We start from the raw sequence: 113,541 nt of genomic DNA on the forward strand, positions 1-113,541 counted from the left end.
CTCCCGCAACATCTTCAGGGAGAGCAGGTCAGGTTTGCTGCGTTGGTGACACCATTGTCCACCAGCAGGGTGCAGGGGCCGCTGATGACCTGGCCGCTGGCTGGCGGTGTCATGGGAATACTTAACGAACTCGGCTTCAGCAGGAAGGTCGTGTTGTTCCCCGAGTAGGAGAAGTTCACCACCAGAGTACTATTCTGTGCAGCCGTACAGGTATAGATGGCCGTCTGGTTATCACTGCTCGGCGCATCCACATGACAAGTGGCCCCGGATGTCGAGGTGCTGATGCCCAAGCTGCTGAAGACATTCTTCTTGCAGGCCTTGGGAGTGGGATCGTTGTTTTTTGTTTTCTCGAGACACTCCACCTTGCCCGTTACCGTCAACAAGGGCTGTGTCACAACGCCAGTGTCTATTTTCACTGCCAGTTCGGTACTGAGTGCCAGGCTTTGATCGCTTGGTGAAATCAGCGTCGCGGTGACCCCTGAATTACCCTGATAGACGGTGGCTTTTACCTTCACGCTCTGCAGCACCTGGCTACTGTCCTTGGTGGATTTCTTGGCTGCCAGATAGCCACGGCTATAGCTGCCGAAGTAGTAGTTATTGAGATCCACTATGGTATCGACCGGCTCATTGCTGACGGTGGCGTAGTCGGTAGCTGCCCCCGTCAACTGGCCATTGAGTGGAGTCATGGACCACTCCGCCAACATGGTCAGGTTGATATCCTGAAAAGGCACCTTTGCCAGATAGCCAGTGACATTGGTATCTATCCCGGTCAGATAGGTGGGGTTCAAAATATCGACATAGATGCCACGGGCAATCAGCTGGCGCGTACCGGTATTGATCGCGATCTCCGTAACCGCATCACCACCAGGCGCAACATTGGCAGGGGTTTGAAGCCATGTGGAAAAATCACTGATCGCAGGTGCTGTTGCCGTCGGGGTCGAGGTCCAGTTCAGGGTCTGTTTCTGCCAGTCGATATAGGTCTTGACCACATACTGGATGTAATTCTGGTAACTGACCTGATTGGCGGCCTTGGCCAAGAAATCCGAGGTGGTAACAATAACCTTGACCAGGTTCCAATCCGGGAGGGGGCGATAGTATCCATCCAGTCGCACAAACCGGCAAGCATCAACATAGGTGCCACTGGCCGCCACGGACAGTGCGCTGTTATAGCGCTGTCGACTGGTATTGAGCGGTGCATAGTAGCTGGTAAAACTCCCCCCCGAACCATCGAAATGATCCTTGCAGCAGCTTGTGCAGAGCGCTGGCTGGTTATTGCCGCTGACGGTCCCGGTCTGCTTGCTCTGCTGTGCACCTACTTTCCAGTAGAGCTGGTTGGTGGAAGTACTGTAGGCCTGACCCGGCAGAGAGGCACTCAAGGTTGAACCATAGGTACAGGCGCAGCTTACCGAGCTGATATCTTGCTGGATTTGCTGGGTATTCCCTTGATTTGCAGGCTGATACGTCACTGTTTCAAACTGTACTTCCTTGCCGACAGTGTTGTTTTTGGCCACCACAGTCGGAGAAGGCTTGCTGGTTTCCTGTCTGCTGCCGTTGCCGAGATCGATGGAAATGACGTCCGGCGCCACCCCAGGGGTGTAATTTATCTTCGGCCCTGTCCGAGCGGTATCCAGCCCCCCACTCAACTGTTCCGCAGTCAATGATTCCGTAGGAGAGGCATAACCCGTAAGTGCGACCGAGGCGGTCACTCCTTCACTGTTGGTCCAGCTCACTGTCGTATTGATCTGCTTTCGCCCAGGGTAGTTCAGCAGATACCCTGCAGGAGCCGTGTTCTGCCATGCAGAAGTAGCTCCGTTCCAATATTGGTTGGTCACTGTCCAGGCCAATGTGTAACTGTCACCAGACTGGTTCTTGGTCGCATTGCCACTCGTAATGGCCGAATAGGCAGTGAGCGGGGCCGTCGCCGTCACCAGACTGTTGAAATTACGAAATTCCTCAATCTTGGATTCCGCGAGTCGCATGGCAACTTCATACCGCCGCCCATCCTGGGAGGCCGTGAGGGCCGACTTCGACAGCATCACCAGGCCGACCACCCCCACCCCCAACACAACCAGGGTTACCAGTATCTCAAACAGGCCAAATCCTTTTTGCCGTTTCATTTGCTTGTCCTCTACCAGTCGCGCCAGCTACCTGGAACCTGCTTAAGAGTCTGAAAGGCGGCGCCTGTCCTGATATTGCTCAGTGCGGCCTCATCATATTTCGCATCATAGGTACCATTGGAATTGCCCAGCTTGAAGTTGGCAGCCAGAGCGCCATTGACGATGGCTCCGCCGGTGAGTTTGATATCCGCGGTCGTAGTGGCAGGGTCGGAGGCGTAAGCGAACACCAACCCAAATAGCTGACGGTTACCATTGATGGTCAAGTTGCCATCTCGAATGATCAACACAACAGGGGCGGCCTGAGTACCAATATTGGACCCCGGACTACAATCACCGTCGACAATGATAAGCCCGGTTGTCGTCGGCCCCAGACCATTGCAGTTCGTGACTATCTGATTGGCCCTGGATTCGATGTTTGCCCAACCAGCATCATCGTCATTCTCATTGAACAAATACCACACCAGGTCGGTTGGAAAATCGGGGTCGCTATCCTTGATATCCGACTGCTTACTGCCCGGTTGGCTGATGTTGGCACTGCAGCCACCGGCGTAATCCCCCTGATGGCAGGTCTGGCCGGACCCCGTATTCAGATCTACATAATCATTGGTCCAGATGGACAGCGGCACTCCGGGTCCCCCTCCATTGGGATTGGCAACAACGGTAAAATTCCCCCCCACCGCCATGCCACCGGCAACGGTCAGAGGAGCCGCGGGGGTGCCTGCCAGCACGTTATTTTGCACATATTGTGCCTCGACCGCCGCCTGGGCCTGGCTGTCACTCAAATTGGCCACGGAACGAATACGGATGGGGGCAACGAGTGTGGTACTTCCCGCCACCACGGGAAAGGGGGTTATGCATTCGACTGTCAGGGTATAAGCCCCGCCTGCACCAGATGGAGAAAAAGAGTTCCCTGACCAAGCGGGCAGCAAAGAGGGACAAGATGAGCCTTCAGCCGAGAGGCGACCAAAGCCATAGGATAACCCCTGCTCTGCCAAGGCCATCACTTGACGATAGAGGGTTTCATTCAATGTGATGCGACGATCGGCCACCAGCAGCTTACCCACCAGCAGAGTGACTGCCAGCAGGATCAACAGCAGGATCAGTGTGACTGTGAACGTCGTAAAACCGGACTGGGTTCTCATATCAGTATCCGTCATTGCGCAGCTTGATATCCCGCTGCAAGTTCAACGTCAACGTCGTGTTGTCCTTGTAGCGACCCGATATATTGAGCTGGATGGCCCTGGCGCCACTCACCTGACTATTCGCCAACAAGCCGTAGGTGAGCTGAGTAACTTCTATGGTGTTATCGGTCGAGATGAGACTGCCACTGTCACAGGCAGGGCTGGCTCCCGTCGCCAGCTTGATTCCCTTTTCGGCACTGCTGTAACTGTAAACACGCGTTTCGAGACTGCTAGATGCGCTGTTATTCAGCACACCATTTTCATTGTCATCATAATTCACTCTAATACAGCGATAGAGCTTGGAACCTGTTGCCGTCTCATCCAGCAGGTCGACACTGGCATCAAAATAGAAGGGGGAAGGTGCTGCACCAGATACCAATCTGGTAGCGGTGGCAGCACTGGCATCATAGCCTGCCCGTTCTATATCGCGGGCTATCATATCGGTGATCGCCTGCATCTCCTGATTGAGGCGACTTACCTTCATGGCGGTACTATTGGCCCTGAGAATGGTCGCGAAAAGCGAGATCACCGTGGCCACCAGCAGCAAACCCGCCACCATGGAAACCATCAGCTCCACCAGGCTGAAACCTGCATGTCGCCTCAGCATGTTGGCACCCCGCTTACATTGCTGACGGCACAGGTACGCACCCGTCCGACATTATTGGTGACGACCCGCATGGCATGGTTTCCGGATGAGATTGCAATGTTGCCCGCCGTGAGAGAGCCTCGGCGGGGAGAAATACTGAGGGGTCTGATATTGGTTGCCGACTCACTGTAACTCGCCACCAAGGTGATACCGGGAAACTCACTGGCATCTACCCCTTTGCGCCCCTCGATACTGGAACACGCGTCGGCACAACTGTTACAACTGCCATCGACATGGACCCGGTAACACCAGTTGCTCGCACCACTGTTAAAAAGGAGGAGATTGAGCGTCTGATTGCGTTTGACCGCCTCGGATTTGAGCAGCATGACGTCGGTGTAAAGAGCCTGCGTGGCAGCCCTGACCATTTGCTCCTGTCGCAATGACTGGTAGCTGGGCAGGGCTACAGCCAGCAGCAATGCAGCCACCGTCAGTGTCAGCAACAGCTCAATCAGGGTGAAACCGGAAACACGTCCTACTGTGCGCATCATTTAGCTCAAGACTCCTTTCTTTTTGCCCATGCCAGTAGAGCCCAGCGTCAGTACTATTCTATAGTATCAAACCGTTTCGAGAGCACGCCGCCCATGAGAACCAAACAATCAGGTATTACCTTGCTGGAGCTGCTGGTCGTGGTGGCTGTCGTCGCCATCCTGGCGGCTGTAGCCTATCCGAGCTTTACCAATGGACTGCAGAAGTCCCGTCGCGCCGAGGCTCTCAAGGGACTGCTGAGCATGCAGCTCAAGCAGGAGGAGTTTCGTATATCCAATGCAAGCTATAGCGGGACACCATCCCAAGTCGGTAACCCGGCAAGCGATTACTACACCTTCACCATCTCTGGCGCTACCGCCACGGTTTATACCCTGATAGCCACTGCCAAGGGCAGTCAGAGCAACGATGCAGGTTGCACCATATTGACCCTCAACAAGGCCGATACCAAGACGCCATCTGATTGCTGGAAGTGAATCACCAGCAGTCAGCCGCAGTAAATGATGCACCCGAGACGGTTTGCCGCCCCGCCTGATCCAATATCAGCACACCGCAGTTGTCTCCGTTCATGCCCCCCGTTGGCGTCGCGCTGAGGGTGAAAAGACCGCCACTGGCACTGACGGCCAACTGGTAATAGGCAGAGCCACCATCTCTCGGCAGGGTGCTGAGCCCGGCCGACGCAAGACTGGCCGAGCCATAGTCTCCCGTCAGGGTGAATTCCCGCTCCATGTATTGGGCCGCCTCCATCAGGGCGGCTCTCGCCTCGGCTCTGCGTGACGCCGCGATATGCTCCTGATAACTGGGGTAGGCGATGGCCGACAGGATCGCCACCACCACGACCACTATCATCAGTTCCAGCAGGGAAAATCCCTTGGGCTGTTTCATTCCAGTTGAATCCAAGACTGCCTGCCTCCCAGCTCACCCGCCCCCTCCTCCAGCGTCACCGACACATTGCCGCTGGAACCGCTCATGTATTTACGCTCAACCTCACCATCTTCCACCACGCTCGGGGTCGTCGTCAGCTCATCAAACTGCTTGCCACTGGCGGGCACCTTGGTGGAGCCCCCGTTACCGTCCGGCACGTCGACATAGTCATCATCATTGACGGCATTATCGCCATTGACATCGAATACCGAGTAAGTGAGGCGAGCCCCCGAGAAGGGCTCAATCTCCATCAACCAGGATCGTCCTCCGAAATCACAGGCGTCGGATGAGGGGATGAGAGTGTTGAAGATCAATCGCTTGTGACGATACATCATTTCTGCCACCTGACGCTCACCCACGCCCTTGGAAAGTCCTGGCGAAATGAGCTTGAGAAACCACCCCTTGCGAGCGCTGTAGTCCACCGCACTGTTGGAAACGACCCGTACATTGAACTTGCGAGTAGTGCCATTGGCTGCCAGCTCGTTGGTGATGGACTGACTCTGTAGCTGGCTGGCCGTAATGGTGCTGGTCTGGCCATCGGCATCCCAGATACCATATACAGCGTCCACCCGCGGCGTACTCGGCAGGCTTTTATCATCGTTGGTAAAATAACTTCCCGTCCCGAACAGGACCATCACCCCACCATTGGGATGTCGAAGTGCCAGTGGTCGAACCGTGATGGGCTGGCGTGCCGTCGCCGAACAAGTACCGTCACATGCCTGATACAAAGGCGCCGGAACCTGATTTCTGCCACTCCCGCTCGTCAGCGCTACAGCCCACTGGTTGCTGTTGTTGGCTGTCAAATCGAACTTCCACAGATTGCCCTGCAGATCGCCGGCATAGACGTAATCGATCAGCTTGTCCCCGTCCACATCCACTGGCAAGGGGCTCGACAGGCCATTTGGGGCTGAATTGGAGCCAACCTCTGTGCTCAATTCCTTTATAAGGGAGCCATCCGCCAGATCGATCACAAACAACCTGGCTATCTGGCTCTGACTGTTATAACCATTGGCCACCAACGCCACCCACTTGTTACCCGCCTTGACCCTTCCCAGGGTCGGCACCGAGAGCGCCACCCCCATCTCGGCATTGCTGCTGGCGTTGAATTCCCACATCACATTGCTGGCCACCATATCGGCAGGGTTCGTCACGTTGATGGCGAACACCGCCTTGCCACCTGCCCCTGTGCTGCCCAGCAGCACCGTCTTCCAGTCACCATTCAGATAGGCATCCCCCACCCTGGGCGAACCATCCACATAGTAGCGGTGGGCATAGCCCGTCTGGGTCAAAGGCGCCAACCCCCCAAGCAGGGATACAGGAACGTAGGCCATGGTCTCTACGCCGTCGCTGGCCCTGAAGCCATGCAGCATACCGTCATTAGCCCCGACATAGAGCATCGGCGGGCGGCCGGTCACCAGAGTCGAACTCAGGAAGGCGGCATATCTCTCCCGCTCGGTTTGAGTCAGCCCGCTGGCCGCGCCATAGCCATAGTCCTGACGCCCCACATAGACGGGATCCGAGTTGATGATATCCCCCAGAATGGTGCTGCGGTCTCTGAAGGATCCCCCTCGCCCCTGCTCGCCGCTGCGATCACCACGTAGATAATTCACTCTTGACTCACCAAGAGAGTCTCCTCCTACGGCGAACAGGGCTCTGTTCGCTATGTTGAGAGCCCCCCAAGTGAAGTCGATGCCACTCCCCCCCTGCAGAGTGAAGATGCGGCGCTCGTCGGGTTCTGGCAGTTCAGCCGCTGCATCCCAGGCTTGTCCCCCCAAAGCGCCACTGTCATCGAGCGGGATGGCAATGAGTTGACCTGACCAATCCCCGCTGTTGTAACGGGCTTGATAGATATGGGTATTGCTGTCGAGCCGAGTGGCATTGGCCGTCACCGAGCTAGCCGAGCTGGTACGCGATGCGATTTGGGCCAGTGTATTGCCGAGCGCGGTAGCGAAGGTGGTGGGATCGGCGGCACTGAAAAATCCTCCCTTGCTGTTGACTGCGGCATGCCAGAGGTCATCCACTTTTCTGGCGTCGGAACCGTAAGGGTTGGGCCAGCTAGCTGGCATCCCGTTGGCGGGATTCAATGTGCCATTCACTCCCAATCCCACGGTGAAGTTGACCAGATGCTGCCAATTCGCCGGATCTGCCGTGCTGGTCGGCACCTTGTTGACCAGGTCGGTGCGCAAATCCGTCTTCCAATAGTTGAGGGATACGTCGGCCAAGGTGTCGGCCGTTCCGTCCTTGTCCAGATCACCGACCACAGGGTTCGGATTATAAGAACGCCCCTCGCTCCAGTAGCCGTCTGTCATCAGAATGTTGTAACTCTGTCGACAGGTCAGATGCGCTGCAGTACTGCCCGCACTGGTTACCCAGGGGCCATTGTTGTCCGTGCGGGAAAAATAATTTCCCACATCCTGGAGACTGGTCCGCAGCGGCGTGTAATGGATGCCATTAAATTTGCCGTTATAGAGGTCCGTGAAGAAACCAGTGCGCTGGGAGCCGGTAAATGGCGCCACATTGCGCAGCATGGTACTGCCGCTATTGATGGTGGTGAATCCCACCCGGATGGTATTGCCCTGGGTTGCGAAGGCGCGCCCGATCCCTGCCCTAGCTGCCAGGATCCTGGATCGGTAATAGGTATACCAGTTGGCAAAGTTCTGGATCTCTTCGGCATAAGTGCAGACAGGAGCACTCTTGCAATCGCTGCGGTTGGGCCGGTTGTCATAGGTGCTGCCCGACTTGATCTCAACCCGGGTATAGCTGCCAGCCTTCCTCACGTCGCCACTTCCCTTGTAGGCAAAGTAGATGGCTGGCCAGAATGTCTCTTCCGCATTTCTGTTGTAATCGGCGGAAAAACTGGTGTAGTAGTTTGCCCGCAGCTTGTTGTTCTTGGTCAAATCGCGGCAACCTGCCATCGTATTGGTCGGGTTATGTGGCGCACAACTTATATTGGCATTCACCATCAGGGATCCATCCGCATTGGCCCAGGGGCGATAACTCAAGGATGGGTTGTAATAGAGTTTGTTGTTTTGGCTCGACCGGCTATAGGCATTGAGGTCATTGGTAGCGGCGAACGTAACCGTGCTGTTGCTCCAGTCATAACTGCCATACACCTCATCGGCTCTTGGATAGATGAAAAACACGTTGAGGTTGGATGGCACCAGCTCTTCCGGCATCACCTCGGAGAGCATCGAACTCGAGTTGTCCAGGGTGAACATGATGTTGGGCTCGGCACGAGTGCCGAGATAGAGGGGGGTCTGGGCGATATCGAGTGCCCCCTGAGCCGTCAGCACTGGCAACAGTCCCAACAGCATCCATGCTGATCTACGCATCCTCGCTCCCCTCCTATCGACTGTAGGTTGACTGCAACAGCACGAAACTCTCGTTCGACAGACCATATCCCCTGGCAGTGATGCGGTAGAGGCGACGCTCACCCTGAGGTTCGTCCGCAGCCAGATTCTCGTTTAGGCTTTGGGTATAGGGCAGCCGCTCGATGAAATACTCGGGTGATGGCCCCTGACCACCAGTATTGTGGCTGCGCCATGAAGTGGCCGATGCCAGCGGATCCATGGCAGTGTCTACCAACTCATAGAGTCCATCGCTGTTGTCGAAGGGCCCAGCAGTTCCGCCTTCGATATAACGCTCAGCCCCCCGTAGCGCCGCCTCGGCCGCCTGGAATGCCTGCAGGCTCTCCTGATAATTCCCCGCCATCTTCTCCTGCAGCACGCCCCCACGCATGGCGGCCATCGCCAGCAGGCTCACCACCGTCAGGAAGATGAGGCTCAAGATCAATACCATTCCTCGTTGCCGCATCGTGCCTCCTAGGGAACCCTGTTACGCAGCGCAACCGTGGTCTCAGTTGTCCAGTACCAGTGGCTGTCCGCGCTCTGGAAGGTACCGCCAGCAAAGCTGACCGATTGAGGCGATGAGAGCACACCACCCTGACCGCTGCGAAGCAACAGGGCGATCCCGACACTCATCACATTGTCCCAGTTGCTCACTGATCCCGCTGTCACATAAGTATCGGCGGCGCGATCCCTATTGCGATCCTCACCATAGGTGAGCTGCAGATCGGCTATCCCATCCACCACAGGCGTGCCAGCGGAGCTACCGCTCTTGCGATAGAGGGTCCAGGGACGATCAGCGGCGGGGCGGGCAATGTAGTAAAGCCGAGTCTCCAGTCGGTGAAGCAACGAACCCGGGCCAAATCGCTCCTCGGCAGGGGCGCTGCTCCCTCCCCAGGAGCTCACCGTATTGCCTGGGACATAGCTGTTGCTGTTGGAGTGGTTGATATTGAGCTCTCCCCCCGCGGCCTGCACATTGGTGATCTGGAAGACCCTCGCCTTCTGGCAGTCGGACACCATGACGATGTCGCCCTCGCAAAAATCACTGTAAGCAGGCTTGTTGGGCGCACAGTAGTTGGCCTTGGTCGACAGCAGTTGGGCAAACAACTGGGCGGCACTGTTGTTGCGGATCACGGGCACTCCGCTACCGACCGGGCTCTGGATCAGCAGCAGATCACTGCCGCTGCGCGGCTTGGGTTCCCCTGCCCCGAACAACCCGGAGATCGCGGTGGGCAAGGTGCTGCCCAGGTTGTCATAACCACGGATCCGGATGCGAAAGTCATAAGGGGTTGTCGTCGCGCTCAGGGTGCTGGTAATGGTCACCCCTTGCTTGCTGATGCATCCCAGATACCCAGCCAGTCGCAGCTCTTTTTGCATCAGATTGAGAGCGAAGCGACTCTCCTCCTGTACCCGGGCGACCGCCTCAGTGATCAGAAAAGTACGGTGATTGCCCAGAAAGACCTGGATGATGACCCCAATAGTGAACAGGGAGAGCAGCAGGGCAATCATCACCTCTACCAGACCTACACCAGCCTGGTGATGCCTCGATGCGGTCTTCACAGCTCTGTCCTCACTATCAAGGCCTGTTGGGCAGGTTCACCCGCCTGACGGCCCCCTTGCCACTGCACCCTGATGGTGGCACGCCCCTGGCTGACCACCACGGACCCGTCCCCCTGCGGCAAGGAGGCGAGCGTTTGCTTCCAGTATTGAAGGTCCGCCACGGCCGCCGTCGCCCCTGACGCACTCTCACCCAGTGCGATATCGTACTGACCGGCCAGGGCGGCGCTGCGGTTGGCCCGCATCAGATCGCAGATCAAGCTGGCGTACTGGGTCGCTTCGGTCTTGCTCAGCGCCGACTGGTTGCTCTTTAGCGCCTGTAACTGGAGAGTGGCCATACCGAGAATACCCACCGACAGCACCAACACGGCGATCATGACCTCCAGCAGCGAAAAACCGCTATCGCGCGTCACATGCATGTGACCTCCTCAACCGACGGGTGACCTGTCCCATTGATGCTGATACTGCGCCCGCTCACTCCGGCACAGGAGGATGGCGTGAGACTGAAGACATGTCCCTGAGGAGTGCGGCCATCGAGAAAGCCATTGCTGGTGAAACGCAGCATCGCAGTGTCACTGGTCAAGACGTCTCCCCCGAGCGAGCCAAACTGGCGGATCAGTTCCCCGCCATCCAGACTGCCGTTGCCATTGTTATCACTCCACACCTGCCATCCCCGCTCCCAATGCAAGGCCGTGTTGCCAGCCTGCGCCGACAATAACACGCTGCGATTGCGCCGGACCGCCTCGCTGCGTGCCAGTTGTACGGAAGCCACGAACTGATTCGCCTGCGTCGTCAGGCTCATGTTCCTGATCAAGGAGTGAAAGGAAGGGACTCCCAGCGTCAGCAGGATAGACAAGAGTGCTATGGTGACCATCAGCTCGATGAGCGTGAAGCCGAGAGACGCAAACGTCCTGTTGTGCACCGTGCCAAACCCTCCTTCAGTTCCATCCATGGTTGGGGGCGGTATTGGTGAGATAGAGACAGTCTAAACAGTGTTGTCGGTGTTGGTAATTGCAACTACGGGTTCAAACGAGAAGTTATGATGGTTTTATATACAAGGTATGGGAGCTTGATCACAAAAATGCCGGCACAGGGCCGGCATGTCAATCAGAGGATACGCAACTCGGGCGGCACCTCGAAGACCACGTTCTCTTCGCGACCCGGGTGTTCTGTCACTATCTTGCCACCCAACTCACGCAGACGGGCGATGACATTCTGAACCAGCACATCGGGAGCAGAGGCCCCCGCCGTCACCCCGATACGCTCGACCCCTTCCAGCCAGGGGGATTCAATCATGGAGGCATCGTCGATGAGGTAGGCTCGCGCCCCCACCTTCTCGGCCAGCTCCCGCAGGCGGTTGGAGTTGGAAGAGTTGCGAGATCCCACTACCAGCATGGCATCCACCAGCCCGGCCATCTCCCTGACCGCATCCTGACGGTTCTGGGTGGCGTAGCAGATGTCATCCTTGCGCGGCCCCTGGATCTTGGGGAAGTGCTTGCGCAGCGCATCGATGACGTCCGAGGTCTCGTCCACGCTCAGGGTGGTCTGGGTGACGAAGCAGAGGTCATCCGGGTTCTTCACCTTGAGCCTGGCCACATCGTCCGGCGTTTCCACCAGATACATGCCCCCTTCCGGATTCTCGTACTGCCCCATGGTGCCTATCACCTCGGGGTGACCGGCGTGACCGATGAGCACGGCCTCGGAACCCTTGCGGCTGGCGCGATGAACCTCCATGTGCACCTTGGTCACCAGCGGACAGGTGGCATCGAACACCTTGAGGGCGCGGGACTTGGCCATCTCGCGCACCGTCTTGGCGACGCCGTGGGCGGAGAAGATGACGATGCTGTCGTCCGGCACCTCGTCGAGCTCCTCGACGAAGACGGCCCCCGCCTCTTTCAGCTTGTTCACCACATAGCGGTTGTGTACCACCTCGTGACGGACATAGATGGGGGCACCGAACTTCTCCAATGCGCTCTCGACGATGCTGATGGCACGGTCGACACCGGCGCAGAAACCACGGGGGTTAGCCAGCAGAATGTCCATCAGTGCACCTTCTCCTCATCATCCACACCCAGGATCTCCACCTCGAAGGTGACGGTGTGGCCCGCCAGCGGGTGGTTGAAATCGACCGTCACCGACATCCCTTCAACCGCCCGTATGATGCCCGGCAGCTCGCTGCCATTGGGCTGATCGAACAGGATGATGGTGCCGACTTTTGGCTCCACATCGGTACCAAACTTGGCTCTGTCCAGATGGTAGATGTTGTCGGGATTGGAGAGACCGAATGCCTGCTCGGGCGCCAGCGTGAAGCTCTTGGCCTCTCCCTGTTGCAGCCCCAGCAGGCACTGCTCGAAGCTCGATGTCAGGCTGCCGTCGCCCATCCGCAGGCGGGCCGGTTTGCCGTGCAACGCAGTGCTGTCGGCCACCGAGCCGTCTTCCAGCTTGATGGAGAAGTGGAACAGCACGCTGCTGTCAGCGCCTATGGCCTGGCTCATGCCGCCTCCTTCTGCTTTTCGGAGCGGAAGCCTTCCAGCACTATCATGGCGGCGCCGATGAAGATGAAGCTGTCCGCCAGGTTGAATGCGGGCCAATGGGAGCGCTGCCAGTAGAAGTCGAGGAAATCGACCACGTGACCCAGCACCAGGCGATCAAAGACGTTGCCAAGGGCGCCGCCGATGATGAGGGAATAGGCGATGCCGCTCCAGCGCTGGGTGACCGACTGCTTGCGCAGCCAGTGCGTCAGCAGGCCACAGATGGCAAACGCCAGGACCGCGAAGAACCAGCGCTGCCAGCCCCCCTGATCGGCCAGGAAGCTGAACGCGGCGCCCTTGTTGTAGACATGCACCAGGTTGAAGAAGGGGGTGATCTCCACCCCCGGATAGCCAAACGGCAGCAGCTTGACCACGGCGAGCTTGCTCGCCTGGTCCAGTACGAAGGCCAGCACAGCCAGCCACAGCCAACGCAGGCCGGTTTTTTGAGTGTCTTGAGTCATGTTCATCAGGCAAATTGACGCGTTTCGCCGTCACCCTCGACGTTGGTGACGCAGCGGCCACAGATCTCTTCGTGACCGGCTATGGTGCCCACGTCTTCCACATGGTGCCAGCAGCGGTCGCACTTGGCGGCAGCAGACTGGGTCACATTCAGCCACAGATCATCGCGCTCGGTCGCAACGGCACCTTCCGGTGCTGTGTCAGCCACCACCACCTTGGCCTTGGAGGTAAGCAGCACGAAGCGCAGCTCATCGGCCAGGGCATTCAGGCGCTTGGCCAGCTCGGGCTTGGCGAACAGGGTCAGCTCGGCCTGCAGGGAGCCACCGATGCGCTTCTCGCCACGGGCGGCTTCCAGTGCCTTGTTCACTTCACCGCGCACGGTGAGGATCTCGGCCCAGAAATCGTCGTTCAGCACTTCGCCCGCTTCCAGCCCGAACAGGCCGTCGTACCACTCTTCGGTGAACACGAACTCACCGCGCTCACCCGGCAGCAGAGCCCAGATCTCGTCGGCGGTGAAGCTCATGATGGGCGCCATCCAGCGCACCATGGCCTCCGCGATGTGATAGAGCGCGGTCTGGCAGGAGCGACGGGCCAGGCTGTCCGCCTTGGCGGTGTACTGGCGATCCTTGATGACGTCCAGATAGAAGGAGCCCATCTCGATGGAGCAGAACTGCATCAGCTTCTGGGTCACGCCGTGGAAGTTGTACTCGTCGAACGCAGCCATGATCTCGGCCTGTACCGCCTTGGCACGACCCACGGCCCAACGATCCACCACCACCATATCGGCCGGTGCCACCATGTCGGTCGCCGGATTGAAGCCGTTCAGGTTGGCCAGCAGGAAGCGGGCTGTGTTGCGGATACGGCGATAGGCATCGGCGGAGCGCTTGAGGATCTCGTCGGAGACGGTCATCTCGCCGGTGTAGTCGGTGCTCGCTACCCACAGACGCAGGATGTCGGCGCCCAGCTTGTTCATCACGTCCTGCGGACTGACCACGTTGCCGATGGACTTGGACATCTTGCGGCCCTGGCCGTCCACGGTGAAGCCGTGAGTCAGCACCTGGTTGTAGGGAGCCTTGTCCTTCATGGCCACGCCGATCATCAGGGAGGACATGAACCAGCCACGGTGCTGGTCAGAGCCTTCCAGATACATGTCAGCCGGGTTGCCGTTGAACTCGGGACGGGCATCGACCACGGAGGAGTGGGTCGAACCTGAGTCGAACCAGACGTCCAGGGTGTCGGGCACCTTGTCGTACAGGTCGGCGTCGCTGCCCAGCAGCTCGGCCTTGTCCAGATCCCACCAGGCCTGAATGCCGGACTGCTCGACCCGCTTGGCCACCTCTTCCATCAGGCGCACGGATTCAGGGTGCAGCTCCTGAGTCTCCTTGTGTACGAACAGGGAGATGGGCACGCCCCAGGTACGCTGACGGGAGATACACCAGTCAGGACGGTTCTCGACCATGGCCTGGATGCGGTTCTTGCCCCATGCCGGCACCCAGCCGCTCTGGCCGTGTTGTTTGATACCATCTTTTTCGATGCGTTCGATCTCTTCCAGCGCGCGCTTGCGCAGCCCCTTCTGCTCCATGCTGATGAACCACTGGGGGGTGGCACGGAAGATGATCGGGGTCTTGTGACGCCAGCAGTGCGGGTAGGAGTGATTGAATACCTTGTGGTGCAGCAGGGCGCCACGCTCGGTCAGCACCTCGACCACGGCCGCATTGGCCTTGAACACGTGCTGGCCGGCAAACAGCTCGGTATCCGGCAGGTAGACGCCGTTGCTGCCCACCGGGTTGGCCACTTCCAGACCATACTTCTGACCGACCACGAAGTCTTCCTGACCGTGGCCAGGGGCGGTGTGCACGGCGCCGGTACCGGCATCCAGGGTGACGTGATCACCCAGCACGACCGGCACGTCGAAGCGGTAGAAGGGGTGGTTGAAGCGCAGCAGCTCGAGCGCCGCGCCCTTGGCATAGCCCAGGTTGTGGAATTTCTCGATACCGGCGCGGTCCATCACGTCCTTGACCAGCTCGGCGGCCAGGATCAGGCGCTCGGGGTTGTCACCCTCCACCTGTACCAGGGCGTAGTCCAGATCGGCGTGCATGGCGATGGCGCGGTTGGCCGGCAGGGTCCAGGGGGTGGTGGTCCAGATCACGGCAGAGAGCGGGCCACGGCCGAAGTGACCTTCAGGGCAGTCGAACTTGGCGGCAACGCCCGCCTCGTCGACGGCCTTGAAACGCACGTCGATGGAGGGGGAATTCTTGTCGTAGTACTCCACTTCGGCTTCCGCCAGCGCGGAGCCACAGTCGGTACACCAGTGCACCGGCTTGGAACCCTTGTGCAGGTGACCATTGGCGACAATCTTGGCCATGGAGCGGATGATGTTGGCTTCGGTGCCAAAGTCCATGGTCAGGTAGGGGTGTTCCCAGTCACCCAGCACCCCTAAGCGGATGAAGTCGGTCTTCTGCGCCTCGATCTGGGTCTTGGCGTATTTGCGGCACTCGGCGCGGAACTCGGCGGCGGAAACCTTCTCCCCCGGCTTGCCGACCATGCCTTCCACCTTCAGCTCGATGGGTAGACCGTGGCAATCCCAGCCCGGCACATAGGGGGAGTCGAAGCCGGAGAGGCCCTTGGACTTGATGATGATGTCTTTGAGGATCTTGTTGACCGAGTGACCGATGTGAATGCTGCCGTTCGCGTAGGGAGGGCCATCATGCAGAATGAAAGAAGGCTTGCCCGCTTTGGCGCGGCGAATGGCGCCGTAAAGATCCTGATCGTACCAACGCTTGAGCATGTTGGGTTCGCGCTTGGCCAGATCGCCACGCATCGGAAACTCGGTTTCCGGCAGATTCAGGGTGTGTTTATAGTCGCTCATCAGTCCTGGGTTCCCTTCTTTTCTAAAAGAGTGCTGGGTAAATTGAATGGTGGCAGCCCGAACCAGGCTCGGGCCGCCAGGGCATCTCGTTCGATCTGCTCTTTCAAGGCGGTGAAAGAGGCAAACTTCTGCTCTTCGCGCAGCTTGTGGCGAAGCAGCACCTTGACCTGCTGACCGTATAGATCACCAGAAAAATCAAATAGATGTACTTCCAATCTGGCTTGTGTACCGCTCAAGGTCGGCCGTACACCCACATTGGCGACACCGGGGAAGGTCTTGCCGGAACATAACACTTCCACCGCGAACACGCCACCGACCGGGATCACCTGCCGTTTGAGCGCGAGATTGGCGGTAGGAAAACCTATGGTGCGCCCCAGCTTGTCGCCGTGGGCCACCCGGCCGCTGATGGCATAGGGGCGGCCGAGCATCAGCTCCACCTCCGCCATCCGCCCTGCCTTCAAGGCCTCGCGCACCAGGGTGCTGCTGACCCGCTGGCGTTCGACCTGGAAGCTCTGGGTGCTGATCACCTCGAAGCCGAAGCGGTGGCCCGCCTCCTCCAGCAGGTGGAAGTCCCCTTCCCGCCCCTTGCCGAAGCGAAAATCATCGCCCACCACCAGGTAGTGCACGCCAAGTTTCTCCACCAGCAGCTGCTCGATGAAGGTGCTGGCGGCCTGCTCGGCGAAGCGGTGCGTGAACCGCACGCAGAGCATGCGATCTATCTGCATCCCCTTGAGGGCTTCGTACTTCTCTCGCCAGCGGCTGAGCCGGGCAGGGGCGGCGTCCCCCGCAAAGAGCTCAAGGGGCTGCGGCTCGAACAGCATGACGCAGGCGGGCAGGCCAAGCTGGGCGGCTTTCTCCTGCAAGCGGGCCAACACCGCATGGTGTCCCTGATGAACCCCATCGAAGTTGCCTATGGTCAATACACAGCCCCGGTGACGGGGCTTGATATTGTGAATGCCGCGAATGAGCTCCATCAGTGCCTTGTGCGTTGCTGCCATGGAAATCGGCGGATTATATATCAGGCAGCAATCAGGGTCAGCCCTGCTGTTGAGCCGATTTCAGGTATCTGGCCCGGAACCCGGGCCTCATCAGCCTCATTGCTGACCCGATTTCAGGTGTCTTGGCCTGACCCCCAGCACCAGCAGGACGATTCCATACAATGCGCCCCCAAGGCAGAGCAGCAAGGTCAGCTCCAGAGTGGCCTTGCCCATGCTCCAGGCCCCCCACTGGGCAAGACCCGGTGACAGATAGCCAAGCACGCCCCCCATCAGCACGGTCGCTGCCAGCAGCTTGAGGCAGAACAGGCCCGTGTTGCGGGAAGGGCGATAGACGGCCTGCTGATAGAGCCCCTTGAACAGCAGGGCCGCATTCAGGGTGCCGGAGCAGGCGGTGGCGAGCGCCAGCCCCACATAACCAAGCGGATAGATGAAGATGAGGTTGCACACCATGTTGGCCACCATGGCCATGATGCCGATCCGCACCGGGGTCCTGGTGTCCTGGCGGGCGTAGTAGCCAGGGGCCAGCACCTTGATCAGCATCAGCGACAGCAAGCCAGTGGTGGATGCCAGCAGGCTGGCGCTCGACATCGCCACCTCGTGCATGCCGAACTCGCCGCGCATGAACAGCACCCGCAGTATGGGCTCGCGCAATACGGCAATCCCTACCATGGCGGGCAGACCGAGCAGCATCACCATGCGCACCCCCCAGTCCATGGTGCGGGAGAAATCGGCCGGATCCGCATCCACATGTTTCCTGGCCAGCGCCGGCAGGATCACAGTGCTGATGGCGACCGCGAACAGACCGAGGGGGAACTCCAGCAGGCGATCCGAGTAATAGAGATAGCTGATGGCGCCGGTCGCCAGGAAGGAGGCCAGCATGGTGTTGATCAGCAAATTGATCTGGCTGACCGAGACGCCGAACAGCGCCGGTATCATCAGGGTGCGGATCTTCACCACACCAGGATGGTGCCAACCCCACTTGGGCCACACCAGCATGTTGATCTGGCGCAGGAAGGGGTACTGGAACAGAAACTGCACCAGGCCGCCGAGGAAGACGCCGATCGCCAGCGCGATCTCGGGCCGCTCCAGCAACGGGGCTATCCACCAGGCCGCCGCAATCATGGTGAGGTTGAGAAACACCGGCGTGAAGGAGGAGACGGCGAAGCGACCGAAGGTGTTGAGGATGGCACCGGCCATGGCGGTGAAGGTGATGAACCAGAGATAGGGGAAAGTAATCTTGAGCATCAGGCTGGCAAGCTCGAACTTCTCGGCCGCCGGCCCGCCGTGCAGCCAGTCCCAGAACCAGCCCCAGCCAAAGATGGCGGTCAGCACACCCGAGCCCAGCACCCCGAGCAGGGTGACTATGGTGACTATTCCCCCAAGGGTGCCCGCCACCGCCGCCAGCAGCTCGCGCACGGCCTGCTCGTCACCGTTTTTCTTGTACTCCGTCATCACCGGCACGAAGGCCTGGTTGAAGGCCCCTTCGGCGAACAACCTGCGCAAGAAGTTGGGAATGCGGTTGGCGAAGAAGAAGACGTCTGCGGCCACCCCGGCACCGAGCAGATTGGCGATGACCACATCGCGCACCAAGCCCATCACGCGGGACGCCAGCGTCATTCCGGACACTATCATGCCGGATTTGATCAATTTCTTACTCAAGACGAGGCCTCTGGAACTGTCAGAAAGAAAAGAATGCTGTTAGAATCGGCCGACAGTTTAACCGTCTCCCATCTGACACACCACCGGGGGGCGGTGTTTATTTGCACAAATCATTTGACAATATGTGGTTGGGAAGGCATATTTCCGGGCCTTTTCAATACACTCGCTAAGACAGTTTTAGGAGTTTTACCTTGGCTAACATCAAATCTGCTAAGAAGCGTGCTCTTCAGTCAGAGAAACGTCGTCAGCACAACGCCAGCCGTCGTTCCATGACCCGTACCTACCTGAAGAAAGTGATCGCTGCCATCGCCTCTGGCGACAAGGCTGCAGCCACTGCCGCTTTCGCTGTTGCTCAGCCGATCATGGATCGTATGGCGACCAAAGGCCTGATCCACAAGAACAAAGCTGCTCGTCACAAGAGCCGCCTGTCTTCCCAGATCAAAGCCATGGCTTAATCAGCTTCGGCTGAATAAAGCTAAAAAAACCGGCCTTAGTGCCGGTTTTTTATTTGGGTTCGCTGCAATACAACTTATGCAACAATCCAATCATCTCGCGTACCTCATGGCTGCGCAGCGAATAGTAGACCGTCTGGGCCTCTTTTCGCGTCGCCACCAGCTCATCGCGCCGCAACACCGCCAGATGCTGTGACAGGGCCGATTGACTCAGTCCAAGCACCCCGTTGAGTTCCCCTACCGATAGCTCTCTGTCCAATAACTGGCACAGAATGAACAAGCGCCGTTCATTGGCCAGCGCCTTGAGCAGGGTCACCGCACGTCCGGCATTCGCCTCCATCTCTTCCAACTGCATCGCATTCCCTCCCCTGCAAGACAGGAATCATACCCCCTGCCCCGTCGATTTAAAATGACAGGGTCGCCGGCTGAATGGTGGTGAAGTCCTCCTGACCGGCAAAGAGGAAGGAGAAATCACTCTCGCACACCCGCTTCACCGCCGGATGCTGGATCATCCGCTCGGCGAAGATGACGTAGTACTCCTCCATCAGATCCTGGGTCTCCCCGATCAGCATCACCTCCTCCCCCTCCAGGATCTCCTCCCGATAGATGGTCGGCGCCATGAAGATACCTTGATTGAAGAAGCCAAATGCCTTCATCAGGGCCGCATCGTCGAATTCCCCCAGGATGCTGGGAGAGATGCCCTGCTGCTCGAACCACTGGGTCAGCTGACGCCCCATGGCGGTTCGACGGCCAGGGATGAGCAGCTTGCGCTCCTCCAGACAGGCGGGAAAAGGCTTTTCGGGCTGCGGCGCCTTGCAGAAGAAGCTGACGCCGCAGCCCCCCAGCCGCTTGGAGAGCAGACCGGCATGCTGGCTGGAGTCCACCGGGCAATCGGAGAGGATCATGTCGAGCTTGTGCTCGCTCAGCTGCTCCAGCAGCAGCTCGTGGGTCGATTCGAAACAGCGCAGGTGGATGGAGCCGTCGTTGGGGATGACGGAGAGCAGCACCCGGCTGGCGAGGCGCTTGGAGAGAGCATCGGCGATGCCGACGTCGAACAGGATCTGGCTCTCCTTGCGGTAGTTGACGATATCCAGCATCTCGTAGGAGAGGCTGAACATCTTGTCGGCATAGCGAAACACCAGCTGGCCCAGCTCGGTGGCCTCCAGGGAGCGCCCCTTGCGGATCAACAGCTTGCCGCCGAGGCGCTGCTCCAGCAACTTGATCTGACCGGTGACGGTCTGGGGAGTGAGGAAGAGGGCTTCCGCCGCCTGGGTGACGGAGCCCTTCTTCTGAGTCATCCAAAAATAGTAAAGGTGGTTGTAATTAAGGTGTGACATCCGATGGGGTTCCCGCGCTGCGCGGGCTCCGGTAGCAGCTGAGTTCAACCGCCAGAATGTCATACATGTCGCTGATCGAGTCAACTTTGTTTGCGCCGAACTGCTCTTGCAGGGTCAGCTTGAGGTGGGCCGGATCCGGCATCCGCTCCCCGCAGTAGCGCTTGTTCGACTGCTTGACTCGCTCGCCAGCCCTGCTGCTCAGGGCCCGTTCGGTGAAGGTTTCACCGAATAGGGCCTTGGCCTGCTGGTCTCCCAGCATGAGGGCGCTGTCCACCACCCCGTTGAGATAGGCCGAACAACTGGCCGACGCCGCATCCTGCTGGCAATCCGCCAGGCTATTCGCCCAGACTGCCGGGCTCGCCAGCAAGACTAACCATCCGAGTCTTCTCATAACCCCTCCGTGCTTTGATTCGCCTCCCGATTGGGCAGCGATATCCGCAGGGCGATAAAACCGATCACGGCCGCCAGAGTGGATCCCACCAGGATCCCGAGGCGTGAGTAGCTGCCGTAGTCCAGTCCGCCATGCTCGAATGCCAGCGATGCGATGAACATCGACATGGTGAAGCCGATGCCACACAGGATGCTGACGGCAAAGATCTGTCTGAAGTTGACGCCACTCGGCAGCTGGGCGATGCCGAGTTTCACCGACAGCCAGCTGATGGTGAAGATGCCGAGGGGCTTGCCGATGAAGAGCCCCAGAATGATACCCATGGGCACCGGGCTGAGCAGATCCGACAGCTGGATGCCGTCGAGGGAGACCCCGGCGTTGGCAAAGGCAAACAACGGCAGTATCAGGTACGCGCTCCAGGGATGCAGCACATGCTCCAGGTGCTTGAGCGGCGAGGCATAACGCTTGCCGTTGAGCGGGATCATGAAGCCAACGATGACGCCGGCCAGGGTCGCATGGACGCCCGACTTGAGCACGGCCACCCAGAGCACCAGACCCACCAGCATGTAGAGACCGATCCTGTCCTCACCACGACGATTCATCCAGAGCAGAGTGAGGGTCGCCACTATGCCGACCGCCAGTGCAGTCAGCGACAGCTGCTGGGTATAGAAGAGGGCGATGATGATGATGACCCCAAGGTCATCCATGATGGCCAGGGCCAGCAGGAATACCTTGAGGCTGGTCGGCACCCGCTTGCCGAGCAGCGCCATCACCCCGAGGGCGAAGGCGATGTCGGTTGCGGCTGGAATGGCCCAGCCGGCCCGGGTGATTTCATCCTCGTAGTTGAAGAAGGCATAGATGAGCGCAGGGGCCAGCATGCCGCCCACGGCGGCGATGGCCGGGAAGGTGGCCTGCACCCGTGATGAGAGCGCCCCCTCCAGCATCTCACGCTTTACTTCCAGCCCGACCAGCAGGAAGAAGATCGCCATGAAGCCGTCGTTGATCCAGAGCAGCAGCGGCTTGTTGATGTCGAGGGCGGCAATGCGCACCTGTACCTGGGTATTGAGGAAGCTCTGATAGTGCTCCGCCAGGGCAGAGTTGGCCAGACCGATGGCCAACAGGGCGGCCAGGATCAGAATTATTCCGGAGGCTGACTCCAGTTTGAGAAATCGCTTGAACACATCGCTCATGGTCTAACTATCCATAAAATTGTACTTTTTCAGTCTAGGGGGCGAGTGAACCAATGAAAAATCGTTTCTAACTGCCAATAACAACGGGAAAACCGAAGGCAAAGCAAATCATGTCTGCTATAAGCACGTTTTCCCCCACCTTCCCTCGCCTCTGGAGCATTCATTTCTTTGCATATTCATGCTTTCCAGACATGAAAAAGGCGCCCGCAGGCGCCTTTCGAACAGGTGGAATAGCATAGCGGGAGATCCCGCCGAGCACCGCTCGCCATCACGGCGGATGCAGGATCAGATGGCGACAGGGGCCTTGATACCCGGATGGGGATCATAGCCCTGGATCTCGAAGTCCTCGAACCGGTAGTCGAAGATGGAGTCCGGCTTGCGCTTGATCACCAGCTGCGGCAAGGAACGCGGCTCGCGGGAGAGCTGCAGCGCCGTCTGCTCCATGTGGTTGGAGTAGAGGTGCACGTCGCCACCGGTCCAGACGAAGTCGCCCACGGCCAGATCGCACTGCTGGGCCATCATGTGGGTCAGCAGGGCGTAGCTCGCGATGTTGAACGGCAGACCGAGGAAGACATCGCAGCTGCGTTGATAGAGCTGGCAGGAGAGCTTGCCGTCCGCCACATAGAACTGGAAGAAGGCGTGACAAGGGGCGAGCGCCATCTTGTCCAGCTCACCCACGTTCCAGGCGGAGACTATGATGCGGCGCGAATCCGGGTTGTGCTTGATGTCATCCACCGCCTTCTGGATCTGGTCGATGACGGTGCCATCGGCCGCCGGCCAGGAACGCCATTGGGCACCATAGACAGGGCCCAGATCGCCGTGCTCGTCAGCCCACTCGTCCCAGATGCTGACGCCGTGCTCTTTCAGGTAGGCAGTGTTGGTGTCGCCATTGAGGAACCACAGCAGCTCGTGAATGATGGAACGCAGGTGGCACTTCTTGGTGGTGACCAGCGGGAAGCCTTCCGCCAGATTGAAGCGCATCTGATGACCGAACAGGGAGACTGTCCCCGTGCCGGTGCGATCGGATTTGACTGTGCCTTCATCCAGGATCTTTTGCATCAGGTCGAGATATACCCTCATTGCTTTGCCTCCTTCGCGGCATCACCAAACATCCTCACACTCCCGCAGGAATATTGTGGCAGGATCTTCTGTATAAGACCGAGACAGGCCCTCATTGCTTTGCCTCCTTCGCCGCGTTGCCGAACAGCTGAGGACGCTTGTAGGCAACCCAGATCATCAGGGCGCCGATGATGATCATCGGGGTGGAGAGGATCTGGCCCATGCTGATCTCCTGGAAGTAGAGACCCAGCTGGCTGTCAGGCTGGCGTACGAACTCCACCAGGAAGCGGAACAGGCCGTAGAACAGCAGGAACATGCCGGAGATGGCGCCCCGTGGCGGGTTCTTGCGCCAGAACAGGTTCAGGATGATGAAGAGCACCACCCCTTCCAGGGCGAACTGGTAGAGCTGGGAGGGGTGACGCGGCTCTGGGCCGGCCTCCGGGAAGATGATGGCCCAGGGCACGTCCGTGACCCGGCCCCACAGCTCGCCGTTCATGAAGTTGCCGATGCGGCCGACGCCGAGGCCGAACGGAATGAGCGGTGCCACAAAGTCTGCCACGGTGAAGAAGTGACGCTTGGTCTTGTGGGCAAACCAGATCATGGCTGTGATGACCCCGATCAGGCCGCCGTGGAACGACATGCCGCCGGTCCAGATCTTGAACAGGTAGGTGGGATCGGCCAGGAAGAGATCGAAGTTGTAGAACAGCACATAGCCGATGCGTCCGCCCAGGATCACCCCGAGGAAGCCATAGAACAGCAGGTCAGAGACCTCGTTGCGGGTCCAGCCACTGTTGGGCGCATCGGCGCGGCGGCCTGCAAGCCACATGGCAAAGGCGAAACCAAACAAATACATGAGACCATACCAGCGTACCGATAGTGGTCCCAAACTGAATGCTACGGGATCAATCTGCGAGAAAACCCAATATCCGTCGTGCTGCATGGCGCGGCCCCAGTCATAAGAAAAGCCGCATTCTCCGATCATTCGTCAGCAGGAACAAGACTGAATATCAATCGGGCAGCTTGGTCTTGTGGCCTGCGCGCAGCAAACCGCCCAGACCGTGCTCTTCCAGGTAGCGGGCAAACAGGCCACGGAGCACGTGGGGATTGTCGTGCTTGAGGCCATCCGCCATCAGCGCCTTCAGCTCGCCGAGATCGGATTGACGCAGCACGTACTTGATGCGGGAAATGTTGTGGGTGTTCATGCTGAAACGGCGATAGCCCATGGCCAGCAGCAGCAGCACGCCGACCGGATCCCCGGCCAGTTCGCCACAGACCGAGACCGGCTTCTGGTAGCGATGGGAGGCATCGACCAGCAGTTGCAGGGCGCGGATCACCGCGGGATGGAAGGCGTCATAGATGCTGGCGACCCGGGCGTTGTTGCGATCCACCGCCAGCAGATACTGGGTCAGGTCATTGCTGCCCACCGACCAGAAATCGATGAGGGGGGCCATCTCCGGCAGGATGTAGAGGGCGGAGGGCACCTCTATCATCACCCCCAGGCTGGGGTAGCGGATCACCGCATCGCGGCTCGCCGCCTCTTCCGACACTTCACGCCAGGCCTGATCCAGCAGCCGGCGGGAAGCCTTGATTTCACTGACACTGCTGATCATCGGCAGCATGATGGCCAGATTGTCCAGCCCTTCGCTGGCGCGCAGCATGGCCTTGAGCTGCACCAGGAACAACTCGGGGTGATCCAGGGTGAGCCGGATCCCCCGCCAGCCAAGGAAGGGATTTTCCTCCACTATGGGGAAATAGGGCAATTGCTTGTCCCCCCCCACGTCCAGGGTGCGCATGCAGACCGGGCGATCCCGATAGGTCTCCAGGATCCCCCGATAGCGCGCCGTCTGCTCCCATTCGGAGGGGAAGCTATCCTGCAGCATGAAGGGGATCTCGGTGCGATAGAGCCCGACCCCGTCCGCCAGATGGTTGAGGGAGATCTCGGTGTCGGCGCTGAGGCCGGCGTTGAGCAGCAAGGAGACAGGGGTGCCGTCCGCCGTCTCCGAGGGTTGGTTGTCGACGCTGCGCACCAGGGTATCGAGCGCCCGCTCCTCATTGAGCAGTTGCCGGTACTCGGTCAGGATCACCTGATTGGGCTCGATGAAGAGATCGCCGCTGTAACCGTCGATGACCAGGGTGCGCCCGCCTATGTCACCCAGGGGCAGATCCACCCCCATGATGGCCGCCACCCCCATGGCACGGGCCAGGATGGCGGCATGGGAGTTGGTTCCCCCCTTGAGGGAGACCACGCCGCTCAGAAACTCCCGCGGGATCTCGGCGAGTATGGTGGCGGTCACCTCGTCGGCGACCAGCACCACCGGCTCGCCTATGGTGAGCTGCTCGGGTTCGTCCTGCACCAGCCGGCTGATGAGCCGCTGGGCGATGTCTTTCACATCGGTGGAGCGCTCCCGCAGGTAGGGATCCTTCATCCCCTTGAACTGCTCGATCAGCCGATCGCTGATGATCTTGACCGCGGAGATGGCGGTCCAGTGCTCCTTGCTGACCTTGTTGCGGATGGGCTTGATGTAGCCGGGATCGTTCAGCAGGTGCAGATAGATGTCGAAGATGGCGACCGAATCCTGGCTGTAGCTTTCGCGAAAGCGCAGCGCCAGGCTCTCCAGGTCGTGGCGTACCTCTTCCACCGCAAGCTCCAGCCGGGCCAGCTGCTTGCCGTGCTCCTCGTCCTTGCGCGGGGTGATGCTGTTGAGCGCCTTGCGCGGGCGCCACACCCAGGCCTTGGCGATGGCGATGCCGCTGGCACCGGCGATGCCGCGCAGCGGCTTGCTCCAGTCGGTCTTCTGCAACCAACCCTTGGCCTGGGCCTGGGCGATGCGGGCCGCCAGCTGTGCCGCCAGGGTGACCATGAAGGACTCTTCCCCTTCATCGAACAGCCTGCTCTCTTTCTGCTGCACCACCAGAATGCCGACCACCTGGCGCTGGTGCATGATGGGGGCGCCGAGGAAGGAGCGAAACGCCTCTTCCGCGACATCGGGCAGGAACTTGAAACTGGGGTGAGAAGGCGCATCCGCCAGGTTGATCAGCTCTTCCCGCTGACCCACCAGACCGACTATGCCCTGCTCGAACGGTAGGGTGGCCTTGCCCACCGCAGACTCGGCCAGACCATCGGTCGCCGCCAGTCGATAGCGGCGCATGTCTGGTTCGGCGACATAAACGGAGCAGCAGTCCACCGTCATGGCGAGCCGGGTCTGGCTCACCAATGCTTGCAAGGCCTGTTCGAGGGTGTTGGCCTCGGCCATGCTCTCGACGATGCGTCTGAGTTCCGTCAGCAACTAATTGTGCTCCTTAGCGCGAGCGGTTACGCCGCCCATCCTTTCGATTAGCCTGCACCACCGGCACCGGCATGGCCAGCGGGGCAAACTCCTTCATCACCCGGCGGTAAACTTCCCGCTTGAAGGAGACGACCTGACGAACCGGGTACCAGAAGCTGACCCAACGCCAATCATCAAATTCCGGGTGACCATGACAACCGAACTGGATCCTGGACTCTTTGCCAGGATCGAGCTGCAGCAAAAACCATTTCTGCTTCTGGCCAATACAGACCGGTGAACTGTCCCAGCGAACGAGTCGTTTGGGTAAGCGATACTTCAGCCAGTTGCGACTGGTCGCCAGTATGGTCACATCGTCGGGCTTGAGGCCTATCTCCTCATACAGCTCACGATACATGGCCTGCTCCGGCGATTCACCATCATCAACTCCCCCCTGCGGAAACTGCCAGGAGTGCTGCCCATAGCGCTTAGCCCACAATACTTGCCCGTCACGGTTACAGATCACGATGCCGACATTGGGACGAAATCCGTCGCCATCTATCACGTGATCACCTTATAAAGGCTGAATCTATAAAGAGATTGTTCCACATTCACCCCGTGGCGGCAAACAGGGACTGTCATCTTCCACTCATGAATAACTTGGCATTTCAAGCAAAGTTATAAACAAACCTGAAGGACAAGCTCCGCAAGTTGCCCACCCAGACTGTGCATAAGCCTGTGATCAAGCGGGTATATACAGTAGTTTTATACTACGACTTCAAATCATGCCGTATCATACCCGATTCATATAAAAACAAAATATTCATTTAAATACATATAGTTAATATTTAAAGACTGGATCAAGATCCATGTCTTTTGCGCCCGAGGATCCTGACTGTCAATTGTGAACAAGTTCGACTGTTCAAAGATCAACCAAGGCTAGTTTATCCACAAGGATGGCGCATTATCTGCACCGATATGGCGAGAAAAATCGGCGTGCTCTCACATTTATTTCTGATGCCGGGCCCTGTATCACCACTTTATGTCAGTTATCCAAGTTTTCTGTGGATAACTATGTGCAACAGCCAGGTCAAACCCTTGGACAACTCGTTGCAACCGGGATCCTCCCATTCTCCAGGCTGGAGAAAAAAGTCAAATTCCTTTAAAATCATTGCCATAGATGATAATTCACAATCTTGCCCCCCCTGTGCATAGCCGGGCAAGGATCGGTTACAAAAACAGCGATCCTCTGTCAGGATCACACTTGTCCACCCCCTTCTCGCCAACAGGAGCCCCTCATGCCCGTCAATCCACAGTCAGAGCAGGAATTGATGGCGCGCGCCTACGCCATGGCGGGCTTCACCCTGGCCCAGCTCGCCGCGACGGCCGGTATCCCGGTGCCACGGGATCTCAGGCGGGACAAGGGCTGGATCGGCCAGTTGATCGAGTGGCAGCTGGGCGCCAGCGCCGGCAGCCGCCCGGAGCAGGACTTCCCCGATCTCGGCATCGAGCTCAAGACGATCCCGATCGATCCTCAGGGCAAACCGCTGGAAACCACCTTCGTCTGCGTCGCTCCCCTCATCGGGATCAGTGGCCAGCGCTGGGAGGAGTCCAATGTGCGCAACAAGCTGTCGCGGGTACTCTGGATCCCGGTGGAGGGCAGCCGCACCATCCCCGTCGGCGAACGCCGGGTCGGCATGCCGTTGCTGTGGAGCCCGAGTGAAGAAGAAGACAGGTTGCTGCGTCAGGATTGGGAGGAGCTGATGGACATGATAGTACTGGGGGAGGTGGAGCAGATCAGCGCCCGCCACGGTCAGGTCATGCAACTGCGCCCCAAGGCGGCCAACAGCAAGGCGCTGACTCGCGCCATCGGCCGCAATGGCCAGCCAATCCAGACACTGCCAAGGGGCTTCTACCTCAAGATTGAGTTCACTCACCAGCTGCTTCGGCGTCATTTCGCCCTGCCTGCCTGACGATTGCTATCAACATCTTTGTCATAAGGTGATATAAAAATGAACATCGCTGCTTTCTTCGCAGTCAGTGACAAGGAGTCGATATGCCGATCAACAAGCAATTTCTCAAGTCCCGCCCCGAGGTCAAGGTGACCTTCGCAGTGGAAAAAGAGGCCGCAGGCGAGGCCGAACAGGTCTTGCTGCTGGGGGAGTTCAGCCAGTGGCAACCCATCGAATTGAAAAGAATGAAGAGCGGGGAGTTCAAGGCGACCCTCAACCTTCCCACCGATGGCCCCAGTCATTTCGAGTATTGCTATCAACTGGTGCAGCCAGACGGGGAGACCCGTTATGACAACGACTGGGAAGCGGACGACTATGTGCCCGGCCCCTTCGGGCGCGACAACTCTGTGGTGCGGGTCAGCCAACCAGGTTGAACCCACCGCCTCAAATGACGGATACAAAAAAGGCTCGCCATTGGCGAGCCTTTTCACTACCTGTCGAGCTATTCGTCGACATACCGACACCAATTCGAATCGAATTAGTTGAGCTTCTCTTTGATACGAGCAGCTTTGCCGGACAGGTTGCGCAGGTAGTACAGCTTGGCGCGGCGAACATCACCACGACGCTTCAGTTCTACACTGTGGATCAGCGGAGAGTGAGTCTGGAATACACGCTCAACACCTTCGCCGTTGGAGATCTTGCGAACGGTGAAAGCAGAGTGCAGACCGCGGTTACGCTTGGCAATGACGATGCCTTCGAAAGCCTGCAGACGCTCTTTACCACCTTCTTTAACACGAACTTGAACACGTACGGTGTCGCCCTGGGCAAAAGCCGGGATGTCGGTACGCAGTTGCTCTTGTTCAAGCTGCTGAATAATCTTGCTCATTGTCTTTCCTTACCTAGGATAAACTGAAAACTCTACTTAACGCTGTCACGCACTTCGCGGACATACTCGGCAAGAAGTGATTCTTGCTCGTCAGTCAGAGCTAGGTTGTTAATAAGTTCCGGCCTTCTCTGCCAGGTTCGTCCGAGCGACTGCTTGAGACGCCAGCGCCGAATCACTTCGTGATTGCCGCTTGTCAGCGCCTCGGGCACCGCCAATCCATCCAACAACTCCGGCCGAGTGTAGTGGGGATGATCCAGCAGGCCATCCGTGAAGGAGTCCTGCTCGGCACTGGCCTGATCACCCAAGACCCCGGGGACCAGACGCGAAACCGCATCGATCAGGGTCATGGCAGGCAACTCGCCACCACTTAACACGTAATCCCCGATAGACCACTCTTCGTCGACTTCGGTTTGTATCACGCGTTCATCGATACCTTCGTATCGACCGGCGACCAGAATCAGTTTCTGATTCGTCGCCAACTCGGTTACGCCCGCTTGAGTCAGCTTGCGTCCCTGAGGAGAGAGATAGATGACTTTCGCCCCGTCTCCCGCCGCTTGCTTGGCTGCATGAATCGCATCACGCAGCGGCTGAACCATCATCAGCATCCCAGGCCCACCACCATAAGGACGATCATCGACCGTACGGTGTTTGTCGTGGGTGAAATCCCGAGGATTCCAGCACTCAATCTGCAGCAGGCCACTCTTGACGGCCCGACCCGTTACCCCGTGCTCGGTAATGGCTCGGAACATTTCCGGGAAGAGGCTGATCACCCCAATCCACATAAGAAACCTCCGGCACCCGTGTTAGCGCGGGAAACTAGAAACCAGGATCCCAATCAACTTCGATTGTTCGAGCAGTCAGATCAATGTTCTTGATCACCTGCTCTTCCAGGAACGGGATCAGCCGCTCCTTTGCACCAAAGGCATCTTTTACATTGGCCTCAACCACCAACACATCGTTGGAGCCGGTTTCCATCAATTCGGTCACCTTGCCCAGGTCGTATCCCTTGGTGGTCATCACGGAGCAACCAATCAGGTCACGCCAGTAGAACTCACCTTCAGGCAACGCAGGCAACAGATCGGCGGCTACGCCAATCTCGACATTGGTCAATGCCAGGGCATCCTCGCGCACATCGATACCATCGAGCTTGCAGATCAGACCCTTGTTGTGACGCTTCCAGGCCGAAACCTGAATCTCACGCCACACCCCGTTCTGATTGATCAGCCAGGGGTTGTAATCGAAAATCGCTTCGGCAACATCGGTGAAGGAGTTCACTTTAAGCCAGCCCTTGATGCCGTAGACGGTACCCAGGGTGCCCAGAACTATAGGTTTTTCCACCTTAACTCCTTACCGCTTGGCTGATTAAGCAGCTTTTTTAGCGTCTTTGATCAGCTTGGCAACACGGTCAGAAACAGTGGCACCAGTAGCAACCCAATGCTCGATACGAGCCAGGTCCAGGTTCAGCTTCTCAGCGTTACCAGCAGCAACCGGGTTGAAGAAACCAACGCGCTCGATGAAGCGACCGTCACGGGCGCAACGGCTGTCAGAAACTACTACCTGGTAGAACGGACGCTTTTTCGCGCCACCACGTTGTAAACGAATGGTTACCATATCGTCCTCATGAACATCTAATGAACAAGGCCTGCAAATACGCAGACCCTAGCTTAAAATAAGCCGCGTAATTCTACTTGGATTCGTAATAATTGCAACCAAGCCTGCTATTTTTTGCGCAGGAGTTGGCATGAAAAAGGCTCACCGCGGTGAGCCTTTTTGCCTGACAAGCAGGAAAATCAGAACGGACCGCGTCCGCCACCACCGAATCCCGGGGGCAGCATGTTCTTCATCTGGCCCATCATCTTGCGCATGCCACCCTTGCCGGACATCTTCTTCATCATGCGCTGCATCTCGGTGAACTGCTTGAGCAGCTTGTTCACGTCCTGCACCTGCATGCCGGAACCCGCGGCGATGCGACGCTTGCGGGAGCCCTTGATGAGATCGGGATGAGCACGCTCCTTGGGCGTCATGGAGCTGATGATGGCCTCCATCCGCACTGTGATCTTGTCATCCATCTGATCTTTCACGTTATCCGGCAGACCGGACATGCCGGGCAACTTGTCGAGCATGCCCATCATGCCGCCCATGTTGCGCATCTGGGCCAGCTGCTCGCGGAAATCTTCCAGATCGAAGCCCTTGCCGCTCTTGACCTTGCTGGCCAGCTTGGCGGCTTTCTCCTTGTCGACCGTGCGTTCCACTTCCTCGATGAGCGACAGCACGTCCCCCATGCCGAGGATGCGGGAGGCGAGACGATCCGGGTGGAAGGGCTCCAGCGCATCGGTCTTCTCACCCATACCGATGAACTTGACCGGTTTGCCGGTGATGTGGCGCACCGACAGGGCGGCACCGCCGCGGGCGTCGCCGTCCGCCTTGGTGAGGATGACGCCGGTGAGCGGCAGCGCTTCGTTGAACGCCTTGGCAGTATTGGCCGCATCCTGACCTGTCATGGCATCCACCACGAACAGGGTCTCGACCGGCTTGATGGTGGCGTGAAGATCCTGGATCTCCGCCATCATCTCGGTGTCCACGTGCAGACGACCGGCGGTATCGACGATCACCACGTCATAGAATTTCTTGCGCGCCTGATCGATGGCGGCGGTGGCGATCGCCACCGGCTTCTGGGTCACATCGCTCGGGAAGAAATCGACCGAGATGTCATTGGCCAGGGTCTCGAGCTGCTTGATCGCCGCCGGGCGGTAGACGTCGGCACTGACCACCAGTACCTTCTTCTTGTGGCGCTCCTTGAGCAGCTTGGCGAGCTTGCCCACAGTCGTGGTCTTACCGGCACCCTGCAGGCCCGCCATCAGGATGATGGCCGGCGGCTGTGCGGCCAGATTGAGCTGCTCGTTCGCCTCTCCCATGACAGAGACCAGCTCGCCATGCACTATCTTGATGAAGGCCTGGCCCGGGCTCAGGGACTTGGCCACTTCTTGGCCGACGGCACGCTCTTTCACGCGGGCAACGAAGTCACGCACCACCGGCAGGGCCACGTCCGCCTCGAGCAGCGCCATGCGCACTTCACGCAAGGTATCCTTGATGTTCTCTTCGGTCAGCCGGCCACGGCCACTGACATTGCGCAGGGTGCGCGAGAGTCGTTCAGTCAAATTCTCAAACATGACGCATTCCGATTCTTGGCGTAACTAGTGGGGCATTATACCCCAGTCAGCACTGTGGGGACGATTACTCACCGCTTGCGGCGGTGACCCGCCATCGAATGAGCGGGTGTAACAAATGGAGGGCATTATACCCCAGTCAACGCCGGAGGACGATTATTCGCCGCACGGGGCTGTCAGCTGCTACTTATATATGGGCAGTTAGCCCCTGGCACAACTGGCGAGCATATCTTGTGCAAGGTATACTGCCCCTCTTATCCATAAAAGCTTGTTCGACAACGACCTGGTTATGATCGTGATCTCTGTTCTGGCCCTGGCGTTTTACCTGCTGGCCATCATCGCCTCTCTGCACCTGCTGCTCAGCGCCAAGCCCGTCGGGCAGGTGTCGCTGTTTGCCTGTGTCGGCCTGGCCCTGACCGCCCATGGCGTGGCGGTGGGCAGCGAGGTGCTGGCCACCCATTCCGGCCAGAATCTCAGCATGTTGAACGTCGCCTCCTTGGTCAGCCTCATCATCAGTTGCTTCATGACCTGCGTTACCCGCCGTTTCAACGGCTGGATCCTGCTGCCCGTGGTCTACAGTTTCTCGGCCTTGCTGCTCGCCGCCAGCGCCCTGATACCGGGTCGCTACATCACCCATCTGGAAGCGCATCCCCAACTGCTGCTGCACATCGGGCTCGCCTTGATGGCCTATTCGGTACTGATGATCGCCTGCCTGTTTGCGCTCCAGCTTGCCTGTCTGGATCGGCAGCTGAAGTCTAGAAAGATAAGCCATCTGCCGGCCATGCCGCCCCTGATGACGGTGGAGAAGCGCCTGTTCCAGCTTATCTCCGCGGGCCTCTTGCTGCTGACGCTCTCCATCGCCTCGGGTCTGTTCTTCCTCGAAGACATGTTCGCCCAGGGCAAGTCCCACAAGGCCATCCTCTCGATCCTGGCCTGGTGCGTCTATGCCTTGCTGCTGTGGGGTCACCACACCCGTGGCTGGCGTGGTCGCAAGGTCATCATGCTGAGCCTCATCGGCAGCGTCATCCTGACCCTGGCCTACTTTGGCAGCCGCTTCGTCAAGGAAGTCTTGCTGAGCTGACGGTTCAGCCACCCAAACACCACCCCAACAGGAGCCCTTCTTGGACAGTATCTCAACGAGCACATTACTGATTGTTCTCGTTATCTTGATTGTGTTGTCAGCCTTCTTCTCCAGTTCCGAAACCGGTCTGATGTCCCTCAACCGCTACAAGTTGCGGCATCTGGCCCAAACCAAGCACAAGGCAGCCCGTCGGGTCGAAAAGCTGCTGGCTCGACCGGATCGCCTGCTTGGCCTAATCCTCATCGGCAACAACCTGGTCAACATCCTGGCCTCCGCCATCGCCACCATCGTCTGCATCCGGCTGTTCGGGGATCTCGGCGTCGCCATCGCCACCTTCGGTCTCACCCTGGTGGTGCTGGTGTTCGGGGAAGTCACTCCCAAGACACTGGCGGCCATGTTTCCCGAGCGCATCGCCTACCCCGCCTCCTGGGTTCTCAAGGGGCTGATGGTGCCCTTCGCCCCCCTGGTCTGGCTCATCAACAGCATCACCAACCTCTTGCTCAAGCTGCTGCGACTGGAACATCGCAAGGATGACTCCCTCAACACCGAAGAGCTGCGCACCATAGTCAACGAGGCGGGCAGCCTCATTCCCCAGCGCCATCAGGAGATGCTGATCAGCATTCTGGATCTGGACAAGATGACGGTGGAAAATATCATGGTGCCGCGCAGCGAGATCTCTGCCATCGACATCAACGACGACTGGAAGAGCATATTGCGCCAGCTGGCTCACTGCGCTCACACCAAGATCCTGCTCTATCGCGACAATATTGACGACGTTGTCGGATTTTTACACTCTCGTGATGCCCTCAGACTGGTCGCCAAGGACCAGTTCAGCAAGTCCAGCCTGCTGCGGGAAGTCGATCCCATCTACTTCATTCCACAGGGCACCCCCCTCAACGTGCAACTGGCCAAGTTCCAGCGCAACAAGGAGAGGATCGGGCTGATTGTCGACGAGTATGGGGATATTCAGGGGCTGATCACCCTGGATGACATCCTGGAAGAGATAGTGGGCGACTTCACCACCTCCATGACCCCGGCGCCGAGCGACGAGATACACCCACAGCCGGATGGCTCCTTCCTGGTGGAAGGCTCCGCCAGCATCCGCGAGCTGAACAAGGAGATGCACTGGCACCTGCCCATCGACGGCCCGCGCACCCTCAACGGGGTGATCCTGGAGTACCTGGAAGAGATCCCCCAGCCCAACATCAGCGTCAGGCTGGCGGGTTATCCCATCGAGATACTCGAAGTGGAGAACAACATGGTGAAGATGGCGAGGATCATGCCACATCTCTACCGTAACGAGTCAGGTTACGAGGATTGAAAAAAGGCTGCCGATGGCAGCCTTTTTCGTTTCACTCGCTCTCGTCATCCGGCTCCAGCACCAGGGTCGGGATCAACTCGCCGAACACCTGCTGCAGCTCGTCGCGGTTGGCCAGCAGATCTTGCAGTGTATAGCCATCCATCACCGCAAGGAAGGCGTTCATCGCCTCCTTCAGGGCACTCTTGAGCAGACAGACGGAGACGATGTGGCACACCGGCGAGTTGCAGTCGATGCCGTCCAGATTGCCCTCCAGCGCCCGGATCACCTGACCTATGTTCACGCTCTCAGGGGAACAGGCCATGCGGATCCCGCCATTCTTGCCACGCTGGGATTGCAGATAACCCAGCTTCACCAGCTGATTCACCACCTTCACCATGTGATTGCGAGAGACGTCATACAAGGCAGACACCTTGGCCACGCTCGACAATTCCCCCTCCGGCAACGTGGCCAGATAGAGCAGGGCTCTCAATCCAAAATCGGTATAGCTTGTTAGTCTCATAGTGCCTGTGGCGCATAGCGCAAAGAATTGATGATTGATCCAGATCAATTAAACATTTAGGATGCAACTTATTAAGTGACATTCCAGATGTTCAATTAGAAAGGACCTCCTATGTTAGACCAAGCCACCATCGCCGTCATCAAGAGCACCATTCCTTTGCTCGAATCGGCGGGGCCAGCCCTCACCCAGCACTTCTACCAGCGCATGTTCCACCACAACCCCGAGTTGAAGGATGTGTTCAACCTGGCCCATCAGCGCAGTGGCGGTCAGCCCCTGGCCCTGTTCAGTGCCGTGGCGGCCTACGCCAGGAACATCGACAACCTGGGGGCCCTGGCCGGAGCCGTGGAACGCATCGCCCACAAGCACACGGGTTTCCTGATCCAGCCGGAACAATATCACATTGTGGGTAGTCATCTCTTGGCCACGCTCAAAGAAATGGGTGGCAACGCGGTGACGGACGAGGTGCTGGAAGCCTGGGGCAAGGCCTATGGCGTGCTGGCCGACATCTTCATCGGTCGGGAGGGTGAGCTCTACCGGGAGAAGGCGAGCGAGCTCGGTGGCTGGCAGGGGGCCCGCCCCTTCCTCATCAAGGAGAAGCGCCAGGAGAGCGAGCTTGTCACCTCCTTCGTGCTGGCCCCCGTCGACGGCAAACCCGTGCTGCGCTTCAAGCCGGGGCAATATATCAGCATCCGGCTCAATCACCCGTCGCTGGAGCATCAGGAGATCCGTCAATACTCCCTCTCCGATGCCCCCAATGGCCGCGACTACCGCATCAGCGTCAAGCGCGAGCCCCAGGGCCAGGCCTCCAACCTGCTGCATGACCAGCTTCACATCGGTGACGAAGTGGCGTTGATGCCACCGGCGGGGGACTTCTTCCTGCGGACCGAGGCGACCACCCCAGTGGTGCTGATCTCCGCCGGGGTGGGCCTGACCCCCATGCTGAGCATGCTCAACCAGTTGCTGGCCGAGCAATCAGAAACTGAAATCCGCTGGCTCCATGCCTGCGAGCATGGCGCCCAGCATGCCTTCAAGGAAGAGATCCAGGCCAAGAGCCGCCAACATGCCAGCTTGCAGAGCCGGGTCTGGTACAGGGTACCTGCCGAGCAGGACGTGCGGGGGAAGGACTACGACTTCAGCGGCACCCTGGTGCTGGAACAGGTCACGGACCTCATCCCGGCCAACGCCCACTACTACTTCTGCGGCCCCCTGGGCTTCATGAAGGCAGTGAAAGATCAGCTGAGCAGTTTGGGCGTGCCTGCCGACCGGATGCACTACGAGGTATTCGGCCCCCATCAGGATCTCTGATCCCTCCCTCTGACCGGAGAAATGCACAAGGCCCACGAACTCAGGTTCGCGGGCCTTGTTGTATCGAGTGGCCTGGCCTGCCGGGCTTAGTGCATCGCCTTGGCGCGGGCGATGGCATTGGCGGGCATGCGATTGCCGAGCCGGCTCAGCAGGCTAGCCGCCTTCTGGTGGGTCGCCTTGTCACCGATGACGGCGCCGTGCAGCCAGTGGTAGGCCTCCTCGTAATCCAGCGGACTGCCCATGCCCTGCAGCAGCATCTCGACCCACTCTATCTGGGCCCGCTGGAAACCCAGGCTGGCGGCCTCCCGCATCAGGGTCTCGGCCCGCACCAGATCCTTCTGGACCAGGATGCCTTTCCAGTAATAGCGCCCCAGCTGCTCCAGCGCGGGAGCCAGACCCTGATTGGCCGCCTCCCACATGTATTGCACCCCGATCTGGGCGTCCGGCTTGATGCAGACGCCCCAGGCCAGCATGTCCCCCCACAGGAACTGATAGGCCGGGATCTTCATCACGGAGGCCCGCGCCTCTATGTCCTGGGTCAGCTGGCACCTGTCCTGCTTCACCCGAGCCAGATGACGTCCCTGCTCTATCCAGTTGAGCAGCTCGTCCTGCCGATAGAGCGGCACCGCCTGCAGCTCTCCGGTGGCCAAGGAGCCAGGGTTCACCGCCCTGGGCAGCGGCGCTGCCGCCGGGGCTGATGCCACTGAGGCGGGTGCATCAACACTCGACAGCACAGGGGCCGGAGCAGCGACAGCCGTAGGCAACGCTGCCGACGCCACCGGCGCAGGGGCAACAGCAGCCGCCGGCACTGCGGCTGACGGTACAGGTGCGGTGGCCGGCTGGGTCGCTGATGCAGCCTGTGCTGGTGCCGGGGCGATCGATGGCAATGCCGCCGAGGGCGCCGGGACTGTGGCGGCCGCCACCGACTGGGTTTGCGCGGCCGCCGAGATCGGCTCGGCCCCCTGCAAGGGGAGGCTGCACAGACCGACGAGGCCGATGAGGGTACTGGGTTTCATCATAGGGATCTCCTGCTGCCCTCTTTATCGGCAGCCGGGCCCATCTCCTTAGTCCGTCATGGCAAACCCCGGAAATGACAAAGGGGAGCCTGGGCTCCCCTCATGATCGACGCTGCGGCTTACTTGACGAAGTCGACACCCAGCTGGATATCGGCCTTCAGGGTAGCCAGCATGCTGTCCATGGACTCTTGCTCGAAGGCGCTCAGCTTGCCGTAGTCCAGCACGCTCTCGACACCATTCTTGCCCAGCAGCACCGGCTGCGCGAAGAAGGTGGCGTGCTCGCCGTTGCCTTCCACATAGGCGCACTCGATGACATTGGCTTCGCCCTGCAGACCCTTGATGAGGGACAGACCGAAACGGCAGGCTGCCTGACCCATGGAGAGGGTGGCAGAACCGCCACCGGCCTTGGCTTCCACCACTTCGGTACCGGCATTCTGGATGCGCTTGGTCATGGCAGCCGCTTCTTCCGCGGTGAAGCTGGCCCCTTCGATCTGGGAGAGCAGCGGCAGAATGGTCACGCCACTGTGGCCACCGATCACGTTGACGCGGATCTTGTCGATGTTCAGGCCCTTGGCCTCGGCCACGAAGGTCTCGCCACGGATGACGTCCAGGGTGGTCACGCCGAACAGGCGACGCTTGTCATAGACACCGGCCTTCTTCAGCACTTCGGCGGCGATGGCGACCGTGGTGTTGACCGGGTTGGTGATGATGCCGATCAGTGCCTTCGGGCAGGAGGCGGCACACTTCTCCACCAGGTTCTTGACGATACCGGCGTTGATGTTGAACAGATCGGAACGATCCATGCCGGGCTTGCGCGCCACGCCGGCAGAGATCAGCACGACATCGGCGCCGACCAGAGCCGGGCTCGGATCTTCACCGCAGAAACCTTTTACTTTCACGTCAGTCGGGATATGGCTCAGGTCCGCCGCCACGCCCGGGGTGACCGGGGCAATGTCATACAGGCTCAACTCGGAACCGGCAGGCAGGCGATTTTTCAACAGCAGAGCAAGGGCTTGGCCGATGCCACCGGCGGCACCCAGAACGGCAACTTTCATGATCAACTCCATGTCTAAGCGTAGGTTTAAGGTTGTTTCTAGTTGGGTTAACGCTGTTTCTTATTGTGCGCCTCACCTTAAAGGATCCCCTGCTAAAAAACAATCTGATAACAGTTGTAATCACGGGTTCTGTGAGCCAGGGAGCAAGCGGCGACGAAAGCGGAGAGGAATATGCGATAAATGAGAGGAAAGACACAGATTTCCTGTGTCTCCCTCACCATTAAGAGGTAAATACGACTGCTTCAGGACTGGAATGCCAGTGCCCGCTTCTCGCACCAGCGGAAACCAATTGTTAACAATCCATTCATGGTCAGGTAGAGGCCCCCGGCCACGGTGAACACCGCCAGGGTGTCATAGGTCTGGGCGTTGAGACGCTGAGCCAGCCCCATGATGTCCATGATGGTGATGGTGCTGGCGAGGGAGCTGCCCTTGAGCACCAGGATCACTTCGTTGGAGTAGGCGGGTACCAGCCGACGGGCCGCGTGGCGGGTCTTCATCCACAGAGTCTGGCCGGCGGAGAAGCCGAGCGCCCGGCAGGCTTCCACCTCGCCGGCGGGGATGGCGTCGAGCGCCCCCTTGAACAACCGGGTGGAGTAGGCCGCGGTGTTGAACCCGAGCGCCAGCACGGCGCAGAACCAGGGTTGCTTGAGCAACGGCCAGAGCGGCCCCGCCTTGAGCCACTCAAACTGGCCAGGCCCGTAGTAGATGAGGAAGATCTGGATGAGCAGAGGCGTACCGGTGAAGACCAGCACCCACAGCTGCACCAGCTGGGTCGCCACCGGAATGCGGCGCTCCAGCACCCAGGTCATGCCCGCCGCCATCAGCACGCCAAGCAGCAAGCTGAACGCGGTGAGCTGCAGGGTAATCGCCAGCCCCCCCAGCAGGGTCATCAGGTAATCCTGCATGGTCAGCCTCCGTAACGGCGGGTGTAGCGGGCAGCCTGCTTGAGGCCAAACTCACTCACCAGGCTGATGGCCAGATAGATGAGGGCGGCCGCGGCGTACCAGGTGAAGGGTTCATAGGTGCTGGCCGAGGCCATCTGGGCCTGGCGCATCATCTCGTTCACCCCGATGAGCGACACCAGGGCCGTGTCTTTGAGCAGCACCAGCCACTGGTTGCCCAGCCCCGGCAGGGCGTGACGCCAGGCCTGGGGCAGCACGATGCGAAAGAAGATGTGGCCCTTGCCAAGGCCCAGTGCCAGCGCCGCCAGCCGCTGCCCGGGGGGCACCGCATTGAGCGCCGCCCGCAGGGTCTGGGTGGCGTAGCTCGCGAACAGCAGGGAGAGCGCCAGCACGCCGCAGGCGAAGGGGCTGAACTCCACGTACTCCCCGGTGATGAGGAACAACACCTGGGTCGAGCCGAAGTAGATGAACAGCACCACCAGCAGCTCGGGCAAACCACGAATGAGCGTGGTCAGCGTGGCCACAGGCCACACCAGCCAACTGCGCTTGCTGAGCTCGGCGGCGCTGAACGCCAGCGCCAGCACCATGCCCCCGACCAGTGATGCCAAGGCCAGCCCCAGGGTCATCCAGGCTGCATCCAACAACAGGCTCAGCATGGCTTACTGCGCGAAGTACTTGTCGAAGATCTTCTGATAGGTGCCGTTGGCCTTGATCTCGGCCAGCCCCTTGTTCAGCTGGGTCAGCAGCTCCTGGTTGCCCTTGGCCACCGCGATGCCAAAGCCGGTACCGAAGTACTTGGCGTCGGTCACCGGCGTGCCGATGACGCCGTACTCTTTGTGCTGCTTGAGCCAGTCGGCGGCAACGGCGGTGTCGGCGAAGACGCCGTCGGTGCGACCGTTCATCATGTCGAGGAAGGCGCTCTGGTAGCTGGCGTAGGGCACGGTCAGCAGACCCTTGCTCACCCAGTTGTCCACCAGGTAGGACTGGTGGGAGGTGCCGTTCTGCACGCCGACCGTCTTGTCCACCAGCTCTTCAGGCCCCTTGAAGGCGCCCTTTTTGGCCACGAAGACCGCCGAGTTCTCGTAATAGATGTCGGAGAAGTCGACCTGGGCGGCCCGCTCCGGGGTCACGTCCATGGCGGCGATGACGGCGTCATAGCGACGGAACTTGAGGCTGGGGATCAGGCTGTCGAAGGCCTGGTTGTGGAAGCTGCACTCCAGCTTGGCCTGCTCGCAGACGGCGCGGGCCAGATCGATGTCAAAGCCCTGGAACTCGTTCTTGTCATCCAGGTATTCGAACGGCGCATAGGTGGCCTCGGTGGCGAACTTGATCTCCTTGGCCAGCACCGAGGTGCTCAGCAGACCCATGGCAGCAACCAGCAACAGACTCTTTTTCATGACAGCTTCCTTATCGATTCAGTATCAATGCATCAAGAATTCGGCAAACCGGCTGGTTTGCGGGGATTGGAAGATGGCGGCGGTGCCGGATTCGATGATCCGCCCCTTCTCCAGATAAATCACCTGACTGGCCACCTTGCGGGCGAACTCCACCTCGTGGGTCACCACCACCTGGGTGATGCCGGTCTGGCTCAGGGTGCGGATGATCTCCGCCACCTCTTTGGTTATCTCAGGATCGAGCGCCGCAGTGGGCTCGTCAAACAGCAGCACCTGGGGATCCATCATCAGGGTTCTGGCGATGGCGACCCGCTGCTGCTGGCCGCCGGAGAGGCGCGCCGGCCAGGCATCCCGCTTGTCGGCCAGCTGCAACTGGGCCAGCAGGTAGGCGCCCTTCTCGATGGCAGCCTCGCGGCTCATGCCCAGCACCTTGATGGGGGCTTCGATGAGATTCTCCATCACGGTGAGATGGGGCCACAGATTGTACTGCTGGAACACCATGCCCACCTTGCGGCGCAAGGCCTGGGCCTGGCGGTTGAATTCCGCAGGAGAGAGGCTGGACGGGAAAGAAAATTCACTGTCAGCGATGCGCAGCACACCCGCATCCGGGGTGTCCAGCAGGTTCATCATCCGCAGCAGCGAGCTCTTGCCCGCACCGCTCGGGCCCAGCAATACCAAGGTCTCGCCGGGTGCAGTCCGGAAGCTGACCTGTTGCAGTACCGGCACCTTGTGCCAGGATTTTTCGATGCCGATTAATTCGATACCCATACAGCCCAATTGAATAAGTTTTCAAAATTTCGTCCTGATTCTAGCGCCAGCATAAGTTGATGCAAGCTATATTTGAATCAATATGCAGAACAAGCGCCGCTTCCTTGCCAAAACAGGCATATGAATGCAAAATAGCAGCGCTGTTCGTATCTGCCGCCTGAGCGTGACAGGCGGTCACCTCCCTCATTCGTGAGTCCAAGATGAAACATAACGACAAGCAAGAAAAACTGGCCAAGGCCTTTAAAGCCTTGCTGAAAGAGGAGCGTTTCGGCTCCCAGGCAGAGATAGTCACTGCCCTGCAAGAGATGGGCTTTGAGAACATCAACCAGTCCAAGGTTTCGCGCATGCTGAGCCGCTTCGGCGCCGTCCGCACCCGCAATGCCAAGATGGAGATGGTCTACTGCCTGCCGGTGGAGCTGGGTGTGCCTACCACCTCCAGCCCGCTCAAGAACCTGGTACTGGATGTCGACCACAACGGCGCCCTGGTGGTGATCCACACCAGCCCGGGTGCGGCCCAGCTCATCGCCCGCCTGCTCGACTCCCTCGGCAAGGCCGAAGGTATCCTCGGCACCATAGCCGGTGATGACACCATCTTCATCACCCCGACCAGCGACACCGACATCGAAGAGCTCTACCTCTCCGCCCTCGAGCTGTTCGAACAGACCCCCTGATCCGGTCGCGCTCGCGCCACCTGAACAAAAAATCCCGGCCAAGGCCGGGATTTTTTGTTTCCGCGCGATCGGCAAGCAGTTACTTGCCTTGAGCGACCAGAAAATCGATGGAAGGCGCGAAGAAGGCCGCACCGGTCACCGCTCTGGTGAAGCGCAGCAGGTGATCGAAGTGGCTCCCCTCCCCCTTGTACATGCTGGCCAGCATGGCATTGAAGTGCTGCGGGGTGCGGCAGCAGGAGATGAAGTAGAGCCCCTGCTCGCGCATGGTGCCCCAGGGCATGCTCTGGCGCAGTATCTCCATGGACTCTCCCTTCGGGGTCTTGAGGTTGACCCGCTTGATGTGGGAGGTCAGCGGCTTGTCGGCCGACTCGTACTCGATGTTGTCCACCTTGGTACGGCCAATGATGTCCTCCTGCTCCTTCAGTGCCAGCTTCTCCCAGTCGCTCATGGCGTGCACCCAGCGCTGGACATGAACGTAGGAACCGCCGGCAAACTCACCCCCGTCGATCAGCGCCACTTCGGCCCTGTGCTCACCCTGGGGGTTCTCGGTGCCGTCGACGAAACCGGTCAGATCACGGCAATCCTGGTTGCGAAAACCGCGGACTTCCTCGGCCAGCTCCACCAGCCCGGCCAGCAGCGCCATGACACGATGGCCGGCGTGATGGAGGACGTCCACCCGATCGGCGCGCAGTTGCACGAAGAGATCGAACGGGGTGTTCGGGGCCTCCTGGCCATTGGCAGACTGCGCCATGAAGCCACGGAACTGGGGCGGACGGGCGGCCGGGTAGATGGCATCCCAGCCCTCGGCGCCGACGGCGACCAGACCGCTGAAACCGGCGTCGGGGAAATCGGCGCTCACCGCATCCCACAGAACCGGCAGCCTGGCCAGACGGGCGGCCAGCTCGACACCGTCACCGGTGCGATTGAACATCAGATAGAGGGCATGCAGATTCGGCTCTGCGCAGATCCCGGCTTGGGCTTTCATTTCTCTCTCCAAAGACATTGGCTATGGGCGTGGCGCGATTATAAACCGGAACGGGGTCAATTCCTTGATTTCACATCACTATCAAGGCATCTGTTCGAACAGCACCAGGGCATGGGGGGCAACGGTCACCCGCGCCCTCTCCCCTTCGAGAGGCTCCCCTATGCTGGCCTCCAGCACCTGGCCGGCGCACTCCACCAGCACCCGGCAGTGATGGCCGAGGAACTGCTGCTCCCGCACCAGCAGGTCGCCGTCGGCGGCGGCCGCCAATGCCAGCTGCTGGGGCCTGAGCATCAGCTGCAGCCGCTCTCCCGGGGCGCGACCATGCGGCTCATGGCCACAGATGACCCCGAGCGCTGTCTGCACGCAGTGGCTGTCCACCACCTCGGCCGCCAGATAGTTGACCCCGCCGAGAAACTCCGCCACGAAGCGGTTCTCGGGGCGGCGATAGAGTTGCTCCGGCTGGCCCACCTGCTCGATGCGACCGGCCCGGAACAACGCCAGCCGATCGGCGAAGGCGAACGCCTCCTCCTTGCTGTGACTGACGAAGATGGCACCTATCCCCTGACGCTTGAGCAGGGTGCGGATCTCCAGGATCAGCTTCATCCTCACCTGGGTGTCGATGTTGGAGAAGGGCTCGTCCAGCAGCATCAATCTGGGCTTGCAGACCAGGGCGCGGGCGATGGCGACCCGCTGCTGCTGACCACCGGAGAGCTGATGAGGATAGCGATCCCCCAGCCCCTGCAGGTTGACCAGGGTCAGCGCCTCGTCGATCTGTTGCTGGCGCGTGCCGCGAGGCGCCCGGGTCAGCCCGAAGCCGATGTTCTCGGCCACCGTCAGGTGGGGGAAGAGGGCGTAATCCTGAAAGATCATGCCGATGTGGCGACGCTCAGGCGACACCGTCACGCCGGGCCCGTCCAGCAGGGTCTCACCGAGATGAATACGGCCTTCCGCCAGCGGCAGCAGGCCGGCGACCGCCTTGAGCAGCGTGGTCTTGCCACAGCCACTCGCCCCCAGCAGGCAGACGATCTCGTTGTCGGCCACCGTCAGGGAGAGCTGCTCCAGCACGTTCTGGCCGTTGTAACGGCAGCTAACCTTCTCTACTTGCAAGCAAGACACGACACTGTTCCTCTCGCGTTAAATTCGCTACAGCCACTCGCCACCAGGCTCAGGCAGACGATCCCGTTGTCGGCCACCGTCAGGGAGAGCTGCTCCAGCACGTTCTGGCCGTTGTAACGGCAGCTAACCTTCTCTACTTGCAAGCAAGACACGACTGACTTCCTCTCGTTTCTGGCGGTGCGCGGCCTTTCGGCCAAGCACACCGTATGCAATTTCATTGGCCGACGTGGCGACTCAGTGCCCCGGACTGTCCAGGCTGCGGTTGACCCAGATAAGCGGCACCAGCCCCACCAGCACGATGACGATGGCGCCGAGCGCCCCCCGCTCCAGCATCTCGTCCGAGACGAACTGGTAGACATGGGTCGCCAGGGTCTCGAAGTTGAACGGCCGCAGCAGCAGGGCCGCGGGCAGCTCCTTCATGGATTCGATGAACACCAGCATGGCACCGGCAAAGAGGCCCCGTCGCACCAAGGGCAGATGCACCCGGCGCAGCATGCCCCCCGTCCCCTGCCCCAGGGAGCGGGCCGCCATGTCGAGGCTGGGGGAGATCTTGCCCATGCTGCTCTCCACCGAGCCGATGGCGATGGCCACGAAGCGCACCAGGTAGCCAAACACGATGGCGGTGAGGGTGCCGGTCAGCAGCAGACCTGGCCCCTGCATCCCGAGCCACTCGGCCAGATCGTTGAGACCAAAATCCAGCGCCGTCAGCGGCACCAGCACCCCGATGGCGAGCACAGTGCCCGGCATGGCATAGCCGGTGGCGGCGATGCGCAGGGGCAGCAGGCTGCGGGTGCCGCCATCGAGGCGGCGGAAGAAGCCGAGCAGCAGGGCGATGGCCATGGCGAGCAGGGCGGTCAGGGCCGAGATGAGCAGGCTGTTGCCGGCGAAGCGCACGAACTCCGGCGTCCACGACAGTGCGAAATAGCGCACCCCGTAGTCCAGCAGGATCACGAACGGCAGGCCGAAACCGGCCAGCACCAGTCCCCAGCACCAGAGTCCGGCCAGCAGACGGCTCGCCCCCTTGAGGGGATAGCGCAGGGGCTGCTCATGGCCCATGGATTTCTGGAATACCTGCTGGCGCTGGCGGGAGCGGCGCTCCAGGGCGATGAGCAGCACCACCGCCAGCAGCATCAGGCAGGAGAGCCGGGCGGCGGTGGCCAGGCTGCCGTAACCGAGCCAGGTGTCGTAAATGGCCGTCGTGAGCGTGTTGATGGCAAAGAAATGGACGGTGGCGAAGTCCGCCAGTGTCTCCATGGCCACCAGCGACGCCCCCACCATGATGGCGGGGCGGGCCAGGGGGAGGCTCAGGCGACGAAAGCTCTGCCAGGGGGTGCAGCCGAGCAACCGGCTGGAGTGGATCAGGCTGACCGACTGCTCCAGGAAGGAGGCGCGCGCCAGCAGATAGACATAGGGGAAGAGCACCAGCGCCAGCACCCAGGCGGCACCGCCGAGGGAGCGGATGGCCGGGAACCAGTAATCGGCCGGGCCTTGCCAGTCAAACAGGGATCTCAGCCCCGCCTGCAGCGGGCCCGAGTAGTCGAGCAGGTCGGTATAGACGTAAGCCACTATGTAGGAGGGCATGGCCATGGGCAGCATCAGCGCCCACTGCAGGGCGCGGCGCCCCGGCACCTGGCACATGGCGACCAGCCAGGCGGTGGGCACCCCGAACAGCAGGCTGAGCAGCACTACCCCCAGCACCAGCCCTGAGGTGTTGCCAAGGTAGTCGAGCAGTACCGTATCGGCGAGGTGGCGAAACAGGTCCCCGTCTGCCGAGAAGGCAGAGAAGATGAGGGCAAACACCGGCAAACCCAGCAGCAGGGCGGTGGCCCAGCTGCCGGCAATCCATCCAAAATTTTTCATGAGTCCACAGCGATTGATGGGGCCTTAGGCCCCATCTGATTACAAGTCGAATTTCACTTCATCCAGCAGCTGCAAGGCGTCCTTGCGGTGCTTGGCATAGTCGCTGACCGGCATGGGGTCAGACTTGAAACTGCCCCAGGACTTGACCATGTCGGAAGGCTCGACCCCGGCCTTGACCGGATACTCGGCATTCACGTCCGCGTACATGTGCTGGGCGGTGTCGCCAGAGAGGAACTCCATCAGCTTCTGGGCGGCTTCCTTGTTCTTGGCATACTTGGTCATGGCCACGCCGCTCACGTTGACGTGGGCACCGCGATCAGCCTGGTTCGGGAAGTTGATCTCGACCGCGTCGGCCCAGGACTTCTGCGCCGGGTCTTTCAGCATGGCGCCCAGGTAGTAGCTGTTGCCGAGGGAGACGTCACAGATACCGTCCTTGATCGCCTTGACCTGATCCCGGTCGTTGCCTTGCGGCTTGCGCGCCAGGTTGGCCTTGACCCCTTCCAGCCAGGTCTTGGTGTCCGCCATGCCGTGATGGGCAATCATGGACGAAACCAGCGCCACATTGTACTCGTGCTTGCCGCTGCGGGTACAAATTTTTCCTTTGAATTCAGGCTTGACCAGATCTTCGTAGCGGATGGTGTCGAGCTTGCCGAGACGATCCTTGCTGGAGTAGATGGCGCGCACCCGGGTAGTCAGGGCGAACCAGCGGTTGTCCGGATCACGATAGATGGAGGGGATGTTCTCCTGCAGCGTCTTGCTGTCCACCGGCTGCACCAGGTCCTTGTCCACCAGGTCGGTCAGACGGCTGATGTCGACGGTCAGCATCAGATCCGCGGGGGAGAGCTTGCCTTCGCGCTCCAGGCGCTCGTTCAGCCCCTCTTTGGCAAACACCACGTTGACCTTGATCCCGGTCTCTTTCTCGAACTGCTGGATGATGGGCTTGATCAGCTCATCCTGCCGATTGGAGTAGACATTCACTTCAGCGGCGGCAAAGGCCGACTGGGCGATCAGCGAGGAGAACACCAGCGCCAGCATCTTCATTTTCATCATCCATTCCTTGTCTGTGCATAAAGTGATAACTATTTTCGTTTGCATTCTGCATGAATCAGGATGAGAGGATCAAGGCGGTTTGCAGAGGTAAGGCCAGATATTTAATCGTCGCTAAAACAAAAAGACCGGATGGAATCCCACCCAGTCTCTCCATGACCACGCATTCTCTTTTTCTATCGACCCGGCAGGGCCTGAGCGCTCAACCCGACCAGCTCAGTGGCCGGGGCCCCGGCGCGGCATCACAGCGCCTCGTCGTCGCTCTCGCCGGTACGGATGCGCACAGCCTGCAGCAGGTCATAGACGAAAATCTTGCCGTCCCCTATCTTGCCGGTATAAGCCGCCTTGCAGATGGCCTCGATCACCCCTTCCACGTTCTCGTCGGCGGTGGCGATCTCCAGCTTTACCTTCGGCAGGAAGTCGACCTGGTACTCTGCCCCCCGGTATAATTCGGTGTGCCCCTTCTGGCGACCGAAGCCCTTGACCTCGGACACGGTCAGACCCTCGACCCCCAGGTTGGCGATGGCCTCGCGCACGTCGTCCAACTTGAAAGGTTTGATAATCGCAGTAATCAGCTTCATCTGGTTGCTCCCAATCCATGGTATGTCATGAAGAGGTCATCAATTCTTGTGCCAAGTATTTTTATTGTTTATTTTCATAAAGATAGCCATTAACCCTTGAGCCGTTTCGGCTCAGGATCACCAAGGAAGCGCATCTCGCCCCATAATGAGGCACCAAGCTGCACCAGACTCCCTTGATGCACCAAATGAGAGCATCACCCCATGTTAGTCATCTCCAACAGCGTGATCATTCCCTGGCATGAGCTGCAGTTTCAGACCATGCGCGCCCAGGGGGCCGGGGGCCAGCACGTCAACAAGACGGACTCCGCCGTCTGGCTGCGCTTCGATTACCGCGACTCCCCCAGCCTGCCGGATCTCTACAAGGAGGGGCTGGAGAAGCTCAGCGACAGCCGGGTTCACGATGGTTTCATCCAGATCAGGGTCGAGACCCACCGCAGCCAGGACATGAACCGCAAGGAGGCCATGAGCCGCCTGACCGAGTTGCTGAAAAAGGCCGCCTGGCGCCCCAAGGCCCGCCACGCCACCAAGCCGACCCGCAGCTCCCAGCGCAAGCGGGTCGACGCCAAGAAGCGCAAGGGCGAGATCAAGTCGGCCCGTGGCAAGCCCGGGATGGAGTGAGCCGTTCAGGCCGAGGAGGAGAGACCCATGAGATACAGTTTTTGTGACAGCGCCCAGGGCCCCCTGCTGGTCGCCATCGATCAGGATGGCCTGCGCTTCGTGGAGTTCCTGCGGGGGGAGCAGCCGGTCACCCCGACAGCGGAATGGCAGCGGGACGATGTGGCCCTGGCCCCCTACCTCGAGCAGTTCGAGGCCTATTTTGCCGGCCGGCTGCGGCACTTCACGCTGCCGCTCGCCGCCCGGGGAACCCCTTTTCAGCAGTCGGTGTGGCGCGCCCTGTGCGACATCCCCTACGGCGAGACCGTCAGCTACCTCGAGATAGCCCAGGCCATCGGCAACCCCAAGGCGGTGCGGGCCGTCGGGGCGGCCAACGGCCGCAACCCCCTGAGCATCATAGTGCCCTGCCACAGAGTGATAGGCAGCAGCGGCGCACTGACGGGGTACGCCGGCGGCATTCCCATCAAACGCTGGTTGCTGGCACTGGAACAACAGACTGCCGACAACTTCACGCTGACTCCCTGATTAGCCGGCAACATCCCCTTCACAATGCTGCTTGCCGGCACAGGAGCAGCAGACTGTCGACAACTTTGCGCTGACTCCCTGAGCCCCTGATTAGCCAGCGGCATCCCCTTCATACGCTGGTTGCCAGCACAGGAGCAGCAGACGGTCGACAACTTCGCGCTGACTCCCTGAGCCCCTGACTAGCCAGCGGCATCCCCTTCATACGCTGGTTGCCGGCACTGGAACAGCAGACTGTCGACAACTTCGCGCTGACTCCCTGACCCCTGATTAGCCGGCGGCATCCCGTTCATAACGCTGGTTGCCGGCATTGGAGCAGGGGAACGGAGGCTTAGCGCTGACGCCAACGGGCGTTTAGCAAAATGAACATAGTATGAAGAATCGCCTCAGAAGGGCTTCAGACTGGGAAAGGCATGATGCACTCACACTTGGATGGCACGGCTCATCCCTCATTCAAGTGGCACCCATGTGACGCTTCCAATCTGTCTTTTTCCCCGCGCCTCCTCTGAGGCGCTTTTTTTTGCCCGAGTAGCCACAAAAAAGCCCGCCGAAGCGGGCTTGGATCTGAGGGCGCTAGCGCCGAGGCCACTCAGAGGGCGAGGAACAGGCCAGCGAGCGAGGCGCTCATCAGGTTTGCCAGCACCCCCGCCAGGATGGCCCGCATGCCGTAGCGGGCGATGAAGGATTTGCGCTCCGGCACCATGGCCCCCAGGCCGCCGATCAGGATCGCCATGGAGGAGATGTTGGCGAAACCGCACAGGGCGAAGGTGACTATGGCCTTGCTCGACTCGTTCAGGGTCTGATCCTGCACCAGGGCGATGAAGGCGACGAACTCGTTGATGACGATCTTGGTGCCGATCAGGGCACCGGCCGCCTGGGCCTGATCCCAGGGCACGCCGATGAGCCAGGAGACGGGGGCAAACAGCCAACCCAGGATGATCTGGAAGCTCAGATCCAGCCCCACCAGATCACCGGCCCAGCCCAGCAGGCCGTTGAGCATGGCAATCACCCCGACAAAAGCCAGCAGGGTCGCGCCCACCGCCACAGCGATATTGAGACCGGACATGGCGCCATCGGCCGCCGCTTCGATGACGTTGGTGGCGCGGGGGATCTCCACATCTTCATGATGATCTTCCTCGTCGGCACCGGGCGGCACCAGGATCTTGGCCATGGCCAGGCCGGCAGGCGCCGACATGAAGGCGGCGGCGATCAGGTATTTCAGCTCGACCCCGATGCTGGCATAACCCACCAGGGTGCCACCGGCCACCGAGGCGAGACCGCAGCTCATCACCGCGAAGAACTGGGAGTCAGACATCCTGGAGAGGTAGGGCTTGACCACCAGGGGGGCCTCCACCATGCCGACGAAGATGTTGGCGGTAGCGGAGAGGCTCTCGGCGCGGCCGGTGCCCAGCAGCTTCTGCAGGCCGCCGCCAAGCAGGGCGATCACTTTCGGCATCAGACCGATGTGATAGAGAATGGCGATCACCGCGGAGAAGAAGATGATGACCGGCAGCACGTTGAACGCGAAGATGAAGCCCAGCTTGAACTTGGCCAGATCCCCAAACAGGAAGGCGATCCCCTCCTGGCCGTAGCCGATCACGCTGCTGACGCTCTCGCTGACGCCGTTGAGCACCTGCTGACCCGCTGGCAGCCAGAGCACCAGGGCGGCGAAGAGGACTTGCAGGCAGAGGGCGAAGCCCACTGTTCTCAACGGGATACGACGACGATTATCAGAGCAGAGTGCGGCTAGCACCAGGATACTCAAGATGCCGAGCAGGGCGATCATAGGGATTCCATCTAGTGGGACTGAAGATGGGCGCGGATTCTGCCCCCCTGCCCCCATCACTGCAAGTCCACCTGGTTACAACCCTGTTAGCAAAAACGTTTGTACGATATCGGTTGCGCCAACTGGCTGATTTGGCTCGTGTTTGGTATCAGGCGAAAGTCAGTGTTTCAATATGGAAACGATTATTCCTCCACACCGGACAATCTACCCCCCAGCCAGGGAGCCAGCCGCTGCGCCCAGTAGGGTTCGGGGCCGAAGCTCTCCTTGAGGAAGTCGATGAAGAGGCGGATCTTGGGATCCAGGTGCTCCCGCCTGGCGTAGACGGCGTGCACCGCCATCTTCTGGTTCGGGCGCCATTGGGGCAGCAGGGGGATGAGCTGGCCGGATTGCAGCTCCTTGTCCAGCAGGTAGTTGGCAACATAGGCGATGCCGAGCCCGGCCAGGGCGGCATCCCGCACCGCCTCCGCCAGATCCACCCGGTAGTTGCCGGCCACCTGCACCGTCTGGCGCTCCTTGCCCTGGCGAAACGACCACTCGTGGTAGCGCCGCTCCCGGCTCTGGTAGGTGATGCAGTTGTGCCTGGCCAGATCCCTGGGGTGCAGCGGGGTGCCGTGGCTCAGCAGATAGTCCGGCGAGGCCACCAGCACGAAGCCGATGTCCGCCAGCCGCTGCCCCACCAGGGCCTCGGGCTTGTCCTCGTAGGTGGTGATCCAGAGATCCAGCCCCTCATCCACCAGGTTGGTGCGGTGATCGAACAGGGAGACTTCCAGCTCCAGATCGGGGTAACGCGCCTGGAATGCCTTGAGCCGCGGGATCACGTGCAAGCGGCCGAAGGACTGGCCCACCCCCAGGTGCAGCACGCCGCTCACCTTGCCGCGCCGCTCCGCCACCATGGAGTCCGCCTCCAGAGCCACCGCCACCAGGGCGCGGCAGTGGCGGGCATACTCCTGGCCGAGTTCGGTCAGGGAGAAACGGCGGGTGGTACGCTGCACCAGCTGGGCGCCGAGCTCGGTCTCAAGCTGGGCCAGCTGCTTGCTGATGTGGGACTTGGAGACCCCGAGCCGCAGCGCGGCGGCAGAGATGCCCTGCTCGCGGACCAGGGCATCGAAGATCACCATTTGGGGAAGACGTTGCAGCACGGGATAACCAGAGTGAGTGGCGGGCCCCCATTATTCCAGAGCCGCCCGCCAGGGGGTAGGGTCAGCGTCCCAGCGCCTGGATCAGCTGCGCCTTGAGGGGATCATCGGCCGGATTCTGATTGGCGCCATAGCTCGCAATCAGCTTGCCATCGCGGCCCACCAGGTATTTGTGGAAGTTCCAGTTCGGCGCATCCCCATCGGCGGCCGCCGCCAGCCCCTTGAACAATGGCACCGCATCGGCGCCACGCACCGAGACCCGGTTGAACATGGGGAAGGTGACCCCGTAATCCCGGCGGCACACCTCGGCTGTCTTGTTCTCGTTGCCCGCCTCCTGCCAGAAGTCGTTGGAGGGGAACCCCAGCACCATCAGCCCCTTCTCCTTGTAGCTCTGGTAGAGCGCTTCCAGATCCCGGAACTGGCCGCTGTAACCACAATAAGAGGCGGTATTGACCACCAGCACCACCTTGCCCTCGGTCAGCTGGCAGAGGTTGTGGCGCTGGGTGTTGTTGAGCTCCCGCATCTCCACATTGAAGTAGTCGGGACAGGCGGCAGATGCCGCGCCAGATCCGAGCAACAGCAGCAGGGTGAACCATTTCATCGACGTGACTCCTCGGGTTTTCTCCATCATACGCGAGATCCCCGCACAAGGTTCAGGGATCAGTGCAGCGGGATCCCGGTCAACCAGCCGTGGCCCCAGAAGATGAGCAGGGCCGTGAGTACCAGACCGGCGCCCACGCTGATCCCCGTCCCCTGCCAGTTGGCCGCCGGCCTCGGCTTGGTGCGCCAGTCCCGCACCGATATCCAGACGATGCTGACCAGCGCCCAGGCGCCCAACCCCCCGAACAGCACCAGGGAGCGCGCCTCGCTGTTGACCGCCAGATGGGCGCAGGCCCAGAGCAGGGTGCCGAGCAGCTGGGGGTGTACCAGCCAACGCCTCAGGTGGTTGGGCCCCTGGCCGGCGCACAGCAGGATCAGCGCGACCGGCATGGCCGCCATCACCAGCATGGGCCCCCAGGCGGGCAGGAAGTAGAGCGGCATGGGGCTGGCGCTGCGCCAGCCGGCGAGGATGCAGCCGATGGCGACGAACACCAGCAGCGAGAAGAGTCCCTTGTAACGGTTCTCCCCCAGCCGATCCCGCAGGCGGGCACGGTGCGCTGCGGCGTAGCAGGGGTAGAGATGGATCAGGGTAAACAGCAGTACCCCCAGGGTCAGCAAGATCATGGGTTGCTCCTTGTACTATGGGGGATCACTATGCCGCAAAGGCCCCTGGCAGAATACAAAAACCATATACAAGACAGCAGGATAATAAAAAAGCCGATCCTGGGATCGGCAAGGTGCGTCAGAGGGTCCGCCCTCAGGGGAGCAACCACATCCGCTACACGGGGCGGGGTGCGGCCGGTGACGGGCACCGGCCAGAAGAGGATTAACGACGCAGCAGATAGAGGGCGGCGACGTTGCGGGCCGTGAGCTGCAGGTTGGTGGTGGCGGTTGCGATCGCCTCCGGCAGGGACATGGCCCGGTTGACCACGGCAAACACGGCGTCGATGCCATGGTCATGGACCACGCCGCAATCGTCGGTGAGGCAGCCGGCGATGCCGATCACCGGCTTGCCGAACTGCTTGGCGCAGCGTGCGACACCGATTGGCGTCTTGCCGTGGATGGTCTGGCTGTCGATGCGCCCTTCCCCGGTGATGACCAGATCCGCATCGGCCACTTCATCGGCCAGCTTCAAGGCTTCGATGACGATCTGGATACCGGGCTTGAGCTCGGCGCCGAGCAGGCCGACCAGGGCGGCGCCCATGCCACCGGCGGCGCCCGCCCCCGGAATATCCTTCACCTGCCTGCCAAGGGCCTGCTCGATGCAGTCGGCGTAGCGGGCCAGATTGGCATCGAGCTGCGCCACCATCTCGGGGGTCGCCCCCTTCTGCGGGCCGAACACGGCGGAGGCGCCTTTCGGGCCGCAGAGCGGGTTGTTCACATCGCAGGCCACCTCGATGACCAGTTCGCTCAGGCGCGGATCCAGCCCGCTCAGGTCTATGGTGGTGAGCTCACCGAGACCCGCGCCCCCCAGGGCTATAGGGGTGCCATCTGCTTTCAAGAGCTTGCCGCCGAGCGCCTGGATCATGCCGGCACCGCCGTCGTTGGTGGCACTGCCGCCGATGCCGAGGATGAGGTGAGTGACCCCCATCTCCAGCGCCGCCAGGATCAGCTCGCCGGTGCCGAAGCTGGAGGTGAGCAGCGGATTGCGCTGCTCCGGTGCCACCAGATGGATACCTGAGGCCGCCGCCATCTCGATGACGGCACGCTGGCCATCCCCCAGCAGACCGACGAAGCCCTGCACCTTGTTGCCAAGCGGTGCCGTCACCTCGACCGGCAGGATGCGGCCACCGGTGGCATCCACCAGGGACTGCACCGTGCCTTCGCCGCCATCGGCCATGGGCAATTTGACGTAGGTGGCATCCGGCAGCACCTGTTTGAAACCGGCCTCGATGGCATCGGCCACCGCCATGGCGCTCAGACTCTCCTTGAATGAATCGGGGGCAATAACAATTTTCATATCAATTCCTTAGGCGAGGCCAAACACGCCAAACATCAGGGTGGAGACAGTTGCAATGGTCAGACCCACCGCGGTTTCATAGGGGATGAGCTTGAGGCGCTCACCCACACCCATGTGGACGCTGCCACCGGTGGCGTGGAAGAAGGAGCCGTGGGGCATGTGGTCAAACACGGTGGCACCGGCGTGGATCATCGCCGCTCCGGCCAGACTGCTGATCCCCAGCTCGATCAGGGTGGAGCTGAACACGTTGGAGGCCACCACTGTCCCGGCCGTGGTCGAGGCGGTCGCCAGCGACATCAGGGCGCCGGAGATGGGGGCCAGCAGGTAGGAGGGCAGACCGGAGGCGGTCAGGCCGCTGATCAGCACGTCCTTCAGGCCGGAGTTCGCGATGATGCCCGCCAGGGTACCCGTGCCCAGCAGCATGATGGCCACCGGCGCCATGCGGGCGAGGCCGGAGACCGCAAACTGGTTCACCTTGCTGAACTTGCCCATCATCAGGGCGCCGACCAGGCCGCCGAGGGGCAGGGCGATGAGCGGATCCACGACTATGCCGGCCACCGGGCGCAGGGCCAGCAGCAGTATGGCGACCAGGGGGGCGCTGATGGCGGCGAAGAAGCCGGGCAGCTTGCCACCGTCAAAGTTCACCACTTCGTCGGCCGCGACCTTGCTGCCCCGCTTGTTGAGGCGCTTGGCCAGCCAGTAGGCCATCACCAGGCCGAACAGACCCGGGATGATGCCGGCCGCCATCACAGAGGTGAGGGGCAGGTGGAAGGCGTCGGACGCGGCGATGGCGTTCGGGTTGGGGGACATGACGTTGCCCGCCTTGCCGCCCCCTATCATGGCCAGCAGGATGGCGGCCTTGGAGAGGTCTGCACGGCGGGCGATGGCGAGCGCTATGGGGGCGACGGTGATGACGGCCACGTCCACGAAGACGCCGACCGCGGTCAGGATCAGGGTCGCCAGGGCCAGGGCCAGCAGGGCACGGGTCTCGCCGAGCTTGCGGACTATGGTCTCGGCTATGGTGGTGGCGGCACCCGATTCGATGAGCACCCCGGCCAGCACACCGGCTGCCAGGATCCGCATCACCGCCGTGGTGATCCCCTGGGCGCCGCCGATCATCAGGGCGACGGTCTGGGTCAGGTCGGCGCCGCCGATCAGGCCACCGGCCAGGGCACCGACTATCATGCCGTAGGCGGGCGGCACCTTCTTCAGAATGAGGAAGATGGCGATGGAGAGCGCAGCGAGAGCACCGAGCGCGGATACAGGGATCATGACGGGCACCTTTCAAATGAGTGAGTGGTGGCCATTATGGTGATCCCAACCCGGAATGCTTTGGCTGAAAAGCCAAAGCTTGCGCTTCAGCAGCCTTTATTTTTGTTCATACAAACAAATCAGCCGTCGAGATTGAGCCCGAGATAGAGCAGGAACTTGTCATCTAACTTGTTGAAATTCAAGCCTGTTATCTGCTCTATCCGGGTCAGCCGGTAACGCAGGGTATTGGGGTGGATGAAGAGCGTTTCGGCACAGGGATGCAGATCACAATCCTGCAAGAAATATTGGCGCAGCGTCTTTTGCAGCGTTCCCTTTGCATCCTCTTTTGCCAGCCTGAGCAGGGGTGCCCGCAGCTGATCCGCCTGCCAGGAGTCCGCCAGGCTCCCGAGCAGCACAGGCAGGCGGTAATCCTCGAAGAAGTAGACCTGCTTGCGCGGCGCCTGGCTCATGCCGCGGCGCAGGGTGTCGCGGGCGGTCTGGTAGGAACGTGCCAATCCGCCCGTCCCGGCGAAGTAATCACCCACCCCTATACGCACCTTGAAATGGGGAATGCGGGCCAGCAACTGCTTGATGCGGCTGCGCTCCTGCGCCGATTGCCAGACACCGTCGCTGAGCTGGGCCGGCTTGAGCACCACTATCTCGTCCAGGCCGTTGATGGCCACCAGGTTGTCCCGCTCCGGATTTTCCAGGAGGTGCACCAGCTCCCGCAGACGTGCGGGATCCGCCTCCTCCAGCGCCAGCACGGCGACGACGCGAGGCTGGGCCAGATCGAGATCGAGGAAGCGGGCTGCCTGCTGCAGCTGATCGGCCCTCCCCTCGCCGCGGATGAGCTGTAGCACCAGCTCCTCCTTGTGGCGCTTGTCCCACTGCAACTGCTCGGTGAGCGCCGCCTGCTCCAGGATCAGCTCGGCTGTCATCCGCACCAGCTCGGCGTAAGCACGCACTTCTTCCGGATCCCCCGAGATGCCGATGACGCCGAGCAACTCCCCCTGATAGGCGATGGGCAGGTTGATGCCGGGCCTCACCCCCTTGAGCTGCTGGGCGGTTGCTTCGCTTATCTCCACCACCCGGTTCTCGGTCAGCGCCAGCACGGCCCCCTCGTGACGCTGATGGAGCCGCTCCGGGTTGCCGGAGGCGATGATGAGGCCCCGCTCGTCCATCACGTTGACCGAAAAAGAGAGGATCTTCATCGCCCGGCTCACAATCTGACGGGCAAGGGTGTCATTGAGCTGCATAACATCTCCGGATAGATAGCAGAGGATTGCCGGAGGCGATGATAAGGCTGCTTTCGTTTATTACCTTGACCGGGAACGACAGTATCTTCATCGCCCGGCTCGCTATCTGACGAGCAAGGGTGTCATTGAATCTCCGGATAGATAGCAGAGGGTTGCCGGAGGCGATGATAAGGCTGATTTCGTCCATTACCTTGACCGGGAACGACAGTATCTTCATCGCCCGGCTCACAATCTGACGGGCAAGGGTGTCATTGAGCTGCATTGCCTCTCCATACCATTCGTTGACAGGCCCCCGGGTGGCCTGGATCCGGGGGACAGACCCGTTAAAGATCCCACATCATCAAGACAAGCGCGGGGGGGATCGCTAGAATAGGCCACTTTACGCTATCTGTGCCCCACCCGGGATCATGGAATCGGCGTCACGCCGTTCCGTGTTGTGGTGGCTCCACCCTTCCGATAGGGACTCCGCTATGGACTATGAATTTCGCCGCGACCCGTTCGGTGGCTATCGCGCCCGGTTCTCCATGGGCCATGAGGCCATAGGCCAGTGGCTGATCGATGAAGTTGGCAAGGATGAGGATACGCTCGACGAGCTCTTCTCCATCATCGACCAGCTCTCCAATCGAACCCGCACGGAGTACAGGCGTCACGGCGGTGACTATTCGCTGCTGCTCACCCCTGAGGAGGCCGAGGTGAAAGCCAACGTCCTCAATATCGAGCTGGATGAGGATCTCGACGATCTCGCCTACTACGATGATGAGCAGCTGGCCATGTGCGGACTGGAAGACTTTGCCCAGGTACTCGGCTCCTGGCGCGCCTTTATCCGCAACGAGGATATGGGCTGAATACCCACATTTCGGGCGAGCATGCCCCTTGCAACCCAACAGGATTGACTATGTCCATTTACGATTTTGATGACGAACTGCCGGAAGACGAAGAACAGGAATCCAGCCAGAAAGCCGCCGTGCCTGCCAAGAAGAAAGGCAAGCAGGTGATGAATACCCAGGTCAACCTGAGCCCGCGCGATGCCAGCCGCCTGAACGGCCTGCACGTCGAAGCCATCACCACCCTGGACGACGTCAGCCTGCCGAAGAACGTCATCTTCAAGGCCGGCCTCATCGCCCTGGGCGAACTGGAAGCGAGCAAGCGCGCCGACATCATAGCCCGCGTCATCGCCGAATCCGGCCGTTAATCTGGTCTGGGCCCCTTCACTCGGGCCACCACCTGTCCCCAAAGCCGGAGCCTAGCTCCGGCTTTTTATTGCCCAGGCCGGTCAGCGCTGTCGGCCGACCAGTCCATTGCGCCTTGTGCCAGAGGCGAAGGCTCGTTAAGGTGCGCCCCTTGCAACCCACAAGGAGACTCAATGTTACCACTCCCTGACACCCTCATCTGGCTCGCCCTGGGACTGGCCGTGCTGCTCTGCCTGGCCCGCCAGCAGCGGAGCGGCCTGATCCTGCTGGGGGTCGCCCTGCTGACCGCGATCTGGCTGGAGAGACTCGGCCCCGTCGCCGCGCTGGCCAGCCTCGCCGGTCTCTTGCTGGCCTGGCGCACACCCACCCTGCCTCAGCCCTGGCGTGGCGTCGCACTGACGCTGGTGCTGCTGTGGGCCCTGGCCCTGACGCTGCACCTGGTGCCGGGCTTTGACAACCTCAAGGTGCTGGATCGGGTGCAGGCCGGTCCCGCCAGCGTCCCCTTCACCCTCTACCTCAATCTGGACAAGCCGCTCATCTTCTTCGGCCTGCTGCTGGCCTGGCCCGCCCTGCTCGGCCCGGGCGGCGCGATACGCTGGCGACCGCTGGCCCTGCTCATGCTGCCGCTGGCGGCCCTGCTGATCGCCGCCTGGCAACTGGGGGCCCTCAAGCCCGAAGTGGGGCTGCCCCACTGGTGGTGGCTGTTCGCTCTCAACAACCTGCTGTTCACCTGCGTGGCGGAAGAGGCGCTGTTTCGCGGCCTCATCCAGCAAGGGGTGGCGAGCCGAAGCAAGCCCTGGCTCGGCCTCCTGGTCGCCAGCCTGCTGTTCGGGGCCGCCCACCTGGCCGGTGGTCCTCTGCTGGTGCTGTTTGCCGCCCTGGCGGGGGCCTGTTACGGCCTGGCCTTCCTGCTGAGCGGGCGCCTGAGCGTCGCCATACTGCTGCACTTTCTGTTCAACTTCGCCCACCTGGCCCTGTTCACCTACCCGCTGGCCAGCCGCTAACTGCGGAGGCAGGCTCTCGCCGGATAAAAAAATGCCCCGAACCTGTGGGTTCGGGGCATTTTCATCGCATCCGGACAGCTAGTCGACGTAGAAGGTCTGCTGGAAGGTCAGCGTCTGCTGCTGCCCCTCCCCCATGATCTTCAGGGTGAACTGGTAGGTGTCCTCGTTCCGGTAGGGCAGCACCGCCAGGTAGTAAATGGAGTCCCCCTCCTTCACCTCCTGGAAGCTCAGGGTACGTATGGTGCCGGTGAGGTTCTTGGCCTCGCCGCTGATGCCCACCGCCTGAGCCACCCCTTGCTTGTTCTGCACCGCAATGTTGACGACGCCGTTGTAGCGGCTGCGCTCCAGGCCATAGGCCTTGGCCACCTCAGGGGTGAGGAAGCTGGAGTTGAAGGCGCTGTAGTGAACCTGCCAGGGGCCCAGCTCCTTCATCTGCTCGGCCCGCACCGGCAGCGTCATCAAGAGCGCCAGCAGGCAGCTCATCCAGACTGTTTTCATGATGTCATCCTTTTCCTGTTCCACTCTCCAGCAGGGCGGCGATCTCGGCGGGGATCTGTCTTGGTGCCTCTATGGCGACCGTCTTGTGCCGACCGAGCTCCCCCCGCACTATCCTGACCTGCCCCTTGGCCACCTTGCACTGCTTGGCCAGATACTTGATCAGATGGCTGTTCGCCTGGCCATCCACCGGCGGCGCCGTGATGGCCACTTTCAGTTCGTCCCCGTGCAAGCCGACGATCTGATCCCGGCTCGCCTTGGGCTGGATCATCAGGTGCAGTATCAGCGCGTCCCCTTCCAGCAGGACGGCTGGCATCAGATCATCCACCACAGCTGACCGAACAGATCCCCCAACAGATAGTTTATGGCCTGCAGCGCGATGAAGGCGACCAGTACGGAGAGATCCAGGCCACCCAGCGCCGGCAGTATGCGGCGGATAGGGGCCAGGAAGGGTTCGGTCAGCTGATGCATCACGTACTCGATGGGATTGCGGCCCTGGCTGACCCAGCTCAGGATGGCGCGGATCAGCAGCACCCAGAAGATCATGGAGCCCGTCTTCTTCAGCACAGTGAGCAGGGCAAACAGGCTGAGGGTCAGCCAGTCGGTCAGCAGCACGTTCATGCTCTTGAGCAGCGCCAGCTTGGCGAAGGCGATGATGAGCGCCAGCAGCACCGAGGCCATGTCCAGCCCGCCGAAGCCGGGGATGATGCGGCGCAGCGGGATCACCAGGGGGTTGGTCACCTTGACCACCATCTGGCTCATGGGGTTGTAGAAATCGGCGCGGGCCCACTGCAACCAGACGCGCAGCAGCACCACCATGAGGTAGAGATCAAAAATCGTGTTAATCAAAAAGTAAGCCGTGTTCATCCGGGCTCCTTGCTACAAAAGGTTCAGAAAAGGGTTTCCATCTCGGCGGCCCGGGTGACGGCCGCCTGCATGGCACGAGCGGTCAGTGGCTTCAGCCCCTGCTCCTGGAATGTCCTGACGGCCTCGGCCGTGGTGCCGCCCTTGCTGGTGACCTGCTCGCGCAGGGTCTGCAGGGTGAGCTCGGGGTTCTGCTCCACCATGGCGGCGGCGCCAAGGGCGGTCTGCTGCACCAGCAGACGGGCCTGCTCGGGAGTGAAGCCCATGGCCTCCGCCTCCTCGGCAATCCCCTGCATGAACAGGAAGAAGTAGGCCGGGGCGCTGCCCGCCGCGGCGATGACGCCGTTGATGCCGCTCTCCTGCGCGACCCAGAGGGTCTTGCCGACGGCCTGCATCATCTGTTCGGCAAAGTCGCGATCCGCCTGTTCTATGCCGCTCGGGGCATAGAGGCCCGTCATCCCCAATCCCAGCAGGGAGGGGGTATTGGGCATGGTGCGGATGATGCGGTCGTGGCCCCCCGCCATCTCCTGCAACCGCTCGACCTTGATGCCGGCGGCGATGGAGACGAGCAGCTTGCCCTCAAGGGAGCCCAGCTCGGCCACCAGCGCCTCCAGCATGGCCGCCATCAGCTGGGGCTTGACCGCCAGCACTATGACCTCGGCCTCACGGGCCGCCTCGGCGTTGCTCTGGGTGATGCGAATGCCGAACTGGTCAGCCAGCGCGTCCAGCTTTGGGCGGCTGGGGTTGGCGGCAGTGATCCGCCCGGCCGGATAACCGGCCTGGATCAGACCGGCAATGATGCTGCGGCTCATGTTGCCCGCCCCGATGAAGGCGATGGTTCTCTTATGCTGCATCTTGCACTCCTGCTGATGAAATGACTGCGGAGCCCTGCGTGCTCGCCCCGATTAAGGCGAGGGTTCTATGTTGCATCACACACTCCTGTTATTGGCTTCCAATACGGCGGTGTGCCCGCGCCGGCGAAGGCGAGGAGAGGCGGCACCGCGTGCTTCTGTTCATGAATAATCACGGGCACCGAAGATGGCAGTGCCGACCCGGACCATGGTGCTGCCATGGGCGACGGCGGCCTCGAGATCCTCGGTCATGCCCATCGAAAGGGTGTCGACGCTCGGGTATTGTTGCGCAAGCTCGGTGAACAGAGCCTGCATGCGTAGCATCTGCGCGGCCAGCACCGCCTCGTCGCTGGTGTGCTCCGGGATGGCCATCAGGCCACGCAGCACCAGTCGCTCGCTCTGGGCAACCAGGGCGGCCAGCCGGAAAATCTCTTGCTCCGACGTACCGGATTTGCTGCTCTCTCCGCTAATATTGATTTGCAGACAGACATTTAGCGGTGCCAACCCGGCTGGACGCTGGTTGTTGAGGCGCTCGATGAGTTTGTCACGATCGACGCTTTGCACCCAATCGAATCGCTCCGCCACCAGCCTGGATTTGTTCGATTGCAGCGGGCCGATAAAGTGCCACTCTATGTCTTGGCAGGCGGCCTGCTCACGCAGGGCATCAATCTTGAGCGCGGCCTCCTGGGCATAGGATTCGCCAAAGCGGCGCTGACCGGCGGCATAGGCGGCCTGGATGTCTTCAAGCGGCTTGGTCTTGCTGACCGCAAGCAACTGGATATGATCGGCGCCACGGCCAACTCGCCGTGCAGCCTCTACAATACGTTCCTTTACCTGAAGCAGGTGCTGGGCAATCTGGCTCATATTTCGTTCGTGATCTTGTGATGGGAGAATAACAAATCTATGGATATCACAGAGTTATTGGCTTTCAGTGTAAAGCATAAGGCCTCGGATCTACACCTCTCGGCCGGGGTTCCCCCGATGATCAGGGTTGATGGGGAGGTTCGCAAGATCAATTTGCCCGCCCTGGATCACCGTGAAGTACACGCCCTCATCTACGACATCATGAACGACCACCAGCGCAAGGAGCTGGAGGAGAATTTCGAGGTGGACTTCTCCTTCGAGGTGCCCGGCATGGCGCGCTTCCGGGTCAACGCCTTCCAGCAGGCACGGGGCTCTGGCGCCGTGTTCCGTACCATACCGAGCACAGTCCTGACTCTGGAAGATCTGGAGGCGCCGGAGATGTTTCGCAAGATAGCGGAATTTCCCCGCGGCCTGGTGCTGGTCACGGGCCCGACCGGTTCGGGCAAGTCCACCACCCTGGCGGCCATGGTCGATTACATCAATGACAACTTCCACCACCACATCCTCACCATCGAGGATCCCATCGAGTTCGTGCACGAGAACAAGCGCTGCCTGGTGAACCAGCGCGAGGTGCATCGCGATACCAAGAGTTTCGCCAACGCCCTGCGCTCGGCCCTGCGTGAAGACCCGGACATCATACTGGTGGGGGAAATGCGCGATCTGGAGACCATACGCCTCGCCATGACGGCGGCGGAGACGGGCCATCTGGTGTTCGGCACCCTGCACACCTCGTCGGCGGCCAAGACCATAGACCGTATCATCGACGTCTTCCCCGGCTCGGAGAAGGACATGGTGCGCTCCATGCTCTCCGAGTCCCTGCGGGCCGTCATCTCCCAGACCCTGCTCAAGCGGATCGGCGGCGGCCGGGTGGCGGCCCACGAGATCATGCTGGGGATCCCGGCGGTGCGAAACCTGATCCGGGAAGACAAGGTCGCCCAGCTCTACTCCGTCATCCAGACCGGGATGACCCACGGCATGCAGACCATGGATCAGAGCCTCAAGCAGCTCGTCAACCGGGGCGTGGTTGCCGCCCTGGACGCCAGGGCCAAGGCGGCCGATCCCAACAGTATTTAAGATGCTTTCACACCCAAGGAGACACTATGAACATGGATGTTCTGCTCGCTGCACTGGTTGAACAAAAGGGCTCGGATCTCTTCATCACGGTCGATGCCCCTCCCACCCTCAAGGTCAACGGGCGCCTGGTGCCACTCGAGGGGGGGCCGCTGGACAAGCAGGCGGCGCTGGCCCTGGTCAGGGAGAGTCTGGACGAGGCGCACTTCGAGCGCTACCTGCATAGCCGGGAGGCAAACTATGCCATCCACCGCGAAGGGCTGGGGCGATTTCGGGTCAGCGCCTTCTGGCAGCAGGATATGCCGGGCATGGTGCTGCGCCGTATCGAGACCCGCATTCCCACCTTCGAGGAGCTGGTGTTGCCCCCCATACTGCAAGAGGTCGCCATGGCCAAGCGCGGCCTGGTGCTGTTCGTCGGCGCCCCGGGCGCCGGCAAGTCCACCACCCAGGCGGCCATGATCGGCTACCGCAACCAGCACGGCGATGGCCACATACTGACGGTGGAGGATCCGGTGGAGTTCGTCCACCAGCATGGTCGCTGCCTGGTGACCCAGCGGGAGGTAGGCATCGATACCGAATCCTTCGACGTGGCCCTCAAGAACTCCATGCGCCAGGCGCCGGACGTCATCCTCATCGGCGAGATCCGCAACCAGGAGACCATGGAGCTGGCCATCCAGTTTGCCGAGACGGGCCACCTCTGCCTCGCCACCCTGCACGCCAACAATGCCAACCAGGCGCTGGATCGCATCCTCCATCTGGTGCCAGAGGCGAAACACCGCCAGTTCCTGTTCGATCTCTCCTTCAACCTGCGCGCCATAGTGGCGCAGCAGCTAATGCCTTGCACCGATGGCAGCCACCGGGTCGCCGCCTTCGAGATACTGCTCAACACCCCGCTCATCACCGACATAGTCCGCAAGGGCGAGATGCACAGGCTCAAGGAGGTGATGACCAAATCGGGCGAGCTCGGCATGCAGACCTTCGATCAGGCGCTGTTCACCCTGTTCTGCGCCGGCCAAATTGGCTACAGTGAGGCCCTTGCCCATGCCGACTCCGCCAACGACCTGCGACTGCTGATCAAGCTGTCGGGTCGCGAGCAGCTGGGTGCAGGCACACTCGACAACGTGACCCTGGATGAATGAGGGACGTGCGTCACCGCTAGTAAAGGACAGTTATGCTGATTGTGGTTTCCCCGGCCAAGACGCTGGATTACGAGTCGCCGCTGGTGACCTCCCGTTTCACCCTGCCCGAGCTGCTGGATCACTCCGCCCGGCTGATCCACAGGGCGAGGCAGCTGACCCCGGATCAGATCGCCAGCCTGATGAAGATCAGCGACAAGCTGGCGGGACTCAACGCCGCCCGCTTTGCCCAGTGGCAGCCGGACTTCACCCCGAGCAATGCCCGCCAGGCGCTGCTGGCCTTCAAGGGGGACGTCTACACCGGCCTGGCCGTGGAAGATTTCAGCGAGGCGGACCTAGACTTCGCCCAGGCGCACCTGCGCATGCTCTCCGGCCTCTACGGGGTGTTGCGACCGCTGGATCTGATGATGCCCTATCGGCTGGAGATGGGGATCCGCTTCGACAACGAGCGCGGCAAGGATCTCTACCAGTTCTGGGGCGACATCATCACCGAGCACCTGAACAAGGCGCTGGCCGTGCAGGGCAGCGAGGTGCTGATCAATCTGGCCTCCGACGAGTATTTCAAGTCGGTGCGCCCGAAAGCCCTGCGGGGGCGCATCATCACCCCGGTCTTCAAGGACGAGAAGAATGGCCAGTTCAAGATCATCAGCTTCTACGCCAAGAAGGCCCGCGGCATGATGGCTCGCCACATCATCAAGCACAGGCTGACCGAGATGACCCAGCTGACCGGGTTCAATGAGGCTGGCTACTATTTCGTGCCACAAGAGTCCGACGATCGCACCCTGATGTTCAAGCGCGCTGAAAATTAATTACAAATGGAGGGAACCAAGTTCGGGATCCCCGGGTCTGAACCTATGAATCCTCTGTTGTAAGCACTTTTTGTTGGCCGACGTTCATGCGTCGGCTTTTTTCTGCGCGCTTATCACCACATCGGCACGGGCCCGGGTGACAGGCAGCAAAACGGCCATCCGAGGATGGCCGTTGCAGCGTCGATGGGCATTACTTCTTTTTCTTCTTGGCGCTCTTCTTCTTGCCATCCTTCGGCTTTTTCTTCTTCACCGGCACCCGCGCCTCCTTGTGTCTCGGACGTAGCTCCTCGATCACCCGGCGCTTGAGACGCTCCTCGGTGTATCGCTCTATCTTGGCCACCATGGCCATGTCGTGGGCTTCAACCAGGCTGATGGCACAGCCCCGATTGCCGGCACGGCCGGTCCGGCCGATACGGTGCACGTAGACGTCGGTGCCGTAGGGCATGTCGTAGTTGATGACGTGGCTGACGTTGGGCAGGTCGATGCCACGGGCGGCAACGTCGGTGGCGATGAGGAAGGGTACCTCCCCTTCATGGAACTTGCGGATCGACTCGATACGCTTGCTCTGCTCCATCTCGCCACGGATCCAGGCACAGGGGACGCCGGCGGCCTGCAACTGGCCGGAGAGCTCCGCCAGCCGCTCGCGGGTCTTGACGAAGACGATGGCCTTCTGGGTCTGGGGATCCTTCAGAATGTGGATCAGCAGCGCCAGCTTGTGGGCGGCATCATCGGCCAGGTGCACCCACTGGGTGATGGGGCGGCGCTCGCTGCGGGGCGGCTCGGCATGCAGCTCCACCGGATCGTTGAGGATTTCGCTCGCGAACTTCTCGAGACCGGCCCCTTCCAGGGTGGCGGAGAAGAGCATGGTGTGCTTGCGGTAGCGGGCCTCTGCCACTATGCGGTTCACATCCTTGATGAAGCCCATGTCCAGCATGCGGTCCGCTTCATCCAGCACCAGCACCTCGATGTCGTGGCTCTCGAACTCTTCCTTCTCTATGTACTCCAGCAGGCGACCCGGGGTGGCCACGACGATGTCGGTGGTCTTGGTCAGGGCCGGCAACTGCTCTTCATGGCTGACACCGCCGATGATGGTCTCGATGCTGAGATGGGTATGCACCGCCAGCGCCCTGGCATGGGCACTGACCTGCAGCGCCAGCTCGCGGGTCGGGGTCAGGATCAGCATGCGGCACGGGCCCGGCTTGCGACGCGGGAAGTCCAGCAGGTGCTGCATGGCAGGCAGCAGGAAGGCGGCTGTCTTGCCGGTACCGGTCGGAGCGGATGCCAGAATATCGCGGCCGTCCAGGGCTGGCTCCAGCACCATCTGCTGAATGGTGGTGGGGCGGGTGAAACCCATCTCGGCCAAGGCCCGGTTGAGGGCTGGATTCAGGTCGAAATCATCAAAGGACTGGCTCATGGCAATACTCGGTCATTAAGGAAACGGCAGATTATAGGCGATTATGCCGCCGGCTCCTATGGCGACTGTGGCTTAGCCGCTATAATCGCCGACCATTTTCGCCATGGCAGACGAGCAACGAGGGTCAGATGGGGCGTAGCAGCGGTTTTACCTTCAAACAATTTCACATCGACCATGACCGTTGTGCCATGAAGGTGGGCACAGACGGCATACTGCTGGGGGCCTGGGCGCCGGTCGACAACGCCCGCCGGATCCTCGACATCGGCACCGGCACCGGCCTCATCGCCCTGATGCTGGCCCAGCGCAGCACGAACGACTGCCGGATCGACGGGGTGGAACTGGATAAGGATGCAGCCGAGCAGGCAAGGGACAACGTGGCGGCCTCCCCCTGGGCAGACCGGGTCAGCATCATAGAGAGCGCCATTCAGGATTATCGGGCGGCCTCTTACGACCTTATCGTCTCCAACCCGCCCTATTTCGTTGCAGGTCAGGTATTTAGCGATCCGGCCAGGGCGCTCGCCCGCCACACTGGCGCGCTCGATCCCCATTCGCTGCTGGCGGCAAGCTGTCGTCTGCTGAGTCAGGATGGGCGGCTGGCGCTGGTGCTGCCCACCGCCATGGCTGATGAAATTTTATGCATCTCGGCAGATTATGATCTGTACAGCCTTTGTTATACAGCTGTTATCACCAGGGAGGGGAAAGAGGCAAATCGCGTTTTATTGCTACTTGGCAGAGGATTAAGCAGGTTCGAGCAGGGTGAAATTGTGATCCATTCTACTGCCGGAGGCTATTCCGACAGATATATCCAACTAACCCACCCCTTCTATTTGAAGATGTAAATTTCGCCTTGAACTATTTTTTCACATCATTATGCTGACTAGCAAACGAGCGCCCGCTCAAGACCAGCTCAAACCACTGGTGGCGATGAAAAAAGCAGCGGGGCTCCTTTTTTTTACCCCTGAACAACGCCGGTCACTGACCAATAAAAAACTATAACAAGCAATAGTTTACAAGACAGACGAGGTTGAACTTGACGAAATCACTCACATTGTCCGATGTACTCGGATTGGGCTTCATGACCTTCGCCTTCTATCTGGGCGCAGGCAACATCATCTTCCCGCCCCTGGCCGGTTACATGGCGGGTGAGCACCTCTCCCTGGCCATGCTGGGCTTCCTGGTGACCGCAGTGGGCCTGCCCCTCATCACCATTCTCGCCGTCGCCAAGGCCGGCAACGGCTGGGCCGGCATGACCAAGTTGCTGCCCACCGGCGTCGCCACCGCGCTGGCCGTCGCCATCTACATCATCATAGGCCCGGCCTTCGCCGCTCCCCGTACCGGCCTGGTGGCCTACGAGATGGGCCTCAAGCCCTTCCTCGGTGACATGGGTCAATCCGGCCTGGCCGCCTACACAGTGGTCTTCTTTGGCGTGGCCATTCTGGTCTCCCTCAACCAGGGCAAGCTGATGGATGCTATCGGCAAATTCCTGACCCCGGTGCTGATGCTGCTGCTGCTGACCCTGGCCGTCGGCGTCTTCGTCGCACCGCAGGGCACCATGCCCGCCGCGTCCGGCGACTATCAGAACAGCCCCCTGGTGAAAGGGATCCTGGAAGGCTACAACACCATGGATACCCTGGCGTCCCTGATGTTTGGCGCCCTGATCGTCGATCTGCTGCGCAAGAAAGGCATCCACGATTACCAGAGCCAGTTCAAGTACCTGGCCATCGCCGGCATCATCTCCGCCATCGGCCTGTCCGTGGTCTATGTCTCCCTGTTCCAGCTGGGCAACACCGCGGCCGGTGTCGCCAACGACGTCAGCAATGGCGGTGCCATCGTCAACGCCTATGTGCTGAGCCTGTTCGGCCAGCCGGGTCAGTTCATCCTGGCAGCCATCATCACCCTGGCGTGCTTCACCACCGCCGTGGGCCTGATCTCCGCCTGCTCCGACTTCTTCCACAACCTCACCGGCGTTAGCTACCAGAAGCTGGTGGTGCTGCTGGGGGTCGTCTGCGCCGTGGTGGCCAACGTCGGCCTGAGCCAGCTCATCAGCCTCTCCATCCCGGTGCTGGTCGCCATCTATCCGGTGGCCGTGGCCCTGGTGCTGGTCACCTTCCTGAAGGGTTATTTCGGGCGTCCCCGCCTGGTGTTCCGCTCCGTGCTGCTGGTTGCCTTCCTGTTCGGCTGCCTGGACGGTCTGGGTGCTGCCGGCATGAAGATGGATGCATTCGCCTTCCTGCCGCTGTTCGACAAGGGCCTGGCCTGGTTGCTGCCCACCCTGCTGGCCTGCGGCCTGGGCACCCTGGTGCGCGGTGGTGACAAGCTGGCCGCCGAAGCCGCCTGATCCTCATCCCGACGACATGAAAAAGAGGCCAGCTTTCGCTGGCCTCTTTCATTTGTGCAACGGGTACATGGCAAATCGGGTTAGTGCTCAGAGCACGGATGCCGGCTTGGGTTTGCCGGCCAGCCCGTACCAGTGGCTCTCGACCTGGCCGGCATGCCAGCGCAGGGTGCCCCAGGGCTGCTCACTCTGCCAGCGCGGGAAGTTGATCTGCACGCTGTTGTCTTCGTACTTGTAGAGGGAGGTGCTGATCTGGATATCCGACAGGATCAGCAGCACGACTCCCCCGATGACACTCCATTTCAGCATCGTCCACATGGCGGTTACTCGAAGCAGATCTCTATGGTGGCACGGCCGTACTCGGAATCGAACGGCATCATGATCTTGGCACCGTCAGCCCTGTGGGTGATGGTGTGGTTGGGACCGGAGACTATGATGGGGGTCGCCATGTCGAACTCATAGCCCTTCTCCCCCAGCATGCGCTTGGCGCCGCCGGTCACCATGTTGGTGATCTCGCCCACCATGTCGGTCACCTCTTCGTTGATGGTGGCCGGTGCCTCTCCCAGCATGCGGCGCATGATCTCCAGCGCCAGCCCCTTCTCGAAGCTGATGGAGAGCGACCCCCGGGTCTGCGGACCCACCATGCCGATGAGGCCGGAGACATCCCCCCGCGCCAGCTCGTCCGTCTTGCGCTTGGGTGCGCCGGGTTTGAGCTCCAGCTGTGCCATTGTGGAGAGCACATTGAGTAGGGAGAGCAGGAACGGGTTTACAAAATCAGCCTTCATCTTCACTTCCTACGGTGTCAGAGCAACGAGCACATTGACCATGGGCCTCTATGGTCTTGTTGGTAATAGTAAAACCATGCTGGCGAGCCTGCTCGGAAAAGGCGCTGTCGATGGCGGGATCATGCAGCTCCACCACCTCCTTGCAGCGATCGCAGATCAGCAGCTGCATGGGATGGGCATGGTCGAAGTGGCAGCAGAAGATGAAGGCGTTGAGCGACTCCACCTTGTGGGCGAACCCCTGCTCGAGCAGAAAATCGAGAGCCCGGTAGACGGTTGGGGGTTTGGCATGTGCCTCGGTCTGCTGCAACTGGGCCAGCAGATCGTAGGCGCTGATAGCATTACCATGGGCGGCAAGCAGCCGGAACACCTGGCGCCGGGTCGGGGTGAAACGGATCCCCCGCTGGTCGCAGAGACGTTCCGCTCGTTGTAGAAGTAGGTCTTGATTCATGTTCACGCAGATACCCTGTCAATTAGCCGGATACTATCACAGGGCCCCCTGTGCGCGGCGACAAAATTCATTTTCTGAGGCTGTCTCACCTTGTGGTAGAATCCGGCCCCTTATTTTGCCAACCCGGATGATTTTTATGCAGGCGCAGCGCTTCTCCATCGCCCCCATGCTGGATTGGTGAGATTTTTTCTCTAGCCCTTACCAGGCGTGGCCTTCAATTTCCATGGGGCAGATATGGGGCAGGTGGCTGCCAAAACGGCTTTAATCAGGGGGGTTCTCAAGCCTTTCAGCTCTTCTTGTCTACTCTGCGAATGTGTCCAGACAACTTTGTTCGTTAGATACAAAACTCAACATCATCAATAGCTTATGTTGATGTCGGTGACCTTTTGATTATACTCACTCCAGACTTTAAGAGCGAATGATGAGGAGGGGGCATGAGTAGCAGCATCGTCATACTGTTCTGCCTGTGTACGTTCCTTGTTCTGTTTGCTGTGCTGGCAGGAGCGTCTACCACCTGACCCAGACCACTGACAAAGACCAAAATGAAAAAAGCCCGCGATTCGCGGGCTTGCCCTTCCAGAAGATTATCTTCGAGCCTCCATCTTCGTGATCGCAGTTAGCCTACGCACTTCTTTCTCTCTCTGCTGATCTATATAGCTGGCCAGATCCGTCAGGTGCACCAGATAATCGCTCTTTTGGCTGGTTCTGAACGTCGGGATGGGTAACATCCCGGCATTTGCCCGCTGTCTGGCTGTTTGATATGACAGACCAAAATAGTCACTACAAATGTCTTTAAGCGGTACGACAGGTTTCTCGTATTGCGCCAAGAGCATAAAAACGGTTTGCATGCTGTCACCTCACAACAGAGTCGGTAGAACTGGGAAAACCGGGAAATCCATTAATCCACCTCCAGCTCGGTCAGGCCTCTCTTGATACGTTCTGGCCAGATGGCAAAATAGCGGGCCGATTTTTTCTCCTGTACGACTTTGAGAGTCAATCTATCTAACTCATTGAATTGCAACCAATCTCTTTTGACTAATCGCAGCATCTGTGAGCGGTATTGAGGGCGCAAATTCAGCGCTTGTTTCAGCACGTCAGTTTTGACGAGCCATTGCGACTCCCCTTGATACGTTCGACTGTAACCAACACTAGAGCTCAGTCGGCCTTCCAGGGGTCTTATATACGGACCCCAGCCCTGTATGGCCGCTTTCAGCATACAGAACAGACGGTAATCCTCAGTGTCCAGACCATGACCGCGGTTTTTTAGCCATAGATTAAAACAGTGCTCAACAGCATTCGCAGAGTGGTGATCGAGCCACGGTAGGAGATTGAACTGGTTAGCCATGACCAATGCGGCCTCAACTAGGGCAAACCGACGAATTACCCGCATCACCTGGGGGCTAATATGGTAGCCCAAGAGAGTCTCGGCATTCTCCTTCATGAGTGCACAGCGATACGAGTGGTGCTGCAAAACCTTGCGAGTGAGTTCAGCTTCATCGTAGCCAGCTAGTCGATTTATCCATGCCGAAAACAGGGATCCATAGTAACGCTTGCAGCGTCGCTGCAATTCATCTGCCAGCAAATCTGGCCCATTGTGACCATGGAGCGTATCAAACACGCCGTGTTGACCAACAGCGGGTATTTCAACCACCCGACTCAGCTGTCCAGCCAGCGGTACTTTACCCAGTTGCGCCATATGCTCCTCCAGTGTCACCTCTCCGTTAGATAAGGCAATGGTTCGCCAAGGTTCGCCTATGGCCAGCTGGCCAGTTTCGTTGGCTCTGAGCTTGGGTCGACCGTTGCATATGGAGTAGACGGCAGTATCCACATCCTCGGCCCTTGCTTGAGATAATTCATCCAGAAAGAGCGGGACATCGTGGTGAAGTGCTGCGGCCGCAGCCAGACCATTCGCAGTACTCAACCATGTTCTCATGATCGATTCATCACCTAGCACTGACGTTGCGACCTTCAAGGCCGTAGATTTGCCTGACCCTGAATCACCATATATGTGGAAAATCGTGTTTTCGACACCTGAGCTGCTGAGCAGAGGTGCACTCAGAGCGGCTCCACAGTAAAAAATCAGCAGCGGATTACCAATGCAGACCTCGCCAATTTCTTCCTGCCATTGTTCCAGCGAGCCAGATGACCGCAGTTCCATATCCATCCCCTTGCGGAGCAGATACAACTTTGTGCGATCTCTGTGGGCGCTCCAGCCAGGAGTGACAAAACCTTCTTGATGCCACCCGGTTCGTTCAACACAGATCGCAGGTTCCGCACGTTGGATCTCATCGAGTAGATAACGCTGGATACGTGGCCAAGCGTGAGGGTTTAGCTCCAATGGATAGCCTGAGTCGAGCAGCATTTCCCGAACCAGCCTGCTGTTATCACCCTGGAGATTCCGAATGAGGACAATATCTTGCAACTGAACACCGTCCAGGTTCTTCCACTCCAGTAAAATGCCGTAGCTGCGTCTCTGATCTGAAGAGCGTGTTCGAGCCAGCACGCTGATATAACCCCCGAGCTTGACCCAGCGTTCGGATTCCCTGCATTCCAGTGCATCCGGCAGTAATCGAAATTCCATAAGCACCTCCCTCAAATGTTATTTAGATACCGCTGAATGTCTGACAGCTTGAATCTAATTGAACGTCCGGTGGGGCCTAATCTGATGGGGACAGGTAAGATTCCTGATTTTACAAGGCGCCGTACTGTCGACTGTGAAAGGGAAGTCAATTCAGCGACCTCAGCCATCGTTAGCAATGTTCTATTTTGTGTTTCAGCCATACATCCTCCTGGTTTTTCATGTGTTGGCAGGAGCATTCTGAATGTTGTATGTAGAAAACATCGTCGCTGGAAGTGCCTTTTTCGGGCAAAGCGAAAAAATAATTTTTACTATAAAAACAGATGCTTATGATACAAACTTGCTTGATGTAGACTATTCCACCATTTCTTGGCTATTACCGTATTATTTTTTGATTCGCTAATCTGTCAGAAATTTCACATGTGAAATTTTTTGCGTCGACTTAGCTTGTAGCTCTAGGTGAAATCACGGACGGCGCAATAGTTAAGAAAAATCCCCGAGCGATGCCCGGGGACCGATATATAAGAGACAGTCCTAAGGGGAAATCCAGTCAGACTGCTCTCCTTCAACTGACCGACGCATTACCAAAAAGGTGAGACAACGTACTCCCCGGTCTGTATGTCATAGCCATTGGAAACAAGCCGGATCGGGCTTTTTTTTCTGACTGCATTACCCGTAGCCTCGTTCTGTGGTGCAGCGAGCAAGCCATAGAACATCCCTCCAATAAGAGCTCCCTGCCAAGCAAACAAGGCCATCAGCCCCCAGAAGGCAAGGCCCACCCAGTAGTTCTTGTGGAGCAGATCCAGCACGGGTTTGAGCCAGTAAACAACTGGGATGGCTAAAACGGCATAACCACAGCCAGTGACCTCAAGCATTGCCCAGCCAAGGACAACAACAGCCATCAAAAATATATTAATTAAATCTTTCATGGTGATCTCCTTTAATGTGTCACATTCATATTATCGTGATTTGATAAAATGCAATCCTAAGCAAGCAATGATTTTTGAGTTAAGGTATATGGTAATGTTTATTAGTAAAGTCGGTAGCATTAGTACTCACGGCTGAAAATTTTCACATATGAAGTTATTTGGGCTGTCTTGGTTGCGGCCTAAAGAGAGTACATATTTCCTGAGTGCCACAACGCTTGCAAACGAACAAAAATCCGCACGGAAGCGGCCAGTGGTGCGATGTTTTATCAGAAGGGGAAGACAAAGAGCTCTGGTTTCCCTTTTTCAAGCAGGTAGGGAAATACGATCTTGTCGCTATTATTCATTTTGACTTGTTGAGGTGCTAGGTACAGGAAAGCCCAAGCTGGTAGCTTCTCACTGAGCTTGCTGTATACGGCTTGTTCTGGTGCGTGGCTATCCGCTCCATTTGTAACGTTAATAAAATTAAACTCCGTGTCATGGCCGGAAGTGAATGCATAAGCATTACCTTGAACTCCAGTAATAAAGGCTGGTGCCTTGTCTTGATTCGGCTCTACGATTCGTACCTTAATAGAACACATATCCGAGACCTTGCTTTTACCGTTGGTCCAAGTCGGACAATCCCATTCGTTGCTGTAAAAATGATATGTCAGGTTGCCATCTTTGTCGTACAGCAGGTCGAATTTTACACCCAGTTCGGTCAGAGATGACTCGATAGAAAGCTTCACATGCGAAATCAATCTGGTCTGAGCATCGGCTGACGATACGGCCTCCTTTACAGACATCCAGGCTATCAAGCTATTCCGGGCACCATGTTGCTTGGGGCCAAACGCCCAATTAGCCATGTTGACTACCCCACCTTGCCAGTTTGATAGGCCTCCCACACTGGGAGCGATATAGCCGGACATCACATAAGCTGCACCAAAGGTTTTGGTATCTGTCATGCGTTCCAACTGGTCACGTGGCACAGCTGCATCCTTAATTCCAGTAATCAAACCACCAGCCTCGGCGATGTTGTAGGCGCGACTGTGGTCTGTCTTGTACTGGTAGCTATTTGGTGTCATGGCACAACCAGAGGCCAACCCCAGCCCGGTTGCAACGATTATGGTGGTTAGTTTTTTCATCATTTACATGTCTCGTGTGGGGCCTGGCCTAGGGTGCCATGAATCCTATAAAAAGCAACGCCATGCCTCTATCTGATTGAAAATATTGAGCATATGTGCATGGCGAACATTTTTACTCTTACTGGGCAGAACGCCTAAGCAGGGCTGCAACATTAATGACCTGAGGTGTTGTAGCAACCCACAGTGAGCTACATAGGAGCTCTGGTTTGGATGTTCTACCGGTTTTTTCGATCCGCATCTTTTACCTGTGAAATTTTAAGTTTCTCTCTGTAGAGATATGCAGCAGCTACCGCAACGCCGAGAAGGAAAAGGAATAGAGTGACCAAAATTACGATGCTGTTCATAAAACGTCCTCCACATGGTATGGAAAACTATGCATCACGCGGTCAGGTTGATCAATAAGCTATTGATTTTTATGTGACTTTGTCCTTTCAGAACAAAGTTCAATTGCAGAGTTTTACAAAAGCGCAGCTCGTCCGCGATACTCGGTGTTATGGGGCCCGCCAGTTGACTAGCTTTATATTATTTTTCATATAGATAGCCCCAGGGTGCATTTCGACCCCATCATAGCCGAGAACTCATAAATCCCCTGAGGCTGTACGGGAAACTACCTACACGGTGGCTTGCTCAGGAACCACCGCCGCTTTTGTAATTAGTTTTCGCTGAGAGCCGCGTCATGACAGAACTTCCATCTCATCGAGGTGCTGGATCAGCGTACCTAGCAGCCGTTGGCTGCTTCGAGACAGCCGACGCATCTGCATCAACTGATCATTGAGTTGGCGTATCAGGGCAAAGCCCTCCTCTGTGGCCAAAATGACTGGTTTTTCCCAGTCATGTGCAGGTGTAAATGTCGCTTTGTAATATGAGAACTGACCATTGCGTGGCAGGTAATGGCTAAGAACCTTGTGCTTCCCCGATCCTTTTGGCTGCTCAATGAATTGGTTGTAGTACCAGTGGCATTCCAGCTTGAATTGACGAACCCGCGCCCTGCAACCGAAATGGCCCGGATAACCGGGGGTCTGCTTGGTTCGGTATGCTCGATTGTGTTGCCAAAAATAGTCACAGAGTCGATTCGCTAAAAACTCGTAGCGTCTCTGCTCAATCTCCGCCATGTCATGGATGGCGATGAGATACTCCCCACACTGCTGTAGTGCCATACGGGTGGCGTTATCCCGATCTGCTTGAGTTGCCTGCTTGCGACTGATTGTTCGCCATGCCTCTGCCATGCGGGAAATGTTCTGTTGTGTCATGAATCTTCCTCTTTCTTGGTGATGACACCACAGATGTTAAACACGAGGCTGCAAAAACCTGCGCTTTGTATCTGCCCTTTTGGGGCGTTCTAAGAGATATTGCAGGTCCCAAGATTATTACTGCCATCCCAAAGACCTATCCAATTCCTTTCCAATAGCTTATCTGATGTGGGACCCATCAATAATCAGCAATCGAGATCAGCTACTTGGTGCAGAGACCTTGGACAGCTCGTTCCATAAAATATGTGGGACCTGCCCGACGATGTTGCCAAAATCCTTCTAGCCCAGACGGGACTTCTGACACGATGGGAGCTCTGACCAGCGTTGTTCACTATCAAGGTCTATCAATCGCGGTACTTTTACGCCATTAGACTGCGACATTTGAGCTGCAGTGACTCTTGCAATAGTTCCATGTTCCACGATACAAATTTCAGGGCCGACAGCGATATGTTTCATTAAAGCCTCAGACAGCTGTTTTTCTGCCTGCGCCGGTTTGTCCAGGTAGTCATTGTTTAGTTCGACACACACGACAACCGTATCTCTCTCGAGCGAATCTCGATACCGGACAAGTACAGCTTTATCGGTGCACGCCTGCCACTCAACAATATCCAGGACAAATTCTGGATATATATTTTGACCTTTGACTTTCAGTTGATGATCGACGCGTCCTATTATCGCCCCCAGTCTTGGACCATAGCGACCACAAGTGCAACGCTGTGTTGACAATTCGCTGGCAATATCTCCTGTCGCGTAACGCACCGCCGCAAATCCCCGCGGCTGGGTCAACGTGGTGACGACCACTTCGCCCGGTTCGCCCTCTTTCACAGGTCGGCCCGTCTCTGGATTAAGAAGCTCCACATGTAAGTAATCATCATTAATGTGAAAACCGTTGTGTTGATTGCATTCGAATCCGATGGATCCGATCTCGCTGCATCCGTATTCGTTGAGCATTAATTCGAAGCCCCAAACCTCCTTCACTTTTTGCGCAGCCGCGGTTAGATGGTTATTGGCATCAAAAGAAGCACAGGCTGCCAGATACGCTACCTTAGGTAATAAATCTTTGCTTGGAAAAGCGTCCCCCAGCCGCTCAGCAATCTCCAGCAGGAATAGTGGATTTCCGACGATAAATTTAGGGCGATGGTATTTCATGATATCGACCAATCGGTTCACACGCTGGGGCGAGCAGCGAAAAACACCAACCCCTTGCTGTTTTGCTGCCTGGCACACCAGCATACCCAGCGTATACATATCGTTATTGCTCAACATTTGGATCACAAAATCGCCGGGTTGAACCCCCATTTCACTTAAGACCCGACCGACCGAATTCACCCAGATCTGCTCTTGCAAACGATGCACTGGTACATCAACAGGGCGGCCAGTCGTGCCCGATGAGCTCACAAAATCAGTCACATCACCGTATTCCATGATGTCCTCCCAGTGATCCCGCAGATGGTGTTTTCGCACTACAGGAATCTGCTGAAACTGTGCTACGGTCAATTCTGGCGTTGCCAAATCCACGTCACCGTTCCAATGTTGATGATAAAATTGACGGTTAGCCGCATAGTCAATTGCAGCCTTCAACTTTGTGATATTCATATAGTCACTCTGCTCTTAAATAAGCGTTATCGCTTCTTGATTACCGACACGTTGGAGTACATGTACGTTTGCTCTTGAGCCGTGAGCTGTTCGCTCAGGCTGTGATCAATTTCGAGCTCCGGAGGAAGATAGTGCTTCTGGTGACCAATCATCGATCGCATCACTACCACACCTCCACTGGGCAAAAATGCAGAAAGCTGTATAAAAAACAGCTGCAAAGTATCTTGAGGAACGCATTCAATGACATTTGATAACGTAACTTTGGAATAGGTTTGCTGCAGGTCGGTCCGAGCGATGAAATCTAAAAGGTTAGCACTGACCACATGCAATTGTTCAAGGTTTTGCTTTACCCGTTGATACACAGAATCAGTAAGATAAGGCGCACAGGTGCCTTCAGCTGGAGGGCGGCCAAAGAGCAACTGGGTCATCAAACCATTCTTGTTTATCATGGTTGAGTAAAAGGCTTTTTCTATCTTACGTTCCAGATGCTGAGACAACGTAGCATCGTCAGCCAGGTATTTTGAGAACCCTTCACCATAAATTCGTCGCAATGTGTACGAATTCAGGCACAGGCGTAAGAATGCCCGCCAGCGCCGATTATTGAATCGTTCTCTGAAGTAAGCTCGCTGCTCCTCGAGCGTTTGAAGAGCCATAATCTCATCAAAGACTCTAGGGGAATGGGTAAGATAGCGCAGGATCAGCCCTGTGATACGACTCAGTCGATCCGTCCGGCCAGCATAGTTGACCCCGCGATTCACCTGCCTGCGATGTGTTTTCCAGTAAGCAGTCGCATCATCCGACAAGTCATCCCAGAGCATATCCAATAAACCCTGCCGCTCCAGCGGGGAAGCGTCTTTTTCCCCGAGAAATTTGATATAAGTTGAGCGATCAAACACCCTGATCGCAGCTCGCTTGAGTTCAAGCAGATAGTTTTGCGTACGATTTAAGTCAATCGACGTCATCAATGCAGGTCCTTCAGCCAACAGCCGAAGTGCAGAACAACCACCGGAACTAATGACCAAGACCTTATCAGAGGGCTGAATTGATAAGGCGTTGAGGTCAACCCTAACATCTTCTCGTCCCTGACCGTACATGAGCGGCAGATCCACCCCATCGCGGGAAGACTGTGGCTGATGAGAATACAGGCTGCTCATAAACAGGCTTCACTTTCTGTCAATGCGCTCTCGGATAAACGGCGTTTTTTCCATTTCAGCGTTAACATCAGCCCCAGCAGTGCGAGGGCTGCAAACAGACTGGGAATAAGCAATACTTTAAATATCCCTTTATAGTCCAGACCAAACTGGAAGAGCCACGCCCCTATCATGGCACCGACAATACCACCCGCGCGGCCCATTCCGAGCATCCATGACACGCCTGTCGCTCTTGAAGACGTCGGATAATGAAGCGTTGCGATGGATCCCATAGAAGCCTGCGCCCCATTCATGACAGTACCCGCCAACAAAATAAATAATCCCAACAGATAGATGTCTGATACAAAACTAATTGAGAACAGAAACAGTCCCGTCATGAAGTAGTTGAACGCCACAATTTTGTGTGGTGTTACTTTGTCCATTAACAGCCCAGAAACAATGGTGCCCACAGCTCCACCCAGCGGAAACAATGCAGTCAAAAATGCCGCATGCTGCAAATCATAACCCGCTTCCCCAATGAGAGTCGGCATCCAGCTGGTAACCACATAAAAAATGAGCAGCCCCATAAAATAAGCAAGCCAAAGCAACAGCGTCGCAGGTAACATTGACGGCGAGAGGATATCCCTGATTGGGGTTGTCGCTGAATCTGACACTGGCGTTGGACTGACAGAAAGATTGACGCGCATTTCTCCTAACAGTCGACGGGCAGTCTTTCGAATTTTAGATTCTGCGCCAGGCTGGCTCAGTTGAAACAGAATACTTTCTGGCAGCGTCCGGATGATCGGGACCAGCAGCAGCAACGGCAGCATTCCCCCAAAGATGAACACACTGTGCCAACCCAGATTCGGGATAAGCCAGGATGCCAGCACGCCGCTTAATGCTGCACCAAAAGGGAAACCACAGAACACCGCATTCACCATCAGAGATTTGTATCGTTCTGGGGCAAACTCCGAAATAATGGTCAGCGCATTCGACATTGCTGCCCCTATCCCGATACCGGTGCACAACCTCCAGAATACCAGTTGATTCACGTTGCTGGCCTGTGTCGTGGCGATGCAACACACACCAAATACGATCACAGACAAAACAATAATCGGCTTTCTGCCCAGCCGATCTGAGACAGGTCCCGACACAATCGCCCCGAGCGCCAGGCCGATAAGGGCAGCACTCATTGCCAGTCCCAGATCAGCTTTGGCAATTCCCCACTGCTCGATAATCGCGGGCGCAACATACCCCATCAATGCAGTATCAAAACCATCAAGAATAAGAATACTCAAACACAGCAATAGAATATAAATATGAAAAGAGGACACCTTGGCAGTTTTGACCGCCTGGTGAACACTGATGGACTCTATATCGTTCATAACTCGTGCCCTTAACGAAAATGTGAATAGAAGCCTGAGACTGCTGATCTCTCAAGCTTATTTTTCAATCGTTAGTTGTTAATTTCTGCGAGGCAGAGCCTGTATGCCGTGGCCATGCCGCATGAGCAGCGACAATGCTGGATAACGGGCAAAAAACCCTGCCAATCCTGCCCGCTTCAAAGTGTTTCTCGGTGTCGCAGGCCATTTTCTCTACTGACTGTTTTCGTCGCGTATTTAATGGCATACCCTTCAGTTTGGAAAAACACTTTCCTCCCAGACAACAAAGGATCATGAAAAGTTAACAGCCTCTAAGAGATGCTTTCCCGAGGCAGGAAAGTATTAATCTGTTTCGATTTCAAACTGACGACGCGCCCGTCGCGAATCGTTGTGATCGTAGCGCGGTACCTTGAAAGTCTGCAGTTCTTCCACTTGAGTCGCAGGCACCGCACTGATTGGCTTGTCACCTGCAATAGTCACCCTCTCCATATGACGATGATTCGGGTAATAATCATGGACAGCAGCATGCTGCACCGAGCGGTTATCCCACAGCACCAGCATATTAGGTTTCCAGTGATGGCGATATTGATACTCAAGCACAGACGTAGCGTTGAACAGCTGCGTCAGTAACGCTTCACTGTCACGCTGTGTCATTCCCTGAATTACCCGGGTGTAACTCTGATTTACAAAGAGTGCTTTTTTCCCGGTGGTTGGGTGCACTCGAATAACCGGGTGAGCCATTGGCGGATATTCCAGCTCTTTCTGACGCAAGATCGCCTGTCCCGCTTCAGTTTCAGGAAACAGATACTTGTAAGGTGAGAAATCGTGAATGCCTTCTAACCCTTGCAAGTATTCACGCATTTTTTTGGACAAAAATTCATATGCAGTCGTCATACTGCTAAAGCAAGTATCACCACCGATTTCAGGCACAACGCGTGAATAAAGCATGGTCGCTTTGGGAGGGCAACTCTTGTAGGACTCATCCGTGTGCCACCGGTCGGTCAATACTGGTGGGTTACCATCTTTGTAATCAAAGACAATGAGTTCCGGATGTTCTTCACTGTTCTCAGCAAAGGGATGTACCGTGAGCTCACCAAAATATCGCCCTATCCTTAGGATATCTTCCGACGACAGGAATTGATCGGGGAAAACCAGCACTTCATGCTCACACAATGCTTCCTCCATCTGCGCAATTGTCGTATCGCTCAGGTTCTCCCGCATGTCCAGGGCGGAAATTTCTGCGCCAAAAAAAGGACTCAATTTTTTCAAGGTAAACGTAGGGTTACTGCTCATTTTAGTCTCCAGTCGTCTCGTTCAACTTCACAGCCATGCTGTCGGTTGCCGAGCTATCAATAATAGGTTTCGTTGCACACAAGAAGAGCATCACTGAACACAACATCATGGGATAAAAAGCACTTTCAGGGTGGCCGGTCTGGTCCCATAAAAATCCACTTACCACTGGGGTGATCACGGCGCAGGCGTAGCCAACGGTCAGCATCAGTGACGATACACGATGGACCTCATTGGCCTGACTCACCGCACTTGGAAGTCCAAGCATCAAAATCAGGACGATGGCAGAGAAGAAGCCCACGATCGCTGCTGCGGGAACGATAACCTGAGCCTGGTAGAGTACGACCATCGCCAAGGCACCCAGCAATCCAGCAGAGGACAACAGATAAGGCATACGGGACTTCGCCACGGAACCACTGGCCATCAACAAAAGTATGGAAGCGGGTATCTGCCCAAGATTCAATGCAATCAATGCTGACGACGTCTGTGATGCTGCACCGATTTCATCCAAAAACCGGGGAATAAAAAAGTTGGTCGCAAAATACGTGGCATTCACACATCCCATCATCAGCCCCAGTTTCCAGAGGTTTTTTTGTCGGAAATCAGGCCACCATTTGGTTCCGCTCCCCAATTGCTGACCAGCGGCATTCTTTTGGGGCACGCCAAAATAAATCAGACCAGCGATCAACCACGAGACAACGGCCCAAAACTGATAAGCCTCCCGCCAAGTGCCCAGCCAAGGGACCAGCAAGGTATCGGTGATCGCCACGGGAATCACCTCACCTCCCAGCAACATACCATTCACATAAATAGCTGTTGCAAACACGATATGTTTGGGATACCAGTTGGCGACGATGGATGGCAACGCCGGCTGCATCAACGCCACACCTAACCCTGTAACAGAAGTCGCCAGGTACATGGCCATAGCCGTATCCACGGACCCACGCAGTCCAGAACCGATACCTGTGATCAACAATCCCGCCACGAGGGTTTTGAGGGCCCCGGTTTTTGAGATCAGGAGTGCCCCCAGAATCGCGGCTGCCGCAAACAAGATAGGGGGAATACCAGAGAGCACCCCGACTTGAGTTTCCGTGAGAGCCATTTCAGCATGAATCTGTGAAATTACTGGCGGAGTTGCCAGAATCGTTAGCCGGGTCCCGGCTCCAGCCAGCCACAGTAATACCAACCCAAACCAAGGCATTCCCTCAAGACTCGAAAAATACTTAGATAAGGGCTTCATCATGGCTCCTTACCGACTGTTTTTCAGAGAGAGAAATGCTCCTGTTCTTTTCAAAGCTGTCGACCTGTTCAGGCGTAAACGCAAGGAAATCTGTCAACAACTGTCGCGTATGCTCACCATGCTCTGGTGCCGGCTGTCTGACAACGTCAAACGCAGGATAGGCTCCCAGCTGTATCGGCTGGCCCACCAACAACATCTCACCCAGACGTGAATGGGTAACAGAACACTTCATATTGAGGGCATCCAACTGAGGATTGGACATAGCCTGGCCAACATCATAGACAGGGCCGCAGGGAATGCCTTTTTCGTTCAGCCAGAAAATGAGATCATCACTCTTATGGTTCTTCGTTACTGATTCAATCAAAGCCATCAATGCAACACGATTATTCGATCGTGCGTGAATGTCCTGATATTCAGGGCGTTCGTACAATGCGCCCAGTTCTAACAATTCGCACAGAATGGAGAATTTATCATCCTCTGCTGCAGCAATGTTTATTTCTCCGTCGAGCGTTTTCACAATACCTGTAGGCATTAATGTAGGATGATCATTCCCCATCCGTTGCGGCAGTGTCCCATCATGGAGCCACCGGGCAACCTGAAAGTCCATCATCGCTAAGGTCGACTCCAGTAATGACGTTGTCACCCATTGCCCTTCGCCCGTCCGCTCACGCTGATAAAGAGCCATTAACACCGCAATGGCAAGATTCATCCCGGCGCTTACATCCGCGATAGCAACGCCTGTGCGCAATGGTCCCGTATCCGAAGTTCCGGTAAGAGACATGATGCCAGACACACCTTGTATGATTTGATCCACTGCAGGCCGACTGGCACATGGACCTTGCTGGCCAAAGCCGCTGATGCTGCCGCAGATAATTCGGGGATTAATCGTCTTAAGAGACTCATAATCCACACCTAAGCGGAATTTCACTTCGGGCCTGAAGTTTTCAAGTACAATGTCTGCCTTTGCCACGAGACGCTTTAAGATCATCTGACCTTCGTCAGTCTTGAGATTCACCGATAAACTGTGCTTGTTCCGGTGTAAGTTTTGATAATCAAATCCTTCTCGTGACCCGCCCATACTGTCACCACGGTCGGTCGGTTCTTCGATTTTAATCACGACCGCGCCCCAGTCAGCAAAAAGCCGGGACGTCACAGGGCCAGCTCTATGACGCGTTAAATCCACTACCGTCAACTCAGACATTGGTAAATGGCACATGTTATTTTTTCCAGTCAGTATTTGGACAGATCAGAGGGGGTAGATAATTGAGTCAGATATAATGTCGGGGGCACAGATGCAGATCCTTTGTTTAAAGGCAATCTGCGCGTCCCTCATTATCAAGATGTCCAATGTTTTACCCGTTACCAGCAGGGATGCCTCGTGGCCATTAATACTCTCATATACCGTAAAGCTGCTCGTGACAGATACCAGTATGCATGATCCTTGCTGTTCCACTTCGGTGATGCGCAGGTTTGATACCATGTGCTGCTGAACGCGCTGCCGGAAATAGATAGAATCCTGCAATGCTGCGGCCCGGTCGTATGCCATGCCTTGGTTTTCACACAACACAAAACATAAGGGCCACCCGCGTTCAACGTTTTCACGAGACGTCACTTTATAGAGGCAATCAGGGGCGAGGAATGTTACCCATTCCATCAGGTCGTTTTGCTCAAGAGTATCGTGATAAGCAGTATAAAAATCAGCCACAGCCGCCTGAAGCGTGAGGTCTCTTTGTAAACTACTCAAAGTGCAATACCTCTTTATAATATCGGTAGAATCCACGGATCGCCGACTCAGTCATCATATGATCCTCACTCGACTCTCCCGTACTGGCCTCCAGAACAACATCCGACCGAGGGCTTCCTTTGGCGCCATCTTGCGTCACCGCTAAGATTTCATTGTCATCAATGGTCACCAGTCCGGACGGCCCCAATAAGTTGGCCTGTAGCAGCCGGCGTTTCGTGAGCGCTTGAGATTCATTCGCATAGCCAAAGAACGTCCAGACCTTAATACAGGCACTCGGCCCATCCGGGATAACATGTCGCATTGCCAGACAATTGAGCTGCTGTAGCATAATCAGGTTTGGGAAAATCGTCATAATCGCCCCAGTTCCATGCTCAAATTCACGCTGATGGTCAATTAGCTGAGGCGCTTTGAGCCTAACCTTCGGTGCAGCTTCTTCGTTCTGGCGCGACTGAAAAGAAGCAGTACTCACAAGTACACTGTGTGCCCCGGTTCGACACACTTCGACACTGGTTTTCTGATCAGAACGCCAAATTCCGAAGTTTTTGAAAAACGAGTGCAGTAATGCCGCATGAAAGGGATCTTTGACGTTTTCAACCTGCAATTTCCAATTGCAGTTGACGCGATGTCGCATTTTTCCGATAACCTTAAGCGCCCTGCCATCACACACCCGATCAAAATAGGCAAGCATGGCCGGATCGAGGTATTCCTCAAACTGCGGCAAATCAAATGAGTGACTGGCAAAAATTACACCATGACGCACCGTGACGTTCAGCCGCTGCATTCCGTGTTCATCCGGGTTAAACGACGCCGACATCCCCCCTTTACCATCAATACCATTCTTAAACGGCATCCCTCTCAGTTCACCCTGAAGATTAAACGCCCACTCATGGTACGGGCAGACGAACAATTTCACGTTACCCTGTTGGTTATGACAAACTTTCGCTCCCCGATGAGGACAACGGTTTACCAAAACATTGATAGCCCCTTCGCGGTCACGTACCACCACCACGGGCGTCTCACCGAGATAAGTCTGGATATAATCGCCCGGGTTGGCGACTTCAGCCGCCAACCCTACATAGTTCCAAGTGTTACCCTGAAAAATATATTCCATCTCCTGGGAGTAAACCGAATCACTGGTATAGACTTCCGAAGGGATCCGGCGTGTGCCTTCCTTAGGCCATGGCTTCATCAACAGATTCCTCATGAGTCTCTACGCTAACACTGAGGTTGCTGGCGTAGACCGTCAGATCCGCGATTCTAGACATCACCGTCATCAGCATGGCCCAGCCTTTGTTCTGGACCTCAAACAAGGCTTGGCTATCTTCAATCTCAGCCGAAGCGATAAAATCGTAGCCCATACGAACATGCTCATCATCAAGCACACTATGCAGCTCAAAATGCTCTTTGGTTGAGGAGTCAGCTAAGGCAGGTTTAATGTGCTTGTAGAAAAAGACTGCTGACGCTTCCACAACTAAATGTACCAAGACGACCTTTTCGAGATCAGTCAAAGAGTACATTTGACTCACAAACCATGAACTTGCTGCCTCCAACGTCGGATCAAAAACCACTTCGAAATCCTGACGATTGTTTTTCAGTTGGCGATTGTGTCCTAACTCTTCTTCAAGGTGCGACATCGTCATGTCTTCGTAGGCCTTGTCATTCAGAGTGGAGGCTCTAGACAGCACCATTCGTTGAAAGTGATCCGACCATACCTGAAAACAATCGAGAAACTTGGATTTAGCAACCGGATTATCCAGCAGCTTGCGATTCGCTAACGCAAAAAGCTTATGTTTATCAAAGCGCTCCATGTAGATCTCATTACGAGCAAACAGTTGTTCTGCTACAGAGCCACCAAAATTCTTATGAATATCGTCGGGAAGGAAAGTCGCCCAAGGGTCAGAATAATCTTCATACAAGCCGCGGCTATCAAATTGTAAAGACAGCCCCCAGAATCCATTTGGCTCAGCGCCTTTAAACCCATGCAACTTACCAGGGGGAACCAAAAGCGCATCACCTGCTTTCATTTCTGCCTGCACATCCCCAGTGGTCCGTGCACCACCTTCACACATCAGAATCATCGACTCTACCGGGTGAATGTGCGGTTCCAGCTCTTCACCTGCCTCTAAACGTACCCATGCCATAGACACTCGGTTATCGTCAGGAAGGAAATCCAGCAGATGTGGTTGCTTCATAAAATCTTTCACGTGACCGAGCCAGTGCTCTACCCCGTCGACTTCAATTGTTCGTATTGATGGAATGTCATCACGCTTTACCAGTGTCACATCAGTTAATTTTTTCATTTTGACTCAATTTTATGATTCATGCAGAAAGATGCACTAGATTCATCTATACACCCAGTTGAAATGCAACTAGTTTAACCGAAGGAGGAGGGTATTCATCTGAGGCACCAATGGCAACAATAAATTAATCTATCAATTACAAAGCGTGATCCATGCAACACTTTTTAACATTCGCCAACATTTATTAACACTCAACGACACTTTATCTAGTGTTTATTGTTGACATACTTTTGGCGCTTGTATTTTGGGCACTACATTCAATGAGAAACCTGTAAATAACGGTTCCAAACCGATTTGGGCAACAACGCCCTAACAACCCAAAAGACCCATCCAATTCCTTTCCAATACCTTATCTGATGTGGGACCCATCAATGACGAGCCATCAAGCGTTGCAACTTGGTGTAAAGACCTTGCACAGCTCTCATTCCACAGATGATCTGGGACCTGCCTGTGATCTGTGGATCGGCGTTGCTAAAGGTGTATGGAGATGGTATTCACGGCGTTGTTTCCCAAATCCTGCCAGCCCAGACGGAACTTCTGACATAAAGGGGGATCTGATCAACCATCTCCCCCCTTTATGTCAGCATCATGGGCACATCCCGTCACCCTATCGTCAACTGGTCACACTACAACAAATCCTTGATCCATCGAGGGTCTCTGGCCTTCTGGGTGGATGCCGCAGCCATGAACAACTGGTTCCATCAGGACCACCATGGACGGCGGGGACGCAGCACCCTCTACACCGACCAGACTATCTGCACCTTTCTCATGCTCAAGGGGTGTTCAGCCTCTCCCTGAGGGGCGACTCAGGGCTTGCTCGACTCGTTGTTTTCACTGATAAATGTGCCACTATGCGCCCCCGATTACAGCTGCGTGAGCAAGCGGGCCAGCACGGTGACGGTGGCATATCGCCCCCTTCCCAAGGGGAACATCACCGACCAGGTCATCGATTCCACCGGCCTCAAGGTGTTTGGTGAGGGCGAGTGGAAAGTGCGAAAACATGGGCCGGACAAGCGCCGGGTATGGCGCAAGTTGCATCTGGCGGTGGACCCAGCGACCCATGATATCGCCGCCGCCGAGGTCCCCCTGGAAAGCGTCCATGATGCCGAGGTACTGCCAACGTTACTCAATCCCTTGCGACGCAGGTTGGGCACCGTCTATGGGGATGGTGCCTTCGATACGAAGGTCTGCCATCAGGTGATAACACACAAAGGCGCCACCGCCTGCATCCCCCCGCGACAGAACGCCGGCTTGTGGCCAGCGGGCCATGCGTGGTGATGAGAAAGGCGGGGCTGGCGCACTGGAAACAGATATCCGGTTATCACCGGCGGTCACTGGCCGAGACGGCGATGTTTCGCTTCAAGCAATTGATGACAGGGAAAATCAGCCTGAGTAGCTACAACGGTCAGGTGGGCGAATGGCGTATGTGAGCGTCTTGAACAAACTCAACGCCCTGGGTCTGCCTGTAAGAAAGCCGCTCGTGTAGCTATCCCTTGGGGCTGGGGGAATGGCGTTTCAATGACCTATTTGGGCAACAACGCCGGTATTCACCTGACAGTCGCCCACATAAAGGGAGTGATCATACAGCTTCAATCCCCTTTTTTTAGGGACCTCTATTTTACTTGGCATCTATATTATCAATCAAAATGCATAACATAGAAGCTCAAAAATTATGGAAAATCTGATCATCACTGCTGCCGTAAATGGCGGAATAACTCCCAGAAGTAAGAACCCTGCAGTCCCACATACCCCAAAAGAAATTGCCGATGCTGTAGTGCAATGTAGTTTGGCTGGTGCCAGTGTCGCCCATATCCACGCTCGTGATGAAGCTGGTATGCCAAGCTATGATAGCAACGTTTGGCGGGAAATTATTGAGCGTGTCCGTGAGCGTTCCAACATTATCCTCAACCTGAGCACATCCGGTCTAAACCTTCCACAAGGTTTTCCAGAAGAAGAAGCATGGAATCATCTTCAGTACAGCCCAGAAATAGCCTCATTTAATTGTGGTTCGGTTAACCATGGCGATAAACCATTTATCAATAGCCCCGCACTTGCTAGAAAACTGGCGCTTGCCATCAAGCAACACAATGTTACACCAGAGATCGAGATTTATCATTCAGGTGTGATTAACGAAGCAATCACCCTTCAAAAACAAGGCTACCTTGGCTCCAAATTGGTGTTTGCATTTGCTATGGGGATCCATGGCGGGGTCAGCCCGACCTGCAAAGATCTGCTGTATTTAGTCGATTGTCTCCCAGAAAATAGTATTTGGTCTGCTATTGGCATCGGTCAGGCGCAGCTCCCACTAAATACCTATTCAATTTTGCTTGGTGGTCACGTCCGTACTGGTCTTGAAGACAATATTTATTACCGCAAGGGTGAGCTTGCGTCCAGCAATGCTCAGCTTGTGGATCGTATCGTCAGGCTGTCTCATGAATTAGGCCGGGAAGTGGCCACTGCCGATGAGGCGAGAAATATTTTGGGGTTAAGCCAAGCTTTCAAACCAGAAAAAACTGCCGCCACGGCCATGTAACTTCAGCCAATAAAAGGAATAAAATATAGTGTTAAATACTCAAGCCATTTCAGACACTAGCATGTATTCAGTCGTTAAGAAAGGGGCTGAACTTAGCACAGAAAACCCCGTGGTTATTTTGTTACATGGACGCCGCCAAACTGTAGATGACATGTCTAAACTGATCCAAAAACTGAATCTGGATGATGTGACCTATTTACTACCTTGTGCCCCGGAAACAACATGGTATCCGCGTGGGTTCACCCGCGACATTGAAGACAATCAACCTTTTCTGAACAATGGCCTCGATTATATCAACGACATACTTCAAAACTTGCTTTCACAAGGAGTAAACAGTCAAAATATCTGGCTCGTTGGCTTTTCACAGGGTGCTTGTATGGTCGCCGAATTTTTGAGGCAATCTTTATATCCGGTTGGTGGTGCAGTTATATTCACCGGAGGTCTATTCGGGCCTAATTATCCAAAAGCAGCATCTCAAAAAAATATATTTAATGGAATGAATATATTTCTAACGGGTAGTAACAACGATACTTGGGTATCTGCTGAGCGTGTGACAAAAACGGCCGAATATTTTGATCAGTTGGGTGCGAGTGTGCATCTTCAGATTTTTACCGAACGAGACCACTACATTTCTAAGCCTGAAATTGAGACAGCTAGAGAGTTAATCTCATCCAGCTTTACTGTGAATAACGAGGAGGTCGCATATGCATAACGCGTATATTTGTGATTTCGTAAGAACTCCTATTGGTCGCTACGCAGGCTCACTGGCTTCTGTCCGCCCTGACGATCTGGCCGCAGTCCCTTTGCAGGCTCTTAAAAAACGTCACCCAAATGTGGATTGGCGTAACGTCGATGATGTGATTTTAGGGTGTGCTAATCAGGCTGGAGAAGATAACAGAAACGTCGCTAGGATGAGTTTACTATTAGCTGGATTTGATAAAGAGGTACCAGGGTCAACGGTAAACCGGTTATGTGCATCTGGGATGGAAGCAGTTTCTAGCGCAGCTCGCGCCATTAAAGCTGGCGAAGCCAATCTGATCATTGCCGGTGGTGTTGAGTCCATGTCACGGGCACCGTATGTGCTTGGGAAAACTGATTCACCTTTTTCTCGTAATGCTGAATTCTACGATACCACGATGGGCTGGAGGTTTGTTAACGCAAAACTAAACGAAATATACGGCACCTGCTCTATGCCTGAAACAGCTGAAAACCTTGCGGTAAAATTCCACATTACCCGAATAGAACAGGATGCGTTTGCGCTTTTGAGCCAGCAAAAATATGCCGATGCCAAAGAGCGAGGATTCTTCAAAAATGAAATTGTACCTATCGAAGTCAAACACAAACGTCAGGGTAGTTTATTTGTTGATACCGATGAACACCCCAGACTCTCGAGTTTAGAAACCTTGGCCAATCTCAAACCGGTCGTTCATCAAAACGGTTCTGTCAGTGCTGGTAATTCATCAGGCATTAACGATGGAGCTGCTGCATTATTGATAGCTTCAGAACAGTCACTGTCAAATTACAAACTAGTACCAAAAGCTAGGATAGTGGCAACAGCCTGTGCCGGAGTAGAGCCAAATATTATGGGCTTCGGCCCAGTACCAGCAATTAAAAAGGTACTGGAGTTAACGCAACTGTCGTTAGACCAGATGGACGTGATCGAGATAAATGAGGCATTTGCATCTCAGGTACTCTCTGTCATTAAAAACCTTGGTATTGAGGGAGACGACCCGCGTCTGAATCCGAATGGCGGCGCAATTGCTCTTGGACATCCACTTGGAATGAGTGGCGCGAGAGTGATTGGCACTGCGGTTAATCAGCTAGAACAACAACGCGGGCGTTATGCACTTTGTAGTTTGTGCATCGGTGTCGGGCAAGGAATGGCCATGATCATTGAGCGAGTTTAAGATAATTAGTAGCTCTGTAGTGGCTTCGGTCGATATAACCAACTGATGCCACTTATAAAAAACATTCTAGGAAAAATTCTGGAGTCACATCACCGTGGTATCAATATCAAATTCAAATAATTCAGCTCAACAAGAGTTAACCAAACGCTTACGCCGTTTGCGAACGACTTCACTGATGAGAGAGTTAGTCCGGGAAAATGAGGTTAAATTAAGTGATTTAATTTACCCGATATTCGTCGAAGAAGATATATCAAGCGAGGTGCCAATTACCGCTTTACCAGGTTTGGCCAGAATACCGGAAACACAGCTTGCTTCTGAAATAAAAGAGATTTTTGCATTAGGGATTCGATACGTGATGCCATTTGGCATTAGTCATCACAAAGATGAAATAGGTAGTGATACGTGGAATAGCAACGGTTTGCTTAGTCGTATGATCACCACTATAAAATCTGCATGTCAGCAAATGATGGTGATACCCGACATCTGTTTTTGCGAGTATACAACGCACGGACATTGCGGTACATTGGCCAATCACGACGTAGATAACGATCAGACTGTGACAAACTTAGTCAAGCAGTGCATCACTGCAGCACGCGCCGGGGCCGATATGCTAGCACCCTCTGCCATGATGGATGGTCAAGTTATGGCTATTCGTCAAGGGTTGGATGACGCTGGGTTTTCTAGTGTTGCCATACTCGCCCATAGTGCGAAATTTGCATCTTCCTTTTATGGGCCATTCAGACATGCCGTTGAATGCGATCTCAAAGGAGATAGACGAACTTATCAGCTCGATTATGCCAATTCTAGACAAGCGCTAAGCGAAGCATTGCTCGATGAGCAAGAAGGGGCTGACATTTTAATGATCAAACCCGGTACGCCTTACTTGGATATCTTGACCAGCTTGCGCAGCAAAACACTGCTTCCACTGGCGGCATATCAAGTCAGCGGAGAGTATTCTGCTATCAAGTGTGCCGCTCAAATGGGCATATTAAACGAACAAGAAACAGTTTTAGAAACACTGACAGGTTTAAAAAGAGCGGGGGCTGATCTCATCGTAACCTATTTTGCGAAGCAGTTCGCAATCTGGAGTAAATGTAATTCACACACCCTAGAACATATAAAGGCTTAGCGATGAGGTCGAAGGACTACACCCTGTGCATTCTAGTCATGGCTATATGGGGTCTTAATTTTTCCGTTGTTAAATTGGGACTAAATGCGCTTGATCCAATGTTGCTGACCGGGCTGAGGTTTACATTAGCGGCTGTTCCCGCCGTTTTCTTTGTGAAAAAGCCTGATGTGCATTGGTTTTATCTGGCTGCCTATGGTTTAACTTTTTCGGTTGGGGTGTGGGGACTTTCAACATGGGCGATAGGCGCTGGTTTATCACCAGGCATGGCCGCTTTGTTAATTCAGACTAATGTTGTTTTCGGCTTGGTGCTTGGCTGGTTCTTACTCAAAGAATCGGTGAGCACCAACCGTTTCATCGGTTCATTAATCGCTTTGCTTGGATTGGCCTTCAGTCTAACTGTTTCCGACGGCTCTATCACTATGGAAGGTGTGTTACTTATTCTGGTTGCTGCGTTGTGTTGGTCGGCTTCTGGTATTTTGCTTAAAAAATCAAAAACAAAACGCATTTTCGCCTTCAGCGTGTGGTCCATGCTCTTTGCTCCCATTCCACTTTTTTTCATTTCCTACATTCAGGTCGGGACAAACGGCCTTACTGCCTTGGTAGAAAATCTGACCACACTCGATATATTCTCAATTATATACCAAGCTTATTTCACAACGCTGTTCGGTTACTGGATCTGGAATAGATTGGTTGTATCTTACCATTTGTCTTATGTGGCCCCTTTTACTTTACTCGTGCCAATCTTTGCCATTTTAGGCTCAAGCATTTTGTTTCACGAGGCCATATCTTCACAAAAAGTGTTAAGCTGTTCTTTGATCGCAATTGGTTTGTTAATTGGTAATTTTCCTTCCACTAAAATCAAAGAGTTAGCACAGCATCTTAAATTGAAGCATTCCAACGAGTTTAAAAAAGAAGGTTAGTATTTTGAATCACCGACAGATGTGTGTTCATACCGCACGTGAGCTTATGAATAAAGTATGGAATGATAAGGCTCCTGAGTTCGTGAAAGATGTTATGACTCCCACAACCACGATTGAAAGCCCAATTCAACTGTCTGTAGGACCTGATTCATTTTGCAATACTTTGAAAGTTTGGCAGCAAGCATTTCCAACGTCACTGTATAAAGAAGACAGTATTACAACTTATGATAACGAAATCGTTATCGGATGGACCACAAAAGGAAAACATCTAGGTGAATTTTTGAGCATCTCTGCAACTGGTAAAGATCTGGTTTACCAAGGGAGTTCACGGTTTACCTTTATACATAATAAAATCAGTCATTATTCATCTGTCGTTGACATCCAAAGCATATTAGGTCAATTAATGGGGATGTCTTTAGCGCAATATGAAAATATAAATCTGCGAAGTCCTTTAGAGGACCTGTATGATGTCATCCCAAAATTGCTCTCGCCATTCTTAACCAGACGTCAGGTAGAGTGCCTTTCATTGTCGACATTAAGCTTGTCAGTAAAAGAAGTAGCCACCATTTTAAAAATCAAAGACAGCTCAGTTCAAACCCACCTGAAACGAGCCTTCGAATTACTTAACATCAGCAATAAAAAAATGTTCATGACTTATATTTGCGATAATAACACAATAGAGGTATTAATAAGAATGGGGATATATCTGAAGAAAAAAATCTAGTTTCAATACTTTTTTTGCCAAATTTTGGCTCCGTTGCAGTACTAAATAGCTGATCCGAATAGTGCTACATCTTGGCTGTGCCATAACCGTTTCCAGGGAAAGGGGTAACGTTGTCCATGAAGTGTTTCACGCGAGCCAGCAGATTGGCCATTCCTCGACACTGGTGATTGCGCGTAATCGTCTCATGCAACTTGTGCCACAGCCGTTCTATGTGATTGACCCACGGGCTGTAGACCGGCTGGAAGAGCAAGCGGAACTTGGGGTTCTTCTTTAACCACTGCTCGGTCTGCTTGCTCTTGTGAATGATATAGTTATCGAGGATCAGCGTGATGGTCTCGGCTCGGCGGTAGTGATGGCGCAACTTCTCCAGCATGGCGATAAACAGGGATGAGTTTTTCTTGATGCCGCTGACATACAGTACCCTTCCCGTCCCTGAGTGGAGAGCACCTGCCAAGTAGTGTTTGACGTTCTGTCCTGGGGTCACCACGCGTTTTTGCTGGGCCCGGAACATCCAGTCGGCACCCAGCTTGGGGTTCAGGTCAATATCGACCTCGTCTTCATAAAACACCGGATTCGCCGGATCACAGTTGGCTAAGGCGTCTTCGATTTTCGCCATTTTGTCCTGATAGGCCGGGTCTTTTATGCGTAAGGTCGGGACAGGACGGCGCCAGACTATGCCCATGCGAGGCAACCATCGGCGTAGCGTTGAAGCTGGCGTTGTTTCTCAAATCATCCATCAGACCATAACCTCCCCATCCCCAGGTGACAGCTACATTTGGGGCTTTCTGACAGGTAGACCAAGGGTATTCAACTTGTTCATCGCCCTCACATACGCGAGATTGTAAATTTTTCTGTGTAACTGGCGGTTAATCACTGCTCGAGTCGTTCGCCAAACAAGATCATGAATTGGCTCATCGCCTGTTTCCAATCCCGTATCGGCATGGTCCACTTTTTCCCTATCTGATGCAGAACCAGGTAGAGCACCTTCATCACTGACTCATCGGTCGGGAACGAACGCCGGGTCTTGGTCACCTTGCGTAGTGACGCATTGAGCGACTCGATGGCGTTGGTGGTGTAGATCACCTTACGGATCTGCGGTGGATAATCAAAGAATACGCTCAGCCGTGCCCAGTTATTCTGCCAGGAACGGCTGATGTTCGGGTGCTCCTCCTCCCACTTTGCTGAAAACGCCGCCAGGGCTCGCTCAGCATCCGCCAAGGTGGCCGCCCCGTAGATTTGACGCAGGTCAGTCGCGACGGCTTTACGCTGTTTCCAGCTGACGTAGCGCAGCGAATGGCGCACTTGATGCACGATGCACAGTTGGATCTGGGTGTGCGGGTAGACCGCCTCGATGGCCTCCGGGAAGCCCTTGAGCCCATCCACACAGGCGATGAGGATATCCTGTAAGCCCCGGTTCTTCAGCTCGTTCATCACTGACAACCAGAACTTGGCCCCTTCAGTCTGCGCTATCCAAAGTCCCAGCAGTTCCTTTTCCCCCTCGGTATTGATGCCCAGAGCCAGATAGACCGCCTTGTTCTGCACGGTGCCTGACGTTCGACTACGCACGACAAGCGCATCCAGATACACGATGGGGTAGACCGCATGTAGCGGGCGGCTCTGCCAGGCGGTGACCTCGTCCATGACCGCGTTAGTGACCTGAGAGATGAAGGTGGGGGATATCTCGACCCCATAGACCTCTGTGAAATGCGCCTGAATATCCCGGTCATGCCGCAGGCGTAGAGGGAGACGATGCGGTCATCAAAGCCGTGGAGCTGTTTCTCGCCCTTTTTGACCAGCACGGGGTCGAAGGTGCCATTGCGATCACGGGGCACCTGCAGCTCGATATCCCCGTGAACAGAGCGCACCGTCTTGCTGCTTTTGCCATTGCGGGAGTTGCCGGAGTTCTTGCCATCGCTCGCGTGCTTGGCATAGCCCAAGTGAGTGGTCATCTCAGCATCAAGGGCTCGTTCGGCGATACGCTTAGTCAGCTGTTTGAGCAAGCCGCTCTCGCCGAGGATGTCTTCCGGACTGGAGCAGCCGGCCAGTAGTTGGTCAATGAGGTTGTCTGAAATTGGCATTCTGTTGTCCTTTCAACAGGTTGGTCAGAATGCCAGTTACACAGATCTTTTTACACTCTCCCATAACCTCACATCAAGGATTCAATAGGACTCCATCAATTACTTGATCATCCTGACTGCATCTAACAAGATGCAACATCTTAACATCAGTCAGTATCCCACTTTTCCCACTTTATCTGGCCTCGGCGGCCCCCTTTTCCTGTTGCAACCGCTCAAACTTGGCGTGTACCCGGTTGGGGTAGAGGTCGGTGTAGATCTGCCAGAGGATGTTGATATTTCTGTGGCCGGTGACTTGAGCGACCTCATCGATGACAAAGCCTGCTTCAAACAAGCGGCAAGCCCCTTCGCGGCGCAGATCGTGCCAACGCAGATCATCGATACCAAGCTCCGTTCTGACCCGCTGGAAACCGGTGGTGACGCTCTTCCCGTTGTAGGGAAAGATGCGATCGTCGGTTCTGGGCTGACGCTTGAGGATCTCCCAGGCTTCGCCCAGCAGGGGCACCAGCATATGGTTCCCTATCTTCTTTCTCGGGTCTTTGCGGTCTTCAACCTGCACGGCTCGATTTTTCTCATCCACGCCGGACCACTTGATCTTGCACACCTCGCTTATCCGCATGCAACTCAGGATGGCGAAGTTGAGCAGGTCTGTGTAGGGGATCTTGGCCATGCCGTGACTCTGCCGTTTTTCCAGCCCCCGGATGATCCGCTCGAGTTCATCGCTTACCGGACGGCGAGTGCGCTTCTGGGCTTTTCCCACCAGTTTCAGGCGATTGAGAGTCTTGCGGGCTTCAAGGATGAGCTTGTTGTCGACCGGGATATTGAAGACGGGGTTGGCGGCAGCAAATACGGAGCCAAGGTAGCTGATGTCATGGGCTATGGTGGCAGGCGAAGCTCCCGCATCCCTTCTGGCCTGGCAGTGATCGACCAGATCCTTGATGGTGAGCTGATCAGCATTGAGCGCCGCGATATCGCAATCGGCAACTAAGTCGAGGCAATAGGCCTTGGTTCTGCCTATGGTGGGGCTGATGGCCGGGTGATCACGGTATAGAGCGATAAGCTCGCAGATGGTGGGTACGGGTTGTACCTGGCCAGGCAAACCATCTCGCTCGATCATCGCCACCATCTGCATTCCCCAGCTCTTGGCGTCGGACTGTCTGCCAAAGGTACGGGATTCCCGGTATACTACCTCTTCGCCCTTATGTTCCCTGACGTTACAGCGATAGCGTAATTCGCCTTTGCTGGTCTTACGTTTTTCTATTGTGTAACCGGCCATAGATACCTCGTGGAGTACATCTGCCCCATGAAATGGTGGGGCAGATATGGGGCAAGTTCAATCAACAAATGTCTGGAAACACCCGCAAATGACTCAGAAACAAATCAGTGAAAACCCCGTGAAATCAGGCTCTGAGGCCATATCTGGCAAGCCAGCCCACCACCAGACATTCTCGATTGCCCCCATGCTGGACTGGACCGATCGGCATTGCCGTTATTTCCACCGTCTGATGACCCGCCAGACCCTGCTCTATACCGAGATGGTGACCACGGGCGCCATCATCCATGGCAAAGGGGATTATCTGGGTTACAGCGAGCAGGAACATCCCCTCGCCCTGCAGCTCGGTGGCAGCAACCCGGCGGACCTGGCCCGTTGTGCCAGGCTGGCCGAGGAGCGCGGCTATGACGAGATCAACCTCAATGTGGGCTGCCCGTCGGATCGCGTCCAGAACGGCCGTTTCGGCGCCTGCCTGATGGGAGAGCCCGCCCTGGTGGCCGACTGCGTCAAGGCGATGCGCGATGTGGTGGGCATTCCGGTGACGGTGAAGACCCGCATCGGCATCGATGATCAGGACTCCTACGAATTCTTGCAGGCCTTCATCGAGCAGGTGCGCGATGCCGGTTGCGAGACCTTCATCGTCCACGCCCGCAAGGCCTGGCTGAGCGGCCTGAGCCCCCGGGAGAACCGCGAGATCCCGCCGCTCGACTACCCGCGCGTCTACCGGGTCAAGCAGGACTATCCCGAGCTGACCATCGCCATCAACGGCGGGGTCAACTCCCTCGAGCAGACCCTGGAGCACCTGCAGCAGGTGGACGGAGTCATGATGGGGCGCGAGGCGTACCAGAACCCCTACATCCTGGCCGAGGTCGACAACCGGGTATTCGGTCTGGGGGGCGAGGTGCCGAGCCGCCACGAGGTGGTGCGCATGATGCTGCCCTACATGGAGCAGGAGCTGGCCAAGGGCAACTACCTCTCCCACATGACCCGCCACATGCTGGGGCTGTTCCAGAACATGCAGGGGGCCCGCGCCTGGCGTCGCCACCTGAGCGAGAATGCCTGCAAACCCGGGGCCGGCATCCAGGTGGTGCTGGACGCCATGGCCAAGGTGCCGGAATTCGCCAGCGCCGAGTCGGTGGAGTAAGCATGTATCGTTTCACCGGTTCCTGGCTGCACAAGGCGCTGGTTCGCCTCTGTGCCGGCATGCTGGCCATCCTCGGCATCAAGCTCAGCGCCTTCTATCTGCTCGGGCTCCTGATAGTGCTCGGTCTGCACAGGGAGCAGTTGCTCGGCTGAGCCCGCCAGCCACTCAGGCAAGAAAAAGCCGGAACAGCGATGTTCCGGCTTTTTTATCTGGATGATGGCGCCCGTTCACTCCTCCGGCGCCACAAACTGCAATTCCGGAGGGGAGGAGGTCAGCACGTCGGCGCAGTAATCCCAGGTCGAGATGCGATAGTGCTGCAAGTCCTCGTCCAGGTGCAGGCCATCGGACTCCTGATGGAACCAGCTGGCGAAACGGGACGGCGTGATCAGCTGGATCTGCTCCTCGATGACGTGGCTGTCCCGCCCTTCCGCCAGATCGCAATCCTCCATCACCCTCACGGCGAAGATATGGCGGAAACTGACCCGGTAAAGCGGCTGAGGCGGCAGATCTATGCTGCGGGCGCGCCCCAACACGACCGTCAGATTGTCACTCCAGATATCCTGATGCAGTTCGGCCACAACCAGGCCGGGGGGAAGTTGGCGGGAGGGTGCCCAGGGCACGGCCACCTGCCGGATGGCATTCTTCTGTTCCATATCCACCTCGCTACAGCGCATGCCATATCCTGAGTGTATCTGAAACAAATTTTAACGAAGATGGCAAGAAAAAACCCGGCAGGCGCCGGGTTTCATTTGATTACTTTACGCGATTACTTGACGGCGTCTTTCAGCGCCTTGCCTGCCACAAAGGACGGCACATTGGCGGCTGCAATCTGGATCTCTTTACCAGTTTGCGGGTTGCGACCGGTGCGGCCCGCGCGATGGTTGACCTTGAAGGTACCAAAACCCACCAACTGAACGGCATCGCCCTCTTTCAGGCTCTGGGTAATACCATTGATGATCTCTTCCAGAGCAACTTTGGCCTGAGCTTTGCTCAGGTCTGCTTTGGCGGCAATTGCATCGACAAGTTGAGCTTTGTTCATAACATTTCCTTTATGATCGGGCATTTAGCACCGGGCCACTCTATTCAAAAAAAAACACTCAGGCAAAGGCTTTATCAGCCGGATTGGCTTGAATGCTGGGGTTTTCATCAAGATCTGCGGAAATAGTCACATATCTCGCCCCTGCGTCCTCCTGACAGGCGACGCGGGACCAGAAACCGACGGAGACTTGTATGCAAACCCCCGCCTGATGTAACAATATCCCCACACTCCTATTGACGGTCAACAGGATTTTCCCTAGTTATAGGAGTGTCGTCAGTCGCTGAGAATGACCGAAGGCCTGCAGCCATCGCGCTTCATGCCATGCCCATGGAGGGACTATGTTAACTGAACTGGAACAAACCAAGCGCGCGTTGGCAGGCAAGCACAGGGCAATCGATGACTGGCTGGATGCCAGGCAGGCATTGCTGGTCGAGTACATGCGACTGGCCGGGCTCATGCCCACCAAGTCCAAGCAACGCTCCCTTCCCGGTCATGTCGAACTGCAACGCTTCTGCGAGCAACTGGTCGACTACGTCAGCGCCGGTCATTTCGAGATCTACAACCACGTGGTCACCGCCTTCGAGCAAGCCAGCGGCGACAAGCTGGAACTGGCCAAACGCATCTATCCCCATATCCGTGCCTGCACCGAGTTTGCCCTGGAGTTCAACGACAAATACAGCAATGCCGACGAGGCCCAGCTGTTGCAGCTCGATGAGGATCTGAATCAGCTGGGTCCCGTGCTGGAGGACAGGTTCAAGCAGGAAGACAGGCTGGTCAAGGCGCTTCAGGTGGTCGAATCCCTCAGCCGCCAGCAGGTCTGATGCTCAATATCGGAGCCAGTTCAACATCCTGATGCGCCGGCTACATTACACTCTGTGGCATGGATGGTTAGCACTGTGCTCCCACGCAGACCGGAGATGAACATGGCCGAGCGCCGCCACTTTACCCGAATCTTCTATTTGACCGCCGCCAAGCTGACCCAGGGGGGGCGCCAGTGGCGTACCCAGCTGGTGGATGTCTCCCTGCAGGGAGCCCTGCTGCTCAGGCCCGAGGATTGGGTCGGCAGCGACGACAAGGAGTACGAGATCTGCTTCATGCTGGGCGGCAGTGACATCGAGATCAAGATGCAGGTCGAACTGACCCACGAGGCCAGCAAGAAGCTGGGGTTCTACTGCCACCACATCGACATCGACAGCGCCACCCACCTCAAGCGGATGATGGAGCTGAACATAGGTGAGGAGCAGTTGCTGTATCGCGAGCTGGAGCAGTTGCTGCAAGAGCACAGGGAGCACAACCCCCCCTCCTGACCCGCCCGCAATGAAGAAGGAGCCTGACCGGCTCCTTCTTGTTTCTCTTTTCGGTGGTTACAGCGCCTCGAGGGCATCGGACAGCTTCTTCACCGGCACCACTTCCATCCCCTCGATGGGGTGCTTGGGGGCGTTGGCATGAGGCACTATGGCGCGGCGGAAACCGTGCTTGGCCGCCTCCTGCAACCGCTCCTGGCCGGAGGGCACGGGCCGGATCTCCCCAGACAGCCCCACCTCGCCGAACACCACCAGATCCTTGGGCAGGGGCTGATCCCGGAAGCTGGAGACCATGGCCAGCAGCAGCGCTAGATCCGCACTGGTCTCCTCGACCTTGACCCCGCCGACCACGTTGATGAAGACGTCCTGATCCGCCATCTGCAAGCCGCCATGACGGTGCAGCACCGCCAGCAGCATGGCGAGACGGTTGTGATCCATGCCCACCGCCACCCGCCGCGGATTGGAGACCTGGGAGTAGTCCACCAGCGCCTGCAACTCCACCAGCAGGGGGCGCGTCCCTTCCCAGATCACCATGACGATGGAGCCGGGGGCCTGCTCCTCGCCGCGACTCAGGAAGATGGCGGAGGGGTTGCTCACCTCCTTCATCCCCTGCCCCGTCATGGCGAAGACGCCGAGCTCGTTGACCGCACCGAAGCGGTTCTTGTGGGAGCGCAGGGTCCTAAAACGCGAGTCGTGGGCACCGTCCAGCAGCACGGAGCAGTCGACGCAGTGCTCCAGCACCTTGGGACCGGCCAGGGTGCCGTCCTTGGTGACATGGCCCACCATGAAGATGGCGACATGGTTCTGCTTGGCGTAGCGGGTGAGCAGGGCCGCGGATTCGCGCACCTGGGAGACGGAGCCGGGGGATGACTGCACATCCGCCACATGCATCACCTGGATGGAGTCGATGACCATGATCTGCGGCTGCTCCTGCTGGGCAATGATGCAGATCTGCTCCACGCTGGTCTCCGACAGCATGCGCAGCTTGTCGGTGGGCAAGCCCAGCCGGCCGGCCCGCATCGCCACCTGTTGCAGGGACTCCTCCCCGGTCACGTAGAGGGTCTTCATCCGCTGGGCCAGGCCGCACATGGTCTGCAGCAGCAGGGTCGATTTGCCCGCCCCCGGGTTGCCGCCGATGAGGATGGCCGAGCCCGGCACCACACCGCCGCCGAGCACCCGATCCAGCTCCTTGAAGCCCGAACTGAAACGGGGGATCTCGGTGGTCGCCACTTCGGCCAGGGTCTGCACCTGGCTGCCGACGGCGCCGGCATAACCTGTGTAGCGGGCACTCTTGCCAGGGGTAGCGACGCCCAGCCGGACCTCGGTGATGGTGTTCCACTCCTTGCACTCGCCGCACTGACCTTGCCAGCGGGTGAAGTCGGCGCCACATTCGGAACAAACATAGGCGGTTTTGTTTTTGGCCATGGATAACTCGGGGACAGGATGAATTCCTGCTTGATATACTGGTTTGCGACCGGCAGATCAAACCCAGAATCGGAAAAGTGACTTTCCGCGGCAGGAATACATGGATTCAGAACAACCACTCCACCTGATAGAACAACTTGTCCCCCTGCTCCGGGAAAAGGACTTCGACGAGATCTTCAACCGCCTGACCCAGAACGAGAATACCAACGGCCGTTTCCTGCTGAAGATGGAACTCAAACGCAAGTGCACCCCCTGTCGGCGGGTGATCGACATGCGCAACGAGCTGGGGGCCCTCTGCCAGGTGCACGAGTTCGAAGGGGTGACCCACTTCATGCCCGCCGAGGCCATCGAGCAGTTCCAGTCCCAGTGCTACCTCTACCGGGACAGCTACACACTCGGGGTCTACGAGGCGCTGCAAGCCTGGTACAGGCTCAATCAGGGGCGCAGCGAGAGCCTCTCCCTGCCCACCAGCCCGTTCAGCCCCTTCGACGTCAACGCCATCCCCTTCGCCAGCCACTACGGCCGGCAGGAGGAACGGATGCACTTCAGCTCCCCCATGGTGCTCAAGCTGGCAAACGGGGAGAAGCTGCAGGCCAAGAGTTCGGACATCTCTCTGGGCGGGATCCGGGCCTCGGTCCCCCATCTGCCCGACTACCAGACCGGCGACCACATCGAGGTCTTCTTCACCGGCCTGGAGCGCGAACACCCCCACCCCCTGCTGCGTGGCTCGATCAGCTACCAGATCCTGGGAGAGGAGCAGAAAGAGGGGAAATTCTGGCTGCGGCTGGTTCGATGCGGCGAGCACCCCGCCTTCGACGAGTTCCTGCGTGACTTCATCGAGCGCAACCGCAGCCGCTATCGGGTCAGTGTCGACTATCTGCTGTCGGCCGCCATCATCAAGGGATACGAACAGTTCTACCTGCCGCGCATGACCGGCATGCCGCTCTACTTCGGCAAGGGCGACGCCCCTGGCCTCGAGATCGCCCTGCGCACCGAGAACAACCAGCACATCCTCGAGTACTGGCGTGACGCCAAGAACCGCGACATGCTCGCCAGCCTCTTCACGGCGGCGCGCATGCCCTCCCTGTTGCCCGCCAAAGGGGGGCTGCGAGAGACCCTGATCTACAGCTTCACCCACTCGGTGCGCAGTCACCTCTACTTCTTCTCCGCCACCCGCGAAGAGTTGCAGCAGAGCGGCCTGACGTCCCTCTTCTTCCAGGTCGGTGCCCGTCGTCCCAGCTGGCGCGTCTACAAGTTCAGCCTGGAGGCCTGCGCCCTGCACGAGGCCGACCTCGACAGCCAGCGGGGAGAGTCGCACCAGTTGCAGGACATGCTGTTGCGCGAACGCCTCAGCCAGATAGGCTATGTCGGCCTGCTGCAGGAGATAGGGCTGGACCACCAGCGCAGCGAGTTCCACTACGACAACCAGCAGCCCAACGCCAACGCCTTGCAACGCTTCGGCCACGACACCCAGGCCGCCCCCTTCGAGATAGAGACGCTGCACTATGTGCAACTGCGCAAGGAGGCCCGCTACGCCCACAAGACGGCGATAGTGCTCAGGCACAAGGATCGCGCCTGGATCGGCTGGACCCGTGACATCTCGGCCCATGGCATGCAGATCGAGCTGGAGGAGGCATTCGAGGGGGAGAAGGGGGAGACGGTCACTGTCGCCCTGCCCAGGTTGCAGGAGCTCGCCAAGACCATGGACTTGCAGCGCCTGCCCTATCGGCTGGTCAGCCTCAATTTGAGCCGTACCGTGCTGCATCTGTGCATCGAAGGCACGGCGCAGCGCCACATCGGCCATCAGTTCTTCAGCCTGCTGATAGAGAGCAACCAGAACAAGCTCAAGACCACCCGGGAGCACAAGCGCTACCGCGGCATGGCACGGGCGCTGCGCAACCTCTATACCCACCACCTGTTCAACTCGCCGGTCTATGTCAACAAGCTCAAGGCGGCCGCAAGGCCTGCCGCCGTGGGCATGGCCCCCCGACCGCGCAGTCTCTCCGGCCTGCTGCAGGCCTGCGCCGGGCAGGAGAAGCAGCTGAACCTCTACCCCCTGTTCCAGGGGGCCCTGCTCAAGACAGTGCTGCTCAACCCATTGCGCACTCTGGCGCGGGAAGACAAGCCGGAGGAGGAGGAGGTCTACATCGCCAGCCTGCACTCCCGGGGCGGCGCCCCCCTGTTTCGCAGCCACCTGGCCAGCAGCTTTTCCTCGCCGGAGGCGAAGCGTCGCTTCATCGAGCTGGCCCTGCAGCAGGGCGAGTTCTACTCGGTGCTGGTCGGCATCTCCCGCACCGGTCGCCCCGACACCAGCTTCATCGCGGGTGAGCTGGACTACATCGCCAAGTTCGCCATTCACAAGGCCAAGCAGCTGGAGGAGGAGCTGTGGAGCGTGGTGGGGGTCGGTGAGCTGACCGATACCACTGAGGCCACCCTGTTCCGGCTCGGCATCAAGCCCCCGGCGAAATAGCCCGGAAGAGGCCGACTCCGAGTGCCCTCACCCGTCAGGTGTCGGCATCCGGGGCGGGAGGCGGGCAGATGACTGCCCGTTTCAGTGGGCGCTCAGGCCGCCTGGGGGTTGAGCAGCCAGGCGAGGATCTCGGGGAAGTGATCCTCCTGGGCCTGGGGCGCCGTCAGCATGTTGATGTGATCGTAATCGAGCCAGTTGCCGTTATCCCGGCCGAGGCGGGTATGGCGGGTCGCCGACCCCATCTCGGCGCTGAAGCGACGCACGTCCGTGGGGTGACCCAGCACCTTGTCCGCCTTGGCCGAGATCATCCAGAGCGGCGGCCAGCTCACCCTGGCGGCGGCCTCGTCATAGGCAAAGCCGTCGTGGGGATCCTGCCAGGGCCCGCATTTCACCCAGGGAATGGTCTCCTGCAGGTAACGCAAGGGCTCATCGTCGGCCCCTATCTTCAACTTGCGGGCAGCCAGAAAACCCTGGCGGCGCGCCAGCCAGGGCGCCAGCCGGTTCCAGATCAGGTCCACCTTCAGCCAGCGCTCGGGGTTCTGCACCGAGACCCCCCGCTTGGTGCCGAAGAACACCAGGCTCGCTATCTGATCCGCCAGCTCGGGGAAGCGCACCAGGGTCGAGGCCATGATGACCCCGCCCCAGGAGTGGGCCATCCAGTGCACCCTGGCCGCGGGATGGCGCGCCGCCACCCAGTGCTGCAGCGCGGGCAGATCCTCGGTGATCAGCTCATGCTGGCCGTGACCGGCCCGCTCGGCGATGGCCGGCGTGCTCTGGCCCCGGCCGCGCAGATCGGCCACGTACACCTGATAACCGTGCCGCGCCAGAAAACAGGCCAGCCCCTTGCCGGACTCGGTGTAGAAGATGCGCCCGTTCTCGATGGCGCCGTGCACCATCAGGATGGGGTCGGCATGGATGGCGACACCGGGCTGAATATGGCGCACATGGAGCCGATGTTCGCCACAGGGGACAAACAGGGATTGTTGCAACAGTTCCATCTTGTTCTCTGCTCCTCCTTGAGCGGGTTTCAACTCCAGCGCCTGTCGCGGCAGGCGAGCGCGCCGAGCAGGCAGAGCACCCCTTCCAGATCATGATGATTGAGGGTGGCGGCCGCCTGGGCCCGCACCAGGGGCTTGGCGTGGATGGCGATGCCAAGTCCGGCCACCCCCATCATCTTGAGATCGTTGGCGCCATCGCCGACCGCCACCGTCTGGGCGGCGGGGATCCCATGCTGCCGCGCCAGCTGCTGCAGCGCCTCGGCCTTGGCGGCAGCATCCACTATGGGACCGCTCACCTGGCCGGTCAGCAGCCCCCCCTCCACCGCCAGCTCGTTGGCGAAGATGGCGTCCAGCCCCAGCGCCTGCTGCAGTTCGCCGGCGAAACGGGTAAAGCCGCCGGAGGCGATCGCCACTGTCCAGCCCGCCTGCTTGAGGGTGTCGACCATCAGCTGCAAGCCGGGCATCCAGGGCATGGCGGCCGCCACCTCATCGAGGATGGCGACAGGAGCCCCCTCCAGCAGGGCGACCCGGTTGCGCAGGCTGTCGGCAAACTCCAGCTTGCCCTGCATGGCCGCCGCCGTCACGGCCGCCACCTGCTCACCCACCCCGGCCAGACGGGCTATCTCGTCGATGCACTCGATCCGGATCGCGGTGGAGTCCATGTCCATCACCAGCAGCCCGGGGGCCGCCAGGGTGGGCAAGGTGGCGAGATGGCAGGCATCTATGTCCCACTCCAGCCCCTTGAGGGACAGCACCAGCTCGGGAGAGAAACGGCTGGCGCCGAGCAGCAGCAGGGGCACACCGGCCTGCTCCCCCACGGGATAGAGGCTGGCCTCGACCCCATGGTCTGCCAGCAGCGTCGCCACCTGTGTCAGGTGGCGGGCACCTAGCGCCTTGCCAAACAGCACCAGCCAGGCGCCGTCATGGGCACTGGCCGCGGGCAGCAGGGCCTCGGGGGTGAGCTGCCAGCAGGGAGCACCGTACAGAGCCTGGGACCAGTCGTGCGGGGAGCGGGGGAGTTGGGACAACAACATAAGAGAGACGCCTTCCTTGGGGATCATGGGGTTCATCATGCGGGCCCAGAGTAGCGTATTGCTTTTTGTACAGGCAAGCGCCAAGATCCCGCCACCATTGTCCATTCACCCCAAGAGGCTCAGCGCTGTGCGTCATCTCCCCATCAAACGTGTTATCAGCCTGGCAGCGGGGATCCTGCTCGGTCTCTGGGTGCTGGTGCTGATGATCCACATGCAGGGAGCAAGCCAGGCCGCATTGCACAGCGCGGCGCGGGACAGGGCCCAGGCGCTGGTCGCCTACGCCGCCCGGGACATGCGACGCTGGATCAAGGAGGACAAGGAGAGCGAGCTGGAGCGCCTGGCACAGGATCTGGCCGCCGAGCCCGAGATCCTCGACGTCACCCTCTACGACGCCCGCGGCATTCCCCTCGCCCAGTCGGATCAGGCCGTTCCCCTCGAGAACCTGTTGCCCATCGGCACCGACAACAAATCCCTGCCGGAGCAGGGCAAGGGGCGCACCCAGTTCGTGCAGGAGATCCAGGAGGGGAACCTGACCCTGGGCTACCTGAGGATCACCCTGGAGGAGCAGCGGCTGCTCGCCGCGCAGGACACCCACCTCAAGGTGAATCAGGAGAAACAGCGGCTGATGCTGCTGGTGATGCTGCTGGCCGGCCTGCTCATCTCCTACGGGGTGCGCCGTAACTACATGCGGGTGCGCAAGCACAAGAAGAGATCGGTGCAGAGCCAGTCCTCCGCCGACAACGCCCCGCCACCCGGCATCGAATAAGGCGCCGCTCGCGAAACCCCTTGGTCCTGTTATTGCCCCAGCCGTTCGAGTCTCTGATCGAACAGAGCATCGCGACGCTTGGCTCCGCTGAAGCGCTCGAGAACGAAGTGACGATCCACGATCACCTCATGCCGTAGTTCCTCAATCTACCTATCCAGCCATTTGTGCTGCATCGACAGCCAGCTCCTCGATCTCTTCCATCCCCAAGTGCCTTGATTGAATCTCGAGCACCACCGAAGGCGGTCCCCATAGCCCTTAACGTCTCAGATCTGCCCACCTGACTTTGGTGACATCCAGGGCTTCAGGCCTAGCTTGAGACAGAAACAAACGAATTTTTCACCCCTTTCCAGCCGGTTTGGGGTGTGATCTCGATTCGTGGTTTATGTTTTCGGTATGAGACGCCCGCATTGAATGCAATGAGATACAACGTTTGTGGACATCTTCAGGCAAGAGGCGCATCAGCCACTCCAGCAGAAGGAAACAAGGTCATGAAACAACCCCTATTTCGCCGTAGCGCGTTGGCGGCCGTGATCGCCCTCGGCACGGTATTGGCTGCCTGCAAGGAGGAGCCCCCCCCCGTCACGCAAAGTGTCCAGCCCAGCGCAGCCTCCAGCACAACCAGCGCTGCGGTCGCACCGCAAACGCAGCCTCAGCCGATTAACACACAAGCATCGCAATATACCCCAGAGGCGCTCGAGACCCTGCTTGCGCCCATAGCCCTTTACCCCGATGCGGTATTGGCCCAGGTGCTGGCCAGCGCCACCAATCCGCAAGAGGTGCTCGATGCCGGCAACTGGCTGGTCGCCCACCCCAATCTCAAAGGGAAAGAACTGACCACCGCCATTGCGCCGCTGGGCTTTACGCCGCCCACCATGTCGCTGATGCACTTCCCGACCGTCATGGACATGATGTGCTTGAAGATGGAGTGGACGACCGAGCTGGGCAGTGCCTTCCTGGCCGATGAACCGGGCGTATTGGCAGCCGTTCAGCGCCTGCGCCAACAGGCGATGGAGGTGGGCAACCTGAAAGACTCGGAGCAGATGAAAGTGGCCAAGGATGAACAGAACAATCAGCAGATCGTCACCATTGCGCCTGCCAACCCCGACGTCATTTATGTCCCGCAATACGACCCAACCGCCGCCTACAGTGCGCCCGCCGCCGGGCCGGCTCCCGCGCCGGTGACCACAGAAACCACGACAACGACCGCGCCTGCGACAACCACCACGACAGTGGTAGAACATGACGACGACGAGGATGAATACGACCGCGGTGATATGGTCTTGACGGGCTTGCTCGCCTTTGGTGCGGGCATGTTGGTCAACGAGGTCTTCAACGACGATGATGATGAAGGCGATTACTATTACCCGCGGTGGGGATCGGGTTATCCCGACGGTTATGTTCCCTATCGTTATAACCCCAACTATGGCAATGGTTTTCGTCCCGCCAATGGGTACAACCGTCCGGTCAACTATCAGCGGGGCTCTAACAACAAGATCTATATCAACGCCGAGGGGGACGATTACTTCAAGAAGTTTGAGCGCGGCCCCAACAACTACCTGCGCCAGGCCGACAGCCCCATCACGGCGGCGCGCCCCCAGCGTGCCGAGCTGGCGACCCTGGAACAACGTCCGCTGAATAACGCGGCAGGAACGGCCCGACGAGATGCCGCACCCAAGGGGACTTATGCAGGGGCCAATCGCCAGCCTGAAGGCACATACGCCGGCGCACCGCGCGCGGTCAACGAGGTGAACCGGGAGGCACGCGCAACCGCGCCGAAGGGGAGCTATGCGGGAGCCAACCGACAACCCCAAAGCGACAATGCCAAGGTGACGCGCGACGCCAGACAGGCGAACAGGGAGGCGAATGTGGCCCAACGCACGCCGCGCCAGGGCGACTACGCAGGAGACAAGGTCAAGCGGCAGCAAATCACGCCACAGACTGCCGGAGCGCGTGATCGCGGCCATGTCCAGCCACGCGCCACTCACAGCAAGAGCGCAGCACAGACGGCGACGCGCAGAGCTCCTGTTGCCTCGGCCTCAACCTCAAGGAGTGCCTTCCAAGGGGTGCAGAATTCGGGCAGAACCGAGCGCGCCGCCAGCCAACGTGGGCGCGAAAGTGTGGCCAGTAGCGCGCGTGCCGGGCGCACCACTCAACCCAGACGGAGTACGCGATAATGAAGCCTTTGTTGAAATGGAGTTGGGCTCCCTCATGGGTGTTGGCCCTGCTGGCCCTGACCGTTGCCTGCGACGCAAGCGCCATGGCACAGCGCACCTTCGCCACCCCGGATGAGGCGGTGCAGGCCCTGATCACGGCCCTGGAGCGGAATGATGTCACCGCACTGACGCTGCTGCTCGGCGAGAAAAGTGCGGAAGCCATCAGCTCGGGGGATGAGGTGGCCGATGCCAATGATCGCACCGCCTTCGTCGCGAGCTTCAAGAGCAAGCACCAACTGGTGGCCGACGGTAAGGATAAAATGATACTGGTCGTGGGGGAGTCGGATTGGCCACTGCCCATCCCCCTCGTGGCCACAGATGGCAAGTGGTATCTCGATGGCGCCGCAGGGGCCAAAGAGATCGTCTATCGCCGCATCGGTCGGAATGAGCTGGGGGCGATTGCGGTGTGCCGTGGCTTTATCGACGCACAGATAGAGTACGCCGCCATGGGGCATGATGGCCAATCCGCGGGACTCTTTGCGGCAAAACTGCGCAGTGATGCAGGCCAACAAAATGGACTCTATTGGCCCGTAAGCGAGGGGGAACCAGCCAGCCCGGCCGGAGAGGAGGTCGTCCGTGCCGCCGCAGAGGGCTACAAGGCCGTGGTCGGCCAACGCACCCCCTATCATGGCTACTACTACCGTATCCTGTATGCCCAGGGGGCTGCGGCCAATGGAGGGAGTAAAGAGTACTTCGTCGAAGGACAATTAAGAGACGGTGTCGCCCTGATCGCCTGGCCAGCCGATTATGCCAACAGCGGGGTGATGACCTTCATGGTGAATCACGAGGGGCGGGTTTATCAAAAGGATCTAGGGGCCGAAACCGCAACGGCCGTCGAGGCGATCCAGCTGTTCGATCCCGATGAGAGCTGGTCGCTGGTGGTGAGCGAAGAGGGTGATTAGGGCTCTTTATCCACCACAGGATCCTGGCAAATAGCATGGGCCGAGAGCAGCGTGATTGAGATCGCAGGAGGTGATGCGGGCCAGTCGGTCCCGCCATCGACCAACTGAAAGGACATCGTTGTCGCTCAGCGGATCTGCCAACCGTTGCCCTCGCCAGCCCACGCGATGTTCGGCATCAGAATGAAGCGCCGCTGAGTCAGAATATACTTTCGTTTCATGGTGTTGAACTCGTGGTTGGCAGCCAGAAAGGATAGGCGGCACAGCGGGCCTTCCGGGCTGACTCCCCAAATAAGGCATAAAAAAACGGCGACCCAGGGTCGCCGTTTTGCATGGAGCCGAAGCCGCGGGATCAGTCGCCCAGCAGCACGGAGTCCAGTGCGATTTCGATCATGTCGTTGAAGGTCAGCTGACGCTCTTCGGAGGTGGTCTGCTCGCCGGTACGGATGTGATCGGAAACGGTGCAGATGGTCAGGGCACGGGCACCGTACTCTGCGGCCACGCCGTAGATGCCGGCGGCCTCCATCTCGACACCCAGGATGCCGTATTTTTCCATGACGTCGAACATGGAGGGGTCCGGGGTGTAGAACAGGTCGGCGGAGAAGATGTTGCCCACGCGCACCGGGGTGCCCTTGTTCTTGGCGGCCTGCACGGCATTGGCAACCAGGTCGAAGTCGGCGATGGCGGCGAAGTCGTGATCCTTGAAGCGCAGACGGTTGACCTTGGAGTCGGTGCAGGCACCCATGCCGATCACCACGTCACGCAGTTTCACGTCTTCACGCACGGCACCGCAGGAGCCCACGCGGATCAGGGTCTTCACGCCGTAGTCGGTGATCAGCTCCTTGGCATAGATGGAGCAGGACGGGATGCCCATGCCGTGGCCCATGACGGAGATGCGACGGCCCTTGTAGGTACCGGTGAAGCCGAGCATGCTGCGCACGTCGCACACCTGCTCGACGTTCTCCAGGAAGGTCTCGGCGATGTACTTGGCACGCAGGGGGTCGCCCGGCATCAGCACTGTGTCAGCAAAGGCGCCATCTTTTGCATTGATATGAGGAGTTGCCATTCTCTTGATTCCTTCACACTAGGTTGAGTTTTATTGTTTTTAAAATTGCCCGCCACCTGAGTGGCAGGCGGGTCAGTTACAAAAAGCAGAGACCCTGCTGCAACCGGGCAGAGCGCACCTGAGATGCCGCCCTGCCCAGGGCATCAGAGGAAGCTGGTGCCGTATTGCAGCTTGGGCAGACCGTGGTAGGCCGCTATGCTCTGGCCGATGTCGGCGAAGGTCTCGCGACGGCCGACGGAGCCCGCCTTGACCGGCTTGCCGTAGAACAGCACCGGAATGTATTCACGGGTGTGGTCGGTGCCGCTCCAGGTCGGATCGCAGCCGTGGTCGGCGGTCAGCACCACCACGTCGCCATCTTGCAGTATCTCGAACAGCTCCGGCAGGCGGGAGTCGAAATACTCAAGCGCATCGGCGTAGCCCTTGACGTCACGGCGGTGGCCGTAGGAGGAGTCGAAGTCCACGAAGTTGGTGAAGACGATGGTGTTGTCACCGGCCGCTTTCACCTCTTCCAGGGTTCTGTCCCACAGCTCGGTCAGGCCCGTGCCCTTCACCTGCTTGGTGATGCCCTGCTGGGCATAGATGTCGGCAATCTTGCCGATGGAGACCACCTGGCCCCCCGCATCCTTCATGTAGTCCAGCACGGTCGGCGCCGGCGGCAGCACCGAGTAGTCGTGACGGTTGCCGGTGCGCTTGAAGTTGCCCTTGCCGCTGCCCACGAACGGACGCGCGATGACGCGGCCTATGTTGTAGGGCTCCAGCAGCTCGCGCACTATGTGGCACAGCTCATAGAGCTTCTCGAGGCCGTAGGTCTCTTCGTGACAGGCGATCTGGAACACGGAGTCGGCAGAGGTGTAGAGAATGGGCTTGCCGGTACGCATGTGCTCTTCGCCCAAGTCATCCAGCACCTGGGTGCCGGAGGCGTGGCAGTTGCCGAGGTAACCCGGCAGACCCGCCTTCTCGACGATGGCGTCCAGCAGCTCCTGCGGGAAGCTGTTGTGGTGATCGTGGAAGTAACCCCACTCGAACAGCACGGGCACACCGGCGATCTCCCAGTGGCCGGACGGGGTGTCCTTGCCGGAGGAGAGCTCCTGGGCGAAGCCGTAGGCACCGACTACCTCGATATCTTTCTTCAAGCCAGCCGGGAAGTAGCCGGAAGCCTGCTCCCCCGCGTGGCCCAGGCCCAGCTTGTTGAGGTTGGGCAGGTTGAGGGCGCCACGGCCTTCAATCTCACCGGCGGCGCAGGCCTTGGCGATATGGCCAAGGGTGTTGGCGCCCACATCTCCGAACTTCTCGGCATCGGCGGCAGCGCCAATACCGAAGGAGTCCATCATCAGAATAAAGGTACGTTTCATGGGTCTTCCCCTTGTTACAAATCGGCCAGACCGATGCGACGGTAAACCTCGGGCAGTGCCTCTGGTCGGGTGTCACCGATCTTGACGGCTGCCTGCACCATGCGGGCGGCCTCGGCAAATTGAGCTTCTGTCTGAGCGTGGATCAGCGCGAGCGGCTTGTCAGCCTCGACGCTCTGCCCCAGGCGGATAAAGTCGGTCAGACCGACCGCATAATCGAGTTTGTCCCCGGCGGCGCGGCGACCACCGCCCATGGCG

General features: G+C 57.9%; 114 protein-coding genes and 5 pseudogenes (1 of these 119 only partly in view). 34 read left to right on the plus strand and 85 right to left on the minus strand.

The genetic code is table 11. The features are described from left to right. Positions 1-14 precede the first annotated feature (14 nt). From AAHB08_RS14690 to AAHB08_RS14705, 4 genes are read right to left on the minus strand one after another with little or no spacing between them, the layout of a single operon-like run. The gene (locus AAHB08_RS14690; protein WP_342059325.1) at positions 15-2,117 is read right to left on the minus strand and encodes a prepilin-type N-terminal cleavage/methylation domain-containing protein; all 2,103 of its coding nucleotides are present in this window, start codon (positions 2,115-2,117) and stop codon (positions 15-17) included. A gap of 11 nt (positions 2,118-2,128) precedes the next feature. Then, positions 2,129-3,259: a PilX N-terminal domain-containing pilus assembly protein gene (locus AAHB08_RS14695; RefSeq protein WP_342059326.1), complete on the minus strand. Its 1,131-nt coding sequence runs from the start codon at positions 3,257-3,259 to the stop codon at positions 2,129-2,131. A gap of 1 nt (position 3,260) precedes the next feature. Then, positions 3,261-3,905, minus strand: a complete 645-nt coding sequence (locus tag AAHB08_RS14700; RefSeq protein WP_404837722.1) for a PilW family protein — start codon at positions 3,903-3,905, stop codon at positions 3,261-3,263. Continuing rightward, positions 3,899-4,432: a GspH/FimT family protein gene (locus AAHB08_RS14705; protein ID WP_446699536.1), complete on the minus strand. Its 534-nt coding sequence runs from the start codon at positions 4,430-4,432 to the stop codon at positions 3,899-3,901. The genes AAHB08_RS14700 and AAHB08_RS14705 overlap by 7 nt, the downstream gene beginning before the upstream one ends. A 93-nt stretch (positions 4,433-4,525) precedes the next feature. Here AAHB08_RS14705 and AAHB08_RS14710 point away from each other — a divergent pair, with 93 nt between their 5' ends. After that, positions 4,526-4,903 (plus strand): type IV pilin protein, encoded by a 378-nt coding sequence (locus tag AAHB08_RS14710; protein WP_168236406.1) that lies wholly within the window; start codon positions 4,526-4,528, stop codon positions 4,901-4,903. Between the two features lies 1 nt (position 4,904). On the opposite strand, the gene AAHB08_RS14715 is transcribed toward AAHB08_RS14710, so the two are convergent. The 12 genes from AAHB08_RS14715 to murJ all read right to left on the minus strand — a co-directional run bounded on the left by AAHB08_RS14715 (position 4,905) and on the right by murJ (position 18,768). After that, a complete protein-coding gene (locus tag AAHB08_RS14715; RefSeq protein WP_342059327.1) occupies positions 4,905-5,312 on the minus strand; it encodes a type IV pilin protein in 408 nt (135 codons plus the stop codon). After that, entirely contained in the window at positions 5,309-8,683 is a 3,375-nt protein-coding gene (locus AAHB08_RS14720) for a pilus assembly protein (protein WP_342059328.1), read from the minus strand. Before AAHB08_RS14720 ends, AAHB08_RS14715 begins: the two co-directional genes overlap by 4 nt. 13 nt (positions 8,684-8,696) lie before the next feature. Beyond that, positions 8,697-9,149, minus strand: coding sequence for a PilX N-terminal domain-containing pilus assembly protein (locus tag AAHB08_RS14725; protein ID WP_052814608.1), 453 nt, complete (start codon positions 9,147-9,149; stop codon positions 8,697-8,699). A 23-nt stretch (positions 9,150-9,172) separates the two neighbouring features. Next, a complete protein-coding gene (locus tag AAHB08_RS14730) occupies positions 9,173-10,255 on the minus strand; it encodes a PilW family protein (RefSeq protein WP_342059329.1) in 1,083 nt (360 codons plus the stop codon). Then, positions 10,252-10,671, minus strand: coding sequence for a type IV pilus modification protein PilV (pilV, locus tag AAHB08_RS14735; RefSeq protein ID WP_342059330.1), 420 nt, complete (start codon positions 10,669-10,671; stop codon positions 10,252-10,254). Before pilV ends, AAHB08_RS14730 begins: the two co-directional genes overlap by 4 nt. Continuing rightward, positions 10,662-11,174, minus strand: a complete 513-nt coding sequence (locus AAHB08_RS14740) for a GspH/FimT family pseudopilin (protein ID WP_342059331.1) — start codon at positions 11,172-11,174, stop codon at positions 10,662-10,664. Before AAHB08_RS14740 ends, pilV begins: the two co-directional genes overlap by 10 nt. 185 nt (positions 11,175-11,359) lie before the next feature. Then, the gene (gene ispH, locus AAHB08_RS14745; RefSeq protein ID WP_342059332.1) at positions 11,360-12,295 is read right to left on the minus strand and encodes a 4-hydroxy-3-methylbut-2-enyl diphosphate reductase; all 936 of its coding nucleotides are present in this window, start codon (positions 12,293-12,295) and stop codon (positions 11,360-11,362) included. Then, complete coding sequence (fkpB, locus tag AAHB08_RS14750; protein ID WP_247627250.1) at positions 12,295-12,747, minus strand: FKBP-type peptidyl-prolyl cis-trans isomerase; 453 nt, start codon at positions 12,745-12,747, stop codon at positions 12,295-12,297. Before fkpB ends, ispH begins: the two co-directional genes overlap by 1 nt. Beyond that, entirely contained in the window at positions 12,744-13,250 is a 507-nt protein-coding gene (gene lspA, locus AAHB08_RS14755; RefSeq protein WP_043131468.1) for a signal peptidase II, read from the minus strand. The genes fkpB and lspA overlap by 4 nt, the downstream gene beginning before the upstream one ends. Then, the gene (ileS, locus tag AAHB08_RS14760) at positions 13,250-16,111 is read right to left on the minus strand and encodes an isoleucine--tRNA ligase (protein ID WP_342059333.1); all 2,862 of its coding nucleotides are present in this window, start codon (positions 16,109-16,111) and stop codon (positions 13,250-13,252) included. The genes lspA and ileS overlap by 1 nt, the downstream gene beginning before the upstream one ends. Next, the gene (gene ribF / locus AAHB08_RS14765) at positions 16,111-17,085 is read right to left on the minus strand and encodes a bifunctional riboflavin kinase/FAD synthetase (protein ID WP_025325710.1); all 975 of its coding nucleotides are present in this window, start codon (positions 17,083-17,085) and stop codon (positions 16,111-16,113) included. The genes ileS and ribF overlap by 1 nt, the downstream gene beginning before the upstream one ends. Before the next feature lie 120 nt (positions 17,086-17,205). Beyond that, positions 17,206-18,768 carry a murein biosynthesis integral membrane protein MurJ gene (gene murJ / locus AAHB08_RS14770; protein ID WP_342059334.1) on the minus strand — a complete coding sequence of 521 codons (1,563 nt, stop codon included), beginning with the start codon at positions 18,766-18,768 and terminating at the stop codon, positions 17,206-17,208. A gap of 191 nt (positions 18,769-18,959) precedes the next feature. On the opposite strand from murJ, the gene rpsT reads away from it, so the two are divergent. Then, a complete protein-coding gene (gene rpsT, locus AAHB08_RS14775; protein ID WP_139436823.1) occupies positions 18,960-19,223 on the plus strand; it encodes a 30S ribosomal protein S20 in 264 nt (87 codons plus the stop codon). A 49-nt stretch (positions 19,224-19,272) separates the two neighbouring features. Here the strand turns inward: rpsT and AAHB08_RS14780 are convergent, their stop codons facing one another. The 8 genes from AAHB08_RS14780 to rppH form a co-directional block, all read right to left on the minus strand. Continuing rightward, on the minus strand, positions 19,273-19,575 hold the full coding sequence (locus tag AAHB08_RS14780; RefSeq protein ID WP_342059335.1) for an ArsR/SmtB family transcription factor: 303 nt from the start codon (positions 19,573-19,575) through the stop codon (positions 19,273-19,275). A 49-nt stretch (positions 19,576-19,624) separates the two neighbouring features. Beyond that, positions 19,625-20,557: a transcriptional activator NhaR gene (gene nhaR, locus AAHB08_RS14785; protein ID WP_342059336.1), complete on the minus strand. Its 933-nt coding sequence runs from the start codon at positions 20,555-20,557 to the stop codon at positions 19,625-19,627. Next, the gene (locus tag AAHB08_RS14790) at positions 20,544-20,948 is read right to left on the minus strand and encodes a hypothetical protein (RefSeq protein WP_342059337.1); all 405 of its coding nucleotides are present in this window, start codon (positions 20,946-20,948) and stop codon (positions 20,544-20,546) included. Before AAHB08_RS14790 ends, nhaR begins: the two co-directional genes overlap by 14 nt. Then, positions 20,945-22,135, minus strand: a complete 1,191-nt coding sequence (nhaA, locus tag AAHB08_RS14795; protein ID WP_247627255.1) for a Na+/H+ antiporter NhaA — start codon at positions 22,133-22,135, stop codon at positions 20,945-20,947. The genes AAHB08_RS14790 and nhaA overlap by 4 nt, the downstream gene beginning before the upstream one ends. Positions 22,136-22,420: 285 nt before the next feature. After that, positions 22,421-23,215 carry a thymidylate synthase gene (gene thyA / locus AAHB08_RS14800; protein ID WP_247627256.1) on the minus strand — a complete coding sequence of 265 codons (795 nt, stop codon included), beginning with the start codon at positions 23,213-23,215 and terminating at the stop codon, positions 22,421-22,423. A gap of 91 nt (positions 23,216-23,306) precedes the next feature. Continuing rightward, positions 23,307-24,134 carry a prolipoprotein diacylglyceryl transferase gene (gene lgt / locus AAHB08_RS14805; protein WP_041207083.1) on the minus strand — a complete coding sequence of 276 codons (828 nt, stop codon included), beginning with the start codon at positions 24,132-24,134 and terminating at the stop codon, positions 23,307-23,309. 67 nt (positions 24,135-24,201) lie between these two features. Further along, the gene (gene ptsP / locus AAHB08_RS14810; protein ID WP_202047415.1) at positions 24,202-26,481 is read right to left on the minus strand and encodes a phosphoenolpyruvate--protein phosphotransferase; all 2,280 of its coding nucleotides are present in this window, start codon (positions 26,479-26,481) and stop codon (positions 24,202-24,204) included. A 13-nt stretch (positions 26,482-26,494) separates the two neighbouring features. Next, on the minus strand, positions 26,495-27,022 hold the full coding sequence (gene rppH, locus AAHB08_RS14815) for an RNA pyrophosphohydrolase (RefSeq protein WP_082035008.1): 528 nt from the start codon (positions 27,020-27,022) through the stop codon (positions 26,495-26,497). 733 nt (positions 27,023-27,755) lie between these two features. Between rppH and mutH the strand changes: the two genes are divergently transcribed. Both mutH and AAHB08_RS14825 read left to right on the plus strand, forming a co-directional pair. After that, positions 27,756-28,430 carry a DNA mismatch repair endonuclease MutH gene (gene mutH, locus AAHB08_RS14820; protein WP_139436837.1) on the plus strand — a complete coding sequence of 225 codons (675 nt, stop codon included), beginning with the start codon at positions 27,756-27,758 and terminating at the stop codon, positions 28,428-28,430. Positions 28,431-28,513: 83 nt separating this feature from the next. After that, a complete protein-coding gene (locus AAHB08_RS14825) occupies positions 28,514-28,843 on the plus strand; it encodes an isoamylase early set domain-containing protein (RefSeq protein ID WP_025325698.1) in 330 nt (109 codons plus the stop codon). Between the two features lie 104 nt (positions 28,844-28,947). Here AAHB08_RS14825 and rplS read toward each other — a convergent pair whose 3' ends face one another. From rplS to ffh, 5 genes are all read right to left on the minus strand, one after another. Next, on the minus strand, positions 28,948-29,295 hold the full coding sequence (gene rplS, locus AAHB08_RS14830; RefSeq protein ID WP_005313505.1) for a 50S ribosomal protein L19: 348 nt from the start codon (positions 29,293-29,295) through the stop codon (positions 28,948-28,950). 32 nt (positions 29,296-29,327) lie between these two features. Then, a complete protein-coding gene (gene trmD, locus AAHB08_RS14835; protein ID WP_011704631.1) occupies positions 29,328-30,077 on the minus strand; it encodes a tRNA (guanosine(37)-N1)-methyltransferase TrmD in 750 nt (249 codons plus the stop codon). Between the two features lie 34 nt (positions 30,078-30,111). Continuing rightward, a complete protein-coding gene (rimM, locus tag AAHB08_RS14840) occupies positions 30,112-30,633 on the minus strand; it encodes a ribosome maturation factor RimM (RefSeq protein WP_005332346.1) in 522 nt (173 codons plus the stop codon). A 24-nt stretch (positions 30,634-30,657) separates the two neighbouring features. Next, positions 30,658-30,906 (minus strand): 30S ribosomal protein S16, encoded by a 249-nt coding sequence (rpsP, locus tag AAHB08_RS14845; protein WP_042649810.1) that lies wholly within the window; start codon positions 30,904-30,906, stop codon positions 30,658-30,660. A 179-nt stretch (positions 30,907-31,085) separates the two neighbouring features. After that, positions 31,086-32,465, minus strand: coding sequence for a signal recognition particle protein (ffh, locus tag AAHB08_RS14850; protein WP_139436841.1), 1,380 nt, complete (start codon positions 32,463-32,465; stop codon positions 31,086-31,088). Positions 32,466-32,751: 286 nt separating this feature from the next. Between ffh and AAHB08_RS14855 the strand changes: the two genes are divergently transcribed. Together AAHB08_RS14855 and AAHB08_RS14860 are read left to right on the plus strand one after the other, a co-directional pair. After that, positions 32,752-33,543 (plus strand): cytochrome C assembly family protein, encoded by a 792-nt coding sequence (locus AAHB08_RS14855; protein WP_041204421.1) that lies wholly within the window; start codon positions 32,752-32,754, stop codon positions 33,541-33,543. A 40-nt stretch (positions 33,544-33,583) separates the two neighbouring features. Next, positions 33,584-34,864 (plus strand): HlyC/CorC family transporter, encoded by a 1,281-nt coding sequence (locus AAHB08_RS14860; RefSeq protein ID WP_342059338.1) that lies wholly within the window; start codon positions 33,584-33,586, stop codon positions 34,862-34,864. 31 nt (positions 34,865-34,895) lie between these two features. On the opposite strand, the gene AAHB08_RS14865 is transcribed toward AAHB08_RS14860, so the two are convergent. Then, positions 34,896-35,363: an Rrf2 family transcriptional regulator gene (locus AAHB08_RS14865; protein ID WP_025325692.1), complete on the minus strand. Its 468-nt coding sequence runs from the start codon at positions 35,361-35,363 to the stop codon at positions 34,896-34,898. Between the two features lie 111 nt (positions 35,364-35,474). Between AAHB08_RS14865 and hmpA the strand changes: the two genes are divergently transcribed. Next, positions 35,475-36,668, plus strand: a complete 1,194-nt coding sequence (gene hmpA / locus AAHB08_RS14870) for an NO-inducible flavohemoprotein (protein ID WP_342059339.1) — start codon at positions 35,475-35,477, stop codon at positions 36,666-36,668. Between the two features lie 86 nt (positions 36,669-36,754). Here hmpA and AAHB08_RS14875 read toward each other — a convergent pair whose 3' ends face one another. The 6 genes from AAHB08_RS14875 to AAHB08_RS14900 form a co-directional block, all read right to left on the minus strand. Further along, positions 36,755-37,345: a tetratricopeptide repeat protein gene (locus AAHB08_RS14875; protein WP_043131536.1), complete on the minus strand. Its 591-nt coding sequence runs from the start codon at positions 37,343-37,345 to the stop codon at positions 36,755-36,757. Between the two features lie 458 nt (positions 37,346-37,803). Next, positions 37,804-38,739, minus strand: a complete 936-nt coding sequence (gene mdh / locus AAHB08_RS14880) for a malate dehydrogenase (protein ID WP_139436852.1) — start codon at positions 38,737-38,739, stop codon at positions 37,804-37,806. A gap of 242 nt (positions 38,740-38,981) precedes the next feature. Then, positions 38,982-39,644 (minus strand): arginine ABC transporter permease ArtM, encoded by a 663-nt coding sequence (artM, locus tag AAHB08_RS14885; RefSeq protein WP_139436854.1) that lies wholly within the window; start codon positions 39,642-39,644, stop codon positions 38,982-38,984. Between the two features lie 2 nt (positions 39,645-39,646). Continuing rightward, positions 39,647-40,297 (minus strand): arginine ABC transporter permease ArtQ, encoded by a 651-nt coding sequence (artQ, locus tag AAHB08_RS14890; RefSeq protein WP_342059340.1) that lies wholly within the window; start codon positions 40,295-40,297, stop codon positions 39,647-39,649. Positions 40,298-40,300: 3 nt separating this feature from the next. Then, complete coding sequence (locus AAHB08_RS14895; RefSeq protein WP_005332335.1) at positions 40,301-41,038, minus strand: transporter substrate-binding domain-containing protein; 738 nt, start codon at positions 41,036-41,038, stop codon at positions 40,301-40,303. 24 nt (positions 41,039-41,062) lie between these two features. After that, on the minus strand, positions 41,063-41,803 hold the full coding sequence (locus tag AAHB08_RS14900; protein WP_139436858.1) for an ATP-binding cassette domain-containing protein: 741 nt from the start codon (positions 41,801-41,803) through the stop codon (positions 41,063-41,065). Between the two features lie 200 nt (positions 41,804-42,003). On the opposite strand from AAHB08_RS14900, the gene argR reads away from it, so the two are divergent. Continuing rightward, on the plus strand, positions 42,004-42,474 hold the full coding sequence (gene argR / locus AAHB08_RS14905) for a transcriptional regulator ArgR (RefSeq protein ID WP_005308670.1): 471 nt from the start codon (positions 42,004-42,006) through the stop codon (positions 42,472-42,474). Between the two features lie 79 nt (positions 42,475-42,553). Here the strand turns inward: argR and AAHB08_RS14910 are convergent, their stop codons facing one another. From AAHB08_RS14910 to glnK, 6 genes and pseudogenes are all read right to left on the minus strand, one after another. Continuing rightward, a complete protein-coding gene (locus tag AAHB08_RS14910; RefSeq protein WP_342059341.1) occupies positions 42,554-43,459 on the minus strand; it encodes a Dyp-type peroxidase in 906 nt (301 codons plus the stop codon). Positions 43,460-43,540: 81 nt separating this feature from the next. Further along, on the minus strand, positions 43,541-44,575 hold the full coding sequence (locus AAHB08_RS14915; protein ID WP_342059342.1) for an ABC transporter ATP-binding protein: 1,035 nt from the start codon (positions 44,573-44,575) through the stop codon (positions 43,541-43,543). Positions 44,576-44,598: 23 nt separating this feature from the next. Beyond that, positions 44,599-44,727, minus strand: a pseudogene (locus AAHB08_RS14920) (ABC transporter ATP-binding protein); the annotation flags it as partial. Positions 44,728-44,809: 82 nt separating this feature from the next. Continuing rightward, positions 44,810-46,435, minus strand: coding sequence for an ABC transporter permease (locus AAHB08_RS14925; RefSeq protein WP_342059343.1), 1,626 nt, complete (start codon positions 46,433-46,435; stop codon positions 44,810-44,812). Positions 46,436-46,474: 39 nt separating this feature from the next. After that, positions 46,475-47,482, minus strand: a complete 1,008-nt coding sequence (locus AAHB08_RS14930; protein ID WP_342059344.1) for a Fe(3+) ABC transporter substrate-binding protein — start codon at positions 47,480-47,482, stop codon at positions 46,475-46,477. A gap of 242 nt (positions 47,483-47,724) precedes the next feature. After that, positions 47,725-48,063, minus strand: coding sequence for a P-II family nitrogen regulator (glnK, locus tag AAHB08_RS14935; RefSeq protein WP_005332325.1), 339 nt, complete (start codon positions 48,061-48,063; stop codon positions 47,725-47,727). 201 nt (positions 48,064-48,264) lie between these two features. On the opposite strand from glnK, the gene arfB reads away from it, so the two are divergent. Continuing rightward, positions 48,265-48,681, plus strand: a complete 417-nt coding sequence (gene arfB / locus AAHB08_RS14940) for an alternative ribosome rescue aminoacyl-tRNA hydrolase ArfB (protein WP_005332323.1) — start codon at positions 48,265-48,267, stop codon at positions 48,679-48,681. Positions 48,682-48,708: 27 nt separating this feature from the next. Next, a complete protein-coding gene (locus AAHB08_RS14945) occupies positions 48,709-49,203 on the plus strand; it encodes a methylated-DNA--[protein]-cysteine S-methyltransferase (protein WP_342059345.1) in 495 nt (164 codons plus the stop codon). Positions 49,204-49,789: 586 nt separating this feature from the next. Here AAHB08_RS14945 and AAHB08_RS14950 read toward each other — a convergent pair. The 8 genes and pseudogenes from AAHB08_RS14950 to AAHB08_RS14985 form a co-directional block, all read right to left on the minus strand. Further along, a complete protein-coding gene (locus tag AAHB08_RS14950; RefSeq protein WP_342059346.1) occupies positions 49,790-50,986 on the minus strand; it encodes a NupC/NupG family nucleoside CNT transporter in 1,197 nt (398 codons plus the stop codon). A 182-nt stretch (positions 50,987-51,168) separates the two neighbouring features. After that, positions 51,169-52,104 (minus strand): LysR family transcriptional regulator, encoded by a 936-nt coding sequence (locus AAHB08_RS14955; protein WP_342059391.1) that lies wholly within the window; start codon positions 52,102-52,104, stop codon positions 51,169-51,171. A gap of 82 nt (positions 52,105-52,186) precedes the next feature. After that, a complete protein-coding gene (locus tag AAHB08_RS14960) occupies positions 52,187-52,723 on the minus strand; it encodes a glutathione peroxidase (RefSeq protein ID WP_139436872.1) in 537 nt (178 codons plus the stop codon). A 59-nt stretch (positions 52,724-52,782) separates the two neighbouring features. Next, positions 52,783-53,346 carry an NnrU family protein gene (locus tag AAHB08_RS14965; RefSeq protein WP_342059347.1) on the minus strand — a complete coding sequence of 188 codons (564 nt, stop codon included), beginning with the start codon at positions 53,344-53,346 and terminating at the stop codon, positions 52,783-52,785. Positions 53,347-53,548: 202 nt separating this feature from the next. Further along, complete coding sequence (locus AAHB08_RS14970) at positions 53,549-54,682, minus strand: glycerate kinase (RefSeq protein ID WP_342059348.1); 1,134 nt, start codon at positions 54,680-54,682, stop codon at positions 53,549-53,551. A gap of 9 nt (positions 54,683-54,691) precedes the next feature. After that, a complete protein-coding gene (locus AAHB08_RS14975) occupies positions 54,692-55,954 on the minus strand; it encodes a GntP family permease (RefSeq protein WP_025325674.1) in 1,263 nt (420 codons plus the stop codon). Positions 55,955-56,073: 119 nt separating this feature from the next. Further along, positions 56,074-57,189 (minus strand): sugar diacid recognition domain-containing protein, encoded by a 1,116-nt coding sequence (locus tag AAHB08_RS14980; RefSeq protein ID WP_342059349.1) that lies wholly within the window; start codon positions 57,187-57,189, stop codon positions 56,074-56,076. 144 nt (positions 57,190-57,333) lie between these two features. Beyond that, positions 57,334-57,451: pseudogene (locus AAHB08_RS14985) on the minus strand (sugar diacid recognition domain-containing protein); the annotation flags it as partial. 208 nt (positions 57,452-57,659) lie between these two features. On the opposite strand from AAHB08_RS14985, the gene AAHB08_RS14990 reads away from it, so the two are divergent. The 3 genes from AAHB08_RS14990 to AAHB08_RS15000 all read left to right on the plus strand — a co-directional run bounded on the left by AAHB08_RS14990 (position 57,660) and on the right by AAHB08_RS15000 (position 59,383). After that, the gene (locus tag AAHB08_RS14990; protein ID WP_139436877.1) at positions 57,660-58,034 is read left to right on the plus strand and encodes a YacL family protein; all 375 of its coding nucleotides are present in this window, start codon (positions 57,660-57,662) and stop codon (positions 58,032-58,034) included. A gap of 50 nt (positions 58,035-58,084) precedes the next feature. Next, positions 58,085-58,381 carry a hypothetical protein gene (locus tag AAHB08_RS14995; protein WP_025325671.1) on the plus strand — a complete coding sequence of 99 codons (297 nt, stop codon included), beginning with the start codon at positions 58,085-58,087 and terminating at the stop codon, positions 58,379-58,381. A gap of 171 nt (positions 58,382-58,552) precedes the next feature. After that, entirely contained in the window at positions 58,553-59,383 is an 831-nt protein-coding gene (locus AAHB08_RS15000; RefSeq protein ID WP_342059350.1) for a CPBP family intramembrane glutamic endopeptidase, read from the plus strand. Positions 59,384-59,461: 78 nt separating this feature from the next. On the opposite strand, the gene AAHB08_RS15005 is transcribed toward AAHB08_RS15000, so the two are convergent. From AAHB08_RS15005 to AAHB08_RS15025, 5 genes are all read right to left on the minus strand, one after another. Next, complete coding sequence (locus AAHB08_RS15005; protein ID WP_202047427.1) at positions 59,462-59,881, minus strand: DUF4426 domain-containing protein; 420 nt, start codon at positions 59,879-59,881, stop codon at positions 59,462-59,464. A 4-nt stretch (positions 59,882-59,885) separates the two neighbouring features. Next, positions 59,886-60,194, minus strand: coding sequence for a DUF167 family protein YggU (gene yggU / locus AAHB08_RS15010; RefSeq protein WP_247627273.1), 309 nt, complete (start codon positions 60,192-60,194; stop codon positions 59,886-59,888). Continuing rightward, positions 60,194-60,745 (minus strand): YggT family protein, encoded by a 552-nt coding sequence (locus tag AAHB08_RS15015; RefSeq protein ID WP_202047429.1) that lies wholly within the window; start codon positions 60,743-60,745, stop codon positions 60,194-60,196. Before AAHB08_RS15015 ends, yggU begins: the two co-directional genes overlap by 1 nt. Positions 60,746-60,768: 23 nt before the next feature. Continuing rightward, positions 60,769-61,596: a pyrroline-5-carboxylate reductase gene (proC, locus tag AAHB08_RS15020; protein ID WP_342059351.1), complete on the minus strand. Its 828-nt coding sequence runs from the start codon at positions 61,594-61,596 to the stop codon at positions 60,769-60,771. Between the two features lie 159 nt (positions 61,597-61,755). After that, positions 61,756-62,457, minus strand: a complete 702-nt coding sequence (locus AAHB08_RS15025) for a YggS family pyridoxal phosphate-dependent enzyme (RefSeq protein ID WP_342059352.1) — start codon at positions 62,455-62,457, stop codon at positions 61,756-61,758. 39 nt (positions 62,458-62,496) lie between these two features. On the opposite strand from AAHB08_RS15025, the gene tapT reads away from it, so the two are divergent. The 3 genes from tapT to yaaA are packed head-to-tail and all read left to right on the plus strand — an operon-like array spanning position 62,497 to position 65,473. Further along, positions 62,497-63,531, plus strand: a complete 1,035-nt coding sequence (gene tapT / locus AAHB08_RS15030) for a type IVa pilus ATPase TapT (protein WP_202047432.1) — start codon at positions 62,497-62,499, stop codon at positions 63,529-63,531. 26 nt (positions 63,532-63,557) lie between these two features. Then, positions 63,558-64,667, plus strand: coding sequence for a PilT/PilU family type 4a pilus ATPase (locus AAHB08_RS15035; protein ID WP_342059353.1), 1,110 nt, complete (start codon positions 63,558-63,560; stop codon positions 64,665-64,667). Between the two features lie 32 nt (positions 64,668-64,699). Next, a complete protein-coding gene (gene yaaA, locus AAHB08_RS15040) occupies positions 64,700-65,473 on the plus strand; it encodes a peroxide stress protein YaaA (RefSeq protein WP_342059354.1) in 774 nt (257 codons plus the stop codon). A 190-nt stretch (positions 65,474-65,663) separates the two neighbouring features. On the opposite strand, the gene srmB is transcribed toward yaaA, so the two are convergent. Continuing rightward, on the minus strand, positions 65,664-66,887 hold the full coding sequence (gene srmB / locus AAHB08_RS15045) for an ATP-dependent RNA helicase SrmB (protein ID WP_342059355.1): 1,224 nt from the start codon (positions 66,885-66,887) through the stop codon (positions 65,664-65,666). Between the two features lie 128 nt (positions 66,888-67,015). On the opposite strand from srmB, the gene AAHB08_RS15050 reads away from it, so the two are divergent. Both AAHB08_RS15050 and brnQ read left to right on the plus strand, forming a co-directional pair. Further along, positions 67,016-67,726: a tRNA1(Val) (adenine(37)-N6)-methyltransferase gene (locus tag AAHB08_RS15050; RefSeq protein ID WP_342059356.1), complete on the plus strand. Its 711-nt coding sequence runs from the start codon at positions 67,016-67,018 to the stop codon at positions 67,724-67,726. A gap of 236 nt (positions 67,727-67,962) precedes the next feature. After that, complete coding sequence (gene brnQ / locus AAHB08_RS15055; RefSeq protein ID WP_342059392.1) at positions 67,963-69,225, plus strand: branched-chain amino acid transport system II carrier protein; 1,263 nt, start codon at positions 67,963-67,965, stop codon at positions 69,223-69,225. An 87-nt stretch (positions 69,226-69,312) separates the two neighbouring features. Here brnQ and AAHB08_RS15060 read toward each other — a convergent pair whose 3' ends face one another. The 6 genes from AAHB08_RS15060 to AAHB08_RS21170 form a co-directional block, all read right to left on the minus strand. Beyond that, positions 69,313-69,540: a hypothetical protein gene (locus tag AAHB08_RS15060; protein WP_342059357.1), complete on the minus strand. Its 228-nt coding sequence runs from the start codon at positions 69,538-69,540 to the stop codon at positions 69,313-69,315. Positions 69,541-69,545: 5 nt separating this feature from the next. After that, positions 69,546-70,007 (minus strand): chemotaxis protein CheX, encoded by a 462-nt coding sequence (locus tag AAHB08_RS15065; protein ID WP_025325657.1) that lies wholly within the window; start codon positions 70,005-70,007, stop codon positions 69,546-69,548. Continuing rightward, the gene (zur, locus tag AAHB08_RS15070) at positions 69,997-70,455 is read right to left on the minus strand and encodes a zinc uptake transcriptional repressor Zur (RefSeq protein WP_139436890.1); all 459 of its coding nucleotides are present in this window, start codon (positions 70,453-70,455) and stop codon (positions 69,997-69,999) included. Before zur ends, AAHB08_RS15065 begins: the two co-directional genes overlap by 11 nt. A 584-nt stretch (positions 70,456-71,039) precedes the next feature. Further along, the gene (locus tag AAHB08_RS15075) at positions 71,040-71,303 is read right to left on the minus strand and encodes a pyocin activator PrtN family protein (RefSeq protein WP_045523228.1); all 264 of its coding nucleotides are present in this window, start codon (positions 71,301-71,303) and stop codon (positions 71,040-71,042) included. Between the two features lie 50 nt (positions 71,304-71,353). Beyond that, entirely contained in the window at positions 71,354-73,036 is a 1,683-nt protein-coding gene (locus AAHB08_RS15080) for a DUF927 domain-containing protein (protein WP_342059358.1), read from the minus strand. An 11-nt stretch (positions 73,037-73,047) separates the two neighbouring features. Beyond that, entirely contained in the window at positions 73,048-73,272 is a 225-nt protein-coding gene (locus AAHB08_RS21170) for a helix-turn-helix transcriptional regulator (protein WP_423250339.1), read from the minus strand. 5 nt (positions 73,273-73,277) lie between these two features. On the opposite strand from AAHB08_RS21170, the gene AAHB08_RS15085 reads away from it, so the two are divergent. Next, positions 73,278-73,436, plus strand: a complete 159-nt coding sequence (locus AAHB08_RS15085; RefSeq protein WP_342059359.1) for a hypothetical protein — start codon at positions 73,278-73,280, stop codon at positions 73,434-73,436. Positions 73,437-73,614: 178 nt separating this feature from the next. On the opposite strand, the gene AAHB08_RS15090 is transcribed toward AAHB08_RS15085, so the two are convergent. The 12 genes from AAHB08_RS15090 to AAHB08_RS15145 form a co-directional block, all read right to left on the minus strand. Beyond that, on the minus strand, positions 73,615-73,962 hold the full coding sequence (locus tag AAHB08_RS15090; RefSeq protein ID WP_342059360.1) for a hypothetical protein: 348 nt from the start codon (positions 73,960-73,962) through the stop codon (positions 73,615-73,617). A gap of 266 nt (positions 73,963-74,228) precedes the next feature. Next, positions 74,229-75,086, minus strand: a complete 858-nt coding sequence (locus AAHB08_RS15095; RefSeq protein ID WP_342059361.1) for a hypothetical protein — start codon at positions 75,084-75,086, stop codon at positions 74,229-74,231. A 671-nt stretch (positions 75,087-75,757) separates the two neighbouring features. Further along, entirely contained in the window at positions 75,758-76,333 is a 576-nt protein-coding gene (mobI, locus tag AAHB08_RS15100) for a conjugative transfer protein MobI(A/C) (RefSeq protein WP_342059362.1), read from the minus strand. Between the two features lie 279 nt (positions 76,334-76,612). Continuing rightward, on the minus strand, positions 76,613-77,929 hold the full coding sequence (locus AAHB08_RS15105) for a phenylacetate--CoA ligase family protein (protein WP_342059363.1): 1,317 nt from the start codon (positions 77,927-77,929) through the stop codon (positions 76,613-76,615). Positions 77,930-77,955: 26 nt separating this feature from the next. Further along, positions 77,956-79,083, minus strand: a complete 1,128-nt coding sequence (locus AAHB08_RS15110) for a DUF3419 family protein (RefSeq protein ID WP_342059364.1) — start codon at positions 79,081-79,083, stop codon at positions 77,956-77,958. Continuing rightward, on the minus strand, positions 79,080-80,444 hold the full coding sequence (locus tag AAHB08_RS15115; protein ID WP_342059365.1) for an MFS transporter: 1,365 nt from the start codon (positions 80,442-80,444) through the stop codon (positions 79,080-79,082). The genes AAHB08_RS15110 and AAHB08_RS15115 overlap by 4 nt, the downstream gene beginning before the upstream one ends. 339 nt (positions 80,445-80,783) lie before the next feature. Further along, a complete protein-coding gene (locus tag AAHB08_RS15120; RefSeq protein WP_342059366.1) occupies positions 80,784-81,734 on the minus strand; it encodes a TauD/TfdA dioxygenase family protein in 951 nt (316 codons plus the stop codon). 1 nt (position 81,735) lies between these two features. After that, complete coding sequence (locus AAHB08_RS15125) at positions 81,736-82,971, minus strand: MFS transporter (RefSeq protein WP_342059367.1); 1,236 nt, start codon at positions 82,969-82,971, stop codon at positions 81,736-81,738. Beyond that, the gene (locus AAHB08_RS15130) at positions 82,955-84,172 is read right to left on the minus strand and encodes a CaiB/BaiF CoA transferase family protein (protein WP_342059368.1); all 1,218 of its coding nucleotides are present in this window, start codon (positions 84,170-84,172) and stop codon (positions 82,955-82,957) included. Before AAHB08_RS15130 ends, AAHB08_RS15125 begins: the two co-directional genes overlap by 17 nt. A 45-nt stretch (positions 84,173-84,217) precedes the next feature. Further along, complete coding sequence (locus tag AAHB08_RS15135) at positions 84,218-84,715, minus strand: aromatic-ring-hydroxylating dioxygenase subunit beta (protein WP_342059369.1); 498 nt, start codon at positions 84,713-84,715, stop codon at positions 84,218-84,220. Continuing rightward, positions 84,708-85,904, minus strand: a complete 1,197-nt coding sequence (locus AAHB08_RS15140) for an aromatic ring-hydroxylating oxygenase subunit alpha (protein ID WP_342059370.1) — start codon at positions 85,902-85,904, stop codon at positions 84,708-84,710. The genes AAHB08_RS15135 and AAHB08_RS15140 overlap by 8 nt, the downstream gene beginning before the upstream one ends. After that, the gene (locus tag AAHB08_RS15145; protein ID WP_342059371.1) at positions 85,888-87,015 is read right to left on the minus strand and encodes a cupin domain-containing protein; all 1,128 of its coding nucleotides are present in this window, start codon (positions 87,013-87,015) and stop codon (positions 85,888-85,890) included. The genes AAHB08_RS15140 and AAHB08_RS15145 overlap by 17 nt, the downstream gene beginning before the upstream one ends. Before the next feature lie 588 nt (positions 87,016-87,603). Here AAHB08_RS15145 and AAHB08_RS15150 point away from each other — a divergent pair. The 7 genes and pseudogenes from AAHB08_RS15150 to AAHB08_RS15180 all read left to right on the plus strand — a co-directional run bounded on the left by AAHB08_RS15150 (position 87,604) and on the right by AAHB08_RS15180 (position 94,228). After that, positions 87,604-88,501 (plus strand): annotated as a pseudogene (locus AAHB08_RS15150) (IS5 family transposase). A 186-nt stretch (positions 88,502-88,687) separates the two neighbouring features. Further along, on the plus strand, positions 88,688-89,548 hold the full coding sequence (locus AAHB08_RS15155) for a 3-keto-5-aminohexanoate cleavage protein (RefSeq protein WP_342059372.1): 861 nt from the start codon (positions 88,688-88,690) through the stop codon (positions 89,546-89,548). Between the two features lie 28 nt (positions 89,549-89,576). After that, positions 89,577-90,260, plus strand: coding sequence for an alpha/beta hydrolase (locus AAHB08_RS15160; protein WP_342059373.1), 684 nt, complete (start codon positions 89,577-89,579; stop codon positions 90,258-90,260). After that, positions 90,253-91,455 (plus strand): 3-oxoadipyl-CoA thiolase, encoded by a 1,203-nt coding sequence (gene pcaF, locus AAHB08_RS15165; RefSeq protein WP_342059374.1) that lies wholly within the window; start codon positions 90,253-90,255, stop codon positions 91,453-91,455. Before AAHB08_RS15160 ends, pcaF begins: the two co-directional genes overlap by 8 nt. A 94-nt stretch (positions 91,456-91,549) precedes the next feature. Next, on the plus strand, positions 91,550-92,584 hold the full coding sequence (gene hemB / locus AAHB08_RS15170; RefSeq protein WP_446699537.1) for a porphobilinogen synthase: 1,035 nt from the start codon (positions 91,550-91,552) through the stop codon (positions 92,582-92,584). 2 nt (positions 92,585-92,586) lie between these two features. Beyond that, positions 92,587-93,504: an EamA family transporter gene (locus AAHB08_RS15175; RefSeq protein ID WP_342059375.1), complete on the plus strand. Its 918-nt coding sequence runs from the start codon at positions 92,587-92,589 to the stop codon at positions 93,502-93,504. A 19-nt stretch (positions 93,505-93,523) separates the two neighbouring features. Next, positions 93,524-94,228: an ester cyclase gene (locus tag AAHB08_RS15180; RefSeq protein WP_342059394.1), complete on the plus strand. Its 705-nt coding sequence runs from the start codon at positions 93,524-93,526 to the stop codon at positions 94,226-94,228. Between the two features lie 64 nt (positions 94,229-94,292). Here AAHB08_RS15180 and AAHB08_RS15185 read toward each other — a convergent pair. The 3 genes and pseudogenes from AAHB08_RS15185 to AAHB08_RS15195 all read right to left on the minus strand — a co-directional run. Further along, positions 94,293-94,940 (minus strand): annotated as a pseudogene (locus tag AAHB08_RS15185) (IS630 family transposase); the annotation flags it as partial. Positions 94,941-95,098: 158 nt separating this feature from the next. Further along, positions 95,099-96,306, minus strand: a pseudogene (locus AAHB08_RS15190) (IS256 family transposase). 172 nt (positions 96,307-96,478) lie between these two features. Then, positions 96,479-97,435, minus strand: a complete 957-nt coding sequence (locus tag AAHB08_RS15195; protein WP_342059376.1) for a tyrosine-type recombinase/integrase — start codon at positions 97,433-97,435, stop codon at positions 96,479-96,481. Positions 97,436-97,667: 232 nt separating this feature from the next. On the opposite strand from AAHB08_RS15195, the gene dusA reads away from it, so the two are divergent. Together dusA and AAHB08_RS15205 are read left to right on the plus strand one after the other, a co-directional pair. Then, a complete protein-coding gene (gene dusA, locus AAHB08_RS15200) occupies positions 97,668-98,720 on the plus strand; it encodes a tRNA dihydrouridine(20/20a) synthase DusA (protein ID WP_342059377.1) in 1,053 nt (350 codons plus the stop codon). 2 nt (positions 98,721-98,722) lie between these two features. After that, positions 98,723-98,872, plus strand: coding sequence for a hypothetical protein (locus AAHB08_RS15205; RefSeq protein WP_106885023.1), 150 nt, complete (start codon positions 98,723-98,725; stop codon positions 98,870-98,872). Between the two features lie 75 nt (positions 98,873-98,947). Here AAHB08_RS15205 and AAHB08_RS15210 read toward each other — a convergent pair whose 3' ends face one another. Together AAHB08_RS15210 and hupA are read right to left on the minus strand one after the other, a co-directional pair. Further along, a complete protein-coding gene (locus AAHB08_RS15210; RefSeq protein WP_202047441.1) occupies positions 98,948-99,373 on the minus strand; it encodes a hypothetical protein in 426 nt (141 codons plus the stop codon). Positions 99,374-99,486: 113 nt separating this feature from the next. Then, positions 99,487-99,759 carry a nucleoid-associated protein HU-alpha gene (hupA, locus tag AAHB08_RS15215; protein ID WP_005305063.1) on the minus strand — a complete coding sequence of 91 codons (273 nt, stop codon included), beginning with the start codon at positions 99,757-99,759 and terminating at the stop codon, positions 99,487-99,489. 338 nt (positions 99,760-100,097) lie between these two features. Between hupA and rsd the strand changes: the two genes are divergently transcribed. Continuing rightward, positions 100,098-100,580, plus strand: coding sequence for a sigma D regulator (gene rsd, locus AAHB08_RS15220; RefSeq protein WP_139436892.1), 483 nt, complete (start codon positions 100,098-100,100; stop codon positions 100,578-100,580). Between the two features lie 102 nt (positions 100,581-100,682). Then, positions 100,683-101,066: a PilZ domain-containing protein gene (locus AAHB08_RS15225; protein ID WP_202047577.1), complete on the plus strand. Its 384-nt coding sequence runs from the start codon at positions 100,683-100,685 to the stop codon at positions 101,064-101,066. 57 nt (positions 101,067-101,123) lie between these two features. Here AAHB08_RS15225 and radA read toward each other — a convergent pair whose 3' ends face one another. After that, positions 101,124-102,488, minus strand: coding sequence for a DNA repair protein RadA (radA, locus tag AAHB08_RS15230; RefSeq protein ID WP_265435337.1), 1,365 nt, complete (start codon positions 102,486-102,488; stop codon positions 101,124-101,126). Between the two features lie 100 nt (positions 102,489-102,588). Here radA and AAHB08_RS15235 point away from each other — a divergent pair, with 100 nt between their 5' ends. Beyond that, positions 102,589-104,958 (plus strand): PilZ domain-containing protein, encoded by a 2,370-nt coding sequence (locus tag AAHB08_RS15235; RefSeq protein ID WP_342059378.1) that lies wholly within the window; start codon positions 102,589-102,591, stop codon positions 104,956-104,958. Between the two features lie 92 nt (positions 104,959-105,050). Here AAHB08_RS15235 and AAHB08_RS15240 read toward each other — a convergent pair whose 3' ends face one another. Together AAHB08_RS15240 and serB are read right to left on the minus strand one after the other, a co-directional pair. Then, positions 105,051-105,956, minus strand: a complete 906-nt coding sequence (locus AAHB08_RS15240; RefSeq protein ID WP_342059379.1) for an alpha/beta hydrolase family protein — start codon at positions 105,954-105,956, stop codon at positions 105,051-105,053. A 29-nt stretch (positions 105,957-105,985) separates the two neighbouring features. Next, a complete protein-coding gene (gene serB / locus AAHB08_RS15245; protein WP_342059380.1) occupies positions 105,986-106,990 on the minus strand; it encodes a phosphoserine phosphatase SerB in 1,005 nt (334 codons plus the stop codon). Between the two features lie 127 nt (positions 106,991-107,117). Here serB and AAHB08_RS15250 point away from each other — a divergent pair, with 127 nt between their 5' ends. From AAHB08_RS15250 to AAHB08_RS15260, 3 genes are all read left to right on the plus strand, one after another. Next, complete coding sequence (locus tag AAHB08_RS15250) at positions 107,118-107,756, plus strand: AhpA/YtjB family protein (RefSeq protein WP_342059381.1); 639 nt, start codon at positions 107,118-107,120, stop codon at positions 107,754-107,756. 488 nt (positions 107,757-108,244) lie between these two features. Continuing rightward, a complete protein-coding gene (locus AAHB08_RS15255) occupies positions 108,245-109,930 on the plus strand; it encodes a DUF3300 domain-containing protein (RefSeq protein WP_342059382.1) in 1,686 nt (561 codons plus the stop codon). An 11-nt stretch (positions 109,931-109,941) separates the two neighbouring features. After that, positions 109,942-110,871: a DUF2950 domain-containing protein gene (locus AAHB08_RS15260; RefSeq protein ID WP_342059383.1), complete on the plus strand. Its 930-nt coding sequence runs from the start codon at positions 109,942-109,944 to the stop codon at positions 110,869-110,871. Positions 110,872-111,220: 349 nt separating this feature from the next. On the opposite strand, the gene deoD is transcribed toward AAHB08_RS15260, so the two are convergent. The 3 genes from deoD to deoA form a co-directional block, all read right to left on the minus strand. Beyond that, a complete protein-coding gene (deoD, locus tag AAHB08_RS15265) occupies positions 111,221-111,934 on the minus strand; it encodes a purine-nucleoside phosphorylase (RefSeq protein ID WP_025325643.1) in 714 nt (237 codons plus the stop codon). Between the two features lie 143 nt (positions 111,935-112,077). Continuing rightward, the gene (locus AAHB08_RS15270) at positions 112,078-113,286 is read right to left on the minus strand and encodes a phosphopentomutase (RefSeq protein WP_025325642.1); all 1,209 of its coding nucleotides are present in this window, start codon (positions 113,284-113,286) and stop codon (positions 112,078-112,080) included. A gap of 14 nt (positions 113,287-113,300) precedes the next feature. Further along, positions 113,301-113,541 carry the final stretch of a thymidine phosphorylase gene (deoA, locus tag AAHB08_RS15275; RefSeq protein ID WP_342059384.1) on the minus strand. The gene runs 1,091 nt beyond the window's last position, so the window shows 241 of its 1,332 coding nt (coding positions 1,092-1,332); the start codon falls outside the window, past its right edge — the gene reads right to left on this strand; it ends in the stop codon at positions 113,301-113,303.

This window comes from Aeromonas sp. OTU364, assembly GCF_038440395.1.
Lineage (GTDB): Bacteria > Pseudomonadota > Gammaproteobacteria > Enterobacterales > Aeromonadaceae > Aeromonas.

Coding starts and splice junctions, on each gene's coding strand:
- AAHB08_RS15110 (WP_342059364.1), bottom strand. CDS start 79,083: ATGAGCAGCCTGTATTCTCATCAGCCACAGTCTTCCCGCGATGGGGTG.
- srmB (WP_342059355.1), bottom strand. CDS start 66,887: ATGAGCCAGTCCTTTGATGATTTCGACCTGAATCCAGCCCTCAACCGG.
- AAHB08_RS14710 (WP_168236406.1), top strand. CDS start 4,526: ATGAGAACCAAACAATCAGGTATTACCTTGCTGGAGCTGCTGGTCGTG.
- proC (WP_342059351.1), bottom strand. CDS start 61,596: ATGCAGCATAAGAGAACCATCGCCTTCATCGGGGCGGGCAACATGAGC.
- AAHB08_RS14900 (WP_139436858.1), bottom strand. CDS start 41,803: ATGGGTATCGAATTAATCGGCATCGAAAAATCCTGGCACAAGGTGCCG.
- radA (WP_265435337.1), bottom strand. CDS start 102,488: ATGGCCAAAAACAAAACCGCCTATGTTTGTTCCGAATGTGGCGCCGAC.
- AAHB08_RS14970 (WP_342059348.1), bottom strand. CDS start 54,682: ATGAAAATTGTTATTGCCCCCGATTCATTCAAGGAGAGTCTGAGCGCC.
- AAHB08_RS15205 (WP_106885023.1), top strand. CDS start 98,723: ATGTATCGTTTCACCGGTTCCTGGCTGCACAAGGCGCTGGTTCGCCTC.
- AAHB08_RS15225 (WP_202047577.1), top strand. CDS start 100,683: ATGGCCGAGCGCCGCCACTTTACCCGAATCTTCTATTTGACCGCCGCC.
- AAHB08_RS14950 (WP_342059346.1), bottom strand. CDS start 50,986: ATGATCGCCCTGCTCGGCATCTTGAGTATCCTGGTGCTAGCCGCACTC.
- AAHB08_RS15130 (WP_342059368.1), bottom strand. CDS start 84,172: ATGTCTGAGTTGACGGTAGTGGATTTAACGCGTCATAGAGCTGGCCCT.
- AAHB08_RS15175 (WP_342059375.1), top strand. CDS start 92,587: ATGAGGTCGAAGGACTACACCCTGTGCATTCTAGTCATGGCTATATGG.
- AAHB08_RS14790 (WP_342059337.1), bottom strand. CDS start 20,948: ATGAGAAGACTCGGATGGTTAGTCTTGCTGGCGAGCCCGGCAGTCTGG.
- AAHB08_RS14780 (WP_342059335.1), bottom strand. CDS start 19,575: ATGCAGTTGGAAGAGATGGAGGCGAATGCCGGACGTGCGGTGACCCTG.
- AAHB08_RS15005 (WP_202047427.1), bottom strand. CDS start 59,881: ATGAAAACAGTCTGGATGAGCTGCCTGCTGGCGCTCTTGATGACGCTG.
- nhaA (WP_247627255.1), bottom strand. CDS start 22,135: ATGAGCGATGTGTTCAAGCGATTTCTCAAACTGGAGTCAGCCTCCGGA.
- pcaF (WP_342059374.1), top strand. CDS start 90,253: ATGCATAACGCGTATATTTGTGATTTCGTAAGAACTCCTATTGGTCGC.
- AAHB08_RS14715 (WP_342059327.1), bottom strand. CDS start 5,312: ATGAAACAGCCCAAGGGATTTTCCCTGCTGGAACTGATGATAGTGGTC.
- artM (WP_139436854.1), bottom strand. CDS start 39,644: ATGCAGGATTACCTGATGACCCTGCTGGGGGGGCTGGCGATTACCCTG.
- artQ (WP_342059340.1), bottom strand. CDS start 40,297: ATGCTGAGCCTGTTGTTGGATGCAGCCTGGATGACCCTGGGGCTGGCC.
- glnK (WP_005332325.1), bottom strand. CDS start 48,063: ATGAAGCTGATTACTGCGATTATCAAACCTTTCAAGTTGGACGACGTG.
- yaaA (WP_342059354.1), top strand. CDS start 64,700: ATGCTGATTGTGGTTTCCCCGGCCAAGACGCTGGATTACGAGTCGCCG.
- rsd (WP_139436892.1), top strand. CDS start 100,098: ATGTTAACTGAACTGGAACAAACCAAGCGCGCGTTGGCAGGCAAGCAC.
- deoD (WP_025325643.1), bottom strand. CDS start 111,934: ATGGCAACTCCTCATATCAATGCAAAAGATGGCGCCTTTGCTGACACA.
- rplS (WP_005313505.1), bottom strand. CDS start 29,295: ATGAGCAAGATTATTCAGCAGCTTGAACAAGAGCAACTGCGTACCGAC.
- ispH (WP_342059332.1), bottom strand. CDS start 12,295: ATGGACATTCTGCTGGCTAACCCCCGTGGTTTCTGCGCCGGTGTCGAC.
- AAHB08_RS14700 (WP_404837722.1), bottom strand. CDS start 3,905: ATGCTGAGGCGACATGCAGGTTTCAGCCTGGTGGAGCTGATGGTTTCC.
- AAHB08_RS15125 (WP_342059367.1), bottom strand. CDS start 82,971: ATGAAGCCCTTATCTAAGTATTTTTCGAGTCTTGAGGGAATGCCTTGG.
- AAHB08_RS15235 (WP_342059378.1), top strand. CDS start 102,589: ATGGATTCAGAACAACCACTCCACCTGATAGAACAACTTGTCCCCCTG.
- trmD (WP_011704631.1), bottom strand. CDS start 30,077: ATGTGGATTGGGGTGATCAGCCTCTTCCCGGAAATGTTCCGAGCCATT.
- mobI (WP_342059362.1), bottom strand. CDS start 76,333: ATGACACAACAGAACATTTCCCGCATGGCAGAGGCATGGCGAACAATC.
- ileS (WP_342059333.1), bottom strand. CDS start 16,111: ATGAGCGACTATAAACACACCCTGAATCTGCCGGAAACCGAGTTTCCG.
- AAHB08_RS14955 (WP_342059391.1), bottom strand. CDS start 52,104: ATGGTGATCTTCGATGCCCTGGTCCGCGAGCAGGGCATCTCTGCCGCC.
- AAHB08_RS15210 (WP_202047441.1), bottom strand. CDS start 99,373: ATGGAACAGAAGAATGCCATCCGGCAGGTGGCCGTGCCCTGGGCACCC.
- AAHB08_RS14865 (WP_025325692.1), bottom strand. CDS start 35,363: ATGAGACTAACAAGCTATACCGATTTTGGATTGAGAGCCCTGCTCTAT.
- zur (WP_139436890.1), bottom strand. CDS start 70,455: ATGAATCAAGACCTACTTCTACAACGAGCGGAACGTCTCTGCGACCAG.
- AAHB08_RS14855 (WP_041204421.1), top strand. CDS start 32,752: ATGATCGTGATCTCTGTTCTGGCCCTGGCGTTTTACCTGCTGGCCATC.
- AAHB08_RS15145 (WP_342059371.1), bottom strand. CDS start 87,015: ATGAAAAAATTAACTGATGTGACACTGGTAAAGCGTGATGACATTCCA.
- AAHB08_RS14930 (WP_342059344.1), bottom strand. CDS start 47,482: ATGAAAATGAAGATGCTGGCGCTGGTGTTCTCCTCGCTGATCGCCCAG.
- AAHB08_RS15025 (WP_342059352.1), bottom strand. CDS start 62,457: ATGAGCCAGATTGCCCAGCACCTGCTTCAGGTAAAGGAACGTATTGTA.
- AAHB08_RS15050 (WP_342059356.1), top strand. CDS start 67,016: ATGGGGCGTAGCAGCGGTTTTACCTTCAAACAATTTCACATCGACCAT.
- AAHB08_RS14695 (WP_342059326.1), bottom strand. CDS start 3,259: ATGAGAACCCAGTCCGGTTTTACGACGTTCACAGTCACACTGATCCTG.
- AAHB08_RS14910 (WP_342059341.1), bottom strand. CDS start 43,459: ATGAAAGCCCAAGCCGGGATCTGCGCAGAGCCGAATCTGCATGCCCTC.
- hupA (WP_005305063.1), bottom strand. CDS start 99,759: ATGAACAAAGCTCAACTTGTCGATGCAATTGCCGCCAAAGCAGACCTG.
- AAHB08_RS15155 (WP_342059372.1), top strand. CDS start 88,688: ATGGAAAATCTGATCATCACTGCTGCCGTAAATGGCGGAATAACTCCC.
- AAHB08_RS15120 (WP_342059366.1), bottom strand. CDS start 81,734: ATGAGCAGTAACCCTACGTTTACCTTGAAAAAATTGAGTCCTTTTTTT.
- AAHB08_RS14975 (WP_025325674.1), bottom strand. CDS start 55,954: ATGATCCCTGTATCCGCGCTCGGTGCTCTCGCTGCGCTCTCCATCGCC.
- ribF (WP_025325710.1), bottom strand. CDS start 17,085: ATGGAGCTCATTCGCGGCATTCACAATATCAAGCCCCGTCACCGGGGC.
- arfB (WP_005332323.1), top strand. CDS start 48,265: ATGTTAGTCATCTCCAACAGCGTGATCATTCCCTGGCATGAGCTGCAG.
- AAHB08_RS15090 (WP_342059360.1), bottom strand. CDS start 73,962: ATGAAAGATTTAATTAATATATTTTTGATGGCTGTTGTTGTCCTTGGC.
- AAHB08_RS15065 (WP_025325657.1), bottom strand. CDS start 70,007: ATGAAGGCTGATTTTGTAAACCCGTTCCTGCTCTCCCTACTCAATGTG.
- AAHB08_RS15240 (WP_342059379.1), bottom strand. CDS start 105,956: ATGGAACTGTTGCAACAATCCCTGTTTGTCCCCTGTGGCGAACATCGG.
- AAHB08_RS14825 (WP_025325698.1), top strand. CDS start 28,514: ATGCCGATCAACAAGCAATTTCTCAAGTCCCGCCCCGAGGTCAAGGTG.
- AAHB08_RS15080 (WP_342059358.1), bottom strand. CDS start 73,036: ATGGAATTTCGATTACTGCCGGATGCACTGGAATGCAGGGAATCCGAA.
- AAHB08_RS15255 (WP_342059382.1), top strand. CDS start 108,245: ATGAAACAACCCCTATTTCGCCGTAGCGCGTTGGCGGCCGTGATCGCC.
- AAHB08_RS14945 (WP_342059345.1), top strand. CDS start 48,709: ATGAGATACAGTTTTTGTGACAGCGCCCAGGGCCCCCTGCTGGTCGCC.
- AAHB08_RS15035 (WP_342059353.1), top strand. CDS start 63,558: ATGAACATGGATGTTCTGCTCGCTGCACTGGTTGAACAAAAGGGCTCG.
- AAHB08_RS14990 (WP_139436877.1), top strand. CDS start 57,660: ATGGACTATGAATTTCGCCGCGACCCGTTCGGTGGCTATCGCGCCCGG.
- AAHB08_RS14925 (WP_342059343.1), bottom strand. CDS start 46,435: ATGAAAAATTTTGGATGGATTGCCGGCAGCTGGGCCACCGCCCTGCTG.
- rpsP (WP_042649810.1), bottom strand. CDS start 30,906: ATGGTAACCATTCGTTTACAACGTGGTGGCGCGAAAAAGCGTCCGTTC.
- AAHB08_RS21170 (WP_423250339.1), bottom strand. CDS start 73,272: ATGCTCCTGCCAACACATGAAAAACCAGGAGGATGTATGGCTGAAACA.
- serB (WP_342059380.1), bottom strand. CDS start 106,990: ATGTTGTTGTCCCAACTCCCCCGCTCCCCGCACGACTGGTCCCAGGCT.
- AAHB08_RS14895 (WP_005332335.1), bottom strand. CDS start 41,038: ATGAAAAAGAGTCTGTTGCTGGTTGCTGCCATGGGTCTGCTGAGCACC.
- AAHB08_RS14705 (WP_446699536.1), bottom strand. CDS start 4,432: ATGATGCGCACAGTAGGACGTGTTTCCGGTTTCACCCTGATTGAGCTG.
- nhaR (WP_342059336.1), bottom strand. CDS start 20,557: ATGTCACACCTTAATTACAACCACCTTTACTATTTTTGGATGACTCAG.
- AAHB08_RS15015 (WP_202047429.1), bottom strand. CDS start 60,745: ATGAACACGGCTTACTTTTTGATTAACACGATTTTTGATCTCTACCTC.
- dusA (WP_342059377.1), top strand. CDS start 97,668: ATGACTCAGAAACAAATCAGTGAAAACCCCGTGAAATCAGGCTCTGAG.
- AAHB08_RS14725 (WP_052814608.1), bottom strand. CDS start 9,149: ATGGTATTGATCTTGAGCCTCATCTTCCTGACGGTGGTGAGCCTGCTG.
- AAHB08_RS15140 (WP_342059370.1), bottom strand. CDS start 85,904: ATGAAGCCATGGCCTAAGGAAGGCACACGCCGGATCCCTTCGGAAGTC.
- tapT (WP_202047432.1), top strand. CDS start 62,497: ATGGATATCACAGAGTTATTGGCTTTCAGTGTAAAGCATAAGGCCTCG.
- pilV (WP_342059330.1), bottom strand. CDS start 10,671: ATGCATGTGACGCGCGATAGCGGTTTTTCGCTGCTGGAGGTCATGATC.
- AAHB08_RS15000 (WP_342059350.1), top strand. CDS start 58,553: ATGTTACCACTCCCTGACACCCTCATCTGGCTCGCCCTGGGACTGGCC.
- AAHB08_RS14690 (WP_342059325.1), bottom strand. CDS start 2,117: ATGAAACGGCAAAAAGGATTTGGCCTGTTTGAGATACTGGTAACCCTG.
- ffh (WP_139436841.1), bottom strand. CDS start 32,465: ATGTTTGAGAATTTGACTGAACGACTCTCGCGCACCCTGCGCAATGTC.
- AAHB08_RS15105 (WP_342059363.1), bottom strand. CDS start 77,929: ATGAATATCACAAAGTTGAAGGCTGCAATTGACTATGCGGCTAACCGT.
- yggU (WP_247627273.1), bottom strand. CDS start 60,194: ATGCCAGCCGTCCTGCTGGAAGGGGACGCGCTGATACTGCACCTGATG.
- AAHB08_RS15115 (WP_342059365.1), bottom strand. CDS start 80,444: ATGAACGATATAGAGTCCATCAGTGTTCACCAGGCGGTCAAAACTGCC.
- AAHB08_RS14720 (WP_342059328.1), bottom strand. CDS start 8,683: ATGCGTAGATCAGCATGGATGCTGTTGGGACTGTTGCCAGTGCTGACG.
- mdh (WP_139436852.1), bottom strand. CDS start 38,739: ATGAAAGTTGCCGTTCTGGGTGCCGCCGGTGGCATCGGCCAAGCCCTT.
- AAHB08_RS15195 (WP_342059376.1), bottom strand. CDS start 97,435: ATGCAGATGGTGGCGATGATCGAGCGAGATGGTTTGCCTGGCCAGGTA.
- fkpB (WP_247627250.1), bottom strand. CDS start 12,747: ATGAGCCAGGCCATAGGCGCTGACAGCAGCGTGCTGTTCCACTTCTCC.
- thyA (WP_247627256.1), bottom strand. CDS start 23,215: ATGAGGGTATATCTCGACCTGATGCAAAAGATCCTGGATGAAGGCACA.
- AAHB08_RS15060 (WP_342059357.1), bottom strand. CDS start 69,540: ATGTGGACGATGCTGAAATGGAGTGTCATCGGGGGAGTCGTGCTGCTG.
- AAHB08_RS15270 (WP_025325642.1), bottom strand. CDS start 113,286: ATGAAACGTACCTTTATTCTGATGATGGACTCCTTCGGTATTGGCGCT.
- AAHB08_RS15095 (WP_342059361.1), bottom strand. CDS start 75,086: ATGATGAAAAAACTAACCACCATAATCGTTGCAACCGGGCTGGGGTTG.
- AAHB08_RS14960 (WP_139436872.1), bottom strand. CDS start 52,723: ATGAAATGGTTCACCCTGCTGCTGTTGCTCGGATCTGGCGCGGCATCT.
- AAHB08_RS14980 (WP_342059349.1), bottom strand. CDS start 57,189: ATGCAGCTCAATGACACCCTTGCCCGTCAGATTGTGAGCCGGGCGATG.
- argR (WP_005308670.1), top strand. CDS start 42,004: ATGAAACATAACGACAAGCAAGAAAAACTGGCCAAGGCCTTTAAAGCC.
- AAHB08_RS15075 (WP_045523228.1), bottom strand. CDS start 71,303: ATGCAAACCGTTTTTATGCTCTTGGCGCAATACGAGAAACCTGTCGTA.
- mutH (WP_139436837.1), top strand. CDS start 27,756: ATGCCCGTCAATCCACAGTCAGAGCAGGAATTGATGGCGCGCGCCTAC.
- lgt (WP_041207083.1), bottom strand. CDS start 24,134: ATGCAGCACGACGGATATTGGGTTTTCTCGCAGATTGATCCCGTAGCA.
- hmpA (WP_342059339.1), top strand. CDS start 35,475: ATGTTAGACCAAGCCACCATCGCCGTCATCAAGAGCACCATTCCTTTG.
- brnQ (WP_342059392.1), top strand. CDS start 67,963: ATGACCTTCGCCTTCTATCTGGGCGCAGGCAACATCATCTTCCCGCCC.
- AAHB08_RS14995 (WP_025325671.1), top strand. CDS start 58,085: ATGTCCATTTACGATTTTGATGACGAACTGCCGGAAGACGAAGAACAG.
- AAHB08_RS15085 (WP_342059359.1), top strand. CDS start 73,278: ATGTTGTATGTAGAAAACATCGTCGCTGGAAGTGCCTTTTTCGGGCAA.
- AAHB08_RS15180 (WP_342059394.1), top strand. CDS start 93,524: ATGTGTGTTCATACCGCACGTGAGCTTATGAATAAAGTATGGAATGAT.
- AAHB08_RS14965 (WP_342059347.1), bottom strand. CDS start 53,346: ATGATCTTGCTGACCCTGGGGGTACTGCTGTTTACCCTGATCCATCTC.
- lspA (WP_043131468.1), bottom strand. CDS start 13,250: ATGAACATGACTCAAGACACTCAAAAAACCGGCCTGCGTTGGCTGTGG.